Origin of the sequence: Bacillus pretiosus, assembly GCF_051294775.1 — a bacterium.
In the GTDB taxonomy this organism is placed as follows: domain Bacteria; phylum Bacillota; class Bacilli; order Bacillales; family Bacillaceae_G; genus Bacillus_A; species Bacillus_A wiedmannii.
On the sequence record NZ_JBPPHF010000001.1, the window covers coordinates 362,681 to 478,023 of the forward strand.

The following is a 115,343-nucleotide window of genomic DNA, read 5'->3' on the forward strand; positions in this document are numbered from 1 at the left end:
GGGGCCGCATCACAAGTCGCTGGTAATGCTATCGGTGGTGATGTTGGTCGTGCTGTTAGTACAATTGGAGGTGCTGCAGCACCGTTAATTCCATACCAAGCTGGTCCGCAATTAGCTCCAATGGGATTATTTGGTAATATTGTAGGGGCCGCATCACAAGTCGCTGGTAATGCTATCGGTGGTGATGTTGGTCGTGCTGTTAGTACAATTGGAGGTGCTGCAGCACCGTTAATTCCATACCAAGCTGGTCCGCAATTAGCTCCAATGGGATTGTTTGGTAATAATATTGTATGTGCCCCTTCACAAGTCGCTGGGTGGTGATGTTGGTACAATTGAAGGTGTTGCAGCACCGTTAATTCCATAACAAGCTGGTTCACAATTAGCTCCAATGGGATTAAGTTATAAGATTCTAACCTAATATATAGTTTTTATTAATCAATCTATGTATCGGAGCGGCTAAATTAAGTTAGCTCCGATACAAAATATGTTTGAACAATATAGTTATTGTGACTGAGGAGGTTTAAAAATATGATACCAGCATCTCCTTCGGATAATGGTACTAAACAGTGGATTATATCCGCACAAGAAAGTAATCCATTTATAGCTAGTCAAATAATCAATGAAGTGATTAACTTTTTACGATTACAATCTGGCGTTGAAATAATACAAATCATCGGTACAGAAACACCAACAAAATTAGTAATCCGTGCAACTAATGTTACCATTGCAACAATTCAATCTATTTTAGGTAATAACATCCTTATTTCACCAGATAAACCACTTCAATTATTCTAGAATCAACTAAATTTTTTTATTTTACAAATGTTATATAGGAGGCGGAAAATAATGTCTAATAATGAGGAAATAATAAATCCTAACATATTATTAACACCAGAAGTGAATTCGGAACAGACATCTGAACACCCTAAATATATGATTGCACCACGCCACAACTTAAATGTTCAAATGGCAGGATTTCACCCCATGTCCACATCTTCAATGGACCAAACTTTAACCGCTTTAGGTATTGATGTTATCGGTCATATTAAACGTAGTGAAGGAACTATTCAAACATTAGGTGTAGGAGCAAATCAGGCTACTGATATTGTATTAGCAAAAATTGAACCTAATCGCGCTGAACTTCTAAAAAAGACTTTACCAATAAACTTGATGATTGCTAGAGATAAACCACTTCACTATAGAGACAGTATCCAATCAGAAAAAGAATTTCCATCTATTAGGAAGTTCTCTTCAACAGCTGAAACAAAAACAAGAAAGTTCAAATTTCAAATATTGGGAAAAGATGACAAGCCGCTTTCCAAAGTAACAGTTCAATTAACAGGTGATACATTCCCAAATCAAGCAATTACCAATGAACAAGGGGAAGTAGAGATTGAAATAGTAACATTAGGTGATACACCTCCTCGTTTACTATCAGTAATGGTTACAAATAGCTATTGGGATCTCTACCTTCCAAATCCAAAAATTATCGAAAATACAATCAATATTATTAAAATGCGCCCATTTACTGATACAGTTCCTGATTTCCCAAAACAATTTCAATTTGGTTGGGGACAGCGTCTAATGGGACTTGATAAACTTCCAAAAGAAATTAATGGATCTGGTATTAAAATTGCAATTATTGATAGTGGTTGTGATAACACCCATCCACTACTTCAACATATTCAGTATGGAAAAGACTTCACTGAAAACTCTAATGAAAATAATTGGAATCAAGATACAATTGGACATGGAACCCATTGCGCTGGCATCATAGCTGCACATAGTGAAGACAATACAATGATGCGTGGATTTGCACCAAAAGCTGAAATCCACATTCTTAAAGTTTTCCCAGGCGGACAATATAGCAGTCTAATTAAAGCGCTTGACTACTGCATCAATCATCAAATAGACGTAATCAATATGAGTTTAGGAGGAGACTCTGAAATAAATCCAATTGTCGAAGAAACTTTGCAAATAGCTGTACAAAAAGGTATAGCTTGTATTGTTGCTGCTGGTAATTCAGGAGATGCAGTAAAATATCCTGCTGCTTCTTCTCAAACTCTTGCAGTTGCAGCTATAGGTAGTTTAAAAAATCTTCATCCTAACACTTGGGAATCAACAACAGTAAAAGAAGGAATGGTAACAACTGATGAGATGTTTTCACCAACTTTTACTTGTTTCGGACCAGAAATTGCAGTCTGTGCACCAGGAGTAGAAATCATTTCTACTGTACCAGGTGGAGCGTTTGATGCGATGTCAGGAACTTCAATGGCAGCTCCACATATTACAGGTTTAGCAGCTCTTCTGCTTGCCCATCACCCATTATTTCGTACTCAATACCAAACACGTAACTCACAACGGGTAGCAGCTCTGTTTAATATGATCTGTTCGCTTTGTACACCTTATAATTTAGATAGTTCTAGAACGGGTTATGGACTGCCTAAACTTGATCAAATCATTACAGTATTACAAAATATACCCATTCCTACTACAAATTCATTACTACAATCAACAAATACGGGTGTAGTGCCTGTTGCAAATACGGGTGTAGTGCCTGTTGCAAATACGGGTGTAGTGCCTGTTGCAAATATGGGTGTAGTGCCTGTTGCAAATATGGGTGTAGTGCCTGTTGCAAATACGGGTATAGTGCCTGTTGCAAATATGGGTGTAGTGCCTGTTGTAAATACGGGTGTAGTGCCTGTTACAAATATGGGTGTAGTGCCTATTGCAAATACGGGTGTCATACCAAATATGCATACATATCAGAAAGGAATATAACATTTTTTACTTGATTAAATACGATTTTACACGCATGACACAATAAAAACTATAAATGAAATTTAGGTTAAAAAATTTAAGCTATATTAACAAAGAGAACTTGTGAATATATTACAGGTTCTCTTTATTATCTGTCCAAAAATGAATGCAGGTCTTAGTATATTTAATAATCATAGAATAACATCACTGATACTAAAAAAATAACTAAAAATGTTTATTCAAATTAATAGAAATAAAAATCAATAATCACGTCTTATAGATATATTTCATTTTAATCAACAAGTATCTAAAATATATAAATTTACATACATTGTACAAGAAATTAAATATATTAGATAAATGCCTATGTTTTATGATAATGACACTAATAATTATTATGATTTAAATTTTCTTATCTGTGGATGTCTGATTGCGATATGGGCTAATAATACTATTGTAGGATGATATGCTACATATCTAATTGTTCAAAACGACGGAAATATTGTTACCTATGGAGTGAAACCTGCTTGGGAGATAGGAGTAAATAGACGTTTTTTCGGAATGAAATAAAAATATACATTTGATTATACAAAAAACTAGTAATCACTAGGGTTTTTGTATGTAAGAAAATTACCATGTTCATTGTATTTTTAAATCTCAATTGGAAGTTCCTATGTAAACTAAGAATAAAAAATCATACATTTACTTTTTTATGACCTAAGCATAGGCAATTACTTCATTATATACAATCAGCTAAAAAGTAAATATTTAAATATAATATCAAAAAATACATTTAAGATAAGGAGTCGATTGTTCTTGTATCATCCATTTATGTTTCTAGAAAGTATTTTTGCACCAGAACCGTCATAGTAATATTGTCCGCAATTCAAAGTGAAATAGGAAAAAGTGGGGATGACTGATGAGAGTTAACGGACAGAATATTTGAAATTCTAATCTGAATAATAACGATTGAATAAATTTTATAAGCTTAAGTACAATATAGGAGAAAGGAGGTGTTATTCAGATGAAGCATGTAAATGTTTTTGCGATAAAATTTATTTCGAATTTTATCCTTTTTTCCATCATTCTCGGTTTATTTTTTGACATGGCATTTAGAAACATCTTTCTTATAACACTTGTTCTGTGTGTGGTAGCGTATTTAATTGGTGATTTATTGATTTTACCTAGAACAAACAATGCCATAGCAACCATTGTTGATTTTGGTTTGGCATTTGTCGTTATCTGGTTGATGAGTGAGAACTTAACATACGGGGATGTTGAGCTAATAATGCCGCTCACCGCTGCTATTGGTGTTGCATTATTTGAATATATGTTCCATCGTTACTTGTCCAATAACATTCTGCCTGACAGACCAACAAGACAACGGTCAGCAAACATACAAAAATACCAAACAGAAGCATCAAAGGAACTGACACCAGTCTATCCAGACATAGCGACAGAAACAAATATAAACAAAAAAGAATACGAAATAATTAGTGATGAGGACGTTATCAAGCGAGGGTTGTTAGAAGATACTGGTAATGGTCTATCTGAGGCAGACCCTAAAGAACAACCTGAGCAAACCCCCGAATATCATGGAGGGGATGCAAATATAAACAAAAAAGAATATGAAATAATTAGTGATGAGGACGTTATCAAGCGAGGGTTGTTAGAAGATACTGGTAATGGTCTATCTGAGGCAGATCCTAAAGAACAACCTGAGCAAACCCCCGAATATCATGGAGGGGATGCAAATACAAACAAAGAAAAATACGAAATAATTAGTGATGAGGACGTTATCAAGCGAGAGTTGTTAGAAAATACTGGTAATGGTCTATCTGAGGCAGACCCTGAAGAACAACCTGAGCAAACCCCTAAATATCAAGGAGGCAATGAGTAATGGCATGTAGTATTTCAGCGCTCGGCGCGATTTTAGCAGCAGAAATTGGCACAACCGAATCACCAGCTGATTCAAACAAGACAAAATACGGAAAGTGGTACGGGCTTGACGGTAATCCGTGGTGTGATATGTTTCAAGCATGGTGTGCAAATGAAGTGGGGGCTTTGGATATATGCGGTAAGTTTGCTTACACTCCATCACACGCTAGCTTTTTTAAGAACAAAGGCACGTGGCACACAACCCCGCAGAAAGGGGATTATGCATTTTTTCATAACGGCAGGCGCATTTGCCATATCGGATGGGTAGAAAAAGTTATTGATAGTGATACTGTGCAAACTATCGAGGGTAATACAGGAAGTAGTTCGAACGCTGATGGTGGACAAGTACAACGTCGCAAGCGTTCCATTAGCGGAACTAACTCGTGGAAAATTGCTGGTTTTGGACGCCCGACATATACAGGCGGTTGATTCTAGCAGCTCTAGCACAACATTATGAAACAAATGGAATTAAAGAAAAATACATTTTATAAAATCATTAAGGAATATGAAAAGAGTAGGCACTAGCAACAGTGCCTTTTGAATTTTATTTGAAGAATAAGTCTTTGGAAAAATGTACTTAAGCTAACGGTGGGGTTAGTTTTCTTATAAACCACTCACAATTTTTATTTAAACTAGGTAACTACCCAATCAGGATAGGAAAAATATCATACTTTATGGATGTCTGACTATTAGGATATGGAGGTAGTTATTAGATATGTATGGACAGTCTTTACTATATAATTACAATTATTATGGTTGGAAACCACCAGTATTACAACATCATAATTATTTTAGAGAAACTCGAGGGCCAAGAGCTGGTGATTCTAATGACCAAAATGTGGCCGCGGTTTATGGGGTTACTACAGGTGGATCCGCAGTCTTGGGTCACAATTCACGTAATATGAGCCTGATATTAAACCGGCTCACCCTGCAGAATGTCAATGATGCTGGGGGGAGTTGGCAAATTGAAGGCGGTAAAGTGTTTAGGGGAAATAATCATATCGCGAATTATGCCAGTACAAAACGCATTGTGAATCAGGGAACTACGGCGCAGAACACGGCAATGCTGACATTGACACTTTTCTTTATTGGTGCACCTGGGCAGCCTCCCGAAAATATAACTCTTCAAGGAAGTCATGACTTTAGCTCTGGAAATCAAATTGGAAGCGTTAGCGCTGCATCAATCGAATTTGCTTCTTATATTGGTAAGCAGTTCAAGGTGTTTGGAACGACACTCGTTATTCAATAATTATGAACGATAGGCGACGTGAGTTGAACCTTAAAGATACAGTTGGATGGCTTTTAGATTTTAATGAAATGACTTATTAGCTATAATTATGTCACACTATATAAGTGAAAATAGAAGGATAGATAAGAGCAGAAATTTAATAGCTTTATCTATCCTTTTTTGCACTACATATAACCTCATTAACAATAACATTTAGATTTGACTACGGAGTTGGTGTATGGGGAAGGGGAGACGATTAGCGAGTTTATTTGAAGGCAATGTCTATATAGGTGGTACTCTAAATGGGAATAGTAGTACAGGTCGTGGACCTGGAGTCTGGGGTATCAACGATTAAAATGATTCGAACGCTTCGCTTCAGTTGTCCTAGGACCTAGTGACAACGGAATTGGTGTGTGAGGTAGCGGTAAAGTTAACAGAATTTAAGTGCAGACATATTTGTAAACTAGTTTGCAAGAATTAAATTAATATAGCGCATAATATGCATTATGTGTTGAGTTGTTATTGATATTGCCTTTAAACTCGTCGTATAATATGGGAGAAAGTACTTGTTTTTTCTGAATTCGCTTATTCTTAACTCAGCATATAATATAAGAGGTGGGAAGATGCTACATAAATACCGTAATTATTTAATTGATAAAGGGAAGTCTCAGAATACTGTACTATCCTATATCAACGATTTACAAATTTTCTTTCAAGAAATGGGAGTAAATCCAGATAGTTATGTTATAAGTAATGATATTAAAAAGTGGATAAGAGATATGTTAAATCCTAAAGAAGGTAAAGCATTATCGGTAAGTACTATAAATCGTCGATTAAATACTCTCAGGAGTTATTTTAGTTGGGCTGAAAGAGAAAAGTATATTAAAGTAAACCCTATGACCGATATTAAGGGTTTAAAAATGGCAGATGAAGAACATGAAAAGATTATGTGGCTAACAGAGAAAGAGTTTGAGGATTTATTAAAACGAATGAGGAAATATCCTGTAAAGACTAGAGGAGTAAATCCTGAAGAAAAATATCGAAGAGATAGAGCTATTATTTATATTCTCACTTATGCAGGGTTACGTGTGGAAGAATTATCAAATTTGAAGATCACAGATATAGATTTAGATTTAAAAAAGATCCGGGTAATTGGGAAGGGAACTAAGGTAAGAACTATACCAATGTCAAATTTTCTTTATAATGAAGTATTGGAATGGCTTCAATTCAGGAGTAAGATTTCAAAGGAAAAAGAGTTAGTTACCCAATCTCCTTATGCTTTTTACAGTCAAAGATCTGAAAAGTTCTCAATTCGTGGAATTCAGGTCATGATTGAAAATTACAGTACATCGGGTAAAAAATTAACACCACATATGTTTAGGCATACATTTTGTAAATGGATGTTAAAGGCAACCAATAATGATATAGAGAAGGTTCGGCGATTAGCGGGTCATAGCCATATTTCCACAACAACAAGATATTTGAAAAATTCTTATGAGGAATTGACAGATGCTGTAGAAGCAATGCCAATCTTTTAATTTTAATTATTTATATTAATTAGGAGGGATTCATTTTGAAGGCAGTAATTATAGCAGAGAAACCTTCCGTAGCTAAAAACATTGCTGATGCATTAAAAATTAGAAAAAGAAATGATGGGTATTACGAGGGAGATAGTTATATTGTCACTTGGGCATTTGGTCATTTGCTTCAATTATATGATGCGAAAGACTATGATGAAAAAATGGCCAAATGGCAAATGGATAACTTTCCTTTTATTCCAGAGAAGTTTCAATATAAAGTAAAAAGCAGTCCGAAAGATAGAGATAAGGCTGATAGTGGTGCGAAAAAACAGTTAAATATAATCCGCTCTTTACTTTTTAGAGAAGATGTTGATGCCATTATTTCAGCATGTGATTATGATCGTGAAGGGCAAGTAATTGGTGATAGTGTCATTTATAATATAAAAGCACCGAAACAAGTTTATCGTTTATTACTAAATGAGTGGACACCAGATGAGGTAAACGCAGGGTTAAAACAAATTAGACCAAACTCGGATTTACGTCCGTTGCAAGATGCAGGAGTAAGTAGGCAATGGGCAGATTGGGCGATTGGAATAAATTTAACTTCTGTTGCTACGCTTAAGTATCAAAAAGGAAAAGGGCAAGCGTTAAATATTGGGCGCGTTTTACTGCCTACCCTAAAAATTATTTATGATCGAGATAAAGAAATCGAAACGTTTGTACCGGAGAACTATTACAAATTAGTTGCTACATTTAAAACACAAAAGGAAGAAGAATTTGAAGCAACTTATATGGAGGAGCAAGAGGAGAAGTTTAAAAATAAAGCTACCTTAGATGAAATATACAATATATTGCAACGTTCTTCAGGAGAAGTTATAGATAAACAGGTTGAACAGAAAAGAGAATATCCTCCTTTTCTATTTAATTTATCTAATTTACAAGGATATATTACAAGTAAGTATAAAGGATGGACATCAGATAAAGTATTAAAAGTAGCTCAGTCTTTATATGAGAAAAAATATATTACTTATCCCCGTACAGGAAGTACAGCTTTAGAGGAAAGCTTAGTTGGACGAGCAGCCAAAGTTTTAGAAGCAGTAAAAAAAGAATTACCATACGAAGATGAAATCTCTTTTGTTAAAACAAAACGGGTATTCAATAATGCAAAGGTTGAAAGTCATAGTGCTATCATGCCAACGTATGTGCTGCCTAAATCATTAACAAGTGACGAGCAAATTGTATATACAGCAGTCAAGAATCGTTTTATCATGCAATTTATGCCTGTAGCAGAGCATGAAGAAACACGAATTCAGATTAAAATTAGTGATTCCTCAATAAAAGGTGTGTTTATTGCAAAAGGTCGTGTTCAAATTGTTGAAGGGTGGCGTAAAGTAGAGAAAATCGAATCCAAAGACAAGATGTTACCATTTGTGGAATTTAAAGAGAATTTGGAAATTACAAATGCAGATGTTACTTCTCATGTCACAAAACCGCCAAAGCATCATACTGAGAAAACCTTATTACGTGTAATGGAGACTTGTGGGAAAAATTATGATGAAGAAGAAGCTGTGTTAAGTGGTTTTAGTATAGGGACTCCAGCGACTAGAGCGGAAACAATTAAGAAACTGAAGGATATAGGTTATATTTTTTCAAAAGATAAAAGTTTATTATGTAGTGAATTAGGTCATAAAATTGTAGAAACGTTTCCTGTAAAAGAGCTATTTGATTTGGAATTTACGGGTAAATTGGAGAAAGCACTGTCGGATATGGAAAAAAAGAAAGTGAGTAGAAGTGTCTTTCTAAACTTTATCTTTGATTTTACAAGAAAATCAGTCGAAATGATAAAAAATGACCAAGATGTTATCTTGCATTATGTTACGCAAGAAACGAAACAAATGGAAATGTTAGGGAAATGTCCGGTTTGTTCTGGATCCATTGTTGAAGGACAAAAAGGATTTGGATGTTCAGATTGGAAGAATGGGTGTAAGTTTGTTATATGGAAGAATGATAAATTTTTAGCAACAATGAAGAAGAAACCAAATAAAACCATGGTAAAGAAGTTGTTGAAAGATGGAGAGGTTCTAACGAAAGGTTTAACAAGTAAAAAAGGAAACAAGTTTGATGCAATATTAAGATATGAAAAAAATCCTGAGAACGGCTTTTTTAGCTGGAAAATGAGTTTTATGGAAAATACATCTAAAAAATGACGGTAGTTGATAAACTTCAATCATTATACGGAATTTCATAAAAAATATTAGAAAGAAAACCTCACATCACCAAGAATGATGCGAGGTTTTCTTTATGTTTGTAACACTTAACTTGTAAGGATTGTAGTGAGCACAAATGCAATGGTGTAGAAGTAATAATCTATAAATTGCTTATTTACGTTTAAATAGAAGGAATATTGTTGTGGGAAGAATCTTATAAAAGTATATAAATGTATATGACAAAACATGTAGAAACTATTTTTAAAGCGTGAAATGTTGAATTACCAACAAATGCAATGTATTTAGTACCCACTTTCTTGTCTGTGTACTGGGACATGAAAGTGGATACTTCTTAAAATAGAGACACCAAAGTGGGTATCTTATAAATAAAAGTAAAAGATTTATAAAAACGTTTAACGATTAACATTCAGGATGTATATGATATTGTAGGGGAATGTGCTTCGAAAATCACTGTAGGTATTATTGATTATGTGTGTTCCTCCAGTGATGATGAGATGATGAAAAAGAGAAGATGTAATGGTCAAACGGAAGCAAACTTATATAGGTTACTTCTTTTTTCTGATTGAACTTATGAAGCGTTGACCTGTTAGTGCGATGTTACTCTAAAAAGTATTGTATAATAATTGTTATACATAGGGATTGGAGGAATGCTAATTATGGCGAAGGATTTAATCACTGTTCATACAAATTCTGGGGATACTAAATTAATCGATACGGTAATTTCATTGAAAAAGGGTATCTGGTATTGGAAGTATATTTTATTATCTGCAAAAACAAATAAAGAGCGATTACTGGAAGCACTCCCGATTTTTGAATTTAAAAAGCTAAGTGAAGAAAGGGATGTAGAGGAAGCATTTCCTCCATTTCAAATTACTGATAATGAATTAGTACGTGTTGCATCTGAGATGCTAAAACAAATGAGAGGAATTCAAGAACATAATCCTAATACTGGAAATGCAATTGATGACTGCATGATTTCTTTAGATGCTTATATTCGTGAAGCGCATAAAAGGCTACAAGAAACTGTTACAGCCATTATACAATCAATACGTTTGCCGAATCTTACAAAGAGTATCAATCGGTTAAATGACCAAAATGTAAAACTATTCTCTGATATTAACCATATGCTACGTGATATAACACCTATTTTTCAGGGGATTGCATCATCCATGAATGAAATAATGTCAACAATTAAAGCATCTTTTAATAATGTCTATGAAACGATGAGAGATTTAAATGTATCAGAACTGTTATCTCAAGCTGAACAAAAGTGCTTAGAAGCCTTAGAACATTTTGTTCAGCAAGGTTGGTTCATTTTCTTAGATTTTAAAACATTAGACCTTCTAGATTTCTTTTATATAGAAACCGAAACAGGAGGAATTGTGTTAGAAATTAAGCAATTACTTTTATACTATACTCCTGAGTTGTTGGAGCGAAAAATCAATCAATGGGAAATTTATTTAGAGAATCGATATCCAATTGTAAAAGAAGCCGCATTAGCTCATTTATCGGGGAATTATTATGTAAGTGTTCCTTTGTTTACTATTCATTCTGAAGGTATCATCCGTGAAAGTTTCCCGAAAAAGTGGATGAAACAAAGTACAATTCGAGAATCTATGGAAGAAGCAATTCAGCAACGGGTTTCAAATGAAGAACTTATGTCAATTGTCCAAATATATTTGCAAAAAGAAATCTTTCGTAGTATTGGGGAAGACGTTGAAACATTTAGTCGTAATCAAGTTGTACACGGTGTAGATTTAAAATATGCAACAATGGAGCATTCGTTACGTGCTTTTTTATTTTTTGATACACTTGTACGTTGCATATATGAAACCAATCTATTCAATACGTCAGAACCTTTAACTAAATAGTGGAGATTAAAAAAGATAAGAACTCATAGAATTTTGAAGAAAGAGAGGACTTATATTCTAAGCTATATCATTCAGAGATACAATATGAGAACCTTATAAGAAACCATAAATTTTATGTATACATTTAGAAGGAGTGCGTTGTATTGAAAATTTCACAAATACATATAAAAAACTATCGAAATTTAAATGATATTAATATTAAAGTAAATAGATTAGTAATTTTTATTGGTGAGAATAATAGCGGGAAAAGTAATCTCCTTAAAGCTATTACACTACCATTTTTTAATGATGAAATTGGTAGTGTAAACAAAAATTTGGGGTGGCAAGATATTGGTAACTCAGCTAAAGCAAAATATTTTAATTTCATCCAAGAGAACTTAAATAGTATAAAAAATGGAGACATATCTTTAGAAAGTTTCATTGAAGCACTCCCTGTTATAAAAGTAGAAGTTACTTTTGAGCCTGCAGACGCTGATGAATATTATGTACATAAGTGGATAAATTCAATTGATGGTACAAGTCCTCATTACGCTATCAGATACCAATTTTGTGTAGAGAACCCTAAAGATTTATTGACACATGTCTCAAAAATATTAAGTAATATAGACGAAATTGAAAATATAAAAATGAATTTATTACCGATTGAAATGTTTAAATATACTATTGTTATTCCCTCTACACAAGAACAAGTAGCATTTAATGATTTGACTAAATTCAAATACAATGCTTTGGCTGCAGAACGAGATGAATTCTCCAATAAAAATACTCAATTAGGCTCAAAAGCTTTAGTTAACCTTTTGCATAATAAACTATCCGAAGAGCAAAAAGTAAAAGTTGAACAATCATACGAAACTTTTTTTACTAATCTAAAAGAGATAAGTAACTTAGAAAGTGTCTTCAATTGGCAAGAACAATCTGAATTAGAAAATGCAACGGATTTCTTTGAAAAGATTACCTTACTTCCTAATATGCCTAGTATGAATTCTTTGTTAAATAATGTTAGACTCGGATTTGGAGAAGAATATCTTAATACTCAAGGGTTGGGATATCGAAACTTGGTTTATTTATTAGTAATGATGAATTCTTTAAAAAACACCTCAGATATAGCTCTAAACATATTAACGATTGAAGAACCAGAAGCACATTTATGCATTAGCAACGAAAGATTGCTTGCAAGTTTTATTAACTCTATCGTTAATTCAAGTAATCAAACACAACTATTTGTTTCTACACATAGCTCAGAATTTTTGAATAAGTTAGAGTTAAAAAATGTAACAGTTGTATCTGAGGGGGGAGCATTCTCATTAGAATCAGTGCTAAAACCTGAGCAGTTAAACTATCTAGCCAAGAAACCTAATATAGATTTTTTGAAATTTTTATTTTCACGAAGATGTATATTAGTGGAAGGGCCTACTGAAGAAATGTTAATTAAATCATATTTAAGTTCGCAGACCCGTTCTTTAAATGATATTGAAGTGATATCTCTACATAAAGGATTTAAAACAATGCTAGATATTTGGTTAAGGGTTCACCAAGATTCACCTAATCGAATAGGAATTATTAGGGATTTTGATGATGAACCAAAAGCTAAAGAAAATCATGAAGCTTATAATATCCATGATAATATTTACGTTACTACAACTACTGAATATACATTGGAGCCTGAGTTTGTAAAGACTGGTGAAAACTTTGAAAAACTAAAAAATTATTTTATATCAAATCATGGATGGTCAGATATAACTACACCAGAAGCTTTATCTGATAAATGGAGAGGTGCTAAAGCAAATACAATGCTCAAATTTTGTCGAGATTTTGGAACAGGGGATTTAAAATCGATTGAATTACCAAAACATATAAGTAGTGTATTAAATTTTTTACAAAGTGGTGAAAAGCAATGAAGATTGTTGTAGCAGGTGCTGGTGCAGGAAAAACTACTTCAATGGCCCAATTAGTATTGGACAAGCTTGAGGAAGTTACTACTGGAAAATTTATATATGTCATTACGTATACTAATGCCGCTAGAAACCGTATACGAGAAAAAATTATTGAGTTAAATGGTTGTATTCCAAATCAGTTATTTATTGAAACAATACATGTGTTTTTATTAAGAGAGTTTGTTTTCCCATTTCACCATTTGCTATACAATCAACAGTTTATAAAAGCATCTCAAATGAAACTACCGGATAATTTGATTTTTAAGAGTAGGAAAATTAAAGAACTAGCAGATAATAAAATTGTACATGTTGAAAAGGTTACTGAAATAGCTAAATGGATTATATGTAAGAAAACAAAAGATACAATCCAAATTAAAGAAAAACGAAGAAAACTATTAGACATTGTTTCGAGATACCTAGATTCGATTTTTATTGATGAAGCGCAAGATATGGATAAACATTTGTTAGAAGTTGTTCAAATGCTTGATAGAGAAAATATTGACTTATATTTAGTAGGAGATCCAAAACAAGATTTGCGTGGTAGGAATTCATTTAAGACACTAATTGAAAAATATAGACAATCTGTTGAATATCTATCCGAAAATCATAGATGTCCTATTTCACATGTACAACTAGCAAATTCATATATTTCTGCGGACGAGCAGCAATTACCTCAGAAAGCTTTATTTGGTGAGCTTGGCTACGTATTTGAAAGTGATATTGAAATTAATAATTTTGTTAATACTATAAATTGGGATTATGCATTTATTTATAAGAAAAACGACAGATTTATAACTCATATTAACGATAAAAATTGGGCTAAACAAAATTTAGCTTATGAATTAAAGTCTATAATAAATAAATCCAATATTAATGATCAACTAGTAGATAAATTAATTTATGATATACAAAAAATCATTTTGAAAGATCTGTCCCAATTAAATAACTTTAAAGTATTTTCAACGTTAGAAAAATCACTATCCATAAAATTAACGCGACAAGATAAAGGGAAATTAGCTGATGCTATTAATCTAAATCGTGAAGTTCCGACAAATGAGGGAATATTGGTAAATTCCATAGATAGTATTAAAGGATTAGAAGGAAAGAAATGCTTATTTATACTTTCTACCGATTTAGCACCGTATCTATTTGGTGAAAATGGTAATCAAAATAAAATGTTAAATTATTTATATGTTGCCTTGACAAGAGCTAAACAAAAATTAGTTTTTATGATTACTACTGAAGTAGAGGAGAAATACAGTAGAAAATGTATTAATACTTATTTCCAAGAGAACCTATTAATTAAAGAAGAACGAACTAGAGAAGCTACCTTAACTTAAATCATGGAAAAAGGAAAGGAATTAAACTTATTTCCAGAGTCTCGCATTACATTCTAATTTAATCAATGTATTTACGCTCTATCTAGTGATATAACACTTTATAACTTTTTGGTTAACTATTAGGAGGGATTATGTACAATTTTATATCAATAGAAGAAAAGCTGAAAAACAGTAGGAAGTTTGCAATAAAAAAAACGTTAATAAATTACGCGATAAATTTTTTTATACTTCTAACTTGTTTAATAATATGTAAAGAATTTATTGATCCAATTGGAATTTATATTAGCGCTAATTTCAATTTCATATTATCAATGTGTTCATTTGTATTAATTTATCCTGCATATAAATTTTACAGAAGGTTATACAATATACTTACCATAGCTGATATTATAAACGATATAGTACAAACAGAGACCAAACCAAAACTCAGTCTAAAATCATCATTATTATCACTAGAACAACGGTGTGATGTTATTAAAATTAAAATAGATATTTTAAAATCAATCTCTCCTATTCCAATTTTTGTTTTCTTTTTAGGTATGGCATTTGATAAGAGTACATACCAAGAATACATATTAGGAGTTTCATTATTGTTAATGATGCTGTACATATATTGGATAAAATATTGTTATGAATCATATGATACTACAACCTATAACGTATCTCAGTTTAAAATTGCTATATCAGATTTAGAAGAAAAATAAAAAACATAGGGATAAACAATAATCTGCACCCTTTGTAAAGAACATTAAAAAAAGCTAGGCAACATCAAGAAGATGATTTCTGTATTCAACAGGAGTCATCTTTTTAAAATTCCATTGATATCTATAGTAATTAAAGTATGTCATATATTTCTTAATCTCTTGTTTTAATTTAATAAAAGACTCGCAAGGTTTGAAGTGCCCCCAATTGTTAGACACAGTCTAACAATTGGGGACACTTTTTGGGGCTTTAAATATATAAAAAGCTAATTAAATCGTAAAATTATATTGTTTACTAATCAAAGGTAGGCATATTTCAAATCTTTCATGCGATTCATGGAGGTAGTGATTCAAAATTCAACCGCAATATTTATCCGGAAAATAAAATATTTAATAACATATTAAATGATCCGCATGAATTTTAATATTGTTTTAATATCATTTAGAAATACCCTAATTTTTTCATATAATTTAAAACAAATAATTATATATTGTAATATAATGAAATTAAAAATAACGAATAAGAAGGGGAAAATTAATATGAATAATATTAAAGAATATTTACCATTCATAATTCCTATATTAGCAGCTACACTTGGCTATATTTTTGGACAAAGAACGACTAAAATTAATCGATTTTACACTCAAAATGAAAATAATTTAAAAAATGTAATTGAACCTTTATTTTTAAGTTTAAGAAATATTATGAAAGAAGATAGTGCATTTAAAAGAGAGAAGTTACTTGATGACTTGTTTAAAACGTATCTTCTTGAAGAGAAAGGGATATATCAAATAGGTAATAAAGATTTAATAGACCAACTTTTTTATGTTGAGGGACTATATGAGGAATTTAAAAAGGAACAGAAAGATGAGGAGTGGAAGGGATTTTGGATAGAATTAAACTATTTTTATAATGCGATTAAAAATGAATACTGGAATAATTTTTACACCTTATATAAAGAATATAGATGGTATTTACATAGTCTAAATAAAAATATGTTTGTAAGATTATTTTATGAAGTAATCAGACTTTTAAAAGAAACAGTTAACTCCTTGACGTTAATATCATTTGGATTCTTATTATTCTGTATTTATGACAGATTAATAACATGGATATTTGATAAAGGTGTTATGCCTGAAGATTCTATTACTTTTAGTATTATTCTATTGATATTTTGTATTGCAATGTACTTCTTTATTTCAGTATTTGACACACTTAGCCCTGATTCTTCACAGCAAAAAAATTATATAGATAAATTAGTAAGAAAGGGAACGAATAAGAATAAATCATTCGAAAAGAAAATAAATGTTCCTCCAATGTACAAACAATAAATTTATAATAGAGATTGGGTTAGAAATAAATTATAAGAGAAATATACTAAGTAATGTGTGCAGCAGGTACATGAGAGCAACTAAAAAGAAGGAAAAAAATCAATAAAAATTTTTGAACTAGCAGTTTGTTAATCTACACAAACGTAATTAAATTCATTTCATTTCAAAAATACACTAATGACAAAAGTTTTTCATGAAATATCTAATTTATTAAAGTACGCTAAGAAAAAGGGCGAACCTACGATCTATATGATAATATTTTATCTGTGGATGTTTATAAAATGAGGAATATTTCACGTGGATGAAAATTAATTGTAAAGGGGATAAGAAAAATTGAGTGGATGTATGACAAGTTTAGCGACTAGTTTTTCTATTAAAATGATTATTGAAGCAATGGGTAAACAAAAAATAAAATATAATGAGGAAAAGAAAATAAGAGATATACAAGTTTTAATTAGTGATTTTAATAGAAAATTTGATAATACAGTTGTAGACACTTATACTTTTCAAAAATTTATTGAAACAGAAAAATTTCAAATGATATCTTTAAGAGAATTTTTGAAGGAGAAAATTCAGGTTCTACAAGTATTAAAGATTTAAAAATTAAACTAGCAAAAGAAGCAATTCACAGATGAATAGTGATTATGAAAAAATGGGAAGAAGCAAATTAATAATGAAGAGATTTTTTATGAATATTTTAGTGAATTAATTGATAAATTGCTGATTGTTAGAAGCGAAATTTTATCTTGGGAAACAAATGCACAAGTAGCAATCATTAAAGATACAATCCATGAAAGTCGCACTCAAATAATTAGTGAAATCCAAAATCTTAGGAAACATAATATTTTTGCAGATGACAAAATTAATCTTATAAAAGATGAAATTAATCAATATAAATTAGATGTGGCTAAAGAAAAACTAACATCCGTTTTAGAAGAACAGCTCTGTTGCGTTAGTTGAAGACCCAAAATTATATATTTCAAAAATAAGAGATACTAAACTTTTATTCTTATGAAATCGAAAGTAAAAAAAGTAAAAAAGTAAAACTAATTATGTAAATGGTATTCTTAGGAGATTTACTAGAAGCAAGCTATCTTATCGGTTGGAACATCTTGAATCAAAAAATATAAAAAAGTTATCCTGTCTAAATATGTTAGACAGGATAACTTTTTTATGTGCAATGGTATTAAAGTTTTTCTAGGTAAGGAGCGAGTTGGAACCCCTTTTAGTAATCTTTAGATAATTTGAGACGTTTATTGTAAGTAAATATTTAGAGTATGTATTCGAAAATATGTTGGATTTATTACTTAAAGTTATTATTCTCTACGAATTCAGAGAAATTACGAAGAAACCTTAGGATAAATTGCAATTCATTAACGTTTTTTTGATGAAGTAGAGAAGTAATAATACTAAGAGATTCATCTCTTTGAGGATTATCGATTAAATTGATATTACCAAAGTTTAAAACTAGCTCAGGTGAAACCTCTAGACCATCAGCAATTTTTTGTAGGGTAAGCATGGAAATATTCCTTTCTCCACGTTCAACTCCACCAATGTAAGCCTGTTGTAGATTGATTCGTTCAGCTAATTCTTCTTGTGTCAATCCTCTTTTTTTTCGTAAAAAGCGGATGTTTTCCCCAACTAATTTTAAGAAATCGGACAAGTGTATCACCTCTCTATCAGATTAGAGAAGTGTACAAATGAATGTAATAACACTATAGTACTTAAATTGCGCATAAAAGAACTTATAAGTATTTTTTTGTTTGGTCGTTTAGATTAAATGCGGAATGGAAATAAAAAAAATGGTACTATAGCCGATTATGTTTAGTTAGTAGAGAATTTAATTGTATGCAATGAAGAAGTTTTGTGAAAAAATGGTTTATATAATTGTTAAATGCCGTATCAAGCCGTACCATACCAAACATCACTGAACCGAACCCAGCCGGAATGTACTATGCCAAGCCCAACCTTATTAAATGACCTATCTCTTCAGCAATAGGGGGGTCATCTCCTATTGAACAGTTTTAACTGTTTCGACACAATCATGCTTTTTGGATAATGTTCGTGAAATATAAAATTTACAGTGATTTTATTTAAATATTTAATCTATAAACAATATAATATTAATTGATTGTTTATTTTTTAATATTAATTTGTTTATCTACTATGTAAGAATTCTTATTTAAAATTAATTAGAAAAAATGGTTTTAGTTTATATCCGTATCAAATCGTACCATACATCTAATTTGGTTTTATAAAGCATACTATATTTAAATTTGTATACTATTACTATTTCTTTAGGAATTATAAAAGAATTCTGTTCTACTTATTCAATAGTGATTCTTCATCCCAAACATATTGACGCCAATCCGCTGTTATAACTCCATCTTTTAAAGCTTTTGCAATCATACCTCGATGAAAGCAATCTGCACGTAGAACGTGACATTTTCTACAAAGTGTACGTAAATTTTGAAGTCTATTGTCCCCACTTAGCCCACTGACTATATGGTCAATGTGGCATTCATTTAATAAGACTGCTTTTTTACAACGTATACATTGTCTATTATCTCTGTTCCATACAATCGGTCTTATATTTTTTTTCCAAGTTTCAAAGGGTGTTCTCTTTTTAGGCATGTACTGTTTCCTGAATAATATTAAAATCTGTGACATAGAATCGACCAAATCCCACTTTTCTTGCGTCTCCTAATCCAGCATAAGCACCGGCATCTTGGCAAATAGCTTTCATTTGTTCACGATTAATTAAAGTTCCCTCCCATATTATATTAAATTCTGCCTCCCACCCGGGTGAAATAGCTAAGCGATAACGTATATTTTTTACCCCTCTTCTTGAAACCGGTCGAACATCAATATATACATCTTTTTTATCATCTCTTGTTATCTCGTTAATAGGGGGAAGAAACCTGTTAATGAATATTTTATTGTCTAATACTTGAAGGGTTGAAGAAACTTCGGGTTCTAAAGTTCCTCTTCCTTTAGATATAAATTTTCCACCCGCACGTAAACAGGAGAAAATATAAATAGGATCCAAGTATAACTGACCTTGCCGAGTAGCTTGAAAAGTTTTTTTCCATTCCTCGGGATTATTTCCAGGAACCCCCCATTTTTCTTGTTTTGTTATAGGAATTGCATCCTCGGTAAAGCGATTAAATAAAAGGGGCCTAGTTCCTGAAATTTTTACATTAGCACAAATTATTGCCATTTAAGCAACCTCCTTGAATAGAACTTATAAGTATTAATTTCCAAAAAATATTATTTTTAAACGTTCGAATTATATGTAACTAAATTAAATTTGAGTAAATACATTCAATGTTAAGAAATTTTATCTGAAATAATTATTTAGATACTTGATATACCGGTGTTATACAATCAGATTTTAAATGCAGAATATTTTAAAAAATTCATTCAAGAGGTAGGTCATGTCTTTTATCTAATTACTTAGGATTTCTGGTATATCAGATACGAATAACTGATTGTTTAAATGTTCTTAATAATGAAAGGGGATGCTTGCTTTCCGTAAAGTATCATCAATTGTGTTTGTCTAATTTGTATACCAATAAAAATAATAAACAGATAGGCACTATAGATGCCTAAGAAGAGGATATTAATAAATTATGTTTTGCACGAATTCTTGTATTGGCTTAGGGATTATTAGTGATAGGGGGATTTGTATATCTAAGTTGGTAGACTCAAAAAAGATAAAGATATTGAGGAAGAAGGAATAAATATAACACAACAAGTAAAAAAATTGTTAATTCGTTTCAAAAATACTATATAAATCAAAAAGAAAACTCACTACGTTACACACACGAAAGGTTTTTAGCGGAAGATTTTATGTATAAGTTAAACTTCAGGGTGAGATTGTCTTGAAGTTTAAAGAAGGCGATTTGTATGTAAGATATTGTAATTATTAAAAGCCTATGCAGCACTAAAAGTCCATAGAAGAAAGTTCTCTACTTAATTGGAAGATATAGAGTTTCGATAATTATTAGTAAAGAACTTTTTTACTTAGGGACAACTGGATAATGTGAATTTTCAGTTCGTTTTTGAATTTAGGTTAGAAAAAAAGAATATTATACGGTAATTTAATATTTATTCACCTTTTAAAGATATTTGGAAACATCTTTTTAAAATCTAGGCTTACTGCGTTTTCTTTATTATTACTATCGATTGTGAGTATATTATTTTGCAGTTGAGTTTCTTCTCTATTATTTTTATATACACTTCCAGCTATAATGTCTTCGTATTCCTTTAAAATGATGGTTAATTCTTTTATTTTTTGTTTTTGATGTTCGATGTTTTCTTTATATTGTTTATTTTTCTTTTGTGATTGTAATAGATCATCATAAAGTGACTGAATCACTTCATTGACATGTTTTAAAGCGCCTGATAATGCTTTAGTGTCATTTCCATAGCGTTCAATAATAAATTCGATATTAGGTAGTGGAAGAGGTGGAGCGGCATTATTTTCACTTAATAAAGGTACATTTAATCGTTCGATATCTTTACGCTTTCTTCTTGACCATACATGCCTTTTTATACCGGTTGTTTTTTCTAAAGCTAAATAGTTTATTTTTCCAGGGTTTTGTGATGCATAATCTAGTAAAATTCTAGTTAATTCTTCATCGGTATATTTTTGAGGTCTTCCTTTTTCTTTTTTATTCAACTTGATGTTATCTCCTTTTATTAGGTAATTTATTTATAAAATACAATTATTCAATTGTTTTAGGTAACTTGGCGTCTACAATAGCTTTTTGAGTTAATAAGCGATTTAATTCGCTGGCACTTGAAGATAAATTTTCTTGGTCAATTAAAGAGTAATTTGATTCTTCTAGATTGTAATTCATGTTCTTAGAAATAAAAGTTAACATGCTAACTTGTTCGTTAATCTTTCTATTTAACAGTTTTGAATAGTCATTGAGCCAGGTAAGTCCTTCGGTGATCTCATCTGTCTTAGGGGAAAATAGATAGTGACTACAATGGCGACAATCACCAGTACAATTGAAAGGGTATTCAATATCAGTGCAATATCCAAAATCAACTGGTAAAAAGTTATTTGTATCATATATATCTTTATATAATTTATATTTATTAATAGTGTCTCTAGTATGTTGAGTAAATAATGAGTCTGGTAAGGAAGTATTTACATGCATTAATCTTCTATGTTTCTCAGTTAAATTATATACCCATGATTCAGTGAAATATGTTAGGTGATTCCAGTAGCCTTTTTGGGTATCTAAACGTTTATGTCCACCAATAATAGCAATGGTAAGCATATTAAACCCTTGTAACATCATGTTGCAAAATGCTAGGTGGCGAGTATCTCCAGGAGAAATCTTTTCTTTTTTGTCATATTTATACTTCTTTTTCAAAATTTCACGGTAAAATTGATCAATAAGAGAACTAAATTGTCTTACTGCAAGAAATTCACTTTTTCTTGTCCGTTCACTTCCAAAGTGTTCTTTAAACATTTCATAATATTTATAGGTAAATAAATAATCACTTTTATCATCTTTAGGCGAGAAGGATTTAAAAGTTTGAATTAAATCATAGATGTCTTTATTAATTTGAAGTCTATCCGGAATATCGACATCTCTTACTAAAGTACCTTTTTCTTTAATTCTGGGGAGTTTAATTTCATATTTTTTTTTATTTTTTTTTGGTTGATTTGCACAATTCTTTTTAAGTTTTAGGAATTCTGTAGGGCGCATGGGTATAACAGTAGTTATTTTCCACCATAGTACAATGGGAAAATATTTTTGTAATTCAAATTCGGTACCCTCACTCAAAAATTGCTCAATCTTTTCATCAAAATATAGTATATGGCGATAATTGGGTAAGTCTCTACTTTTTTGAATATTATTAATGAAAGGTGAGCAACTATCAATAAATTTATCTGAATTAGTAATTTCAATAAACGAAAAGAAGTCAATGGTATATTTAGCTAGCTCATATCTTTTTCGATAGTTTTGTTTACTTATATATTCTTCCAAGTCAATTAGGTGATTCAAATTAAAAGCTTTTGATATATGAATAGACTCTTTTATAGCGCGAATGACATTGTTTATATGGTTGACGGATAAAAGCTGATCAATTAGGTGAATCGTATAGCACTTTAAAGCGATGTTTAAAGTACCATAAAGTTCTATATCAAATAACATTCCACGACGGTTATAGTCTTTATCTCTTATTGACCACTTTGTATCATGAAAGGATTCATTTTCAATGATATTAGCTGTTTTCCATTTATTGAAATTTTGCAGGTATGTTTCTATTTCATCTTTAGATCCATAAAAACGTGTCGACTTTATGGAAATTAAGTTTATATAGTTATCTTGATCTAGAAATTTAGTTTTGTTTAGCATTAAATCAGTACCTCACTTAGTATGAATGTAATAATTAGGGGAATCAAAGAGAAAATATTTATTTGTTTCGGTAATAATATTTTCAAGGACCTGAAAGTTAATGAAGGTCTCTATATATGATTTTCCTAATTCTGAAATAGCTTGATTAATTATATCTAAGATTAAAACAAACCTAATGGTGTCACGGTATCGTATTGTATCAAAGTTAGTACTTTTTATAGAAGTATGAACATTTTTTAATTCTTCCACAATACCAATAAGTAAATAAATATTGAATACCGCATTAGGACAGTTTAAACAAGAATCGAAGTTTGGATAAGAGCACTGTGGATATATAATGCATTGTACATGTTTAGTTTTAGAAGGTTTTTCTCCTTTTAAAATTTTAATAATAATTTCTATAACTTGATCTTTTGGAAGTTGTATTAATTTATCAACAATTGATTCTCTTTCATTTTGATATTTAAGGAGTAAAAATGATATATCCTCTAATTGAGAAGGAGAATATTCTTTTTTATAAGCTTGTATAATAGATGTACGATTTTCTAATAAATCATTTTCTGTAACTTTGTTCATAGCTAAATCAATGATGAAATTATAAAGCCATCCAAAAGTTCCGCGATTAAATAGGTTAAGGGAGACGGTGTCCAAAGTCCCATCACTATTTGTAGACTGAACATAAGCAGTAATTGAATTCATATTTCTATGATTTCTTAAGTTTTTTGTTAACTCATGAGATATTTCTGAGTGTTTTCCAGAGTTAGTTATAGTATAAAAAAAGTGTGTGAGTAGAGACCGGTTCATAAGTAAGCTATTGAATTTTGGTAATTTCTTATTTTTATTAAAAAAAGTATTAAAACGGTTGTGCGAATTACTATACTGGCCTAATGAGCCGAGTAAACGTTCTTGTTTTTTAGCATTTCTACGATGTAGTTCACAAATTAGCAGCGCTGTTGCAGCGGATATAATCATGTCTTCATTACATAGAAATTGACCTAAAGAACCCGTTTTAGAAATGTAAATATTCTTACATACCACATAATAATAATTAATTATATTTTGCGCTTGATTAATTAGAAGGCCGTTATTTTCAAGGTGTTCTAGAGCGTAAATGTTTAAGCCTTCTATTTCTTCTAAAGGTAAGTTTGGAAGTTCAGTAACTATTGTGGATTTCCTCCAACCATTAATCATGTGCATAATAACAAAAAGCCAAGTTTGAGCGTATTGCTTATGTTGTTTTGCCATTAGAATATGTAGTTCGATGTTATTTACATATGTATAAAAATCAAGAAATGTTTGTTTATTGTATATTTCTTTATCCCTTTTAAGTTTTTCATTATATTCAATCTTGTAGGTATTTTTAAATATACACGGTACTTTACTACAACAATAGTTCAAGAATTGTATAAAGTTTTGTTTATGAGTAAGTGGGAGGTTCTGGGTGTTTAAAACTTCTTCAATTTCTTCATCGTTCAACAAGGTGATGTTTGTTGCTAGATTGAGAATAATACTATTTAGAGTGTTAAATAAAGAGCGTACTTTATCTGTAAAAGCGTCTTCTTGACCTCTAGTTTGAGAAATTTTTAATAATACAAACTCGTTATATAAATTTACAGTGTTTTTGAGGTCTTCTCTGAAATGTAATGTTGCAATTTTTGTGTTATATAATTCAATAGATATAATAGAAAAGTTTTTTTCTTTATTTGCTTTAAGAGAATTTATAGTATCTATAGGTATTAAAGTGTGGATATTACTTGAGATAGCATCAGAAAAGGAAGTAGAATGCAATTTCTCGTTTTGAATTAATTTGAGAATGTCTTTTGTAGGCATTTCGAGCTCTTTAGAAGCTTGTATTAGAGTTAAATGCTCTTTATTTACTTTTTGAATGCTTAAAAGAGTTTGTAGGTCCTTTTCTAGTATCAATGTTTCTCCTTGCAAGTTCTTTTTAGTAAACCTTAAATCCCCATTCTTAATCATCTGTAGTACTTCTTTTTCTGTGCAAGAGAGTTTTTGAGCACACTCGCTAATAGACAAGTAACCTTTTAAAGTTTCTTGTCTATTAATATAATCGGTTATTTCCGTTTCGGGTATTAAATAACGTTTTTGAAATTCATTAAAGTATGCATTAGGAAATTCCCCATTATGAATAAGAGGCAAAATGCTACTATCGTCTTTATCAAGTTGTTTACAAGCATCTAGAACAGTTATAAATCCTTTAGGTATTTTAATCATGGATTCGTAATTAATAATATCTGTTAAAGGTATATAAGCACTTCTTTTTATAATGATTCTGTTTTGGAAAAATGCACCATCGCGAATGTGCTTTTTTACAATCGCAGGATGTTTTGAAATTCTTTTTGCTGTTTCTTCAACACTTATATAATTTTCTGGAACTGTATTTTTAGCTTTAAGGTTTTCAATATCTTCTTTTGGAATCAACCATATGTGATTAGAATTCTGAAAAGCATTTGGGAATGTCCCAGATTTAATATAGCCTTGAATAGTCGATGGTTGAAGACATAATTCTTTACTTGTTTGTTCAATTGTAAGATATAAGTCATTCTTGTTAGAAAGACCAGTATAATCTTCAATATCTTTTTTGAGGATGAACCATGTATTTGTTAAATCTTTTATAGCATTAGGAAATTTATTTGAATCAATATAGTATTGTATAATCTCTGGGTGGGAGCTTAATTTTTCGCTTACTTGCTCAATTGTTAGATATGAATCATTATTATAGAAAAAAGTATGCTGTTCGAATTCTTCTTTTGGGATAAAATACCTCTTATCTGAAGGTATTTTAAAAACATTTGAGAAAGTATTCTTTTTAATAAGCTTTAAGACAGCTGAAGTTGGAATGTTTAGTATTGCACTTATATCTTTTGTGGTATAAGAAGTTTCTTTTTTCTCTAGTAAGTTACTAAAAGAAATTACATCCTTTTTTGAAATATAATAGTTTTGACCTAATTTAATTGAATTTGGAAATGCTCCCAGTTTTAATAACATACGGGTTTTCTGTAAGGACATATTTAATTTTTGGCTGACTTTAGAGCTAGGGTAGTGTGTTGTTAAAATACTATTTTCTTTGAATTTTATAATTTCATCCTCTGTGATTCGCATTTCTTTTTTTGAAATCCATTTTGCATTTAAATTCCCGTTACTAATAAGTTTGTATACAGTTGAACGAGATAAAGATAATTGTTCAGCTGTTTCTTTCACTGTGAAATATTGCATATAAAATCTCCTTAAGTGTTTATGATAATTTAAAACTTAATCTCTTTATAAACATAGAGTTGATTTAGATAATATTCTAAATTAGTTTTCATTCTCTTAGTATTTGCCATATAGTCGAGTGAACTAGATATATTATCATCTCCTCTTAGAAGAGCAACATCTTGGGGGTTTTTGGCGACTTCTGCAAGCATATTTGTGAAAATCCCTCTGCCTATATGTGTAGACCAATCAGTATTACTTAGAGCGATAGATGCAATTTTGTCATTTGGATCTTGAGAACTTTTTAAATAATTTATAAAGGCAAGCTTGGCTTTCTTAAAGTAGTAACGGTAACTAGCTCCAGTCATTGGCATACCTGTTTTATTAATAAAAACAGCATTAATATTGGAGTCTTTTATATATTGTTGGTAGTGCAATATATATAATTGCTTTAACCAATCCCTGAAACCTAGTACCAGTTGATCTCTTGGCTTTTTAACATAACTTGAGCCAGAACCATCTTTAATATCAGTTCGATTCAAATTATTTTGAACATTTAAAAGTAAACCCTCTTGACCATAAGGACCAATGAGTTTAATATCTGAGGTTCTAATATTTACAACTTCTCCACTACGTAAACCACCAAATATTTGCATATAAACTCCCAAGGCAATGGGATTTGCTACCTCAAATACTATTTCTAAAAATCTTAGAATATAAATGTGTGGTATGTCATGTTCAATATTGTTTTTCTCCGATGAAGGGACAATAATACTTTCAAGGTGAGTGTTAATATAATCTGAGATAGAATTTTTAGAACTAATTAAATGCTCATTACTTATTGATAGATTACTGATCAGGTTATTTTTGGAAAGGTAGACGAAAAACTCTTTTATAGTACGCCGATAACTTAGAACGGTTGCTCTAGATTTTCCTTCCAAAGTCAAATTGTTTATGAAACTAATTGCATGCTCGAAATGTAAATGTTCTAGAGAATATAATTTGTAGCTTTTTTGTTTTTTTAAAAGGAAATTTAAGAATACTGCCAAATTTTGTGTGTGTATTTTCATTGTATTATATGACTTATGTTTCCATTTAGAAAATATGAAATCTGTTAGAGGATGCATAACAGGTTGTTTAGTTATGGATGTTTTTATTGCTAATGTAGCATGTTGTTTTTGCATAGGTGTTCCTTGTGAATTTCTCCCAATCCTAATCCAAACAGGATGCATAATAAATTTTATTTTCGCTGTTATATCCTCATTAAAAGGAAGAATATTATTTTCTCTAGCTATAAATTTTTTTATGTAGAGCACCCCCTATAAATTATATTAATAAGTGATGAATTAGTTGTTCATGTTGATTATAAATAATCATTTCTATATTGGGAATAGTTAATTAACTATGTGCATAAATAATTTTCAAAATTCTATTATATCTATGATTAGCTTAATGATTAAAGTACAATATATTTATGCTCATAATTTTTTTTATATGGTACTGAGGCAACGCGTGCAGGTATTATTACTATGCTGAAAGACCGTAAATATATAGATGTGCAGAAGAACCAAGTGTATGCAACCGATAAAGGGAAAGTATTAATTACCGCAATCGGTGATAAAATACTAGCTTCACCAGAAATGACAGCGAAATGGGAGCAACGCCTTGCGGAAATTGGTGAAGGCACAGCATCACCAGCTACATTTATGGAACAAACGAAAAAGCTATCAGCTAAAATTATTGAAGATGCAGTGGAAATGTCAGAGAAATGGGATTTTACTGGATTACATGTTGAATCGATTGAGCGAAAAGGATCGAAATTTACAACAGGTAAAAAGGTTGGTAGCTGTAAAAAATGTGATGGCGATGTGATTGATAAATCAACGTTTTACGGTTGTTCTAATTACAACACGACACAATGTGACTTTACAATCTCAAAGAAAATATTAAGCAAAACAATTTCGCAAAAGAATATGACAAAACTTTTAAAAGGTGAAAAGACCGATTTAATTAAAGGCTTTAAAAAAGGCGAGAAAACATTTGATGCGATGTTAGAGTGGAAAGATAATAAGATTAATTTTGTGTTTGAGAATTAAGTTGTTCAACAAATAAAAAAATATGATAATTAAACTGTATCCTATAGAATAGACACTAAAAAAGTCTATTCTATAGGATATTTTTTTGAATAAGTAGTACTATATATTTTTATTTAAAATAAAATATACAATAAAAAAATCTTTGTAATTGATAAATATTTATTGTAAAACAATAAATAGTGTATTAAAATCAATATCATAATAAATCAGTGAGGTGCTTTTTATAGAAAGTTAACAACGCTGTTTTTTATTAGAGGAGGTAAAACTATGAACAATCACAATTTGATTATTGAAAATATGGATAACCCTCATGAGTTGGAGAGAATGTATAGAAAAGACCCGAAAGCTTTTAAAAAGTCATTCTCACAAGCATGGGATGAAAACCCTGATTCTCAGCTTCTAGCTGCTTGGTATGAAAGGTTGAATTTCAAGGAGACGGCAAATAAAGAAAAAATATCGCTGTTTCAAAAAGGTTTCTTATTCATGGGCATGTTAGCTATTCTAGCTGGGCTAAGCACTAGAATCATTTTCCACTTTGTCGAGCAGGAAGCAATTGCTCCAATTAACTTGGCTTTTGGTGTAATTCCCTTTATTGCTGCTTATTTTATTTACAATAATACTCCGAAAAAAAGTATTATTTACTTACTTGCAGCGTTGTTCCTAATTGCTGGGGTGTATCTTAATATGTTGCCATTAGATTATAAAGACAGCAGTATCCTTGCGTATTTACATCTTCCTATATTGTTATGGGTCTTATTGGGACTTGCGTTTACGGGAAATGAATATTCAAAAGGTAGTACAAGATTAGCGTATATTAAATTTAATTTAGAATATGGTCTTCTCTACGCGAGTATGGCAGTGAGCGGAATGATACTAGCATTATTCACCATGCGATTATTTAGCTTCGTTGACTTGGATATAGGAGAGTTCTATTTTAGTAATGTTGTTTTATTTGGAGCTGCCGCTCTCGCTGTAGTGGCTGCATACTTAGTATCATTGAATCTTAAACTTGCTAAAAATATTACACCATACATATCTAAAATTTTTAGTCCGCTTGTCTTGATCACATTGTTTATCTATCTAATAACGGTAATTTGGGTCGGGAAAAATCCATTCTTGGACCGCAATTTCCTAATGGCCTTCAACGGAATACTCCTTGGTGTATTGGCTGTTACTATATTTTCTATCGTTGAGAGTGATTCAGACGAGAAAAAGAGTATTTCAGATTATATAAATTTTGCCTTAATTGTTCTGGCGCTTATTATTGACACTGTCGCATTGTCAGCCATCGTATTTAGGCTTTCTTCTTACGGGATTACACCTAATAGACTTGCTGTTTTAGGTGTAAACATACTGATCTGGGCAAATCTCATTTGGATTATGTTTTCCTATATGCGTTTCTTGCAAAATAAATCAGGACTGACAGCTATCCAAGATGCTGTTACGAAGTATTTGCCAATCTACGGACTTTGGGCAGCGTTCGTCATATTTACTTTTCCTATAATGTTTAATTAGAAAGGTTTTGTTAATGAAACGACAAGCTAATTGTCTATAACGTATAAAATCCTTAGAGCGGATAAGTATCGTTACTTCTATACTTTCTCGACAATAAAAAACGTCCTAAAGTAGGACGTTTTTTTTTATGTATATTGCTGTTTTTTCTTAATAAGTAACAACACCTGTGAAACACAAGCAAGTACTGGTAGTTCAATCAACGGTCCAATAACGAGTGCCAGTGCGATAAGAGGCTCGTCTGGAAAAGCTGTTACAGCAATAGCAAGTGCAACAGGTGAGTTTCTTGCTAATGTTGTTAAACTTAGACTAACTGTATCTCTATAAGATAAACGCATCATGCGTCCGATAAATTGCCCGAGTGCAAAATTAATGATGAAGAACAATAGAACAGGAATGAGTAGTAATAAAACGACATTCATATTTTGTAGTAAATATTTTCCTTGTGATGCAAACATCGCTACGATAGCTAAACTTAAAAATACAATTTGAGCAGAGCTGAAAAACGGAATGAGTGTATTCTCGAGTGTTTCAGTTTTTTTCATTTTATTCATAATGAATTTTGTAGTGTGTGCAAGTACAAATGGTAAGACGATTACGATAACAATACTTTCTACTAAAACAGAAATCGCTACAGTCTTCATGACACCAGCAAATAAAAATAAATAAATGGGAAGGAGTAGTACTTGCAATATTAAATTTACAGGCAAAATTGCAGTAGAAAGTGCTACATTTCCTTTCGCTATTTCAGTAAAGATTAAGTACCAATCTGTACATGGAGTAACCATTAACATAATAAACCCAACCCAAAGTGCTGGGTGATCTGCAAGAAATAGTGCTCCTAACCCCCAAGCGAGTAAAGGTGTCCATACAAAATTAATAGAAAGGCTCGTTCCAGCAAATTTTAAATTGCGGAACCCGCTTTTTATTTCTTTCAATGGGATGCTGAGGAATAATCCATACAGTATGAAAAATAAAAAGGGGACAATAAAGTGCTCTGAGTACATATGTATCAAATTAAATTGTCCGAGTACGATGCCGCATGTAACAGCAAAAAGAATAATAAAAGTTTGAATCTTTTCTATAGTGCTCATGAGTAAATCCTTTCTGAATATGAATTGCCCTCTCTACATTCATTATACAAATAATAAAGTTACAATGGTTGTATGAATTGAATTGTAGTTATTATTTTTAATTTGAGATATTGTTTTTTTATTTAAAGTTACTTGACTAAAGTAAGTGAGTGTATTACAATCACTTACATAAGGTAATTAAATAATAAAAAGTATTAATTGTTTTACTTAAGGTATCAATTGGAACTTTTTATCCCGCATTAATGGGCAGTAAGACCCCCACCTCAGAATTCAGCGAAAGCAAAGAAGTTAAGCGGAGATCAACTGCCCATAAAAGCCCGATTGGTTCAACTAGTAATCAGTGGGGGATGAAGACCCCCCCATTGATTAAAGTTTCACTTTATTAGAATAAGAATTTTTATGATGATGAATAATGAATATGAAAAGAAAGTTTAGGTGAAGAAAATGGGATTATTTAGCTCATTATTTGGTAAAAAAGAAGAAAATATAAAAGTAGAGGGGAATAAAACAATGTCAAAAGTATTATTTGTAAAAGCAAACGATCGTCCAGCGGAGCAAGCAGTTAGTTCAAGAATGTATGAAACATTTGTAAGTGCTTATAAAGAAGCCAACCCAAATACAGAAATTACAGAGTTAGATTTATTTGCATTAGATCTTCCGTATTACGGAAATATCGCTATTTCAGGTGGATATAAACGTAGTCAAGGAATGGAGTTAACAGCAGAAGAAGAGAAGGCTGTAGCAACAGTAGATCAATATTTAAATCAGTTTTTAGAAGCTGATAAAGTTGTATTTGCGTTCCCACTATGGAACTTCACAGTACCAGCGCCATTAATCACATATATTTCATACTTATCTCAAGCTGGAAAAACATTTAAATATACAGCAAATGGCCCAGTAGGTTTAGCTGGCGATAAGAAAGTCGTTGTATTAGGTGCGCGTGGTTCAGATTACTCTTCAGAACAAATGGCTCCTATGGAAATGGCAGTTAATTATGTAACGAATGTACTTGGGTTCTGGGGAATTACAAATCCAGAGACTGTTGTAATTGAAGGGCACAATCAATATCCAGATCGTTCACAACAAATTGTTGAAGAAGGTTTAGAGAACGTTAAAAAAGTAGCGGCGAAATTTTAATTGATAGTAAATGTAAAAAACCAACATGGATGACCATGTTGGTTTTTTAGTCTATTTCTATGTTAAAAAATGTATATTTATAAAATAAAAGAAAAGTTTGAAAATAGTATTGCAAAATATTATATTTCAAACTATAATGAGGTCAAGAATAGTTGATACTTAAGTTAAATATTCAGAAAATTCAATTAGTTAAAAATGGAAATGAGATAAAAGGATTGGAATGGAGGTTATATTATGACGAACAAAGTACCGTTTTCGTTCATAGTAGTTATTGGATTAATGTTATTCGCACTATTTTTTGGAGCAGGAAATTTAATATTCCCGGCAATGCTTGGTCAATCGGCAGGAGAGAATGTATGGATTGCTAACGCTGGATTTTTAGTAACAGGTGTAGGTTTACCGTTGCTAGGAGTATTAGCATTTGGTGTTTCAGGTAAAGATGATTTACAATCGTTAGCAAGCCGCGTGCATCCAGTATTCGGAATTGTATTTACGACAGTTTTATACTTAGCAATTGGTCCGTTATTCGCTATTCCTAGAACAGGCAGTGTTTCTTATGAAATTGGTATTAAGCCGTTTGTACCAGAAGGTTTCAGTTCTACAGCACTTATTCTTTTTACAATTGTATTCTTTAGCATTACTTGTTTTTTTTCGCTAAATCCCGCGAAAATTGTCGATATTGTAGGAAAAATCTTAACGCCAATTAAATTAACGTTCATTGGAATTTTAGTAGTTTTTGCTTTTATTCATCCAATGGGAGAAATGCAAGCACCTGCAGAGGCATATACATCACATGCGTTCTTTAAAGGATTCCAAGAAGGTTACTTAACAATGGATACGTTAGCATCATTCGTATTTGGTATTATCATCATAAATGCGATTAAAGAAAAGGGCGCAAAAACAAAAAAAGATATTATGATTGTTTGTGCAAAAGCAACGTTGATTGCTGCATCTATTTTAGCAATGATCTACTCAGCACTTTCATTTATGGGAGCTTCAAGTGTTTCAAAACTTGGTCATTTAGATAACGGTGGTGCAGTATTAGCAAAAGTTTCAAATTATTATTTCGGGTCATACGGTGGAATTATATTAGGAATTATGGTTATAGCAGCATGTTTAACTACTAGTGTTGGACTAGTCTCAGCTTGTTCTTCATTCTTCCATAAGCTATTCCCGAACATTTCATATAAAAAGATTGCAATTGTATTATCAGTGTTCAGTGCAGTTGTTGCGAATGTAGGATTAACACAATTAATCGCAATTTCTGTTCCAGTATTAATCGCAATTTATCCATTAGCAATCGTATTAATTTTCCTAACACTCCTTCATCCATTATTTAAAGGACGAGCAGAAGTGTATCAAGGTAGCTTATTAATAACATTTATTGTAAGTATGTTTGATGGATTAAATGCAGCTGGTATGAAATTAGCAGTAGTGAACGATATTCTTACTAAGTTACTTCCAATGCATGAAGTTGGATTAGGTTGGATTTTACCAGCACTTATTGGCGGACTGATCGGATACGGCATTAGCATTGTGAAAGTAAAAAATGAAGTTCAACCAACAGCTAGTGCGAATAAGAAAATAGGTTAAATAAAAAAGTTATAGAACTTGTTTCTATAACTTTTTTTGTTACTATTAATAATGAAAGAAAATAAAGTAGTAGGGGAAATAAAATGAAAAAAACAATTGATCATATCGGCATCGCAGTTAGAGATATAGAAAGTACGATACGTTTTTATGAAAAGGTGTTGTTAGGAACTTTAATAGATCGTTACGTAAGTGAAGCTCCTGGTGTGGAAAGCGAAGTAGCCATTCTTGAAGTGGATGGAGATAGAATTGAATTACTTGCGCCTACGAATAATACGACTTCACCAATTGCACGATTTATAAAACAAAAAGGTAAAGGTGTTCATCACGTTGCGTATCGTGTCGATGATTTAGATGTAGCTTTAGAAGAGTTAAAAGAACAAGGTATTCGAACGTTAGAGCATACACTTCGAATTAATAAGCACGGTAGAAGATTAATATATCTTAACCCAGCGGATACAGAGGGAACAATCATTGAGTATTGTGATTATCCAGAAGAGAAGTAAAGAAATTTTATGATGGAAGAAGGGTATTGCGTAATAACGTAATACCTTTTTTATTTATGTATTTCACACTTTTTTCACAAATGATTCACGATAACTTTTCTTCTTTAGGAACTTACATAAATATATTTTATGATATAATAACAATCGACTTTAAAAATGTAAGTTGTATCTATGAAGGTAGTTACTATTGTATTGGAAGTTAAGAGGTGAGAGAGAAATAAAAAGTTACACTGTATAGAAATTTATATTTAATCTGGTTAATATTTCGTCGGAGAATGAAACTTGGGAAGTTTAAGGAATGAAAAGATAGTGATGAGGAAGAAAGAAGTGAAATGATTGTGAAAGTAATGAGAAGGTTAGGGGCATGGCTATTAATTGCGTGTGTACTTATCATATTGATACCAAAAAGTGCATCTGCTCATGCGTACGTTGTGAAATCAAACCCTGCTGAAAATGAAACGTTGAAGAAAGCACCATCTGTAGTAAAAATTGAATTTGATGAGGATATACAAGTTTCGCATTTTAATACATTGTTTGTAAGAGATACCTCAGGTACAAGAGTAGATTTAAAAGATGCTCATATCGATAAGAAAAACAAAAAAATATTAGAAGTAGGCTTAAAAGAAAACTTGAAAAACGGACTCTACTCTATTCAGTGGAAAGTGATTTCTGCTGACGGGCATCCTATTCAAGGAGTTATTCCGTTCCGAATTGGGTCAGAGGAAGCGGGAGCAGACGATATACAAGTAGAAGAGATGGGGTATGTCCCGAAAATAGATATGATTATGGAACGTGGAGTTTTATATACAAGTTTCTCACTATTTATAGGAGTGCTATTCTTTAATCTTATTATGTATAAAGGGAATGCAACCTCGGTTCGATCAAGGAGTAAGAACATAATATGGATCTCATTATTGGGTATATTGATTAGCTTATTATTCAATCTACCATTGCAAGCGAAAATAAATGCTGATGTTTCATGGTTAGAAGCATTCGATCCATTACTATTAAAAGAAACATTACAGCTTTCTGTTTTTGGATATGTATGGATTACTCAAATGGTTCTTATTAGTTCGCTTATAATTGTTACTTATTTTGCGATGAAGTGTGAGAAGTTGTCGTCGTTTAAAGTATGGAGCATTCCAATACTATTGTTTATCGGGATACTTGTTATGAAAGCCTTTAATAGTCATGCATTTGGTTTAAAGTTTAAAGAGATTGCGGTCGTTATGGACTTTCTACATTTATTCGCAGCTTCGTTATGGGTTGGAGGTCTATCATCCATTATTCTTCTTTTACGTAAAGAGGAAGACAATTGGAATATGTATTGGGATATGATTAAGCGTTTTTCACCGTGGGCAACAGGTGCTGTCATCGTGATTTTAATAACAGGTCTTTTTAACAGTACATTCTTTATACCAACAATCCACTCATTATTTGATACGAAGTATGGATTAGCTTTATTAGCAAAGATACTTTTATTCATTTTCATGGGGATATTGGGAATTGTTCATTATGTGAAAGGGAAAATGAGAGCGGAGCAAGGATTAGGTACTACGGTGAAAGTAGAGTTTATCATTGGAATTATCATTTTCGTAATCGTAGCTTTTATGACAAACGTACAAACACCGCCGATGCCTCCAACTGGACCTTTTACAGAGAGTAAGCAATTAGATAATGGATATGAACTTACTTTACATGTAAGTCCTAATAAAGTAGGACAAAATACATTCCATATTACTTTAAAGGATGAGAACGGACAACCTGTTACTGATATGGAGCAAATTATTTTAACCACGCAATCATTGGATATGAATATGGGGAAGGGTTCATTTAAAGTTTCGGCCATGTCACCAGGAGAATATGAAGCGGAAGGCATGTATATTAACATGACAGGAAACTGGAATATGCAAGTGCACGGATTAACAAAATCTCTTGATAGTTTTGATACGGATTATAAATTTATTGTAGGCGGCAGATAAAGTGAAACTTTAATCAGCCCTCATCAATCGGGTTATCCGGCGAATAGCCGGGATAAAGAGAAGGTATAGATAAAAAGGAGCTAATAGAAAATGAAACGTATAAAAAAATTTGGCACAACAATGATCGCAACAATAATTGCAATGGGGATTTTTTCGTTACCTGTTAGTGCGCACGTCACTGTGAAACCAGAAGCTTCGGACGTTAATTCTTGGGAGACTTACACGATAAAAGTACCAGTTGAGAAGAATGTAGCAACGACAAAAGTTACATTGAAAATACCGTCTGGAGTAGAGTTCCAACAGTATGAACCAGTGACAGGATGGAAAGTGGAAGAGCAGAAAGATAATGCTGGAAAAGTTAGAACTGTAGTATGGGAAGCAACAGGAGAAGGGATTTCACCCGGTCAGTTCCAGCGATTTACTTTCGTCGCTAAAAATCCGGATAAAGAACAAAAAATAGCTTGGGATGCATATCAACAATATAAAGACGGAGAAATTGTTGAATGGACAGGCGATGAAAAAGCTGAAAAACCACATTCACTTACTACAATTGCAAAAGGTATGTCATTAACAGGGGAACATGGTGAAGTGTCTCATGTAGAAAAAAATGAAGGTACTAGTAATTTGCAATTGATAGCGATTGTTTTATCTATTTTGGCGATTGTATCTTCGGTAGGTACGTGTGTTTTTGTAGTACGTCGTAAAAGATAAGTAAGATTGAAAGGTCTCATCGTAAATAATGAGACCTTTTTTATTACGTCTATGGATTAGTAAGAATGAGGATAGTGGCACCATTATAGTCACTGTATAATGAAATTTATTAATGTATGGAAATTAATTGACGATTATTAAGTCTTCCGGCAAAATATCATGTTCGAGCCAGTTTTCAATTAAAGTATTAAATAGTATGGGATTTGCCAAAGAGATTCCATGACCAATTTTAGGAATGATAATACCAGTACAATTCGTATTACTTTCAAGGATTTCATTCATCGAGTCTTTCATAATTCTTTTTTCTTTGTCTCCAACAGTTACTAATATATTACTACTAGCATCCTTGAAATCTTTTGGTATTGTAAACGACATGTTTTCTTCTAATATCCTTACAAATGTATTTTTACATATTTGACAACTGTCATGATAATAGTTATCAAATTGTGTTTCATCTATGTACATTGATTTTGCTTGTATTTTGGAGAATGAATTACACTTTACTAGGAAGTAGGTTAAGCTAAGGGAGCTTAATAATGTTTTAGCGAAAGGAATTGGCTTAACTAATGCGCTATTTACCATAGCATATTGAATTAAGTTTGGTTTCATGCTGAGCATGGCAATTAATACTTGAGCGCCTAATGAAAAACCAATTACTATAACAGTTTTACCTTTTCCTTTTTCTTCAATTAGTTCTATGATTTTTTCAGCACTAAAGTTTATTGAGAAATGATCTTTACTTCTGTTTTTTCCTTGCTCAGGTAAATCAGGAACAAGGCAGTGAAAGTTAGTAAAATGTTTAATTTGTTTGTCCCACATCCAACCACTGACTCCACCCCCATGAATAAAAACCATAAGTGGAGAGCTTGAATCTCCAAATTCTTTATATTGTAACACCATATAATTCCTCCTTATGATTAGAATTGTTAGTCTATTCGTATATATTAGAAAAAATTCTTACTACTTAAATATCATCATACAATAAAAAAGAGCCTACAAACGTAGACTCTTTCTTATTTTTATTTCACTTCAACCTGCTGCCTTACAGCAAGTGTTTTCGGCTTTATATTTACGAAACAAATACTCACTACAATAAATAATAGTCCGATGAATAAGCTAATAGTAATGGCCTCATGTAAGAAAATTGAACTTACAATAATAGCGATTAGTGGAATGAGGAATGTATAAGCCCCAACTTTACTTGCTTCACCGGCTCCAACAAGAGTGAAGTATGCAAGCCATCCCATTGCAATAACAAAGAATGAAATAAAGAGTAGAACACTAACAAACGGTATACTCCAAGCAATACTAGACCAGCTTTCAAACTCTGATCCGAATCCAATTAAGCAAAGTCCGCCAATAATAAGCTGCAGTGTTACCATCCAAATGGAATTAACGCGGTGACCAGTCTTCTTAATAAATACTGTACCTAGTGCCCAGCCAATCGCGCATCCTATCGCGAGAAGGATTCCGATAATAGAAATATGTCCAGTTAAACTACTAGAGCTAATCACACCTACGCCAATAAATCCAAGAACAAGCCCGAAAATTTTTAAACCGTACATAGATTCTTCAAGCCAAATCCATGAGAAAATGCCGAGTAAAACTGGTTGTAGAAATACGATGGCGGAAAATAGCCCAGCAGGCATATATTGAAGGCCGACAGTTTGTAATCCGTAAAATATAATGATGTTAAGTAAAGAAGAAATAACGTATAAATGCCAAGTTTCTTTTAAGTGTAACTCTTTGTATTTCGGTAATGCGAAAAGAAGTAAAATGAATCCTCCAATTAGAGTTCGAACGCCTGCAAATAAAACGGGTGGTGTATAATGCAGGGCAAACTTAGATAAAGGCCAATTGATTCCCCACATGAAAACGAGAAAGGTAAGGATTATGGCCGTCTTAGTTCGAGAAAGCTGTGTCACGGTAAGACCTCCTTGTTGTTATTCATTTCACTATGATATGATATGGACTGTAATAAATAAAATGAATCTTTTTTATAAGGAGTATAAGTGATTAGTTATGACCATTACACAACTGCAAGTATTAATAAAAACTGTTGAGTTAGGTAGTTTTACGAAGGCTGCTCGGGTGTTAAATATGACGCAGCCAGCTGTAAGTCATGCGATTTCAAGTATTGAGTCAGAGTTAGGAGTTACGATTCTTATACGTGATAAACGAAAAGGGCTAATCGTTACGGATGTAGGAAACAGAATTCTTGTGCATATTAGAGAGATTTTGAACGGTGTAGAGAAGATTGAACAAGAAGTTGCGATGGAGAAAGGACACGAAGTTGGGACGATTCGAATTGGGAGTTTTCCGAGTGCTTCTGCACATTTCTTACCCAAAATGATAAACCTTTTTAAGGAGAAGTATCCGAACTTAGAAGTCGTTCTTTGTGAAGGAACGATTAAAGAAGTTGAAGATTGGTTAGTATCGAGGGTTGTTGATATAGGAATTGTCATTTTGCCTAATAAAGAGATGGAGATTGTCCCATTAACGAAGGGGAAAATGGTTGCTATCTTAAGAGATGATCATCCTCTTTGTAAGAAGGACTCTATTGCAATTAGCGATTTAGAGAATGAACCGATCATATTATGTAAGGGTGGATACGAACCACCCATTATTGATATGTTTAAACAAGCCAACGTACCACTTCGGGCTGAGTATGTAATATCGACCGTTACTACAGCTTTAAATATGATTCAAGAAGGGTTAGGTATTGCAATATTAGCCGAATTATCTTTAACGAATTTACCACAGAATGTGCAAACGAGAGAATTGGAACCACAAGTATGGAGAGAAATTGCTTTAGCTGTTCCTTCATTAAAGGATTCCTCAATCGCTGTGCAGCTATTTATTGAAGAATTTCAAGCGCTATTTGCAGAATAAAAAGAGGTGTCTCATATATCATAATGGGACACTTTTTAATTTGCTTATAAAAAATCTATGAAAAGGATTGACTTATCTTTTTGTTGTAACTATAATGATTACATCGAGGTGGTGATCACGATGAAAATTAGTAGCCGCTTTTCTATAGCTGTTCATATTTTATCTATTTTGAAAAACAATCCATCTTCACTTTGTACTTCAGACTATATAGCTGAAAGTGTAAACACAAATCCAGTAGTCATTCGTAAAATGATGTCGTACTTGAAACAAGCTGGTTTTGTATATGTAAATCGCGGTCCAGGTGGTGCGGGATTATTAAAGGATTTACATGAAATCACATTGTTAGATGTATACCATGCAGTAAATGTAGTCGAAGAAGACAAACTATTTCATATTCACGAGCAACCAAATCCAGATTGTCCAATTGGAGCAAATATTCAAGCGGTGTTAGAAGTTATATTAATACAAGCGCAATCCGCGATGGAAGAAATTTTGAGAAATATTACGATGGGGCATTTGTTTGAAACTTTGCAAGAAAAAATGAATGCTTAAATCATATTTATATTTTTTTATTATTAATGTAACTGATTCGATTACAACTATAAAGGTAAGGTGTAAAAGTATGACTGTAAAAATGAAAGTATACTCAGATTTTATATGTCCATTTTGTTTTTTAGCAAAAGGTCCATTAGATGAAGTAGCGAAAGAGAAAGATGTAGAAATTGAATGGATGCCATTTGAATTACGTCCAAGTCCATATTCAAAAATAGATCCATGGAATGAGCCAGAAAAATTAGGCTCATGGGATGCTTTTATTCTTCCAACTGCGAAGAAGTTAGGAATCGATATGCGTTTGCCGCGTGTTTCACCGCATCCATATACACATTTAGCTTTCGAAGGATGTCAATTTGCGAAAGAACGTGGACTAGGAAATGAGTATCATCACCGCGTATTCACCGCATTTTTCCAAGAAGAGCAAAACATTGAAGATATTAATGTTTTAACAAAATTAGCGGTAGAAGTAGGTCTTCCTGAAGCTGAATTTAAAGATGCTTTAGTAACGCGTAAATATAAAGAAAAGCATCAAGAAGCAATTCAGCATGCATATGATGAAGCAAATATTATGGCTGTTCCAACTGTCATGATTGGAGATGAAGTCATTCAAGGGCTTGCTAGTAAAGAAACGCTACAAAGAGTCATCGATAAAGAAATTGAAAAGGATAAAACAAATTCATTTGAAGGTATGCAATGTAATACAGATGGATATTGCTAATTCGCTTGTTATGAAATAACAAAATAAATTATAAAACAAATATTTGGAGGAATTAAAATGTCAGCAACTACAACAAATTTAAAAGAAGCAATCGTGAACCGTCGTTCTATTCGTAAAGTAACAAAAAACGATGCAATTACGAAAGAAAGAATTGAAGAAGTTTTACAAACAGCTTTACACGCACCAACATCTTTCAATATGCAAAGTGGTCGTATGGTTGTATTAATGGATGGAGAACATGAAAAGTTTTGGGATATTGTTAAAGAAACACTAAGAGCCCGCGTACCAGCAGAAAACTTTGAAGCGACTGTAGAAAGATTAAAAGGTTTCCATACAGGTGTTGGGACTGTGTTATTCTTTGAAGATCAAGCAACAGTAGAAAAAATGCAAGAAAATGCACCATTATATAAAGATCAGTTCCCATTCTGGTCTCATCAAGGAAATGCAATGTTACAGCATACTGTATGGATGTTATTATCGGCTGAAGGAATTGGTGCATCCCTGCAACACTACAATCCAATCGTAGATGCTGAAGTGAAAGAAACTTGGAACATTCCAGCAGAGTGGAGCTTAGTAGGACAAATGCCATTTGGTGAGCCAAATGAACAACCAGGAGAAAGAACTTTCTTACCTACTGAAGATGTAGTGAAATTTTATTAAGAAATTTAATATATAAAAAGTTAAATAAAAGGAGAGTACGTATTAGTCATATATGTACTCTCCTTTCGTATGCAATGTTAAACTCTTACTGCAAGAACGATTTCCTTCATATGAATCGAAGTTTTTCCTTACAATTAAAAATCTGTTATGTTTATTGTTTTGTAATGACAGTAAACATCCCCGTCATGTTTGGTGAGTAATCCTTAAAATCAAATTTTTCATAGAACGATTCTTTACCTTCTGATGCAAATAAACCGACAAACGCCTTATCAGGGGCATTCTCATGTAAGTATGCAACTAAACGATGCATGATTTCTTTCCCGATACCATGTTTCTGATAATCCGGATGAACTACTATATCTTGAATATAGAAATAGATAGATCCGTCACCAACAATTCGCCCCATGCCAATTATTTGTTCATTATCTTTCACTGTGATGCAGTGAATAGAATTCTTCAGTGAAGTATCTGCTACTTCAAAATTCATATAATCAGTCCATCCAACAGAATCACACAAATATTTGTACTCTTCTAATGTTGGAATGTTATGTTCAAACTCATATGTTTTCAAAATGTACCCTCCAAGCCCTTAAATTTAACAAGTATATACATTCGACATTTTTTTATCTTTTCCTCTTATGTAACTGAATTCCCTTTAGCTATTGAATTTCGTCCAGTTTCCGTATTTGTATTTGTGTTAATTAATAAGAGTTTGGGGGAAAAATATAAGAAATAATCGAAAGGGAAGTGGGAAAATGAATGATGAGAAAAAGTATACAGTGGTAGGTACTGATGTTGAAGAAGTAAAACGTTTAAATGAAAATTCGGGATTATCATATAATCAAGTGAAAGAATTATTAGCGAAGCAAATGCAAAAAAAGAAGTAATGAAATCGAAATCCTTTATTTTTTCATTTAGCATTCTAATTAGAGAGAGTTATGAGGATAACTCTCTTTTTCAATACAATGGAGCAACTTTTAGAGCGGAGGAAACAGCATGAAAAAGTGGATAAAGATAACGCTGTCAATTGCTGGGGGTATCGTCCTATTGACATGTGCCGGAGGATATTACGTGTATAAAAATTATTTTCCAAAGGAACCTGAGCGTATCGTATATGATAAAGAGAGAGTGTTAAAACCGATACATAATCAGTTGAAAGGGATTAACATAGATAATGTGAAGATAAAAGAAAAAGAGGTTGTAAATGCAACTGTAAACGAGCTTCAAAAAATGATTGATGATGGAAAATTATCATATGAAGAATTAACGAGTATTTATCTTTTTAGAATACAAGAACATGACCAAAATGGAATATCATTAAATGCTGTTACAGAGATTAATCCAAATGCAATGGAAAAAGCGCGAAAGTTAGATAAAGAAAGGTCTTCAAATAAGAAATCGAATTTATACGGCATGCCGGTTATCGTAAAAGATAATGTACAAACAGAAAAGGTGATGCCGACAAGTGCGGGCACGTATGTGTTAAAAGATTGGATTGCAGATGAAGATGCGACAATCGTGAAGAAGTTGAAAGAAGAAGGTGCTTTTGTTTTAGGAAAAGCGAATATGTCTGAATGGGCAAATTATTTATCCTTTACAATGCCTAGCGGATATAGCGGGAAAAAAGGACAAAATTTGAATCCGTACGGTCCGATTACGTTTGATACATCAGGATCAAGCTCTGGATCTGCTACAGTAGTTGCGGCAGATTTTGCACCGCTTGCAATCGGGACAGAAACGACTGGATCAATTGTAGCACCAGCGACGCAGCAATCAGTAGTTGGATTACGTCCATCACTAGGTATGGTGAGTAGATCAGGCATTATTCCGTTAGCTGAAACGCTTGATACAGCAGGGCCGATGGCAAGAACGGTAAAGGATGCGGCAACGTTATTTAACATAATGGTAAGTTATGATGAAAAAGATACTATGACAGAAAAAATGAAAGAAAAAGAAAGAATTGATTATACGAAGGATTTATCAATAGATGGATTGAAAGGGAAAAAAATAGGGGTTCTTTTTTCAATAGATCAACAAGATGAGAATAGAAAGAAAGTAGCAGAAAAGATTAGAAAAGACCTTCAAGATGCAGGTGCGATATTGACTGATGATATTCAGTTAAACAGCGAGGGTGTAGATAATCTGCAAACATTAGAATATGAATTCAAACATAATGTTAACGATTATTTTTCACAGCAAAAAAATGTACCGGTAAAATCGTTAGAAGAGATTATAGCGTTTAATAAAAAGGATAGTAATAGACGAATAAAATATGGACAAACATTAATTGAGGCGTCTGAAAAATCTGTTATAACGAAAGATGAGTTTGAAAAAGTAGTGCAAACGAGTCAAGAAAATGCAAGAAAAGAGCTAGATAGATATTTAGTAGAAAAAGGTTTGGATGCTTTAGTTATGATTAACAACGATGAAGTTCTTCTATCAGCTGTAGCTGGCTATCCAGAATTAGCGGTGCCAGCAGGATATGATAACAATGGAGAGCCAGTAGGTGCAGTGTTTGTCGGGAAGCAATTCAGTGAGAAGGAACTATTCAATATTGGTTATGCGTATGAACAGCAGTCTAAAAATAGAAAATCACCTAAATTGTAAAAGGGTAAACGAAAAAAAGAGCTCCATTGAAGTAAGTAGGTGGCTAATGTAAATAGAATCTAACAATATAAAAAGAAAAAAAGGATTCTTTCTAATTAGTAAGAAAGATTGTCTATAGAAGTTCATAAAATGTAATATATTCAATTTCCATCCACTGAAGGGGGAGGTTAAATCTTAATGAATGAATTGAAAAATTTCTTTCGAAGTAGAGGGTTTCAACGGTTTCTCGTTTTAATAATAGTAGCGTTAGTATTATATGGATTAAAAAGTATGATCAATTTAATATTAATTACGTTTATACTGACATTTTTAATGGATCGTTTTCAACGTTTTATTTCAAAGAAATTGAAAGTGAACCGGAAAATTGTTATCGCCTGTTTGTATATCATATTAGTTTCCTTTATTGGCACGACATTATATAAATATTTACCTGTGTTAACGATACAAATTTCACAATTGATTTATCAATTTAAATTGTTTTTTCAAAACCCACCTGATAATGAAATCATTAAATATGCACTTTCGACAATTAACGGAATGGAAGTATCAAAATATATAGAACAAGGTGTAGATGTCATATATCAATCGATTGCAAATATAGGAAAAGTCAGTTTGCAAATATTACTCTCACTTATTTTAAGTTTATTTTTCTTATTAGAAAAAGAACGCATCATATCATTTACTTCGAAATTTAAAGATAGTAGTCTGAAAGTTTTTTATGAGGAGATTGCATATTTTGGTGAAAGGTTTGCAAGATCGTTCGGTAAAGTAATTGAAGCGCAGTTTTTAATTGCAGTTGTAAATTGTATTCTTACTGTCATTGCATTAATTGTGTTAGGATTTCCGCAGCTTCTCGTATTAGCTGTCATGATTTTCTTACTTGGATTAATCCCTGTTGCCGGGGTAATCATTTCCTTGTTTCCACTTTGTATTATTGCATATAACGTAGGCGGAGTTATGTACGTTTTATACATACTTGTGTTCATTACAGTAATCCATGCTCTTGAAAGTTATTTTTTAAACCCGAAGTTTATGTCTGCGAAAACGAATTTGCCAATCTTTTATACATTTATGATTCTCATCTTCTCAGAACATTTCCTTGGAATATGGGGGCTTATTATCGGGATACCAATCTTTATCTTTTTATTAGATGTACTTGATGTAAATAATGAGGAATCGATTAAAAAATAGAAAATAAACAAAAAAGCAATCCAAAATAAATTGGATTGCTTTTTTGCATACACGATTAAAGAACTGGAGCCATTGTTTCTTTTAATACTTGAACAGAGTGATCGAATTTTAATTCTTCTTCTTCACTTAATTCCACTTCTAAAATTTCACGAACACCGCCGCGATTTAAAACAGCAGGTACGCCGATATAAACATCTTTTTGACCGTATTGGCCTTCTAAGTAAGCTGATACTGTTAATACGCTATTTTCGTCGTTTAAAATCGCCTTTGTAACACGTAGAAGTGACATACCAATACCATAGTAAGTTGCACCTTTTCGCTCGATAATATGGTAAGCTGCATCACGAACGTTTATGAAGATTTTGTCTAAATCTTCTTGCGTGTATGTGTTGTCTTTATCAAGAAGCGTTTGTAGTTTTTGAATACCGACTGATACGTGACTCCAAACAGGAAGTTCCGTATCACCATGTTCACCGATAATATAAGCATGAATGTTGTGTGGACCAATATCGAAATACTCACCTAACATATAGCGGAAACGAGCAGAATCAAGAGTTGTACCAGAACCGATTACGCGTTCTTTCGGTAAACCAGATTCTTTCCAAGTTACGTAAGTTAAAATATCGACAGGATTAGTTGCGATTAAGAAGATACCATCAAATCCGCTATCCATAATACTACGAACGATTTGTTTAAAGATTTTCGCGTTTTTCTCAACTAAATCTAAACGTGTTTCGCCTGGTTTTTGTGGTAATCCAGCCGTAATGACTACAAGATCAGCATCTTTACAATCTTCGTAGCTACCTTTCCATACTCTAGTTGGAGCTGGAGCGAATGGAACAGCATGACTTAAATCCATTGCTTCTCCTTCAGCTTTTGCCTCGTTTACATCAACTAAAACAAATTCTTCAGCTACAGCTTGGTTAATCATGCAGTAAGCATAACTACATCCAACTGCTCCTGTTCCTACTAATACAACACGGTTAATCCCTTTTTTCATTTCAAAATTCCTCGCAATTTCATTGATTTTATTATGTAAGATAATACGTCTTACTTCTATAGAGTCATATCTAGTTTATTACATTTTATAAAAGATATTCAAGTAATTGAAAATGTATCCGTGCAATTCTTTGCACGAAACATAGGGAGTAAGTGAACCGAATATAATGCAATAAAATCCTTTATCGAAGGGGAAAAGGGCATGATGCAGCCATTAACGATGGAAAGAATGCTCCATATTATTAATGTGGGGCTCGTAAAAACGAAGAATCCAAAGCAAATTATTATTGCTGGTGCAGGAATTTCAGGATTAGTTGCAGCATCGTTATTGAAAGCAGCAGGGCATAGCATAACAATTTTAGAAGCGAATAACCGAATAGGCGGAAGAATATATACGATCCGTGAACCGTTTAGCAGAGGCTTATATTTTAATGCAGGGCCAATGCGAATTCCTGAAACACACGAGTTAACTTTAGCTTACATTCGTAAATTTAAATTACCATTAAATCTTTTTATAAATAAAACCGCTTCAGATATTATTTATACGAATAATATTAAAACGAGATTGAGCGTATTTGAAAAAAATCCAAGTATACTTGGATATCCAATTTTAGAGAATGAAAAAGGGAAAACGGCAGAAGAGTTAATGTTAGTAGTGCTAGAACCAATACTTAATTTTATAAAAAAAGATTCTAATAAAAACTGGATTATCGTTGAAAAAAAGTATAAAACATATTCGCTCGGATCATTTTTAAGTGAGTATTATTCAGATGGAGCAATAGATATGATTGGGGTACTTCTAGATATGGAAGCATATATGGGAATGTCTTTAATTGAAGTATTACGGGAAATGATTTTTTTTACTTCAACGACGAAATATTATGAGATAACGGGTGGAATGGATGTATTACCCAATTCATTTTTGCCACAGCTAAAGGATAATATTTTTATGTCATATAAAGTAGAGAAAATTATACAAGAAGATAATAAAGTAATGTTACAAGGAAATCGTGAGCAAACGTTAGAGCGATTTACTATAACAAGTGATATTGCTATTATCACAATTCCATTTTCAGCGTTACGATTTGTAGAAGTTCGGCCGTATCATTTATTCTCTTATTATAAAAGACGAGCAATTCGTGAATTAAATTATATTGCTGCAACTAAAATTGCGATAGAGTTTAAAAGTAGATTTTGGGAGAAAGCGAGACAGTGTGGAGGTAAATCTATTACAGATTTACCTATACGGTTTACATATTATCCGAGTTATGGCATTCATACACCAGGGGCAGCTACCGTTTTAGCGAGTTATACGTGGGCAGATGAGGCGTTAACATGGGATAGTTTACCGAATAGTGAACGCATTCGTTATGCATTAAGAAATTTAGCGGAAATATACGGTGACATCGTTTATAGTGAGTTTGTTACAGGGGCATCTTTTAGCTGGAGTCAAAATCCGTATTCTTGCGGCGCATTTACAGCTTTCGAACCGGGCCAAGAACTCGAGTTATTTCCGTATATTACACCACCATCTGGGAAAGTGCATTTTGCCGGAGAGCATACGACATTAACACATGGGTGGATGCAAGGAGCAATAGAGTCTGGAATTCGAGTTGCTCATGAAGTAAACGAAAAGTGAAGATATATTTACAAATCACCACTCTTTTAATAAAATAATAAATATAAATCGTAATTATTACGCTTTGAATACGTTTTGAAATAAAGAAATGGATGGTTGATCAAATGAATAAAGTAGAAATTCATATATTAGGTGGCTTTTTAGGTAGTGGAAAATCAACATTATTACAAAATTTATTGTTAGCGGAGAAAAAGAAGGATAGAAAAGTTGCAGTGTTGATGAATGAGATTGGTGAGTACTCAGTAGATACAGATATTATTGGAAAAGAGAATGTTTTAAGAGAGCTTCTGAAAGGTTGTATTTGTTGTACGCTAAAAGAAGAGCTTGAAATACAATTACATTCGTTATATCAACAAGAAAGACCAGATGTCATTTATATAGAAACGACAGGTGTTGCGCATCCAATTGAAGTGTTAGATGCATGTGTATCACCAATTTTAGCACCTTTCCTAGAAGTGAAATCAATAGTAGTCGTTTTAGATGCAGTAAGGTGGTTAAATCGAAGTGTATTAAGTGCAAACGTTCAGCAATTATTACATGAGCAACTGAAGTTTGGTAGCCAAATTTTAATTAATAAATCAGATTTACTAACAGATGCGGATAAGAACAAAGTAATTGAAGATGTGAAAGCAATAAATAGTCATGCGAAATTGTTTGAAACAAAGTATTGTAATATATCTTTAGAGGATATAGAAGAAGTTGAATTTACGAATGATGGGGAACATGAGACACTACATGTAAAACAGCATTTGCATATACAAACGATGACATATCAATTTACGAAATCAATTGATCAAGATAAATTATACGAATGGCTTTCGAATTTACCAGATAGTATTTATCGTGTAAAAGGTTTTGTGAAATTTCATGGGGACAAATATCCTCACTTATTCCAATACTCGTTCGGGGTACCGACTTTATTGGAACAAGACTTCGGTTTCCCAACGAACTTGGTAGTAATAGGAGAAGGGCTAGATAAGAAACAATTGGCTGAAGGGTTAGAGAAAGTGGAACTTAATTCTAATTAAGATTAAAGGAGCTGCCCCGCAAGTCGTTGAAACCGACTTGTGGGGCAGCCTTTTTATTTCTTATGAGTAACCATTTAGCTACTTGTATTCATGTTAAATAGTCACTCTTTTAGTATTTTCGTTTTCCAAGATAAACATTTACTCTAGTACTAGAGTCTCTACTAAATTCAATTTTGCGACCATCTAATTCTATTGTTCGAGAGCTTGCAGTAGGATTTTTAATTAGACTATACAGATAACCTGCTTTAGTTGGTAGTAGTGTATTTAGGATTTTTCTCACCGGCTCGTTTAATACAGGATCATCACTATGAATAGACATTCTATATGCACTGTCATCATAGGGAGAAAAATTAAATTGCATAATGCCATCATATGTTTGACCAGTTTTAGTGAATACATAGTTATAATCGGTTTTTAAAAACCCAGAATCAATCAGTATATTCTCAATTTCTTTATACTTATCCTCATCTTTCGCAGGAATAGAATCAGGAATAAAATAAGGACTTACATTAATTGCGCTATACATAAACTTTGCAAATTGTTCTCTTGTTACATTCAGTTTTCCGCCATATTGATAGTTTCCAATTCCGTTTGTAATACCATTACTATACAATGAACGAACAGAGTTTGTTGCCCAATGATTATTTGGAACATCATAGAAAAGGTCGTTTGTTTTTACAGGTAAATGAAACGCTTTTTGTAAGATAACAGCCATTTCATATCGAGTTAATGTATCATCAGGTCTAAACTTGTCAGTGCTATTGTCCCCTGTCATGATTCCTTTTTGAGCAACTGCTTTAATATTGTTTTCAAACATATGCCCATGAATATCAGAGAAATGTTTACTTGTAGATCCGGTATTTTCTAGTTTTAAGTATCTTGAAATAATCGCAGCTACTTGCCCACGAGTTACATTGTCCCCAAATCCAAATTTTCCGTTACCATAACCATTCATGACATTTTGTTCAGTTAAATGGTCAATCGAATCTTCAGACCAATGCCCTTTTGGTACATCGATGAAACGTTCAGTTTGTGCATGAGCATTCGTTGCACCGAATAATGTGGCGGTAATTAAGCCTGTTGCAAGTACATGTTTAAAATTCATTATGATTCCTCCTAAGTATATAAAACAATATTTTCTCACCCATATCCGTTACTTTTAAGTAATAATCACTTATCTATTATATTAGTATATTTAGTTTTTGTAAAATATGGATTTACTTTCGGAATATTGCTTAAATATATTTGGTGTTATAAGAGGGAAGTATAAAAAGTTAACTGACGGGGCGTTGATTCATTTTGATCATGAAGATGTTCGTATCCCAGCTGGTGGATCGAAGCAGGTTGCGAGCTATGATACTGTTGAGAATCGACAACATTATTATTGATGTAATAGATCCTATTAGTATGAAAGAACGTCTAGACCGGGTTTCAACTCCTAATTTTGACAAGGTGATTCGGGAGGCGTTAAGAAAAAGTGGATTTACTCCTAAAGATATTAAAGTATTGTTACCACTGCATACAAAACGTTCTATGTTAATAGAATTGATACAGGGGCTAGGGCTAGCAGAAGAACAAGTTGTATATTTAGATCATTATGGACATATGTCAGCGCTGGATCCTTGCATTGGTCTTCACTTTGCAAATGAACAGGGAAAATTACAGGCCGGAGATATTGCAGTAGTAGTTAGTGCAGGGACTGGATATACGTGGGCAGCGACTGTAATTAGGTGGTGAAAAATGCTAGATGAATATATGGTAAATGGAGGTATTTGGAAAGAGGCGGCGAATGTAAAGGTACTTCATTAAATTTTTTTAACAGATTTGTTTGTATGATCAAAGAAAAGTCATAATTACGGATGGGCAACTTTGGCGTGTTTGACTCTATCAGAAAGTAAAGTATGGGGAGGATCACAATGTCGATGAAAAAACGTAAATGGCTAAGAACGGTGGCTACTGGTTGTATTTTAAGTTCGTTATTAATAACGGCAGCTTGTTCAGGAAAGAAAACAAGTACAGAGGATGAAAAGACGATTAAGGTAGGGGTTCTTGCTTCATTAACAGGTCCATTAGAATCATATGGAAAACAAACAGTGAACGGATTTGAATTAGGGTTAGACTATGCAACGGGTGGAACTGGGAAAGTGGAAGGGAAGAAGATTAAGTTTGTTGTAGAAGATACGGAAACAAAAGCAGAGGTGGCGGTTAAAAAAGCTACGAAGTTATTAGAAGAAGAGAAAGTCGATTTTTTAATCGGATCATCTAGTTCAAGTGATACATTAGCGGTATTACCACTAGCTGAAGAATATGAAAAAATAATGGTTGTTGAACCGGCAGTTGCTGATAGTATTACCGGAAAGAACTGGAATAAATATATTTTTAGAACAGGAAGAAGTTCTTCGCAAGATGCGATTGCAGGAGCAGTGGCAATTGCAAAAAAAGATGTAAAGATTGCGACGTTTGCTCCGGATAATGCATTTGGCCGTGAAGGGATTGCAGCTTTTAAAGCTGGAGCGAAGAAATTAGGTGCGAATATTGTAAACGAGCAATATGCTGATACGAATTCGACTGACTTCACTGCAAATATTCAAAATATCATTAGCTCAAAACCAGATTATTTATTTATCGTTTGGGCAGGGGCAAACTCACCTTGGAAACAGTTAAAAGATATGAATGTGGAAGCACAAGGTATTAAAATTTCTACCGGTGCACCAGATATACCGGCATTAAAAACGATGGATGCGTTAGTAGGAATGCAAGGTTTTTCTGTTTATTATCATACACTCCCGAAAAATAAGGTGAATGATTGGTTAGTGGAAGAACATAAAAAACGATTTAATGGTGCGGTGCCAGATTTATTTACAGCAGGTGGAATGTCAGCGGCAATTTCTATTGTAGAAGCTTTAAAGAAAACAAAAGGTGATACAGATGTTGATACGTTGATTAAGAAAATGGAAGGAATGGAATTTGATACACCGAAAGGAAAGATGAAGTTTAGAGAAAAGGATCACCAAGCGATGCAAACACTTTATTCTATCACATTGAAAAAGCAAGATGGTGTTGATTATCCGGTGCCAGTATTAGAGCGAGAATTAACGATGAAAGAGACAGAACCACCAGTTCAAAACAAATAAACTGAATTTTCTGTTGTTTTTTGTATAAAGAGGGGGATGCCCTCTTTATACGTATTTCTTTCATACTTAAAGCTTTAAAGGGAGGGATTTCGTGACACATTTGCTAGAAACGAAAAATCTTAGCGTATCTTTTGGCGAGCATCATGTTATTAAGGATGTGAATTTAACGGTACAAAAAGGAAAACTTATTTCCATTATTGGACCAAATGGTGCAGGAAAGACAACGTTATTTAATTTACTAAGTGGACAAATTTCTCCAACAAAGGGTGAAGTATATTTTAAAGGACGAGAGATTACAAAATTATCAATTTCGGATCGAACTCGATTAGGAATCGGCCGTTCTTTTCAGCTTACAAATATATTCCCAGAGTTAACGGTACTTGAAAATGTTCGTTTAAGTGTTCAATCATTTGTTCAAGATTACTATAGTTTTTTTCCGAGTTCGGCAAAATTTAAGCAACAAGTGGGAGAGGCGAGACGTTTCTTAAAAACAGTCTTACTTCACGAGAAAGAACATGTATTAGCGAAAGATTTAGGACATGGGGAAAAACGAAAGTTAGAGCTTGCGATGTTACTAGCTTTAAAAACGGATGTATTACTACTTGATGAGCCGACGGCAGGTATATCAGTTGAGGAAGTACCGGCTATTTTACAAGTGATTGAAAATATTAAAAAACATCCAGAGAGTACAATTGTACTAATTGAACACAAAATGGATATGGTACTAGGTTTATCAGACCATCTTATCGTTTTATTCCATGGAGAGTTATTAGCTGAAGGTTTGCCCGAAGAAATGATGAAAGATGAGCGTGTACAAAGTGCTTATTTAGGGGGATTATATAGTGGCACTATTACAAGTGAATAATATAGAGACGTATTTAGATCAGTTTCATATTTTACAAGGGGTATCTCTTGCTGTTGAGAAAGGAACGATTACTGTACTGTTTGGAAGAAATGGGGCAGGGAAGACGACGACATTACGTTCGGTTATGGGATTTCACCATATCGCACATGGTGAAATTTATTATGATCGTACACAAGTAAATGGATTATCTACACATTTAATTTCAAGGAAAGGAATAGGTTATGTACCAGAAAATCAAGGTATTTTTCACGATCTGACAGTAGAAGAAACATTCGCTCTTGCTAGGGGTAAGGGAGAAGAAGCGGAAGAGAAAATTGAGTGGATGCTTGAACTATTTCCAGATTTAAAGCAGTTTTGGCACAAAAAAAGTGGACTCTTAAGCGGAGGACAAAAACAAATGCTAGCAATTTCAAGAGCATTTATTAATAGTGATGGTTTATTACTTATTGATGAGCCGAGTAAAGGCTTGTCCCCTATTATGATAGAAAAATTAATGATAGCCATTTTGAAAATGAAGGAGAAAACAACAGTTTTACTCGTTGAACAAAACTTTATGATGGCTAGTCAAATTGGTGATTACTTTTATATTATGGATAACGGAAGAATTGTTCATAACGGTTTTATGCATGAATTAAAAGAGGATAAGGAAATGTGTCACAAATATTTAGGAATCTCTTAACATGAATCCGAGGTGAGAAGGATGGATGTGTTAATCAATTTATTTGTAAATGGGATTTCAACAGGGATGCTCATTTTTTTATTAGCATCAGGACTTTCACTTATTTTCGGTTTAATGAGCGTTCTAAACTTCGCACATGGTGGTTTATTTGCCTGGGGAGCGTTTACAGGTGTTTGGTTATTTAATATGACAGGTAGTTATGTATTAGCGTTAATTGGAGCAATTGCTATGGGGATGTTTCTTGGATTCATTTTAGAAAGATTTCTTATTAGACCGGTATATAGAAATCATGTTCGCCAGCTTCTTGTGACGCTTGGAGGAATGCTTGTACTTAGTGAATGTATTAAAGTATTTTGGGGGCCAAATCCAATTGGTGCTAAATTACCGTTATGGTTACAAGGTAGTTATACATTTGAAGGCGTTATATTAATTAAATATCGTCTATTCGTAATTTTAATTGGGATCATCATTTATATTTCCTTACTATTATTGCTCAAAAAAACAAAGATAGGTCTAATGATACGCGCTGGTGTAATAGATAAAGAGATGGTTCAAGCGCTCGGTATTAACGTAAAAGCAATATTTTCTTTCGTCTTTTTATTAGGAGCAGGGATGGCAGCGTTGGGAGGCTTCTTATTAGCACCGTATTCAGGAGTTATTTTCGCCGAGATGGGTATGCAGTATGCGATTTTAGCTTTCATAGTAGTAATCATTGGAGGATTAGGAAGCGTACAAGGTTCAGCAATCGCATCTTTAATTGTCGGATTAGCGGGTGCCTTTACAGCGTACTTTATACCGGATTTATCACTTGCAATCAATATGTTAATGTTACTATTTTTCTTAATAGTGAAGCCAAATGGACTTGTTAGTGAAAAGGGGTGAAATGGTGAACAGCACATCAAATCGAATTAAAGTATACTTCGGAGTATTTATGCTCATTTGTTTAAGTGTATTTCCATTCGTAAATGATTCACGGAGCTTGTTAATTTTGTTCACTCAAATCTTCATCTTTGCTATTTTTGCAATGAGTTTTGATGTATTGCTTGGGTATACAGGAATTGTATCGTTCGGCCATTGTATGTTCTTTGGAATAGGAGCGTATGGGGTAGCGCTTTTATTTGATCGGCAAGGAGTATCCATAACGAACTTTTTAATCGGGATAGTAGCTGCAATTATCATTTCAGTAATTGTTAGTTATATAATCGGTTTGCTTTCATTACGGCTGAAAAGTCATTTTTATGCAATGTTAACACTTGCTATTTCACAGTTGTTTTTCGTACTTGCTGAAAAATGGCGTGGACTTACTCATGGAGGAGACGGTTTTACATTTGGTGTACCAGACTTATTCCGTGATCGTTTTACGTTTTATTATGTAACACTTATATGTTTAATTGTCATTTTTATTCTGTTACGTCTTTTTACAAAATCTTCTATTGGAAAAGTATTAAAGGCAATTTCACAAAATGAGCAACGTGTGGAAGCATTAGGATATAAAGTTCTTCATTATAAAATTATTGCTAGTATTGTTGCAGGAGTAGTTGCGACAATTAGCGGTGGTTTATTTGTTATCACACTACGCTTTGTTAATACGACTGTATTTTCAATTGAAATGACATTAAATGCATTATTGATGACAATGATTGGAGGCGTTGGAACGTTAATTGGAGCAATTGCTGGAGCTGGAATTATTGAATCACTGAAATATTATTTATCAGAACTAGCCACAGCGTATCCGATTTTTGAAAGATGGACAATTATTCTTGGTTTATTGTACATTATCGTCTTGCTAGTTTTTCCGAAAGGATTAGTTGGCACGATTAAGAGACTCAAGAATGTGAAACAGAGTAAGAAGGAGAAAAGTGCAGAAGTGGAGCAAAATGTGTGAAAAATCAATTGTATAGAATATGAAAATCCCTCTTTTAAATTCGTAAAGGAGGGATTTTTATTGGTGTATGTAATTAGTTTATAGCTATTCTATTAATCAAATAGTTCATCAGGGATTTGTTTTAAAGAGTTTTCATTTGTAAAAAAATGAACAGCTAATTTCTCAATTGGAACATTTTCAATTGGTACCAATGTATCATTTCTAATCGGCAAAAAGGCTATTCCTTTTCCGTCCTGAATAAACTCTTCCATAAGCGAATAAGAATCTAATTGTTGAAGTTGACGCTGAGATAAATGATTTTCTTTTAGAAATTGTATCGTCTTATTCCTAAAAGGGCACTTTTTGTCATTACTAACGAAGAAGAGTTCCTGCGAATAGTCAATGGTACGTGTTTCTTTCGTTTTTAATAAGCCTATAGAAATTGAAGTAGTAAATACTTTTTTAAAAGCTGCGTCGGGATCATCCTCATAAGTGATGACCATATCAACTTTTTGTTGTTGCAGTAATTTTTGTAAATGACTACTATTTTCTACATATATTTGATAATTCCTGAAATTTTCTTTAATACGCTTACTTACATAATTAGTCAAAATAGATTGTGACGTCGCAATTATATAAGAAGAACCACTCATTTTAATTTTATCTTTCGCTTCTTCTACTAAAGTTAATATTTGATTCGTGTAGTCTAATAAAATGTCACCAGAAGGTAACAAGGAAACGCCTTTGTTATCTCTATGTAGTAAAGGAGTTTCTAATTCTTGTTCTAATTTTTTGATTCGCTCAGTTACGTTTGGCTGAACATATCCTAACTCTTTAGCAGCTTTACTAATAGAACCTTCACTAGCTACAGTTTTGAATATAATAAGATCATTTATTTCCATTTATCACAGCCCCTTATACGGTATCATTATAAATGATAACAAACATAATTTATACCTATTTTACGTTAGTCAATCACCGGTTTATCATTATGTATATAAGATAGAAAGTGAGTGATAAACATGATTGGAATGCAATATAAGGTTATTTTGCCAAAGGATTATGACATGGAGATTATTAAAAAAAGGGTAAAGGATAATGGATATAAAACTGATGGTTTTCAAGAATTGAATTTCAAAGCATATTTAATTACTGAGGCAGGTAAGGATGGGAATTTCTATAACTGTTATGCACCGTTATATATTTGGAATGGTCATGAAGGAATGAACAAATTTATCTTTGAAGGGTATTACGATAATATTTTACAATCTTTTGGGTGGCAACAAATAAATATAGGTGTTCCATTAGTTGTTAATCTAAGTGATGACTTTAAGAAAAGTAAATATGTTGTTGAACAGGTAGGGAGTATTTCTCAAAGTAATTCACTGAGGGAGACTCAATTAAAAACTATGAATGAAAATATACAAAATATAGAAAAGTGTTTAGGAAATGTAATAGTTTATAATCCAGATAAATGGGGATATAGTCAATTCAGATTTTACAATGAAAAGCCTGATATGGTAACGAATAAAGATGTTACAGTATATGAGATTTTACACATTTCACGATGAAAATTTGTTGAATGTTAAATTAAGGAAAAGGAATGAAAATGTATGCCTTTTGTGAACGTTTATTATCATGAAAATAAATTAAATAAAGAAGAGTTGAAAAAGATAGGTGAATGTATTCATCTTTCATTAATTGAACATTTTAACATCCCTAAAGATGATTATTTTCAACTGTTTTTATCTTACTCGCAAAATCATTTTTTATATAATCCATATTATTTGTTGGAAGGAGGAGAAAAGAGAACAGAGAATATGATTTATGTTTCTATTACATGCGGACCGGAAAGAACGATAAAACAGAAAAGTGATCTGTATCAGTCGATATCCTCGAAGATTTCTGAATGCTCTAGTATAAAAAGTGCAGATATTTTTATTACGCTAAATGAGACATCTGCTGAAAATTGGTCATTTGGTCAAGGATTGGCACAATTGGTAAAAGTGAAGGGAGAGTGAAATGATGAATGAATCAATTAAATATTGTATTCAAGAGAGAATGAAAGAAATGGCACCTGCATTTGCTCATTATAGTGAAGAGATATTGTTTGAGGAAGTGTGGCGGGATGACACTTTAACATTAAGAGAAAGAAGTTTATGTACAGTGTCGGTATTAATCAGTCTTGGTCATACAGAACAATTACCATTTCATTTGCGACTGGCCAGGAGAAAATGAAATGATCGCATTAATAACACATATGGCTTTTTATGTTGGTTGGCCCAAAGCGGTAGCTGCTTTAAATATAGCAATGAATGAAATGGAAGGTTAAGAATAACGATAAGAAAGAATTCATTTAAATATGAATTCTTTCTTATCGTTATTTATGCAATACTCTAATGAGATATTTTTCACTTTTTCTCTTGCTTTTTTATCACTTGCGTAGTAAAGTGATAGTAAGATTCACGATAGGAAGTGATCAAATATGCGTGATAATACGATAGGGTCATTAATATGGTTACGTTTAATACGATTTACGAACCAAAGTAATCAGATGTCAAATGAGTTTTTAAAACGGTTTGATTTAACGACAGCTCAATTTGATGTGCTTTTGCAAATACGTACGTATCAGCCACTCACACAAATGGAGTTAGCTGAAAAGGTAACTGTTACACAAGGCGGTATTTCTCGAATGTTAACTCGTCTTGAAAAAGAAGGATATATTGTACGAAAACAAGATTGGAAAACGAAAACAATTAGTCTTACAGAGCAAGGGGAAGCAGCTTTAGAGCGAGCATTGCCAGAGCAACTTGCATTTCAATCATCGTTTTTTGATGATGTATTAAATGAAGAAGAGCAGAAAATATTATACGAGCTGATGACGAAAGTTCATAAGCATAGTGAAAAAAAAGAATTGCCGCAAGAGTAATTTTTTTTACACTATCAATTGACTAATCAAGTGATGGGTGATTGAAGAAAATGAATACGACTGAATTAAAGGAGAGAGCAACTATGGAAAAATACCGTATGGATACAAGTAAAGGAATAGAGTTTGGATTATATTCAATTGGGGATCATGTTTTAAATCCACATAACGGAGAGAAAATTAGTGCAGAACAAAGAATTCATGAATTAATTGAAACAGCAAAGTTAGCGGATGAATCTGGACTTGATGTATTTGCTGTCGGTGAAAGTCATCAAACGCATTTTACAACGCAAGCTCATACAGTTATTTTAGGAGCTATTGCACAAGCTACGAAAAATATAAAAATTGCAAGTTCAGCAACGATAATAAGTACATCTGATCCGGTACGAGTGTATGAGGATTTTGCTACAATTGACTTAATTTCTAATGGACGTGCAGAAATCGTGGCTGGTCGTGGATCTCGTATTGGGGGATATAGTTTGCTTGGTTATGACGTGAATGATTATGAAGAATTATTCGAAGAGAAGATGGATCTTTTATTAAAAATTAATAAAGAGGAACATGTAACATGGAACGGACAGTTCAGAGCGCCGCTTGCACATGCATCGGTTATTCCGAGAGCGAAAAATAATAACTTACCAATTTGGCGTGCAGTTGGTGGCCCGCCAGCTAGTGCGATTAAAGCAGGACGTGCGGGTGTGCCAATGATGATAACAACACTAGGTGGTCCAGCTATAAACTTTAAAGGATCAGTAGATGCTTACCGTGAGGCTGCTGAGCAAAGTGGATTTAATCCAGCAAATTTACCAGTTGCAACAACGAGTTTATTTTATACAGCAAAAAATTCACAAGATGCACTTAGTGAATACTATCCTCATATTAATGCTGGTATGCTTACACTGCGCGGTGGTGGGTATCCGAAGCAGCAATTTACAAATGCAGTAGATTACCGTGACGCATTAATGGTTGGTAGCCCGCAACAAATTATTGAAAAAATGCTTTACCAATATGAATTGTTTGGACAACAACGTTTTATGGCACAAATTGATTTTGGTGGTGTGCCACTTAATAAAATTGAGAAAAATATCGAATTAATTGCTACTGAAATTTTACCGGCTGTTAGAAAACATACAGCAAAATAATTTGAAAAATACCGAGAGTCTAATCGATTCTCGGTATTTTTTTATGTATTAATTTTGTTTGAAAAAATGACAAGAAAATGAATTTTTAGTCTAGAAAGAGGGCGGGTATTTTCTATTTTTGAATAACATTATTTTGTGTTTGAATTTTAGAGATGCATTTTTCTCTTGACAAAAAAATAACTGATTTCCTCATTGGTAAAGAGGACATTTTTTCATAAAAAAGTCAAGTGTATCTAGAGGGGAATGATTGTTTTATTGATACGAAAGTAAGTCTTATATTTGAAAAATACATTTTAGTAATGAAAAAAATCTAATTCAAAAAAATGACAAAAGACATATTTCAGACAAAATGATGTCAATAATACGTCAAAAATCAGCTGAATTTACTATGCAGGTATATTATACAATTCGATTAACGGATAAAACACTACTGAAATAGTGAAAAGGTAAATTTTATGAGAAAGTTCTTTTGTAATTATCTTGAAAACTGAAAATTTATATTTTCTAAAAGTACATAAACAAATTTATCTTTCTATATTTCTAAGATTTGAGTTGTTTTATTCATACAACTCAATTGAAATTACGATATAAAAAATTATGAAGGAAGTGATTGTAGTATGGAAACGCTCGAATTGGCACGAATACAATTCGCATCAACAACGATTTTCCATTACTTTTTTGTTCCGCTGTCTATTGGTTTAGCTTTTATCATTGCGTTAATGCAAACGTTATACGTGGTAAAGGGACAAGAAATTTATAAGAAGATGACGAAGTTTTGGACACAAATATTCCTAGTTAACTTTGCGGTAGGTGTAGTAACTGGTATTTTACAAGAATTCCAGTTTGGCATGAACTGGTCAACATATTCACGTTTCGTAGGTGATGTGTTTGGTCCATCACTTGCAATTGAAGGCTTATTAGCATTTTTCATAGAGTCTACATTCCTAGGTTTATGGGTATTCGGTGAGGACAAATTACCGAAGCGAATTCACTTGTTATGTATTTGGCTCCTTTCAATTGGAACAATGTTATCAGCATTTTGGATTTTAACTGCAAGTGCATTTATGCAATCGCCAGTAGGATATGAAATGGCAGCAGATGGACGTGCACAGATGAATGATTTCTTAGCGATTATTCAAAACCCACAATTATGGGTACAATTCCCGCATACAATTACAGCTGCGATTGCAACTGGTGCATTCTTTATTGCAGGTGTGAGTGCATGGAAAATAACGAAAGCTCAAGAAACTGAAGTGTTTAAAAAATCGTTCCGCATTTCTATCATTGTTGGAACACTTACAACGGCGTTAGTATTATTCTTTGGTCATGCGCAAGCACAACAATTAATTAAGACGCATCCAATGAAAATGGCAGCAGCTGAAGCGTTATGGAATACGAGTGAGGATCCAGCGCCATTTACAGTATTTGCGAAAATTGATGCAGAGAAGCAAGAAAATTCGTTTGAAATTCAAATCCCTTATATGCTAAGTCTATTATCATTTGATAAATTTAGTGGTCAAGTAGAAGGGATGAATCAAATTCAAAAACAATATGAAGAAAAATATGGGCCTGGAGATTATATACCGCCAGTACACACTATGTTCTGGAGTTTTAGAGCGATGGTAATGAGTGGAACATTTATGCTTCTTCTAGGAGCATACGGATGGTTCTTATCAAGAAAAGATCGTTTAGCTGAAAAAACTTGGTATTTAAAATTAATGGTGTATGCAATTGCACTACCGTTTATCGGTAATACAGTAGGATGGATTATGACTGAAATGGGACGTCAGCCTTGGGTAGTTTTCGGTGTTATGAAAACGGAAGATGCTGTATCTCCAAATGTTACGTTCGGAGAAGTATTATTCTCTTTAGTTTCATTCACATCACTATATTTAATTATAGGTGGAATCACTATTTACTTATTCGTTCGTATTATTAAAGGACATGAGAATAAGAAAGCGAAACAGGATTCTCAAAGCCATGATCCATTTGATAAGGAGGAAGAGTATGTTATCTCTTAATGAGTTGTGGTTTATCATTATTGCAGTTTTATTCGTAGGCTTCTTTGTACTTGAAGGTTTCGATTTCGGTGTAGGTATAGTTTCAAGGTTTTTAGGGGAAAACGATTTAGAGAAAAGAATTTACTTAAATACAATTGGCCCATTTTGGCACGCGAATGAAGTATGGCTTGTTTGTGCTGGTGGAGCTATGTTCGCGGCATTCCCGCACTGGTATGCAACTTTATTTAGCGGGTTTTACATTCCGTTTGTATTTATGCTTCTTGCTTTAATTATAAGAGGGGTTTCCTTTAAATTCCGTGCGAAAATAGACAATCATAAATGGAAAGGTTTTTGGGATTGGGGTATGTTTTTAGGAAGTTTACTACCGCCTGTTCTTTGGGGAGTTGCAATTGCTAACTTTATGGTAGGTATTCCAATTGATGAAACGAAAAATGCTGTAGGTGGATTCTTACCATTACTTCATCCATTTGCATTACTTGGAGGAGTTATGTTCCTTCTGCTATGTATTGTTCACGGATTGCAATTCCTTACTATACGTACAACTGGTAAGTTAAGAGAACGTGCACGTATTGCTGCGTTGAAAATTGCACCGCTTGCAATTATAGCACTTCTTATTTTTGCCGGTGTAGGGTTATGGAAAACAGATATATTCACTGGTCATGGTACAGAGTGGATTATGGTTCCGATCGGAGCTTTTGTAGCATTATGTGCGTCAACATTATTAAATAAAAGAAGAAGAGATGGTTGGGCTTTCGTTATGACGAGTTTAACAATCATTTTACTAAGTGCGAGTGTGTTTGCCGGCATGTTCCCACGTGTCTTAATTAGCTCGTTAGGGTCAATATACGATTTAACAATTTATAATGCAGCATCGGGAGATTATGCACTAAAACTGATGACGTATTTTTCAATTGCTATATTGCCATTTGTTTTGGGAAGTCAAATATGGAGTTTCTATGTGTTTAGACAACCTGTTAAGTCAGATAAAGATTTGGAGTACTAATGAAAAGAAAAAGAGGACTTCCATCGTATCCTGGTAGCCGAGTTTTATATGTAGTGTTAACAATCATTAGCATTTTAGAAGCTATAAGTATTATTGGGCAAACAGTGTTTTTAGCACGGGCTATTACATTTTTATTTCAAGGAGAAACAGTGCAATCTGTGTTAAATGAAACGGTTTATTTTGGAATCACGTTTGCAGTACGTCATATGCTAGTTCGAATTTCGCAAATATTAGTGGAACGTTTCGCTGAAAAAACAGGATCGCTACTGCGAAAACAATTAATAGAGGCGTATTTTACATTAGGTCCACGATATGTTCAAACTGCTGGAACAGGTCATCTGGTTACCTTATCGATTGAAGGTATTGAGAAATTTAAAACATATATTGAATTAACAATTCCTAAAATGATTAGAAGTAGTATCGTACCGGGACTAATTGTACTATATGTTTTTACGTTAGATATTGAGTCTGGAATCATTTTAGTTGTAACGATTCCTATCGTAATTACATTTATGATCCTACTAGGATTAGCAGCGCAGAAAATGGCGGATAGCCAATATGAAACATATCGAGTACTTTCTAATCATTTTGTAGATACGTTAAAAGGATTAGAAACATTAAAGTATTTAGGTAAAAGTAAGCAGCACGAAGGAAAGATTGAAAAAGTAAGTAAAAGATATAGAAAAGCAACGATGCGTACTTTGCGAGTTGCTTTTCTTTCTTCTTTTGCATTAGATTTCTTTACGAGCTTATCCATTGCATTTGTGGCGGTCGGATTAGGGATACGTTTAATAGATGGGACAATTGTACTATTGCCAGCCCTTACGATTTTAATTTTAGCTCCGGAATATTTTCTGCCAATTAAACAAGTTGGAGCGAATTATCATGCTACGTTAGATGGACAACTTGCAATGGAGCAAATAGAAGAGATTTTACAGCAACAAAAAGAAATAGGAACGAAAGAATCTAATGTAGGTTTAATATGGAATGCCTCTAGTAACTTGAAATTACAAGATGTAAAAGTAAAGAATAATGAATCTGAAAAAGCTATATTAGAGGGAATTGATTTTACTTGGAAAGGCACCGGCGCTATAGGTGTAATTGGTGAAAGTGGGGCAGGGAAATCGACGTTAATTGACGTATTAGCAGGATTTTTAACTCCTTCGGGTGGAAAGCTGATAATAAATGGTGTGAAAATTGACGGGTCTACTCGAGAAGATTGGCAAAAGAATATTGCTTATATTCCGCAGCAACCTTATATTTTCCCGCTTTCATTAAAAGATAACATTTGTTTCTATGAAACAAATACAACTGATGCAGAAGTGGAAAGAGTTATTAATGAAGTTGGTCTTCGTTCACTCGTTACATCGCTTCCGAACGGGATGTATGAAAGAATTGGAGAAGGTGGACGTATGCTTAGTGGCGGGCAAGAACAACGTGTCGCTATGGCGCGTGCACTTTTAAGCAAAAAGCCAATTATTTTATTAGACGAGCCTACAGCACATCTTGATATTGAAACTGAATTTGAAATAAAGCAAGCGATGTTACGTCTGTTTGAAGGTAAGCTAGTATTTCTTGCAACACATCGTCTTCACTGGATGAAACAGATGGATCATATTCTTATTTTAAATAAAGGGGAAATGATAAAAAGCGGCACGTATGAAGAACTTTTAAAGAATGAGGCATTACATTTTCAAAGAAAAGAGAGGGGATAGAGATGAGTAACTGGATTAAACCTTATATACAGCAAAATAAAGGTAGAATGACTGTAACTATTTTCCTTGGTCTTCTTGGAGTTAGTTCAGGTGCGATGTTACTTTTCATTTCAGGTTATTTAATCTCTAAATCTGCTCTTAGACCAGAAAATGTAATGGCTGTATATGTTCCTATTGTTGCAACACGTGCGTTTAGTATAGGACAAGCGGTATTTCATTATTTAGAGCGTTTAGTTGGACACGATGTCGTACTACGCATATTAGAAAAGATGAGAACGAAACTATACAGAATAGTAGAACCGCAGGCGTTATTTTTCCGCTCACGATTTCAAACGGGCGATATGTTAGGTATATTATCCGAAGATATAGAGCATTTGCAAAACCTATATTTACGTACAATATTTCCTAGTCTATTAGCGTTAGTTGTATATAGCATATTCGTACTTGTTATCGGAGCATTTGACGTAGTATTTGCACTTATTGCAGCATGTATGTTGGCTATTATCGTTTTTCTTCTTCCGTTTGTATCATTACTTTTAATGAAGCAACATCATGTTACTTTAAAGCAAGGAAGAAGCCGTTTGTATCAACAACTAACAGACGCTGTTTTTGGGTTATCTGATTGGCAAGCAAGTGGTAGAAAAGATGAATTCATTGATAAGTATGTAGAGCAAAATGCTCAGTTGTTAAAAACGGAAAAAAGAATGAAGCGCTGGAATCATATTCGGGACAGTATCATTCAATTAGTAGTGGGAATCGTAGTTATTTCAATGATTATATGGACTGGAAATGAGGCAGCAAGTGAACAGATTGCACCTACCGTTATTGCGGCTTTCGTCTTAATGACGTTATCTGTGACAAATGCGTTAATTCCACTTTCAGATGCTATCGATCGAATTCCATCATATGTAGAATCTGCTCATCGTCTAAATAAAGTAGAAGCTAATGATGTTTTACAGGATGAAAAGGAATTACATGAGGATAAAGATTATGTTGCATCAAAATATATAGACATTGAATTAAATAATGTATCGTATAGTTACCCAGATAGTAATGAATTTGTATTGAAAGAAGTATCACTGCAAATAAAGGCAGGAAAGAAAATCGCCATTTTAGGAAGAAGTGGAACAGGAAAATCTACTTTGTTAAAATTGTTAGCAGGTGCGCTAAGCCCGTTACATGGTGAAGTTTTATTGAATAGTGAACATGCTCATACGAATCTTTTATCAAAATATATTTCTGTATTGAATCAAAAGCCGCATTTATTCGATACGACAATTGGAAATAATGTGCGAATCGGTAAACCAGAGGCTACGGATGAAGAGATATGGACAGCTTTAGAGAAAGCACAATTAGCTTCGCATATAGCTTCTCTTCCAGATGGATTGCAAACAAAAATGCATGAAATGGGGAAAAGGTTTTCTGGTGGAGAAAGACAACGGGTTGCTTTTGCTAGAACGCTAATGCAAGAGGCTCCAATTATTGTACTTGATGAACCTACGATCGGCTTAGATCCAAAGACAGAACTATCTTTAATAGAAACAATGTTTTCTGCAACAGAAGAAAAGACTGTTATTTGGATTACACACCACCTTGTAGGAATTGAACATGTAGATGAAGTTATATTCCTTGATCGTGGTCAAATTGTGATGCAAGGCAGTCATGAACAACTTCTGAAAGAAAACGAGAAGTATCGAAAGCTTTATGAGTTAGATAAAGGAATATAGTTTGAATAAGTAATAATTGTAAAAATAGCTACGCCAAATGGTGGAGCTATTTTTGTTTTGAAATGAATATTCTATTCTTTTTTAATGTTGGATTGCAGATGTATATGATCATTATGAATGAAAAATGAATTTCATATTATACATATAATGGAGGGGATATACATGAAGGAGCAGTATAAAATTATTGTTTTAAGTGATGAAGTATCAGGGGGAAGGATTCAAAATGCATTAGACAAAAATAAATGTAAAATAATAGTTCATGTTGTAGACGTTTCAACTATTGTTCGTATAGAAAATTCTTTTCAATATATAGTCATTTGGAGAGTGGACGCAGAAAAACTTACAAATGAATTGATAAACAAGGGCGTGCAAAGTAAAAAAATTATTAATTTAACAAAATACATGTATGAATGGAGGAATAAATTAATTTCTATATATCAAATAAATCCGGATCTTATGTTTTTATACATGTCTATGAAAAAAGTAAAGAGTGATCCCACATATGAATTGTTTGCTACCGGTTTGTCTTATCCGCATTGTGGCATACGTACGGAGCTCCTCTCAAAAAAGTCAATAAAATTAACACTTCCATCGCAAGATCTATACTATGATTATTTAATAGCGTCACAACTTCTATCAAACGATCATTCATTTCAATATTGTTTGATAGGAATAGCCTATTTCTCTTTTTACTTTGACATGTCGTTATCATCTGAAGCATATAGAATTCACAAAGTATATTATCCATTGTTTCAAGACGGTCATCATACTGTAGTTCATTCTCCTCTACCCACTGATGGATTCTCACATCTAGATAGTCCGAAACCACTTTTTTCTATTTTTACTTTGCATTTTGAATATATTTTATTAGACGAACAAAAAGATGAATCATTGATACTACCTTGGATAAATGCTGAATGGAATACTACTCCCCTTCATATTCCTTTTGAAGAACATGGGAAAATGAGAGCAGCTTCACATGCTAAATTGTCGTATCCTCATACTTTAGTTGAAAATAAAACGATTTTTAAAACATATTTAGAATTACTGTTAAAAAATGATATAAAGCCACTAATTGTTGTCTTCCCTGTTACTTCACATTATTTCAATTGTAGTAGTAAGAAATTAAAAGAAGATTTTTATAAAGTTATAAATGATTTTCAAGCACAATATTCTTTTCAAATCATAGATCTATTTGATTCACCATTATTTTGTGATGAAGATTTTTATGATAGTGATCATATGAATAAAAAAGGTGCAAATAAAATGTCCGCGTTATTAAATATGTTTATTCAGGAACGAAAAGTATGATATTTCGATTCATATTTGCATAAAAGTATATAGGCTCCATACAGTTAAAGTAATGTGATTTTTGCATCGCGTATACAAATAATATGCGAAGAGGTGAGAGAGTAAAATGAGAACTCGTATTGAAAGAACTGTAGAGGTGGTAGATCAACTTCCGTTGGTAAGTGTGTTAATTCCTACGTATAATCGACCTCGCTACTTTGAAAAGGCATTATGTAGTGTGTTAGAACAAACGTATCCTAATATAGAAATTATAGTTGGAGATGATAGTACGAATGACGAAACAGAAAAGGTGTTACAAAAATACTTATGTAATCATTCAAATATTATTTATATAAAAAACAGGTCAACTCTCGGACAATTTGAAAATGCGCTAATGTTATTTAATGAAACGAACGGTGAGTATGTAAACTTTTTAATGGATGATGATATATTTCACGTGAATAAAATTGAAAAAATGATGAAGTATTTTTTGAATGATCTAGATAATGAAATTAAGCTTGTAACATCTCATCGCCAAGTAATTGATGATAAAGGGCAAGAACTACGACATATTTATTCAACTGTCCGTTTATTTGAAAAGGATACGATTATAGAGGGAACAGAATTAGCAAATAGGGTAATTGTGGATCAAAAAAATTATATCGGAGAACCGACAACAGTTTTATTTCGTAAAAATGATTTACAAGAACCGTATGGGATTTTTGATAAGAGGCGGTATCTATGTAACGTAGATATAGCTTCATGGTTATCTTTATTAAGTAAAGGAAAAGCAGTATATATAGCAGAGACACTTAGTTACTTTCGATTACATCCAGATCAACAGTTAAATGAATCTAATAAAATGATGGATGGGTTAGAAGATTTTTCACATAGTATTATAGCAGGAAAAAAATATGGTTTCTTATCCGACGAAAAAGAATTAGACAAAGCGATAACTAATTTTCTAGATTATGCAAGAAGGATAGTTCCATCATCGATATTGTATACATTAGACTATTATCAAAAAATTAGGAGAAAGAAAATAAACATAGAAAAGAAAAAACAACATATAAATAATAATTCTCCTTTACCAAAAGTAAGTATACTTATTCCCGCGTACAATAGACCTTATTACTTAGAATTAGCGCTCAATAGCGCACTGAATCAAACATATGAAAATATTGAAATTATTATTTCTGACGACAGTACAAATAATGAAGTTAATGCTATGATGCAACCGTATTTACGTGAATATGAGTGTATTACATATGCTAAAAATGAAACTCCGTTAGTTGCTGAAAACTTTAATAAGTGTATAGAACTTGCGAACGGGGATTATATAAACTTTTTATTAGATGATGACTTATTTCATCATGAAAAGATCGAGAGAATGATGAAATACTTTTTGACGTTAGAAAATATTTCATTTGTGACGTCATATCGTGAACTGATTGATGAGAATGGAGAGATATTACCACCCTCAACATTGAATATGAAAATTGCGAAAGAAACTACACTTTTTGAAGGGAAAGAATTAGGAAATTACATATTAAAAAATTTAAAAAATATAGTTGGTGAGCCGACAACTGTTCTGTTTAATCGAGATTTGTTTGAAGGGAAGTTTGGGTATTTTAGAGGAAAGGCTTATTCTTCTATTAATGACATTGCAACTTGGCTAGATATGATGAGGAAAGGAAAAGTAGTTTATATACAAGAACCTCTTAGTTATTTTAGACAACATAGTGGACAAAATCAAAAACAAATACATTTTATTTTAATGACAATTGAAGAGTGGATTGAATTAATTATAGATGCATATAATAGTGGATTTTTAAGTTCTGAGAGAGATTATAAAGAGAGTTTATCTTATTGTTTAGAAAATGCGGGATTTATAGTTAAGGATGCGGTAAGAAATGGGGAACTAGATCAAATTTATAATGAAAAGATAAAAAAAGGGTTAAACAAGCTAGTCGCTCATATGTTTGAGAAAGAATCTTGTTATTGTCAATATTGCAATCAGCAATTTGAAAAATTTTCACCTTGGCCAGCACATTATGATTTTCCGAAATATAAATTTGAGATGTGGAATAAAGATACAGGGATATGCCCAGTTTGTAGTTCAATGGATCGTGAAAGGTTGTATCGTGCGTACATTGAAATGGAAACGGACTTGTTAAGTAGAGAATACACTATGCTTCATATTGCACCTGAAGAGAAGTTAAGAGATTGGTTTAACGAGTATAAAAATATTACGTATGTATGTGGGGATATAGAACCAAAGGATCCATTAATGAAGGAAATTGACGTTACAAGCATTACATATGATAGTAATACTTTTGATGTAATTTTATGTAGCCATGTATTAGAACACGTTCTTGACGATGACAAAGCAATGCGAGAGTTATATAGAGTATTAAAGCCAAATGGATGGGGAATTATTCAAGTACCAATCGTAATGAATGTAGATTCTATTATAGAAAATAAATTAATTGTAACACCACAATTGAGAAAATTAGCTTTTGGTCAAGAAGATCATGTGAGAATTTATAATCAATCGGGATTCATTCAACGATTAATGAATGCAGGGTTTAAGGTGGAATTATATAACGTAGCTGAAAGAAAAGGAATGAAAAGTGCTAGGAAATTTGGATTATCTGAAACAGATACGCTCTATATTGTCCGAAAATGATAGGAAGGAATAGATAGATATGGAGAATATTCCTTTTTTGCGTGCTTCAACTGTACCTGTAATTGAGTATTTGGACGAATTGAAGGAAATTGATACATCTCACATATATACGAATTATGGACCTATAAATCAACGTTTTGAAGAAACAATTATGTCGGAATTTTTTCAGAACAGGGGCGCTGTTACAACAGTGGCAAACGCAACGTTAGGGTTAATGGCCGCTATTCAACTTAAGAAAAGAAGAAAAGGAAAATATGCCCTCATGCCTAGTTTTACATTCCCTGCGACTCCATTAGCGGCTATTTGGTGTGGATTGGAGCCTTATTTTATTGATATTTCAATAGATGATTGGTATATGGATAAAACAGTACTTTGGGATAAGATTGAAGAATTAAAAGAAGAGGTTGCGATTGTTGTCCCGTACGCAACTTTTGGATCATGGATGGACTTAGAAGAATATGAAGAATTAGAGAAAAAGGGTATTCCGGTTGTCGTAGATGCGGCACCGGGATTTGGGTTAATGAATGGAAGTATGCATTACGGTCAGGATTTTAGTGGTATGATCGTATATAGCTTTCATGCAACAAAGCCGTTCGGAATTGGTGAAGGAGGGCTCATATATAGTAAAAAGGAAGAAGATATACAACGTATTAAAAGAATGGGTAATTTCGGATTTGATAAAAATCGTGAATGTACGATGATGGGGTTTAATTGTAAAATGTCTGAATATGCGGCAGCTGTTGGGATTGCGACTATGAAAAAATGGAATCAAAAATTAAAAGAACGCACCCGTATTTCTGAATGGTATAAACAATTGTTACAAAGTAATGGATTAATGAAAAAAGGATGGAAACTCCAAAAGACAGAAGCAGTTATTCAACAATTTATGCCTATTCTTTGTCCGGAAGAAGTTCACAACATACAAGTAATAGAAGAACTGAAAAAACAGAAAATAGAAGCAAGATTATACTTTTCACCATCATGCCACCAACAAGTTCTTTTTAGAACTTATAAGTCTACAGATTTAATAGAAACGAATAAAATAGCCAAACGAATAGTAAGTTTACCTTTATGGGAAGGAATGACGAAAGAAATAGTAGAACAAATTGTAATCTGTTTAGGGCAGAAGGTGGTGTCGGCAGATGAATAGTTTTTATAGTCAAGAAGAGCTAAAGAAAATTGGATTTTTATCTGTTGGGAAAAATGTATTGATTAGTAAAAAAGCAAGTATATATAATCCAGGTGTTATATCAGTTGGTAATAATGTAAGAATTGATGATTTTTGTATTTTAAGTGGTAAAATCACAATTGGAAGTTATTCGCATATATCAGCGTATACAGCGTTATATGGAGGGGAAGTTGGGATTGAAATGTATGACTTTGCAAATATCTCAGCTAAAACAATCGTATATGCAGTACTAGATGATTTCAGTGGAAATACATTAATGGGGCCAACTGTCCCGAATCAATATAGGAATGTGAAAACAGGAAAAGTTATTTTAAAAAAGCATACGATTATTGGTGCTGATTCTATTATTTTTCCAAATGTAACTGTAGGAGAAGGCACAGCAGTTGGTGCGATGAGTATGGTAAAGGAGAGTTTAGATGATTGGTATATTTATGCTGGAGTTCCCGTAAAAAAAATAAAACCTCGTCAAAAAAAGATGCTAGAGTCAGAAAATGATTTTTTAAAAAGCATTAATTCTTAACAAAAAAGAATTAATGCTTTTTATTTTTAAGATACAGCAAAGTTGTATCTTAACTTATTATGTTTTAAATTTAGCTGACAAAGGCAATACTGAGCCATAGTGAATGTAAAGTTGGAGGGCGAGCATATATGTTTGATGAGGATGGGATTGTTTTAATTATGGAACCAGCTGATGAAAGTAACTTGAGGAGGTTTATTTTTTCGGTGCCAAAGTCAGTGTATGAAAAGAAGGGGCTTACATTACACTATGGAACAGCTATAGGACAAGGATATATGGATATAATTGAAGATATTATTAGCGTAAATATAGAAATAGATGCTGTAACGATAATAGGGCATGTAAGAGGGTAAATAGCTATTTGAAAAAGGTTATAAGTAATTTAGCTAGAAGTTATGCATAGAGAAAATTGCAGACAATTATAAAGGCGAAGGGAGTCTAAAATGAAAATCAAATCAATTTTATTAGTATGTATAGTTTCAATTGGTTTAATGGGATGTTCACTAGTAGAGCAAGGAAAGAACTCCATAGATTATGCTCAAAAAGCGACAGACTATGTAAATGAAATAAGTGCATTTGCAAATGATGCACCAGCATTAGCTGAAAAGGCTGTTAATGATAGCGAAGCTCGAAAAGAGTTAGAAACGAAGCTTAGTGAAATTAAACAAGATATACCCGCTTTCAATGAATTAACACCACCTGATGTAGCAAAGGATCTTCATCAGCAAATCGTCGGATATAATGAAAAGTTAAATACATTAATTGATACGGCAATGACGAAGATAGAAGAAGGAAAAGTGGATGTAGAGCAATTTAAAAACTCTGAGCTTATGCAGACGATTGATCAAGTTCGTGATTTGAAAGAGAAGGTTCAAAATTTAGGACAATAATAAAAAGCTCCGTTTTGTGATGAACGGAGCTTTTTTATGTTTTCTAATGGAAAAGTTTATAATATTTTCTTCCTATAATATAAGTGTTTTTTTATATCTTCCATTGTTCTAAAATATGTATTGTTTTATTAGTTGCATCCATGTTCACTTGAGCACCTATCGGCATAGTGATCATCGGATGGGTATGACAACAATCAAAGTCAGCTAATAAAGGAATTGTTTGATTTTGCAGTACTTCTAATAATATTTCATAAGGTTTGCGATTTGTACCACAATCATCAAACTGCTCATGTTTTCCAAGAATAATACCTGAAACTTTATCAAATACGCCGTTAACTTTAAGTAATGAAAAGCTTCTTTCAATAGTAGCTGCATCTTTTGAACTATCCTCAATAAATAAAATATCCCCATTTTGAATACATGGCATATAAGGACTACCCAAAATTGCTTCTATTGTATTTAAGTTCCCTCCAATAATACGTCCAGTAGCTTGTCCATTTGTTACGGAAATCCAATTATTTGGTTTAAGTTCTTTTTCTTTCGTTTTCACTTCCCAATTAATAAATTCATCTGACCAAAATAAAGGCTGTTTTATGTTGTAAGGAAGCGATTGATCATGTAGTAATGTTTCTACAAAATATTTGTATGTATAATCTACAAAAGGCTCAAATTCTCCAAAGGAGGGGACGAGTGCCGGACCGTAAAATGTAGGGATTCCTGTTTTGGCATAAATCCCTAGCAATAAAGCTGTTGCATCTGAATAGCCAATCATTATTTTAGGGTTATTTTGAAAAGCATCATAATCAATATAAGGTAATAAGGAATTGGAATTCATACCGCCAATTGTTGACATAATACAAGATACATTAGGATTCCTTATTAAAGCATTCAGTTCCTCGGCACGCTCTTGTATACTGCCGGAGCGATAATAATCATATCGACCTGTTAGTGAACCTTCTAATATGTGAAATCCTTTCTGTTGTAAATAAGATTTCGCTCGTTCAAATCTTTTAGGAGAAGTGCAGGTTGCTGGTGAAGAGGGCGAATAAATACCGATTGTGTCTCCGTATTTTAATGGTTTTGGAAGTAGCATCGTAAGAATCCTTTCTATTGAATTATGAGTTTCTAATATTTATCATTGAATATTCTTATATTTCGGTATTATTAGTGTAACATAAATGTATTAGATGAATAAATATGCTTTTTACCTTGACGATATAAAGTAATTATTGTTATGGTTAAACGTGAGTGTATAAAAGGTTTACTAAAGGAGTTTTGAAATGAAGCGGTTAAAATGGGGAAGGCTGACGATCCTAGTAGTCATTATTTTAGGGATATGTTGGTTCTTATTCCAAGGAACTCAAAAGAGTGCAACAAATATAGAGGGACAACCTTTACAGGTGGCAGAACTACCTAAAACAGGATTAGCTGAAAAAGTAGTGCCACCAAAGTACATACCACCGAAAATTGATGCAAAAGCAGCTATGATTATTGATGCGAGTAATGGAGAAGTTATTTATCAACATAATGAAAAAGAAGCTTTTGCGCCAGCAAGCATGTCTAAGATGATGACAGCGTATCTTCTATTAGAAAATGTACATAATGGGAAAGTTCGCTGGGAAGATCCGGTGAAAATGAGTATGAAAGCGGCACAAACAGAGGGTGCGAGAATCCCAGTCCAAGTGAATGACACATTGACTGTTAAAGATTTGTACCATGCATTAATGATTGAATCGGCAAATAATTCGGCTGTAGCTTTAGCAGAACATATGGCTAAGACGGAGAAAGATTTCGTTCAGCTTATGAATGCAAAAGCGAAGGAGTTAAAAATGTCGGATTATGCTAAATTCGCAAATGCATCAGGACTACAAGAACCTGATGGAAGTGAGACGAAGATGACGGCTGCTGATGTAGCAAACTTGGCGTATCATCTAATAAAAGACTATCCAGAAATATTAGAAGTGACTCACTTACGTCAAAGTCAGTTAGCATTTAATAATATTAATGTTATAAGTACAAATGATATGTTAAACAAAAATAATAAAGCTTTATATATAGAAGGAATAGACGGATTAAAAACAGGATTTACAGATAGCGCGGGGTATTGTTTTACGGGTACAGCAAAACAAGGTGATACTCGTATTATTACTGTTGTAATGGGAACGAAAGGTAAAACGCAGCGTTTTACAGAGACGAACAAGCTAATGTCTTATGCTTTTGGCTTAGTTAATTAAGTGAAATACTGAGTTGGATCATCATATAAGCAAGGCAATTTGTTGTTACTTATTATCGGTAACAATAAATTGCCTTTTTATTGTTAGTATTAGGAAGTAAAAAGGTAAAAAATGTGAGTGTTATTATTTGAGTTTATTATTGTTTGTTGATAGTCTAAAGTTAGAAGCTTATTAATGATAAGTTTTAAGAGGCGGAACATGATGTATACATATGAAAAAGCCTCAAATGAAAATTGGAGGGAATTATGATGGCAAAAGATTTTTACACAGCAATTGAAGACAGAAGATCTATTTACGCGATTAGTAAAGAGCAAGTAGTTTCTGATGAAAAAATTCAAGAAGTGATTTATCATGCTGTAAAACATACACCTTCAGCTTTTAACTCTCAGAGCGCCCGCGTTGTCGTCTTGCTAGGAGAACAACATGATAAGTTATGGGATATTACGAAAGAAACGTTACGAAAAATTGTACCTGAAAATAACTTTGCATCTACTGAAGAAAAAATGAATGCATTTAAAAGTGGTTATGGAACGGTTTTATACTTTGAAGACAGTCAAGTAGTGGAAGAACTGCAAGAAAACTTTGCATTATACAAAGAGAATTTCCCAACGTGGTCACAGCAATCCTCAGGAATGTTACAATTTGCAATTTGGACAGCTTTAGAAATTGAAGGATTTGGTGCTACATTGCAGCATTACAATCCATTAATTGATGAAGAAGTGAGAAAAGAATGGGAAGTTCCAGAAAGCTGGAAACTTACTGCGCAAATGCCGTTTGGTAAACCGGTGGTACCTGCAGGTGAAAAAGAATACCAACCTTTAGAAAATCGTGTGAAAATTTATAAATAATGCGAGATAAAAGGTGAACAGGGATACAACCTGTTCACCTTTTATAAGTAATAAGGATTTTTCTGATAGGAATTTTTCATCTGATCTTTTAATTCGTTTTTACGTGTTTCAATAGTTGATATTTTTTGTAAGGTAATAATTGAAACGAATTGAAAAAAAGCAGAGTACAATTCTATATTTTTATTTATAGGATCATCTATTATGTTTTTCATAAATATACCTCCTTTTTTAATCCCATTATTTGTGGGCAATAAGACTTCCATCTCAAAATTCAATGTACCGCCCTGTAAAAGTTCCATAGGTTTCAGTGTAGGGTAAATAAAATTTGTATTGGTTAAAATACCGCTATATATATGATAATATAAATATCCTATAAATTCCATAGTTAGTGAAAAATAGGCAGTGGTGTGTGTGTTTTCGCCAAATTAGAACAGAATTTTTGAAGTTAAATCTTACAAATCGTCAAATCTTTTATAAGTGATAGCTAGTATCAAAAATAGTTTTCTAAAAATATTATACTATTGATTAAAAAAGCATTTTTTGTCATGATAAGAGTATGCTTTATGTAAGGGACTTTACTAGAAAATACATTCTTTGCATTGGATTCGATGAATAGAGTTTTTCAAAGTGGATAGAAAATGTATATTAAGATAATGAATGAAATGTCGAATTTTCAATGAAATACATAAGAGAATTGAAAAAAGCATTGCAAAAACAATAAGTTTAATGGTAAAGTTCACATGAAGTTCACACGGAATTCACTTCATTCATTTAAAATGAACTCTGTGTGAAAAATAAAACTCTTGTTAAAAAATGGAACTTAATGAATATTTTACTTTGATAATATTGTAATGTATTAAGTTTATAAGTTTTTTTAAGAGGATAGTAGGGAAAGGAAGTAAAGACAACTTATGAAAAAAGTAATTGCAGGTTTAGCAGCAGCTTCTGTAGTGGGTGTTGCAGTTCCAGGTATGGATTCTGCTCAGGCACAAGTTTCAAATGAGGCGCTAAAAGAAATTAATGGACAAACTCAAACTCAAACGACTGTAACTGAAACAAAAAAGGTAGAAACAACTTCTGAATTAAAATACACGGTAACAGCTGATGTATTAAATGTACGTTCAGGTGCTGGTACAGGACATAACGTTATTTCTAAAGTGAAATCAGGTCAAGTACTACAAGTAATTGGACAAGAAAACGGTTGGTTCAAAGTAACTGTAAACGGTCAAACTGGTTATGTAAGTGGTGACTTCGTAACGACTGGTGGTAAAACAGGAACTACTGTTCAACAAGGAACTGGTACTTACACAGTAAACGTTTCTTCACTAAACGTACGTACAGGCCCAAGTACATCTCATACAGTATTAGGCTCTGTAAATAAAGGTAAAACAGTACAAGTTGTTGGAGAAGTACAAGATTGGTTTAAAATCAACTTCAATGGTGGAACTGGATACGTAAGCAAAGACTTCGTAACAAAAGGTGGTTCTGCTGTATCTAACGAAACAAAACAACCAACTACAAACAACAATACTACTACAGTTCAAACTGGTGGTTCTTATGTTGTTAACACTGGTGCTTTAAAAGTACGTACAGGCCCAGCTACATACAACGCTGTAATCGGTGGCGTAACACAAGGTAAAGTATTAAACGTTACTGGCGCTGAAAATGGTTGGTACAAAATTAACCATAACGGCCGTACAGGTTACGTAAGTGCAGACTTCGTTAAGTTTGTAAAAGGCGGAGTAAACAACGTTACAAATAACAATAACGTTACAAATAACGTTCAACAACCAGGTAAAGACGTACAAAAACCAACAACAGGTGGAGATACATCTTCAATCGCTGGATTCGCTAGATCATTAAATGGTTCACCATACAGAACTGCTGGTACAACACCTGCTGGTTTTGACTGCAGTGGATTCATTCACTACGTATTAAATCAAACTGGTCATAAAGGCGCTCGTCAAACAGTTGCTGGATACTGGAGCTCTAAAACAAAAACTAGCAATCCACAACCAGGTGATTTAGTATACTTCCAAAATACTTATAAATCAGGTCCTTCTCACATGGGTGTTTACTTAGGAAACGGTCAGTTCATTAGTGCAGAAACTGATGCAACTGGTGTACGTATTAGTTCTGTAAGTAACTCTTACTGGAGCAAGCACATGTTAGGTTACACAAAAGCATACTAAGAAAAAGTAGTTTATATACTTTTCGTATAGAGAAAAGGCTTTCCAGGGAAACTTGGGAAGCCTTTTTATAGTTGAGTAAATTGGGAATGTAGTAGTTTTTACTGTAACTTCCCATTTAAAAATCGAGCGTATAGGTCATGAAAGTAGTTGGGACGAAATAAGTTTGCTGCATGTCCTGCTAACGGTATTTCTTTATATAAAACGTTAGGAAGAACGGACTTTAAATCAAAAAGACAAGATTTATAGAGATGATCATGTTCACCCATTACCCATAATATAGGGTGGGGAAGTGATTTTAATTTAGATTTTAAATCGAATTCTAAACGATGCCGTAATGATTGGGAAATAATTGATGAATGTAATTGCAATCCGAAACGGTAATAAATATTTCTTGAAATGACTGCGAACGGATTTGCCTTTAGTATGCCACTTGGAAAAATGGTATTTGCATATTGAGAGAGCCATTTAGAGTATTCGTCTCCGCGCTTCTCCCAAAATTTTTGAAATACGTTATATAAAAGGGATGGATTATTATAATGTCCACCAATATGACAAATGCTTAATACTTTTTCTGGGTGCATTTGTGCAAAAATTGTAGAGATATAACAGCCATAACTTAGAGCGCAAATATGGGCTTTTGTAATACCTTCTTTTTCATATAATTTCAATAGTTGATCTACGAGGCGCTGTAATGAAAATTCGATAGCTTCTCCTTTATCGTCGCCGTGACCTAATAAGTCATAAGTAATAATGTTGTAAGAGGCGGAAAATCGCTTATGCTCTTTTTTGAAGGCACGACGATTGCCGACTAATCCATGAATAAAAATGATTGTTTCCTTTTCGGAATGTATATTTGTTTGCAAAAAGGATACTCCTTTCAATAACGGGAGATTTATACAGTATTGTAAATTAGTTATCTATAATTCACATAGAATAATATTAAGTACCAGGTAATAATATCAGATGTTTATATCTGTTGTAAAGATGCGTTTGTATGTATATTTTGTAAAAACAGAAAAAGTGTGTTTACATTCAGTTTACATTTGTATTGTATTCTACTTTTAGAAAGAACAGTTTGGTTGAACACGAGGAGATGAACAAAAATGGAAGTTAGAAATGAGATGGAGAAAAAAGGGAGCTGGAGGCAGTTTTTACGCCTTATTCAAGATACAAATCCTCCAAAGGGGATTCTTGCTTTTGCGTTATTAATGAGTTTACTTTCTACTGGAGCAAGTTTATTTATACCGATGTTAACGAAGGGCTTAGTAGATAATTTTTCACTTTCGTCAATTAGTACAGGACAAATTGTTGGGCTAATTGCATTCTTTATTATGCAAACTATAGCCGCGGGATTGTCTATATATTTACTAAATTATATAGGACAGAACATTGTAGCTGGACTGAGAGAACGTTTGTGGAAAAAGGTGCTTATTTTACCGGTAACTTATTATGATCAAAATAGAACAGGCGATACAATTAGCCGTATGACAAATGATACAGGAGTTGTGAAAACGTTAATTTCTGAGCATTTGTCAAATTTATTAACAGGCGGTATTTCAATTGTTGGATCATTAATTGTACTATTTGTTTTAGATTGGAAAATGACACTTTTACTTTTAACGGTTATTCCGTTATCAGTACTCATCTTAGTTCCACTTGGACGAAAAATGTATAAGATTTCAAAAGCACTTCAAGATGAAACGGCTTCTTTTACTAGTGTATTAACACAAGTATTATCAGAAATTCGTTTAGTGAAATCTTCGAACACAGAAAAAAAGGAATATGAAACTGGAAATAAAGGTATTGAAAAGCTATTACAATTTGGCTTGAAAGAGGGAAAAGTGCAAGCGTTAATTTCACCAGTTATGTCGTTTGTTTTAATGGCATTACTTGTTATTATCGTAGGGTATGGTGGAATGCGAGTTTCTAGCGGTGCATTAACAACAGGAGAACTAGTAGCATTTATTTTATATTTAGTTCAAATTATAATGCCGATGAGTCAATTATCTATGTTCTTTACACAATTCCAAAAGGCAATTGGTGCAACGGAAAGAATTAATACAATTTTAGAATATGAAGTAGAAGATCATGAAACTGGTGTGAAAGTCACAAATGCTAAGCAGCCAATCGTTCTTGAAAATGTACATTTTGAGTATAACGAAGAAGAGAAAGTTTTAAAGAATATTGATTTTACAATTGAATCAGGAAAAGTAACAGCGATTGTAGGACCAAGTGGTAGCGGGAAAACGACGTTATTCTCACTATTAGAACGTTTTTACGAGCCAACTAGCGGTGCCATTAATTTAGGAAAAGACTCAATTACGAGTTATTCATTGCAATCATGGCGACGTCAAATTGGTTACGTTTCACAAGATAGTCCGTTAATTGATGGGACAATTCGTGATAATATTTGCTACGGTGTTGAGGGTGAAGTGACTGATGCAGAAATTGAAAAAGTAGCAGCGATGGCATATGTTGATGCATTTATTCATGATTTGCCAAACGGATATGCAACAGAAGTTGGAGAGCGTGGTGTGAAGCTTTCTGGAGGGCAAAGACAGCGAATTGCAATTGCTCGAGCGTTACTTCGAAATCCACAAATTCTTATGTTAGATGAAGCAACTTCCAGTCTAGATAGTAAATCAGAGTCTGTCGTTCAGAAAGCGTTAAATAACTTAATGAAAGGCAGAACAACATTAGTTATTGCACATAGACTTTCTACTGTTGTGGATGCAGATAAAATTATCTTTATAGAAAAAGGGAATCTTACAGGAAGCGGTACACATGATGAATTATTACAGACACATGATATGTATCGTGAATTTGCAACGCAACAATTGAAAATTAAAGAGGGCGTATTATAAAATGAATCATTAGTGGGGTTTTTACTCCACTAATGATTCATTTTTAAAAGTTTTATAAAGGATGCGAATTAGAAAGGAAATGGTTTCTTTGATACCTAACATTTTAATAGTGGACGATGATCCGCACATTAGGGAACTTGTTTCTGTATTTTTAGAACGAGAAGGTTTTCAAACATATGAGGCAATTGATGGACTAGATGCACTTCAGAAAATAGACGAAGTAAAAGTTGATATGGTTGTTCTTGATATCATGATGCCAAATATGGATGGATTTGATGTATGTTTTGAATTAAGGAAGTACTATGATATTCCGATTTTGATGCTAACTGCTAAAGGGGAAACGTCTCAAAAAGTAAAAGGATTTCACCTTGGCACGGATGATTATCTTGTAAAACCATTTGATCCTATAGAACTAGTAGTGAGAGTTAAGGCGTTATTGAAACGTTACCAAATTACAGTGTCGCAATCGATTCAAATTGGGAATGTACTGTTAAATCGTAAAACATTTGAAGTTACAGCCGGAGAACAAACAGTCACATTACCGCTAAAAGAATTCGAATTGCTCTTTACTTTAGGTTCTAAAGCAGGAAGAACTTGTGCGAGAGAGCAGTTAATTGAAGATGTATGGGGATATGATTTTGAAGGGAATGAACGTACACTAGACGTTCATATTAATCGACTACGTGAGAAGTTTCAAGAAGAGAAGTCGAAGTTTAGTATTAAAACGATAAGAGGATTAGGGTATCGCTTAGAGGTAAGTAAATGAGGAAAAGAAAACGAATGAGTAAGTTGAAGATGTTGAAAGTAACGGGAGCGGTATTAGCGCTTTTTTCTTTTCTCACTATAATTTGGTCTATCGCATTTTATGTAGCAACTAGTATATTGAATGCTTTTGAAGTAAACGTATCGTCGTTTGTGGCCTTTCTAATTAGTGATATGGTCGGTTTTGTATTTATTGTTCTTATCTGGACATTGATTGGGATATTAATGAGACCAAAACGAGAGGCAATGATTTGGACTATTATTGAACCGATACAAAAAATTGCAAAAGGAGACTTCTCCGTAAAAATACGAAATGAAGAAAAGTATGATGGAGAAATTGGTGTACTCGTAAAAAGTATAAATGATATGACAGATGAACTGAATGCGATGGAGAAAATGCGCCAGGAATTTGTATCGAATGTTTCTCATGAAATACAGTCACCATTAACATCTATAAAAGGATTTGCTAGAGCGCTACAAGATAACAATCTTTCCGAGGAAAAACGAAAGCATTATCTTACCATTATTGAAACGGAAACGACGAGATTATCTAAACTAAGCCAAAATTTACTGAAACTAACTCTTTTAGAGTCGGAAGAGTATACACCAGAAAGAGTGACTTATCGATTAGATCAACAGTTAAAGCAAACTGTGTTAAATAGTGAACCGCTCTGGGCTGAAAAAGAAATTGAATTAGATCTTGATTTAGAAAAAGTGTATATAATTGCGGATCAAGAAAGTATGAGTCAAGTGTGGATTAATTTAATTCATAATAGTATTAAATTTACGCCAAGTCGTGGCACAATTACAATTCAGTTAAAAGAATATGAGAAATACGTAGAAATACGTATCCATGATTCGGGAATTGGTATATCTGAAAAACAAAAACAACATATTTTTGAACGGTTTTATAAAGCGGATTCTTCACGAAATCGTGCTTATGGAGGAAGTGGCTTAGGCTTGGCCATTGTAAAAAAGGTACTTGACCTTCATCAAGGAGAAATAAAAGTCGAGAGTGAGGAAGGGAATGGAACAGAATTTATTGTGTGTATTCCGAATTATGAAGAGAAATAGTGTTAGGAGGATAGCTTCTAACACTATTTTTCTTTAAAAATACATTCCCCGTTACTGCAACTATATTGATAAGCTGTTCCTTGGCCATTCATACGGTATGAATAATCTGATTTTTTATCTTTCTTAAAGTCAACATATGCTTCTGCACCGTTTGTATCATCATCGATATCAATGAATTGAACATAGCGTATAGAATAATCTTTCTTTTCGCTTAAACCTCTTTCTTGCAAGTTAGTATGGATACCGTCTACTAACTCGTCAAACAATGACCAGTTTAAATTAAGATTTTTAAATGACTCAGTATGTCTTCCTAAAATGCCGTTGTCTTGTATTATTTTCTTATTATTATCGTATGTATAAGAGTATGTAAAATAAGGTTCGTCTTTATATACTACCTCTGCATAATAGCCGATATTATAAATGGGAGTATATTTTCCGGTTATGCTTTGTATTTCTTTTTGCTTATAGCCTTGTATAGTATAGAGATAGTCGCTAGTATCTTTTTCTATTACTTTATAATGTAGTGGATTACCAAATATAAAGTACATAGCCAAAAATATGATACATAGTCCGACTGCAGTTAGTGACAAGAACCATTTTTTTCTTTTCATACACATACACTCTCCTATGCTGGATTTATTTTTATTTTACATGAATTATGGCAAAAACATGAGACTTATCAATAAAAACTTTCCATAGTTACCTATAAGTAACCTACGCACATGAAAGTGCATCATTGCCTTTTTACATAAACACAGATACAATTTTAATATAATACATAACTGAGATGATTAAGGAGTGTTATACTTGGCAGAATTATTACAAGGTAAAAATGCTTTAATTACAGGAGCAGGTAGAGGAATTGGTCGCGCTGTAGCAATCGCATTAGCGAAAGAGGGCGTAAATGTAGGTCTTTTAGCTCGTTCAGAAGAAAACTTGAAAGCTGTAGCGAAAGAAGTAGAAACAGAAGGCGTAAAAGCTGTTATTGCGACTGCTGATGTATCTTCATATGAAGAGGTAACGACTTCAATTGAAACGTTAAAAAATGGTTTAGGGTCTATCGATATTTTAATTAATAACGCTGGTATTTCTAAGTTCGGTAAGTTTTTAGAATTAGACGTTGCTGATTGGGAAAAAATCATTCAAGTAAACTTAATGGGTGTATACTATGCAACTCGTGCAGCTTTACCAAGTATGATTGAACAACAATCTGGTGATATTATTAACATTTCATCTACAGCAGGACAAAAAGGTGCACCTGTAACAAGTGCATACAGTGCTTCTAAATTTGGTGTTCTTGGCTTAACAGAATCGTTAGCGATGGAAGTTCGCAAACATAATATTCGTGTAACAGCTTTAACTCCAAGTACAGTAGCAACTGATATGGCTGTAGATTTAGGGTTAACTGATGGAAACCCAGATAAAGTAATGCAAGCAGAAGATATTGCAGAGTTTATCGTAGCGCAGCTGAAATTAAATAAACGTACATTTATTAAATCAGCAGGACTTTGGTCTACTAATCCGTAAGGGATAATTTCATAAACAAAAGAAGGGATATTTATTCTGTAATGGAGTAGATGTCCCTTCTTTATTTTTGTTTATAAGGGAGAATTTTCTGTATAATAATATGTGAATAGTAGAAAAATATTGAAAGGGATGGTGTTTACATGAGTACGATTGAGAAATGGACGGCTGTTGATCAATATGTGAGTGATGTATTAATACCGAAAGATTCTACATTAGAAGAAGTACTTCAAGCAAACGCTGCAGCTAATTTACCAGCACATGATGTATCGCCAACGCAAGGGAAGTTTTTGCAACTATTAGTACAAATTCAAGGAGCTCGAAACATTTTGGAAATTGGTACTCTAGGCGGATATAGCACGATATGGCTTGCAAGGGGATTGCCATCTGGAGGCAGAGTTGTTACATTGGAGGCAAGTGAAAAGCATGCTGAAATTGCACGTAGCAATATTGAGCGTGCCAATTTGAATGATAGAATTGAAGTGCGAACAGGATTAGCTTTAGATTCTTTACAGCAAATCGAAAATGAGAAGTATGAACCATTTGATTTTATTTTTATAGACGCTGATAAACAAAATAACCCTACCTATTTTGAATGGGCACTGAAACTGTCACGCCCTGGTACTATAATTATTGGTGATAACGTAGTACGTGAAGGAGAAGTTATTGACAATACGAGTAACGATCCTCGCGTACAAGGGATACGTCGCTTCTATGAATTAATAGCTGCAGAGCCACGTGTAAGTGCTACTGCGCTTCAAACTGTCGGAAGTAAAGGATACGATGGGTTTGGAATGGCAGTCGTAAAAGAATGACGGAAGGTGGTAAAAAGATGAAAAAGATGTTTCAAAAATTATAACATGTATCGTGTACAACACAGCTAGCTCGTGGACCTCCAACATACTTGGAAATATAAGTTTATATAAAAATTGGAGGTTAGGAATAGATGAGAACTGAAAAAGAAATGTTAGACTTAATTATTAGTACAGCAAAAGAGGATGGAAGAATTCGAGCTGTCATCATGAATGGGTCACGTGTAAATCAACATGTGAAAAAAGATTGTTTTCAAGACTATGATATTATGTATGTTGTAAATGATATACAATCTTTTACGTCTAATCATAATTGGATTCATAGATTTGGTGAAATAATGATTGTACAAATGCCGGAAGAAATGTCATTAGTTCCACCAGATGAAGACGGGAAATTTCCGTATTTAATGCAGTTTATGGATGGAAACCGAATTGATTTAACGCTCGTTCCCTTTGATTTGATAAATAAGTTCATTGGACAAGATAGTTTAAGTGAACTGCTTCTGGATAAAGATAATTGTATTGACGAATTTCCACCAGCAAGCGATAGGGATTACTTAATAAAAAAGCCTACAGAAAAAGAGTTTTTAGATTGCTGTAATGAATTTTGGTGGTGTAGTACGAATGTGGCAAAAGGACTATGGAGGGAAGAACTTTCTTATGCGAAAGGAATGCTTGATGGTCCAGTACGAGATATGTTCATCGTAATGTTAGAATGGCATATTGGTATGAAAACAGACTTTACAGTTAATGCAGGAAAGTTTGGAAAGCTTCTCGAGCAATACATTGAAAAAGATATGTGGGAGCAATTTAAAAGGACCTATTCGAATGCTGAATATGAAGACATTTGGGAGTCGTTTTTTGTAATGGGCGATTTATTTAGAAAAGTTGCGAACGAAATTGGTAACACATTTGGGTATCAATACCCGCAAGGTGATGATGACAGAGTGACAAGCTATTTAAAACATGTAAAAGCTTTGCCGAAAGATAGTGCATCGATTTATTAATTGTATATAGCAGTAAGACTGTCCTAATTATGGACAGTCTTATTTTTGTTCATGAATAATAATTTCTCTAACAAAGTGCAGATGAATCACATATGAAATTTTAGGGAGGTTTTTATCATGTATTATTTTTATTCGTCAGAAATGTTTGCCCCATATGAATGGGGACTAGAACGAGATGTTTCGTACGCCTATATGCCATATCACTCATTTTATTATGGAGACTATATGAGTTCATTGCCATACACATATATCCCTCAAAAATATACAGTACAAATGAAAGCATATGAGCGTGGATCGTGGACGCCATTTTCGTGGGTCGAAAAATATGCGTACGCATTTTCAGGGCCGTACAATAAAGCGGAAGTCGCTCTTACATTTGATGATGGACCAGATTTAGAATTTACGCCGAAAATTTTAGATAAGTTAAAACAACATAATGCGAAGGCGACTTTCTTCTTGCTTGGTGAAAATGCAGAAAAGTTTCCGAATGTAGTAAAACGTATTGCGAATGAAGGGCATGTAATTGGCAATCATACGTATAGCCATCCAAATTTAGCGAAAGTAAATGATGCTGAGTACCGTAATCAAATTATGAAAACCGAAGAAATATTAAATCGTTTAGCTGGTTATGCACCGAAATTTATTCGTCCGCCATACGGTGAAATACTTGAAAATCAATTGAAGTGGGCAACAGAGCAAAATTTTATGATTGTACAATGGAGTGTTGATACGGTTGATTGGAAAGGAGTAAGCGCTGATACGATTACAAATAATGTGTTAGGGAATTCATTTCCTGGCAGTGTTATACTTCAGCATTCAACACCAGGTGGGCATTTGCAAGGATCTGTAGAGGCACTAGACAAAATTATTCCGCAGTTAAAAACGAAAGGGGCACGCTTTGTAACGCTGCCAAGTATGTTCCAAACATCGAAAGAGAGAAAATAAACTGGAATTTAAATCAGTCGGGTATTGTCAATCATCCACTATAAAGAATAGGACTCCCAAGTACTTTAAAATGGGAGTCCTATTTTATTTATAAACTATTATTTTCTAGTAAGTTTTTTCCTTTTTCTATAACAAATTCATAGTATGCAAGATCATATGGATAAATATCTTCAAATGTTATTGTTATCGGTGTATTGCTTAAAACAGAAATAGCCGTAAAAGATGAAATCTCTCTTTTTAATAGTTGTAGAAAAGAAGTTGCATGTATTTTCATCACATCGTCTACTTCTTCACCTGGTGCAAATGAAAGTGTATTGATGACATTGTGAAAATACATATGACAAAATTCACGATCAGTAAGATTTGAACTTTCATAATCTATTTTAAAGATACCTTTGTATGCTAAATCAGTAGTTTGAAAGGAAAGTCCTAGTTCTTCTTCAATTTCACGAAGACCACCAATTTGTACATCTTCATCATGCATAATATGTCCAGCTGAAGTAATATCCCATATACTCGGCGCTTCTTTTTTATTTTTAGAGCGTAATTGAAAATATAAAAACATATCTTCAGCATCTTTTTCTACAAACCAACAATGAAATGTTTCATGCCAATCACCGTCACGATGCACTTCATCACGTAATTTCTTCCCAAGTATATTTCTTTCAGTATCAAATATTGTTAACCACTCTGTCATTTAAATTCCCCTTTCTGCAAATTTTATTATACAATATTTGTATTGAATCTTGGGAAAATAAAGAAAAAGGGGTGAGTATAAGTGGGGATAGAGAATAAGGAAATAAAATCGATTATTTCAACAGAGGAAGAGTTACGAAAAATATTGGGGCGACCAAGTGAGCGAGCTTTGAAAAAAGTTATTTCATCATTAGACCATCATTGCATAGATTTTCTGTCTAAATCTCCTTTTCTAGTATTATGTACTGCAAATAAATTAGGAGAGTGTGATGCTTCGCCGAGAGGAGACGCACCTGGATTTGTATACGTATTAAATAATAATAAAATTATTATTCCAGAAAGACCAGGCAACCGTCGTATAGACTCCATTTTGAATATTATTTCAAATCCGCACGTAGGGTTACTCTTTTTGATCCCTGGTCTTGGGGAGACACTCCGAATAAACGGCCAAGCATTCATTACAAACGATGAAGAAATTTTGCAAGAAGTGCAGGCAAATGGACGCAATCCGTTACTTGGAATTGTTGTTGAAATAGAGGAATGCTATATTCATTGCGCAAAAGCTTTTATTCGTTCTAAGATGTGGGATTCAGAATTTTGGTTAAATAAAAAAGAATTACCTTCAGCAGCAAAAATGTTGCTGGAGCATGCGAAAGTGAATGCTTCAGAAGAAGATGTTGCACGTTCTTTAGAAGAAAGTTATACGAAAAGATTGTATTAAAAAACTTTATTAATATATCTTTGTAAGGTGAATATGTACACATTTTAGAATGGGATATTTATATATGAACTGTTGATTTACAAAATGGAGAAATAGCAAAATAGGTAAATCGAGCGGCAATTGTAAAATGTTATTGTGAAATATAATAAAAAAAGATTTTGAAAATAGTTAGTAAAAATAGGCTTGCTTTTTAAAAAGTTGATAACTATAATAAGTTAACAAATAGACATGAACGAAAAGTAATGATAAGGACATGAAATCATTTTTACGGTTTACAGAGAGGGAAGCCAAGGGTGTGAGCTTCCTAACATGAGAAATGTTTTTACCCCCTTTGAACTTCAATAGTGAACGAGTAATCTAGTAATTATTGACGGAATCAGCCGTTATCTGAACTTGAGCAATCTAGAAGGAGTTAAGTCTGGATTGGAACAAGGGTGGAACCACGAAAACACATTCGTCCCTTTCCTAGGGATGAGTGTGTTTTTTTTATTGAATTAGGGATTGAAAATTAAAAATAATTAAAAAATAGTATTGATTTTGTTGTTTATACGAGTATAATGAGTTAACAAATAAACATGAACGAAAAAGTAACGATAAGGACACGGAATCATTTTTACGGTTTACAGAGAGGGAAGCCAAGGGTGTGAGCTTCCTAACACGAGAAATGATTTTACCACCTTTGAACTTCAATAGTGAACGAGTAATCTAGTAATTATTGACGGAATCAGCCGTTATCTGAACTTGAGCAATCTAGAAGGAGTTAAGTCTGGATTGGAACAAGGGTGGAACCACGAAAACACATTCGTCCCTTTCCTAGGGATGAGTGTGTTTTTTTACTTTGAAAGGAGGTGCAGTAAAATGAAACGATTTGTACGTACGGAAATAACCACCACCTGCATGATTAAAAAGCAGAGCAAGGTGATTGATAGAGATAAAAAATAAAATTGTAGGAGGAGATTAGAAAATGAATAACGTTATTAATGTTGGGGTGTTAGGCTTAGGTACGGTCGGAAGTGGTGTTGTCCATATTTTGAAAGAACATTATAAAAAAATTACACTTGATACAGGGTATGAAGTGAAAGTAAAGACAGTCGTTGTACGTGACTTAGAAAAAGAACGTGATGTTTGCATTGATGGAATCGTAGTAACAAGTCATGTCGATGAAGTTCTAAATGATCCAAATATTGATATTGTAGTAGAGGTAATGGGCGGAATTGAAGAAGCAAAGCAACATATTGTTAAGGCTTTACGAAATAAAAAACATGTCGTAACAGCAAATAAAGATTTAATGGCTGTATACGGTGCAGAGCTTCTCCAAGTGGCGAACGATAATGATTGTGATTTATGTTATGAAGCAAGTGTAGCGGGCGGTATTCCGGTGTTAAGAGGATTAACAGACGGATTAGCTTCAGATCAAATTGAAAAAATAATGGGAATTGTAAATGGAACAACAAATTACATGTTAACAAAGATGAGTCAAAATGGATGGTCGTATGAAGAGGCTTTACAGGAAGCACAAAAATTAGGTTTCGCAGAATCGGATCCAACAGCGGATGTAGATGGGTTAGATGCGGCGAGAAAGGTAGCCATTCTTGCAAACTTAGGTTTTTCGATGAATGTTTCTTTAGATGATGTGCAAGTAAGAGGGATTCGAAAGGTCGAAAAAGAAGATTTACAAATGGCTGAAAAGTTAGGATTTACTATGAAATTAATTGGTAAAGCAGAGAAACAAGGGTCAGCCATTCATTTAAGTGTAGAACCGACTCTTTTACCAAGTCATCATCCATTATCGAATGTAAATAATGAATTTAATGCAGTATATGTTCATGGTCAAGCAGTAGGAGAAGTAATGTTTTACGGACCTGGAGCTGGGAAGTTACCAACTGGTTCTGCTGTAGTAAGTGATATTATTTCAATCGTTAAAAATATGAATCAAGTTCAGAAAAATAAAAGCGCATTAAAAGAACCAGAACCGTATGAATTACAGGGGGATGAAGAAGTCGTTTCGAAATATTTCTTACGTATTTCATTACGAGATGAACCTGGGATGTTGCAAAAAATAACAGAATGTTTCGTTAATTATTCTGTAAGTTTAAAAGAAGTTATTCAATTACCTTTAAATCGTGAACTTGCAGAAGTCGTTGTTGTGACACATCAAACTTCAAAGTATCAATTTGAACGAGTTCTAGGAGCGATAGAAAGTGTCGCAAGTGAAATAAACAGTTATTACATTATTGAGGAGGAAAAACAATATGTATAAAGGATTATTAAAACAGTATGCTTCTTATTTACCGGTGAATGAAAATACACCTGATGTTAGCTTAATGGAAGGAAATACACCTCTTATTCCGCTATTAAATATATCAAAACAATTAGGGATTCAGTTATACGGTAAGTACGAAGGTGCGAATCCGACAGGTTCTTTTAAAGATCGTGGTATGGTAATGGCTGTTGCGAAGGCGAAAGAAGAAGGTTCGGAGGCAATTATTTGTGCATCAACAGGTAATACTTCGGCATCGGCCGCAGCATACGCGGCACGCCTTGGAATGAAATGTATAATCGTAATCCCGGAAGGAAAGATTGCACATGGAAAATTAGCGCAAGCAGTCGCTTACGGAGCTGAAATCATTTCAATAGAAGGAAATTTTGATGATGCACTTAAGGCTGTAAGAAATATTGCTGCGGAAGAGCCGATTACATTAGTAAACTCAGTGAATCCTTATCGAATTGAAGGGCAAAAGACAGCAGCATTTGAAATTTGTGACCAGTTGCAAAGTGCACCAGATGTTTTAGCGATTCCTGTTGGGAATGCCGGAAATATTACAGCATACTGGAAAGGTTTCTGTGAATATGAGAAAGAAAAAGGCTATAAGAAGCCAAGAATTCACGGATTTGAAGCGGAAGGAGCAGCTGCTATTGTAAAAGGACATGTCATTGAAGAACCTGAAACAATTGCAACAGCGATTCGTATCGGTAACCCCGCAAGTTGGTCATATGCAGTAGAGGCTGCTGAACAGTCTCACGGTGAAATAGATATGGTATCAGATGAAGAAATTTTACATGCGTATAGATTATTAGCAAAAACGGAAGGGGTTTTCGCTGAGCCAGGATCAAATGCTTCATTAGCAGGTGTAATTAAACATGTTCAATCTGGAAAAATCAAAAAAGGAGAGACAGTTGTTGCAGTTTTAACTGGAAACGGTTTGAAAGATCCTGATATCGCAATTTCTTCTAATACATTAGATATTGCAAGTGTTTCAAATAATATAGAACAAATTAAAGAACATATTAAAGGGGTGATTATGTCGTGATACCATTAAGTATTCGTGTTCCTGCTAGTACAGCGAATGTTGGACCTGGATTTGATTCAGTAGGAATAGCTTTGTCATTATATTTAGATGTGGTGGTAAAAGAAAAAGCTGATAGATGGCAAGTAATCCATTCCTTTGAAGAATTAATTCCGACAGATGATAAAAATTTAATCGTTAGCACGGCATGTAAAGTATGTCCTTCTTTATCACCTCACATAATAGAAGTTACTAGTAATATCCCGCTTACAAGAGGACTAGGAAGTAGTGCATCAGCAATTGTAGCAGGGATAGAGCTTGCGAATCAACTTGGCAATTTAAACTTAACGACTGATCAAAAAGTTCAAATTGCAACAAATTTTGAAGGGCATCCAGATAATGTTGCGGCTTCTATATTAGGAGGAACTGTAATTGGAGCACTTGATGGAAAGAATGTTTCGGTTGTAAGAATTGAAAGTAAGGAATTAGGTGTAATTTCTCTTATTCCAAATGAAGAGTTAAATACAGAGGAAAGCCGATCTGTATTACCAGATGTGTTTCCGTTTCATGAAGCAGTTAAGGCTAGTGCAATCAGCAACGTATTAGTAGCTGCGTTTTGTCAAAAGAAGTGGGAAGTTGTAGGTGAAATGATGGAAAGAGATCATTTTCACGAGCCGTATCGTTTAGAACTCGTACCGCTATTACCCTCAATTCGTAAATGTGCAAAAGAGTTTGGAGCATACGGCACAGCGCTTAGTGGTGCAGGTCCATCCATTTTTATATTAACGCCATATGATAAGCGTCAAGAAATTGCTGAGCAATTAGCGAGAGTATTTACGTCTATGAAAGTGTGTGTGCTAGAAATCGATCATAGAGGAATTACTGTAAATAAAGAAGAACATATAGAACTATAAAAAAGCTAGCATTGCTAGCTTTTTTTGTTGTAAATATCTTTTCAGTTGGCATATAAAAGAAAAGTAATAATGTATAATTTAGTAAAGCGTGTATTAATTTGGAGGTGATCGTATGAAAAAAGAGTCACCAGAAGAAAACAGAGAACGTATAAGGCAAAGTGAATTGAAAAATAATCCTACCGGTTCTTTAAATGATGGATTCAACAGAGCTGAATCAGGTAGTCCAGTTGATATGACGGGTGGTATGAATTGGAAAGGTACAGCGCTAGTAATTTTAGTGCTAGTTTTAGGGTATATTATATACACTTATTTTTTTAGTTGAAAAATAAGTGTTAAGGCTTCGAATTATTTGCTTTTATATTTAGTGGGGATGAAAAAACACGGTTATTGTACTACATATACTTTAAGCAGATTATAGTTGTTCATACACACTTATTTATAATACTCAAAATAGAGCTAGCGTTATGCTAGTTCTATTTTTTTGCCACATTCCTGTAACAAAGCCCCTGTATATTCAGTGGTGGAGGTGCAGAAGATGAAAAAAATGATAGCAATATGTCTTCTTACAACGATGTCATTTTCGACTTTAGTCGGGTGTGATGTAAAAGGTAACAAGGCTGTACAAGATTCTAAAGTAAAGAAAGCGACGTATAAAGAGTTTACTTACGATGTAAATCCAGAGACTTTCATGTTAACTGTAGAACATGATGGTGTAAAGGAACAGGCGTCACAGCCGTTACCGAAAATGAAGGTGTCGAATGTAAAAAAAGACAAGGATCGAACATCTTGGGAATATCCAGATCAAAAAGTAAAAGTGAATCTAGAAAAGAAAAAAGATCACTTAAATATTGAAGTGGAATCGACTGGTGCAGAAAGCTTTACGTGGCCGAAAGTACAAGCTGAAAATTATACACTTCCGTTATGGGAAGGTAAGCAAATTCCGAGTAATGATGAAAATTGGAAGAAGTTTTTAAAGGATGATGCATATTCATTTGCTGAATCATTTTCTATGAAGTTTTTTGCGTTAAATGGTTCGAAATATTCAATTGTATTTATTGCGAACAATATGTTTAATAATGAATTGAAATTTCATTCGGATCCGAAAATAGGATTTGATTTTATACATGAATTCCCGAGTATAAATAAAAATAAAGCATATGGATTTCAATTATATGTGACAAATAATGATGCAGTCAGTATTGCTAAACTGTATAAGGATAATATTGCTCAAAAAGGTGAATTTAAAACATTACAAGAAAAGGCTAGAAAAAATAAAGAGATTGAAAAACTTTATGGTGCTGCTCATTTTTATTTTTGGAATCAAAATGGTTTGTCTGACAGTAACGTAAATTGGCCTAAAATAAGAGAGCAAATAAATAGTCCTGTATTTAGTCATATAAAAGGGCTTATTCAAAAGAATAGTTCGGAGCCTGGAGAACTGAGTGTGTTTGAGCAAGTAAGTAAACAAGATTTCATTGATAAGTACCAAAAAAATGTTATTTTGCGTTATGTAAATGAAGTATTATCAATGAAGGAATTGTATAAAGATGATATTTTTCAAAAGGTTGATCAGAACGCTAGTGAGTTATTAAACAAAGGGATAGACCATTTATCGAAGATGGAGTTATATAACTTAAATAAGCATGTATTAAAGTCAGCGCTCGGTGATGCGGTTGAAGAAGTAAGTAAATGGGGTAAGGCAGATGGAACGGATATTATAAAGGAAATGAAAGAATCAGGAATAGACAATGCATGGATTGGGCTACCGAACTGGGAACAAGGGTATATGCAGCCTGATTTCGTGACAGAAGCTAAGAAAATGGGATATTTAGTTGGTCCGTATGATTCTTATCATTCTATTCACGAAAAAGCTGATAAAAATTGGAATACAGCTTCTTTTCAGGATCCATCGTTATATGAAGAGGGAACTGTGACGAAGAAAAATGGAGAAAAAGTGCAAGGGTTTTTAGGTAGAGGGCGAAAGTTAAATCCAACTTTATCTCTTCCTAGTGTAAAAGAGCGAATGAACGATATTTTACAAAATGGACCTAAATATAATTCATGGTTTATTGATTGTGATGCAACAGGTGAAATTTATGATGACTATTCAGCCAAACATATAACGACACAAGAACAAGATTTAAAAGCAAGATTGCAACGAATGGATTATATTGCGCAAGAAAAAGGTATGGTAGTTGGCTCAGAAGGCGGAAATGACTTTGCAAGTAGCACGATTGCATTTGCTCACGGTATTGAAACACCGGTTATTAAATGGGACGATGAAGATATGAGGAAAAATAAAACAAGTCCGTATTATGTGGGCGGATATTGGTCACCGAATCAAAATGTTCCAGAAAAATATGCAAAACAAGTACCGTTAAAAGAAGAATATAAACAAGTGTATTTAAACCCTGTATATTCAGTACCATTATATAAATTAGTATACAATGATTCTGTAATTACAACGCACCACTGGGAATGGGGAAGTTTGAAAGTAAAAGATGAGGTAGGGAACCGTATGCTATACGAATTATTGTATAATGTTCCTCCGTTGTACCATTTAGATGAAGTAGAGTGGAATAAGCATAAACAAGAAATTACGCAGCACCTGAAAGTTTGGAATGACGTTCATGAAAAGGCAGTAAAAGAAGAAATGACGAACTTTGTATATTTGTCAGAAGATAAATTAGTTCAATCTGCTTCTTATGGAAAAGGTATTAAAATTATTGTGAATTTCTCGAATGAAGATATAGAAATAGAAAAGACGAAACTAAAAGCAAAATCCGCTTTCATTAATAATCATGGGAAGAAAACAATGTATACACCGCTTGAGAGATAATATGAAATGTATTGTTGCATTACTAATTTTTTAGGTGAAAATTGAAGGATTCGAAACGAATAAATCTATAATTTCGAATGTTGCGAAGTGCTAAATATTTGAAGTTGGAAAATAGTGACTTGCCAAAAATAAGCACGAGAGTATAATGTGAAATGGAATACATATTGGATTCATCATGTAACCTTACAAAAATGTAAGGTGTTTGAAAGGAAATTCAATATGAAGAATACTAGACATACATTATACTAGGGAAAGAGAAAGAGAGGCGAATGAAGATGAGCTCTGAATTAGAACAAAATACGAGAAGCAATAAAAAACGTTCTAAAAGAAGGTCAATAAAATGGTTCATTTTAATTCCATTTTTCCTACTTATTTTTGGAGGAGTAGGATATGGATCATTAATATATAATAAAGCAAAAGCTGTTGTAAGTGATGCGTATGCACAAATTGATAAATCATCAAAACGTGATAAAGAAGTTGAGCCTTTAAAGGATAACATCTCTATTTTAATTATGGGTGTAGATGGTAGTGAAATGCGAAAAAGTCAATATGGTGAAGCTGTTCGCACAGATGCACTTTTATTAGCAACAATTAATAAAGATGATAAATCGGTTAAATTAGTAAGTATTCCGCGTGATTCACGTGTATATATTCCATCTAGAAAGAAATTAGATAAAATTACACACGCACACGTATTTGGTGGTGTTGAAAGTACACGAGATACGGTGGAAAGATTTTTAAATGTTCCTGTTGATTATTATGTGAAGTTTAACTTTGAATCATTCGTACAAATTGTCGATTCACTTGGTGGTATTGATATTGATGTACCTGTTACTTTCACAGAGCAAGATAGTAAAGACCAAGCGGGTATGATTCATTTAGAAAAAGGCTTCCAACATTTAAATGGAGAACAAGCACTTGCACTTGCAAGAACGCGTAAAATTGATAGTGACGCAATGCGTGGACAAAGACAACAACTTGTAATAGAAGCAATTGCAAAAAAAGCGATGTCTGTGCAATCAATTAGCAAAATGGGCTCTTTACTTGATGCGGTTGATAAAAATATGAAAACGAACTTAACTTTCGATGATATGCTTGCGATTACAAAAAATATGGCAGGATCTAATTTAGAAATGGAAAAAATGCAAATAGAAGGTACGGATAAACGTATCGGAGGTATTTATTATTACATTCCAAACGAAAAAAATGTAAAAGATATTTCGAAAAAATTAAATGAGCATTTAGGTGTAACACCAAAACCAGTTCGAAATGAATAATAAAAAAAGATTGGCCTTTGCCAATCTTTTTTTATCGAGATAGATTTGTAACTTTTCTGTAACGATTTTTTATTTTAGAAAACTTATACTTAAATCATTTCAATTTATATAAACAAAAGGTGCAATTATACGATATACTAGAGGAGACGATTTGGCAATTAACTCCTAATGCTGAAGAGAAGCAAATGCAATTCATCAAAACTATAGAACGAATTGAATTGATAGGAGATCGAAATAGGCTAAAGCAAGTTTTCTTGAATATTGTTCAAAATGCCATTAAATATTCACATAAAAATGGTAAAGTATATATTGAAGCGACTAAAAAAGAAGGACAAGCAGTGATAAAGGTGAAAGACGAAGGGATTGGAATTGCTACAGAGCATTTACCATATATAGAACAGTCATTTTACTAGATTAATAACCGTGCTACAGGTGTTTTAGCTATCGTTAAAAAATGGTGGAGCTTCATGGAGGTACACTTAGTTATTATAAGTAAAGAAGGAAAAGGAACAACCATTTTGATAAAACTCCCATTATAATACATATAAAGTCTGTTTATATAGTGTAATAAAATAAATAGATGTATAATTATATTGGGTGATTTATATATAAGATTAATAGGGAGAGGAATTCGATAGAATGGAAAAAGCTTTTAAAGTTAAACGAGTAGTATTCGGCTTAATAGCGATTGCAGCAGTAGCTATTGGGTATTTCATGTTTCAATCCATTACTTCACCAGCAAAGGCTGTTGCAAAACAAGAAAATGTAGTACAGCTTGCAAGTGAACAACCGAAAGTAGAAATGAATAAAACGGCACCAAGTCGTTTTAATGGAAAAGAAAGAAAAGTTGCTTACCTTACATTTGATGATGGCCCAGGGAAATATACGGCTGAATTGTTAAATACGTTAAAACAGCATGATGCGAAGGCGACGTTCTTTTTAATTGGAGCGAATGTAAAAGGATTTCCGGATTTAGTGAAACGTGAAAATGCAGAGGGTCATTATGTAGGTATGCATAGTATGACACATAATTTTGCAAAGTTATATAAAAATGGCGAGTATGTAAATGAAATGAAAGAAGATCAAAGCTTAATCGCAAATATTATTGGAAAATCACCTAAATTAACACGTCCACCATACGGTTCGATGCCTGGATTAAATGAAGGTCTTCGAAATAAAGTAGTAGAGGGCGGTTTTAAAGTATGGGATTGGACAATTGATTCATTAGATTGGAAATATAACAAAATGCAAGTTGATGCAGCGGCAGCACAAATTGCTCAAAATGTAATAACAAATGCAACAAAACCACAGGAAGTTATTTTAATGCATGACATTCACCCACAATCAGTTGCTGCTGTGCCAGCAATTTTAAAAGGGTTAAAAGAAAAGGGTTATGAGTTTGAAGCTTATCATGAAGAGAGTCACTTCCCAGTGAATTTCTGGCATGATAACCGTATGTAATGGAGGAATGAACGTTGAAGTATGGAAAAGTAGCAGTAGTTGGAGCACTATCAGTAGGACTATTAACAGGTTGTTTCGGTGAAAAACCAGAAGAAAATCTATATACAGCTTTTGAAACAGCAGCGACACAAGAAAAATTATTAGTTGATGAAGCGAAGAAGTTAGAGAAATTAGAGAATGAAGGTCAAGAACTATATTCTCAAATTTTACAAGAAGGTAAAGATCATAATGATGCTGTTATGAAGAAGATAGAGCAAGCTACTGCAAATGTAGATGACCGTGAAAAAGTATTAAAAACTGAGAAAGAAATGCTAGAAAAAGCTCAGAAAGAAACAAAATCTGTTCAAGGAAATATAGAGAAGCTTGAAGATAAGAAGTTACAAAAACAAGCGAAAGCAGTAGAAGAGTCGTATAAAAACCGTTATGATGCATTCCAAAAGATGAATGAAAATTATACGAAGGCGTTAGCGACTGAAAAAGAACTGTATGAAAAATTAAAAGTAAAAGAAACGAAATTAAAAGAGATTGGTGAAAAAGTTAAGGCTGTTAATGAATTAACTGTGGAAGCACAAAAATCAAAAGAGCAATTTAACAATTTTACAAAAGAGTATAATGACAGTAAATTAGCATTCTACAAAGATGCAGAGATTAAGATTAAAGATCAGAAATAAAGAAGAATCTTAAGCATAATAAAAAGCCGGAGAAACATCGTTACAAATGTTTTTTCGGCTTTTTACGTTAAATGAATAGAAAAGACTGGAATTGATATCATAAAAGAGTTATAGTGAATTATTCCAAGGGAAACATTGTAAAGTAAGGAGAATGGAAATATGTCATATGAATTTTTACTCAAATTAGGTTTAGCACTCTTTTTAGGATTATTCATCGGGATAGATAGGCAGCTAAAGAATAAACCGCTTGGTGTGAAAACAAGTATGGTTATTTCTGTAGCAAGTTGTTTAATTACGATGGTTTCAATTGAAGCCGTACATGTATATTCTGTTCCAGGGCATACAAATATGGATCCAATGCGTCTAGCTGCTCAAATTGTGAGTGGGATTGGTTTTCTTGGGGCAGGTGTTATTTTACGAAGAAGTAATGATGTTATTTCTGGATTAACGACAGCTTCTATGGTGTGGGCTGCTTCAGCTTTAGGTATAGCAATTGGGGCGGGCTTTTATTTACAAGCGACGGTTGCTATGATTTTAATTATTTTAGCAATTAATGTACTTCCACAACTTGTGAAAATTGCAGGTCCGTATTCATTAAGACAAAAGGATTTATCTATAAAAATTACTGTAAAAGAGCATCATGAGTTAGATGGTATATTTAAGCAAATTAAAAATTTAGGTATGCATGTGAAACGAGTGAAAATTAAAGATATAGATAGTGGAGCATTTCAGCAACTGGAAATGGTTATTTTAGCTCCAGAAGATTTATATACAACAGAGTTATATAGTTCCCTGAAAGAGATTGATCGTGTTGTTTCAGTTGAAGTGGAAAGTAGATAATTGTGATAAAAAAGAGTGAAGTGCATTCGCTCTTTTTTTATTTGAATTTTTAAGGAAATAAATTGATATAATGATGAATAACAAGGGGGAGAAATGATGGAAATACATATTAGAAGAGCGATAAAAGATGATATACGAGGTATAGCCAAGGTGCATGTTGATAGCTGGAAAACAACATATAAAGGGATATTTGCTGACGAATTTTTAGAAAATATAACATATGAGCAACGAGAAAAACAATGGGAAAATATTTTTCAACAAGAAGATACATACCAATATAGATTTGTAGCAGAGACGTCAGATGAAACAATAATCGGATTCATTGACGGGGGAGTGGAAAGAAGTGGTACATATAATTGTGATGGGGAATTATATGCAATCTACCTTTTACAAGAGTATCAAGGAATGAAAATAGGACAAAAGTTATTTCAAGCTTTATTATCGGAATGTATAAACAATGATATGCAATCACTTTTAGTATGGGTTGTTACGAATAACCCTTCTAAAAATTTTTATGAAAAATTTAATCCAGAAAAAATTGATACGAAATTTTTAGAGGGAGTACAGGTAGAAGAGACAGCCTATTGTTGGAGGGATATAAATAATATTATTATGTAAACTTTATGTTTGAAAGAGGTATACGAATTAATGTATACCTCTTTTGTTTAACTATTTTGAAGGGGATTACTAATGAAATAAATAAGTATGTAGTTTGAAAGTGAGAATTTTTCTTGTGTATTTTTAATTAGATTAAAGAAAGGCTGAAAAAAAGAAATATTTATTCGGATTTAAAAATTCTGAAATAAACTATTGAATTGATAATGATAATCAATTAAAATTTTATTTGATAACGATATTCAATTATCGATTGTAATATGAAATTCCGATAGTGTTCATATAAAGAGGAGGACAAGTATGCAGCGTGCGAAACAAATCGCGGAACATGCAACAATGCAAAGTTTTTTAAATTGTTATTTAAGAGAAACAGGAAGTGGAGAATGGATTACAGCGGATAAAAGGATAGAGGATACTTTCTACAATTCATTTCAAAGAGATACTGGCTCTACTTATTTATGCTGTCGGTTATCGGCACAAAACATTACTTTGTATGGAGAAGTTATATATAAATCAGCAACAGATCGCCATTTGTTTGGAGAACAATTTTATTATCAAATGGGAGAAAATAAGAATGTTATAAAAGCAGATTACGTTACTGTTATTACATTCTTAATAAAAGAGATGTCTATCAACTACGGAGAAGGGACGAATCCTGCTGAACTTATGCTTCGAGTTATTTGTAGTTGTCAAAATATTGAAGAATTTACAAAGGAGAGAATAGAAGATACATCTGCATTATACGGTTTCCATACATCCTTTATAGAAGCGGAGCAATCTTTATTATTTGGACATTTAACGCATCCAACCCCAAAGAGTAGACAAGGTATTTTGGAATGGAAAAGCGCAATGTATTCTCCAGAATTAAAAGGAGAATGTCAGCTTCATTATTTTAGGGCACATAAAAATATAGTAAATGAAAAATCATTATTGTTAGATTCTACAACAGTAATTCTAAAAGAAGAGTTACGTAATGATGAGATGGTTTGTAAAGAATTTATATCGAAGTATTGTAATGAAGATGAATATTCATTACTTCCAATTCATCCGCTTCAGGCAGAATGGCTATTACACCAATCATACGTACAGGATTGGATAGATCAAGGAGTACTTGAATATATCGGTCCTGTCGGTAAGTATTATATGGCAACATCATCACTTAGGACGTTATATCATCCCCAATCAAAATATATGCTTAAGTTTTCATTCCCAGTAAAAGTAACAAATTCAATGCGTATTAATAAATTGAAGGAACTAGAGAGTGGTCTTGAAGGAAAGGAAATGCTAAATGCAGCAATTGGTGAAGTGTTAGATAAGTTTCCAGGTTTTGATTTTATTTGTGATCCAGCATTTATTACATTAAATTACGGGGCAAAAGAATCTGGATTTGAAGTAATTATACGAGAGAACCCTTTTTATGGTGAACATGCAAATGACGCTACTTTAATTGCTGGATTAGTTCAAGATGCTATACCTGGGGAACGTACTCGTTTATCGAATATCATTCATCGACTAGCAGATGTAGAAAGTAGAAGCTGTGAAGAAGTAAGTTTAGATTGGTTTAGACGATATATGAATATTTCTTTAAAGCCGATGGTATGGATGTACTTACGTTATGGTGTTGCATTAGAAGCGCATCAGCAAAATAGTGTTGTTCAGCTAAAGGATGGTTATCCGGTCAAATATTATTTCCGTGATAATCAAGGGTTTTATTTCTGTAATTCAATGAAAGAGATGCTTAATAATGAGTTGGCTGGCATTGGAGAACGTACTGGAAATCTATATGACGATTATATTGTAGATGAGAGATTTCGTTACTACTTAATTTTCAATCATATGTTTGGTCTCATTAACGGTTTTGGCACAGCAGGATTAATTAAGGAGGAAATTCTTCTCTCTGAATTAAGATCTGTACTTGAATCGTTCCTTCCGTATAACCGTGAACCTTCTACCTTTTTAAGAGAATTGTTAGAAGAGGATAAGTTGGCATGTAAAGCAAATTTATTAACGAGATTTTTCGATGTCGATGAGTTAAGTAATCCTTTAGAACAAGCAATTTACGTACAGGTACAGAATCCGCTCGTTAGAGAAGTGGCTGTCCGTTCATAAATAACGTTAAAATTTCACGTAATACAAATAATGGTATTTTCCATAAGGTGGAGGAGTTATGAGAGTGGACATGTATCATACGAGAATATTGAAAGCGCTTGAATCAAAAGATTACATTTCGGTACGAAGAAGAGTGTTACGTCAATTAGTAGAGTCGTTAATTTATGAGGGGATTATTACGCCAATTCGCATAGAAAACGAAGAACAAATTCTTTTTCTTATACAAGGACTTGATGAGGACAACAAAAGTGTCACGTATGAATGTTACGGGAGAGAACGAATGACATTTGGACGTATCTCTATAGATTCATTAGTAATAAGAGTTCAAGAGGAAAAACAAGAAATACAATCAGTTTCGCAATTTTTGGAAGAAGTTTTTCGAATTGTTAACGTAGAACAAACGAAATTAGATTCTTTTATTCATGAATTAGAACAAACGATATTTAAAGACACGATTGCAAAATATGAAAGACATAATAAGGTGAAATATACCCGAAAATCGTACGATGAATTTGAAAGCCATTTAATAGACGGTCATCCATATCATCCTAGCTATAAAGCACGCATTGGGTTTCAATATCGTGACAATTTTCAATATGGATATGAATTTATGAGACCTATAAAAATTATATGGATTGCAGCTCATAAGAAGTATGCGACTGTAGGTTATGAAAATGAAATGATCTATGACAATATTTTAAAGGGTGAGATAGGCGCGCATACATTAGAAACGTATATGGAACGAATTCACAGTGCGGGATGTAATCCAAAACAGTACGTGTTTATACCTGTTCATCCTTGGCAGTGGGAGAATTTCATCATTCCAAATTACGCTGATCATATACAGGATAAAAATATAATTTATTTAGGACAATCAGCGGATGATTATTGCGCGCAACAATCGATGAGGACGTTAAGAAATGTTACGAATCCAAAGAGACCATATGTAAAGTTATCGCTGAACATACTTAACACTTCAACACTCCGTACGCTGAAACCATATTCAGTTGTGAGTGCACCAGCTATATCGAATTGGTTAAGTGATGTCGTAAGTCAGGATTCTTATTTAAGGGATGAATCGCGCATTATTTTGTTAAAGGAATTTTCGAGTGTAACGTATGATACGAATAAGAAAGCCACATATGGTTCATTAGGGTGCATTTGGCGTGAAAGCGTTCATAAATATTTAGATGAGCAAGAGGATGCGGTTCCCTTTAACGGCTTATATGCAAAGGAGAAAGACGGGACACCAGTTATTGATGCATGGTTAAACAAATATGGGATAGAAAATTGGCTACGATTACTGATTCAAAAAGCGATCATACCAGTTATACATCTTGTTGTAGAGTATGGAATCGCATTAGAATCACACGGACAAAATATGATTTTAGTTCATAAAGAAGGGCTACCTGTCCGTATTGCATTAAAGGATTTCCATGAAGGACTTGAGTTTTATCGTCCATTCTTAAAAGAAATGAATAAATGTCCAGACTTTACTAAAATGCATAAAACGTATGCGAATGGGAAAATGAATGATTTCTTTGAAATGGATCGTATTGAATGTTTACAAGAGATGGTATTAGATGCACTGTTCTTATTTAATGTAGGAGAATTAGCTTTCGTACTTGCAGACGAATATGATTGGAAAGAAGAAATTTTTTGGATGATAGTTGTCGAAGAAATTGAAAATCATTTTAGAAAATATCCACACTTGAAAGATAGATTTGAAAGTATTCAGCTATACACTCCTACATTCTATGCTGAGCAATTAACGAAGCGACGATTATATATGGATGTGGACTCGCTTGTTCATGAAGTTCCAAATCCATTGTATAGAGCAAGACAACTTATCAAACAAAAATCAGTTGTTACAGGGGGAAATTATGCTAATCGTTAATAAACAAGAGTATAGCAAAAGTGATTTTGATTTGAGATTACAAGTTTATGAGGAAATGGAACAATTTCAAAAAGCAGCAGGAAATAGATTCGCGCTTTGTCTGAAAGATCCATTCGATATTATTACGCTTGTGTTTTTCTTAAAAGAAAAGAAATCATCAGTATTGCTTATACATGAAGATACGCCAAAAGAAACGGCTATTGAAATGGCAAAGCGTGCAAATTGTATCGGGATATTATATGGAGAATATCCCGATTTTACGAAATTAGAAGTAGTGAACGCTTTACTAGAAGAGCCTTCTTTATTGCAATATAGTTCTGGAACAACAGGAGAACCAAAACTGATTCGTAGAGCATGGGCGGAAGTGGATACAGAAATTACTGCTTATAATGAAGCTTTAAACTGTGAAGTAGATGAAGTGCCGATCGTTATGGCTCCTGTTTCACATTCATACGGACTAATATGTGGTACGTTATCTGCAATTACGCGAGGAAGCAAACCTATCATCATTACGAATAAAAACCCTAAATTCGCATTAAATATAGTTCGCAATACAGAAAAACATATCATTTATGCAGTACCGCTTATGTTACATATTATGGGGAGTTTCCCGCAAGGAACGTTTCAGTTTCATAAAATTATGACATCCGGAGCCCCTTTACCAGAAGCATTATTTTATAAACTAAAAGAAATGACAACATATATGATGCAGCAATACGGTTGTTCTGAAGCAGGTTGTATTAGTATATGTCATGATATGAAAAGCCATTTAGATTTAGGTAATCCACTACCTCATGCGAGTATAAGTATAGGTTCAGATGAAAATATGCCCGAAGAAATCGTAGTGAAAATGAAAGATAAGGAAATTTTCACGAAAGATTTGGGGTATAAATCTGAGCATGGTCTTCATTTTATGGGGCGCATGGATGATGTGATTAACGTTTCAGGATTAAAAGTCTTTCCGATAGAGGTAGAAGAAACAATGCTTCGACTAAAAGGCGTTCAAGAGGCAATTGTATATCGGGGAAAACATCCTGTGATGGGCGAAGTTGTTAAAGCGAAAGTAATCTCTCATGTTGATCCAGTGCGAATAAGAGAATGGTGTATGCAGCATTTACCATCTTATAAAGTTCCGCATGAGATTGAAAGTGTAACTGAAATTCCCAAAAATAAAACTGGAAAAGTAAGTAGAAAATTACTAGAGATGGGAGAGGTTACAACATGAGACGTGAAACATTAAAAAATGAAGTGTTGAAAATTATGACAGAAAAAATGGAGCTAAAAAATGTAACGCATTTAGAAGAAACGATGCGTTTAAACCAAGATTTATATATAGATTCGGTAATGATGTTACAACTCATAGTCTACATAGAAATGGATGTAAAGCTATGCGTTCCAGAGGATGAGGTAGACCCAAAAGCATTTCTTACTGTAGGATCTTTGCTTGATTTTATGGAGGAGTTACAGCCGGTATAAGAAGTAAATGTGAATAATTAACCTTTAGGAAAGTGGATGAGAATATGACTTCAATTAAAGTTCACTGTTTAGTGAGTTGTTTTTGTGAAATTATAAAAAGGCGTAGCGATATAGATTTCCGTCCATTTTATTTTGGATTATGGGACGGAGATTTTGATATAACAGAAGGCGGCATTATCTCGTATCACTCCGAAAATATTAACCATGATAATTATTTATTATGGTATGAAAAATTGTACGGTATGAAAGTGAACGAATGGTATGATCATGCAAAAGGTAAAGATAGCAATGTAGAAACGTTTTTACAATTAGTAGAAAACAAGCCAGAAAATCGCTATGTCATTGTAATGGTTGATATGTCTCTATTGCCAGAGAGGGAAAATAAATTTCATCAAAAACCGTTTCCGCATTATTTAATGATATCGAAGACAGAGAAAGAAGAAGAATGGTTCATGCTAGATCCTGATTTTCGCTGGGAAGGGAATATGGAAAGAGAAAAAGTGCTTCACTCTGTTCAAGATAACCCATTTGGTGGAGGGTATTTCATTGATGTAGAAGAAATTCAGGAGCCAACAGAAGAAATGGTAGCGAGTTATTTCATAGAAACTTTCAAAAGAAATGACAATGAACTGACTATGGAATTGAAAAATTTAATTATAAAAATGGCAAATGAAGAAGAAGGTTATTCGCTTTCTGGTCTTGTAGCGGCAGTGAAGCAAATACCAGTACTTGCAATTCGTAAATATAGTTATGAACATGCCTTTGCATACTTCCGTGAAACGTTGCAATATTCGGAGCAAGAGTTTGATTATTGGTGTGATCGGGTAGAGGATATTGTACAAGGATTTACAAATGTACAGTATCGAGCAATTAAAATGGCGATGACGAATAATAAAGGCATGTTATTATCAATTGTTGAAAAGTTGGATGAAATGAATGCAATTGAACTGCGAATTAAGGCTGAATTAGAGAGACAGTTTTTATCGTGGAAAGAAATGGAAACAAACGAGTCTGTCTTAGTATTTTAAAAACCTAACTGAATTTAAGATAAGGGAGTTCAAACCTATGAAATATTCATTATGTACTATTTCCTTTCGTCATCAATTAATTTCATTTACTGATATTGTTCAATTTGCATATGAAAACGGTTTTAAAGGAATTGAATTGTGGGGGACTCATGCACGAAATTTGTATATGCAAGAGCATGAAACGACAGAACGAGAATTGAATTGTTTAAAGGATAAAAACTTGGAAATTACGATGATAAGTGATTACTTAGACATATCATTATCGGCAGATTTTGAAAAAACGATAGAGAAATGTGAACAACTTGCAATATTAGCTAATTGGTTTAAAACAAACAAAATTCGTACGTTTGCTGGACAAAAAGGTAGCGAAGGTTTCTCGGAACAGGAGAGAAAAGAGTATGTGAATCGTATTCGCATGATTTGTGAAGTATTTGCTCAGCATAATATGTATGTACTTTTAGAAACACATCCAAATACGTTAACGGATACGCTGCCTTCTACTTTGGAATTATTAGGAGAAGTAGATCATCCGAATTTGAAAATAAACCTTGATTTTCTTCATATATGGGAGTCTGGTGCAGATCCAATAGACAGCTTCCATCGACTAAAGCCGTGGATACAACATTACCATTTTAAGAATATATCGTCAGCAGATTATTTGCATGTGTTTGAACCAAATAATGTATATGCAGCAGCGGGAAGTCGAATTGGTATGGTTCCATTATTTGAAGGTGTGGTAAATTATGATGAGATTATTCAGGAAGTGAGAGATACTGACCATTTTGCTTCACTCGAATGGTTTGGACATAATGCGAAAGATATATTAAAAGAAGAAATGAAAGTATTAACAAATAGAAATTTAGAAGTAGTAACTTCTTAATATAAAATGATGTAAGAGTCTCTCATTGTAGAGACTCTTTTTTTAAAAATATAAATAACTAAAAATTACCATGTATTTAAATTGAAATTTAACACAATTTATATATAAATAAGGAGGTGATTGGTAATGGCTAGAAATCGTAACTCTAATCAATTAGCATCACATGGAGCACAAGCAGCTTTAGATCAAATGAAATATGAAATTGCACAAGAATTTGGTGTACAACTTGGCGCTGATACTTCTTCACGTGCAAACGGTTCTGTAGGCGGTGAAATTACAAAACGTCTAGTAGCGATGGCAGAACAACAACTTGGTGGCGGATATACTCGCTAATTGTAGAAGGTTATAGGAGAAAGGAAGGATTCTTCCTTTCTTTTTTTTTCAATTAATTGGTATGAATATATTGCGAACTGGATTCAAAGAATAGGAATAATACTATATTTTCCCCAATTTCTTTTGTTGTAAATGGGAAGTAGTAAAGATGTAATAGCCCTGGTGGAATGAAAAATTACGTTCCAGCAGGGCTATTATATGGTCAGAAATATACGATGAAAGGGTTCCGAAGCCAACATGTTAAAAAAAGAAAACTGTTGTTTAATTGCGCTTGCATCAGTTCCACTTGTTATGACATTAGGGAATTCAATGCTCATTCCAATTCTACCGACAATCGAAAAGAAATTACATATTTCATCGTTTCAAGTATCCATGATTATTACAATTTACTCTATCGTAGCCATTCTTCTTATACCGATTGCTGGTTATTTATCAGATAGATGGGGACGAAAGATGATAATGGTTCCGAGTTTGCTGATTGCGGCTATAGGAGGAGCGATAACTGGTTGGGTATCATGGAAAGTTGATAATCCCTACACTTGGATATTGGTCGGTAGAGCGATTCAAGGTATTGGTGCTGCTGGTGCAATGCCAGTTGTTATACCATGTGTTGGTGATTTATACAAGGATGAAAAACAAGTTAGTACAGGTTTAGGAATCATTGAAACATCCAATACATTTGGAAAAGTGCTGAGCCCTATTGTAGGATCTGCTCTTGCTGCCATTGTATGGTTCTTACCATTTTGGGCAATTCCAGTTTTATGCATAGTATCAATTGTTTTATTACTTATTCTAGTAAAGGCAAAGAAACAAGAAGGAGAAGTGCCACCACTTAAAGAGTTTATAAAATCGATTATCTCTACATTTCGAGAAAAGGGAAGATGGTTAATTGCCATTTTTGTATTAGGTGCAATTATTATGCTTATTTTATTCGGAATTCTCTTTTATTTGTCGACAATACTGGAATCAAAGTATGACATACATGGTATATGGAAAGGTTGTGTACTTGCTATCCCGTTACTTGTACTGTCACTTAGTTCATATATGGCGGGTAAAAAAATTGGAGATAATCAAAATGTAATGAAGAAGTGTATTTATATTGGTTTTTTAATGGCAGCTGCATCAGTCATCATTCCTTTATTTATAAAAGGGATTTATTTACTACTTCTTTGTCTCGTTATCATGGGGATAGGAATTGGTATGGCACTCCCATGTTTAGACTCCCTAATTACACAAGGAATTGAAAAGGAGCAAAGGGGAACGGTTACATCTTTTTATAGTTCCATGCGATTTATCGGTGTAGCAGCCGGCCCACCTCTATACTCTTTTTTCATGAAAGGTGCTGACCATGAAGTGTTTTATGTAACAAGTATTTTCGCTGGTATCGGTGCTGTTATAGCGATGATTTGGATTAAACCAGCAAAAGATGCAAAGAACGTAAAACAGAAACGGGAACCTACTTCATAATTTGTAAGAGAATTGCATGGTGTTTTAAGGAACATGCAATTCTCTTTCGTTCATTAAGAATACATAACTTGTTTTAACATATAAAGCGCGACACCCCAAATGATGAGACCCGAAAACTTATTTAATAATACGATTGTCTTTCCGGTTGAGTCTATTCTTTTTAGAAGTTTCCCCGCTAAAGCTAAGCTTATAAACCAAATCCACGAAACGATAATAGTTGCAAGTGTGAAAGCCCATTTTTCACTTCCTATGTATTGAATAGAATTTGTTCCGATTACACCGATTGTATCTAAAATAGCATGTGGATTTAATAACGAAACCGATGCAGCGAAAAGGATTTGCTTTTTTAATGGCATACTGTTTTCTTTTTTTATATCGTTGGAAGGGTTACTTCTCCAAATAACAAAGCCCATATATAGGAGAAAGAAAAATCCAATTATATATAACGTGTTAGTTAGCCAAGAAAAAGTAAGGAGTACAAGGGAGACACCCTGCACTGCAATCAATATGAGTAACGTATCACATATAGAGGCAGTTAATACTACAGGGGCTGCCCTCCAAATGTTTAGTTGGCTCGCACCTTGGTTAAAGACGAAAACATTTTGGACACCTAATGGAATGATAAGACCAAATGCAAGAATGATACCATGAATAATTGCTTCACTCATCATATTACCTCCTATTTTAATTCAGTATGATAGTGTATATTGTATAGAAGAAATGAAAATTTGTATCCATCCATATGGTTGGAGAGGTTACCAACCAAAAAGAATATAAGGTGATATGATGGAAAGATTAGTTTGGAAACCGAATATGTCTCTAGCGACTCCCCTGTATAAACAAATAGAAACGTATATAAAAGAAAGAATCGTTAATGGAGAATGGACTGTTGGAACGAAATTACCTTCACAAAGAGATTTGGCACATACATTCGGTGTGAACCGGAGTACAATTGTAATGGCTTTCGATGAGCTAGTGGCAAAGGGATACATTGAAGGAAATGGCAGGAAAGGAACAATTGTTGTAAATAATAATGAGAATGCTTCAACGTACGCACCCCCGCCTAATTGGCAGTCTTATGTAGAAACAGGACTTCATTACCCGAATCTGCCTGCTATTCAAGAGATTAATCAAGCTGAATTTTATCCGCATGTAATTCGTTTAGGAACAGGTGAGCTCGCGCCGAGTCTTTTACCTGAAAAAAAGATGAAAGATATTATGAATAAGCTTTTAAAGTCGAGCATGATACTTGGGTATGAAGAACCAAAAGGGAATTTCTATTTAAGGAAGAAAATTGCGGACTATTTAAAAGGACATGGTATAGATGTAACTCCTGATTCTATATTAATTGTTTCAGGAGCAATTCAAGCGTTGCAACTTATTTCTATGGGACTTCTTCCAAAAGGGGCATCTATCTTATTAGAAAAACCATCTTATTTATATTCTCTTAATGTTTTTCAATCAGCAGGAATGCGTTTAATTGGTATACCAATGGATGAGAACGGTTTACATGCATCATATATTACGAAATATAAGAAGCAATTTAATGCATCTATTTTATATACAATTCCGTCTTTTCATAATCCGACGAACTTTAGTATGAATGTGAAGAAACGAATAGAAGTGATGGAAATATGTAACGAAATTGGTTTGCCTATTATAGAAGACGCGGTGTACCAAGACTTATGGTTTGATGAGCCTGTTTCAAAGCCTTTAAAAGCATATGATAAAAACGGAATTGTACTACATATCGGGAGTATGTCTAAAGTCATTAGTCCAGGATTAAGAATTGGATGGATTGTTGGATCTGAGCCAGTCATTCAAAGATTGGCAGACATAAAAATGCAAACAGATTATGGTTCAAGTTCTATATCCCAGCAAATTGCAGCGGAATGGTTTGCAGATGGATTGTATGATGAACATTTACAGTTTGTAAGAACTAAGTTGAAAAAACGTAGAGATTTTATGTTGCAAATGTTAGAGAAATATTGTCGTGATATAGCAACATGGTATGAACCTACAGGTGGTTTTTATATTTGGTTACATATGAATGTACCCGTTTCGAACCGTAGCTTATTCGACAAAGCTTTGAAAGAAAAGATTTTATTAAATCCAGGTACTTTGTATGATAGAAGTGCAAACCAATTTTTGCGTCTATCCTATTCATACGCAACGTTAGAAGAAATTGAAATAGGTATAAAAAAGCTTGCACAACTAATGAAAAAGTAAAAGGAGAAAGTAATGAAACAATACGTAATTTGCCAAATTATTAATGGAGAAAAATATTTAGCTGCTTATGCGGAGACGAAGCAGGATGCAATTGAAAAAGCAGAATTGTTAGGGTTACGAACGGGAAATCGATATACCGTTATTACTGCGGAAGAAGCTAAAGGGTTAACGTATCCTTAAGAGACGTATAATAATTTATGCAGGGAGTAAATAAGCCTCGTAATCTATGATATTACTAGGCTTATTTTTTTTGAAAGCGTTACGTGTTCTCGTATGAAAAATAATAGTATTATGAGTCAAGTTGACGGAAATAGCGATTTGTTTTTCGGTCCTGGTTTCCGTTTCTATAGTCATCAATATATTGTCTGAAGTTCCAAGATTGTAAAAACTTATTTGCGGCGTTATAACCAGAATTGTAAAGCCACTCTTTTTCTTCCTTTGTTAACTCAAAGTTTGTACTTGTAATGGATCCTGTTGGAATTGTAATCGTTCTTGCTTTTGATTCCTTATCTAAATGACGTAAATCATGGGCTTGCATCATCGTTTTAAAAAGTCCTTTGAACATGGAGATAGGCTCGTTATAATGGGCAGGATCAGCTTGAATCTCATCTTTTACGAAATGAAATCCAAATGTTGGCCAGCGAGGAGAGGAAGGTGAGTCGAAAATCCAAATTGGGTAATTGCTTAAAATCCCTCCATCAACCATATAACAAGGTTGCTTCCATTTAGGGGTTCTCCATTTTACCGGTTCAAAGAAGAAAGGGATTGTACTACTCATTCTTACAGCTTTAGCAATAGAGAAGCGATAATTTAAAAATCCGTAGTTCGGTAAGTCATCGGGAAAGATAACCATTTTGCCATTACTTATATCAGAAGCGATAATTTTAAGCTTATTTAAATCAGGTAAATCTGTAAATAAGTGAACTCCTTTTTTGCGAAGTAATTCTTCAATCCATTCTTCTATAAAAATATTAGAGTAAATACCAAGAGTAGTCCATGCGCTTAATCCTTTTCCGATAAACGGGATTCTGTCAATAAAGGTTCTCTTCGTAAATTTATTATAATTGATATCAGTTATAATCGTTTTTAACTCTGAACAAGAATATCCTGCTGCTAGGAGCGCAGCGATAATGGAACCAGCTGATGTTCCAGCTACACGCTCCCATTCATAGCCTTTTTCAGCTAACGCGCAAATTGCTCCTACATGCGCAATTCCGCGTACACCGCCTCCTTCAAAAACACCATCAATCTTCATCAATCATACTTCCTTTCGAATAAAAGATTTGAAAATGGCAAAAAAGCACGTATTGTACGTGCTTTTTTGCAATAGTTTTTAAATTTACTAGCAGCCTACAAAGCCGCCCCAACAGCTAGCTCCGATGATGATTAGAAGGATAAATAAAACGATTAATAAAGCGAAACCTCCATAACCACATCCACCACAACTACCGCCGTAACCGTAACCGCCGCAACTATATCCGTAACCCATGTGGAATTCCTCCTTAAATTAAAAATAAAAATGAACGAGGGGAAAATGTACTGGAAGAAATAATGAACTATCGTGTTTGTAGGAACAATGTATACTATGCTTTTTTAAACTTGTTCGCGTATGGAGGAAGAGCCCGTTTTTTTGGAGGCTTGTTGTTTTTACAAAGAATGGAGTATAATTTTTGTGCGATGATACAAATAAGTATGTAAATATAAGGAGAATTTATGAATAAACAAATTGAAGTATTAATTGATAAATATGGGCTGACACATTTAAAAGAGGAACTTATTCACACTGTATTTCCTTGTGTAAAAGTTGTGCCAAAGCAGGAGGAAACAGTTGCGGTAGGTAGTTCGAAAATGGGAGGAGTTCCTGACTTGCCAGCTACATTGGAATACCCAATGCACAAAGGAAATCCATTACAATTTATCGCTCAATTTAATTTAAATGATTTACAAAATGTTGGTATGGGTCACAATCTTCCTAAGACAGGGATGTTATATTTCTTTAGCATTGAAAATTACTTTGAAGAAGATGTGAATCCAACTGAAGCGGGGCGTGTACTTTATTATGATGTTCCTGTAGAGCAATTACGAAGAGCAGATGAATTGCAAACAAATTATAACCAGTGTGCAACTACTTTTGAACTGACATATAAATTGCCAGAGCTTTTCATTGAAGATGAGGCTGATTCAGATCGTTTCTTACAATTGCTTGAAGAACTAATCCCAGACAACTATGATAACCATCAAATGTTTGGTGAACCATTCTCTGTACAAGAGGAAGTATTATATGAGACAGGAGAATATATGGGGATAGACCCGCAGCAAATGACGCTTTTATTCCAAATCGATTCAGATACTAAAAATTGTAATATGATGTGGGGAGATTTAGGAATGCTTTATTTCTGTATTGGAAATGAAGACTTAAAAAATCGACGTTTTGAAAATGCGTGTTGTGTATTACAAACTTGTTAATGAAAAAGGTTGTTCTTGTAAAAAGAACAACCTTTTTACAATGTTAAATATGCATAATCTCATATGACCTATACGGAAAAGTATTGTATACTCTGAAACTATACGATACTTTTTCGTATAGTTATAGAATGTAAGGAGTGACGAGATGAGAAAGACAAGTAAGTATGTGACAGCTACCCTGCTTTGTTCAACTATAGTAATGGGAGGCTTACACGCGTCAACGGTATCTTATGCAGCTACGAATCCGTCTGTAGCGACAACACAATCAGATGCAAAGCTATTAGATGATTTCCGAAAAGAATTAAAAAAACAGGTTGATAATCGAGAAGAAAATATTACAATCACATATAAAAAGAAAGATAGAAATGCTAGAAATGTTATGGACCAATTGTATGGCGAGTTTAATAAAATTGTAGATGCAGATGAGTATGTAAAATATAATGTAGCGTCTACTAAATATTCTATTAAAGGGTTACCAGGAAACTATACGTTTACATTGCAAGTGAAATACCGTGAATCAAAAGAGCAAACACAATATGTAAAATCTCAGGCAAAACCAATTATCGGTTCAATTGTAAAAACAGGGATGGATGAGCATGAGAAAGTAAAAGCTATTCACGATTATGTTGTAAAACATGTATCTTATGATACGTCTTATAAAGCGTATACAGCATATGAAGCATTAGCAAATCGTTCTGCCGTTTGCCAAGGATATACGTTATTAACATATGAATTGCTAAAAGAAGCAGGTATTCAAAACCATATTGTAACAGGTACAGGAAATGGACAAGCTCACGCATGGAATTTAGTGAACATTGAAAACAAATGGTATCATCTTGATACTACATTCGATGATCCA

Annotated in this window: 103 protein-coding genes, 5 pseudogenes and 2 other annotated features (1 of these 110 cut by a window edge); of the genes and pseudogenes, 85 read left to right on the plus strand and 23 right to left on the minus strand. The window is 33.3% G+C overall.

All coding sequences use genetic code 11. The annotated features are described in order from the left end of the window. The 12 genes from ACSG5Z_RS01830 to ACSG5Z_RS01885 all read left to right on the plus strand — a co-directional run. Positions 1 to 321 (plus strand): hypothetical protein (locus ACSG5Z_RS01830; RefSeq protein WP_435710544.1); only part of this gene is annotated, 321 nt, incomplete at its 5' end. 207 nt (positions 322 to 528) lie between these two features. Continuing rightward, the gene (locus ACSG5Z_RS01835) at positions 529 to 795 is read left to right on the plus strand and encodes a hypothetical protein (RefSeq protein WP_435710545.1); all 267 of its coding nucleotides are present in this window, start codon (positions 529 to 531) and stop codon (positions 793 to 795) included. 51 nt (positions 796 to 846) lie between these two features. Beyond that, a complete protein-coding gene (locus ACSG5Z_RS01840) occupies positions 847 to 2,781 on the plus strand; it encodes a S8 family peptidase (protein WP_435710546.1) in 1,935 nt (644 codons plus the stop codon). Positions 2,782 to 3,784: 1,003 nt separating this feature from the next. Next, positions 3,785 to 4,660, plus strand: a complete 876-nt coding sequence (locus ACSG5Z_RS01845) for a YndM family protein (protein ID WP_435710547.1) — start codon at positions 3,785 to 3,787, stop codon at positions 4,658 to 4,660. Then, positions 4,660 to 5,127 (plus strand): CHAP domain-containing protein, encoded by a 468-nt coding sequence (locus ACSG5Z_RS01850; protein WP_435710548.1) that lies wholly within the window; start codon positions 4,660 to 4,662, stop codon positions 5,125 to 5,127. Before ACSG5Z_RS01845 ends, ACSG5Z_RS01850 begins: the two co-directional genes overlap by 1 nt. Positions 5,128 to 5,413: 286 nt before the next feature. Further along, positions 5,414 to 5,947 carry a hypothetical protein gene (locus ACSG5Z_RS01855; protein ID WP_435710549.1) on the plus strand — a complete coding sequence of 178 codons (534 nt, stop codon included), beginning with the start codon at positions 5,414 to 5,416 and terminating at the stop codon, positions 5,945 to 5,947. A 602-nt stretch (positions 5,948 to 6,549) separates the two neighbouring features. After that, positions 6,550 to 7,464: a tyrosine-type recombinase/integrase gene (locus ACSG5Z_RS01860; RefSeq protein WP_435710550.1), complete on the plus strand. Its 915-nt coding sequence runs from the start codon at positions 6,550 to 6,552 to the stop codon at positions 7,462 to 7,464. 35 nt (positions 7,465 to 7,499) lie between these two features. Continuing rightward, positions 7,500 to 9,653, plus strand: a complete 2,154-nt coding sequence (locus ACSG5Z_RS01865; protein ID WP_435710551.1) for a type IA DNA topoisomerase — start codon at positions 7,500 to 7,502, stop codon at positions 9,651 to 9,653. 677 nt (positions 9,654 to 10,330) lie between these two features. Next, the gene (locus ACSG5Z_RS01870; protein ID WP_435710552.1) at positions 10,331 to 11,545 is read left to right on the plus strand and encodes a hypothetical protein; all 1,215 of its coding nucleotides are present in this window, start codon (positions 10,331 to 10,333) and stop codon (positions 11,543 to 11,545) included. A gap of 143 nt (positions 11,546 to 11,688) precedes the next feature. Next, positions 11,689 to 13,443: an ATP-dependent nuclease gene (locus ACSG5Z_RS01875; RefSeq protein WP_435710553.1), complete on the plus strand. Its 1,755-nt coding sequence runs from the start codon at positions 11,689 to 11,691 to the stop codon at positions 13,441 to 13,443. Beyond that, on the plus strand, positions 13,440 to 14,819 hold the full coding sequence (locus ACSG5Z_RS01880) for a UvrD-helicase domain-containing protein (protein WP_435710554.1): 1,380 nt from the start codon (positions 13,440 to 13,442) through the stop codon (positions 14,817 to 14,819). Before ACSG5Z_RS01875 ends, ACSG5Z_RS01880 begins: the two co-directional genes overlap by 4 nt. A 131-nt stretch (positions 14,820 to 14,950) precedes the next feature. Further along, a complete protein-coding gene (locus tag ACSG5Z_RS01885; RefSeq protein WP_435710555.1) occupies positions 14,951 to 15,523 on the plus strand; it encodes a hypothetical protein in 573 nt (190 codons plus the stop codon). 54 nt (positions 15,524 to 15,577) lie between these two features. Here the strand turns inward: ACSG5Z_RS01885 and ACSG5Z_RS01890 are convergent. Next, positions 15,578 to 15,715 (minus strand): annotated as a pseudogene (locus tag ACSG5Z_RS01890) (IS3 family transposase); the annotation flags it as partial. Positions 15,716 to 16,060: 345 nt separating this feature from the next. On the opposite strand from ACSG5Z_RS01890, the gene ACSG5Z_RS01895 reads away from it, so the two are divergent. After that, positions 16,061 to 16,852, plus strand: coding sequence for a hypothetical protein (locus tag ACSG5Z_RS01895; RefSeq protein ID WP_435710556.1), 792 nt, complete (start codon positions 16,061 to 16,063; stop codon positions 16,850 to 16,852). Positions 16,853 to 17,185: 333 nt separating this feature from the next. Then, the gene (locus ACSG5Z_RS01900; protein ID WP_435710557.1) at positions 17,186 to 17,452 is read left to right on the plus strand and encodes a hypothetical protein; all 267 of its coding nucleotides are present in this window, start codon (positions 17,186 to 17,188) and stop codon (positions 17,450 to 17,452) included. A 703-nt stretch (positions 17,453 to 18,155) separates the two neighbouring features. Here ACSG5Z_RS01900 and ACSG5Z_RS01905 read toward each other — a convergent pair. From ACSG5Z_RS01905 to ACSG5Z_RS01935, 7 genes are all read right to left on the minus strand, one after another. Beyond that, complete coding sequence (locus ACSG5Z_RS01905) at positions 18,156 to 18,515, minus strand: helix-turn-helix domain-containing protein (protein WP_435710558.1); 360 nt, start codon at positions 18,513 to 18,515, stop codon at positions 18,156 to 18,158. 659 nt (positions 18,516 to 19,174) lie between these two features. After that, positions 19,175 to 19,486 (minus strand): HNH endonuclease, encoded by a 312-nt coding sequence (locus ACSG5Z_RS01910; RefSeq protein WP_435710559.1) that lies wholly within the window; start codon positions 19,484 to 19,486, stop codon positions 19,175 to 19,177. Beyond that, complete coding sequence (locus ACSG5Z_RS01915) at positions 19,479 to 20,072, minus strand: hypothetical protein (protein ID WP_435710560.1); 594 nt, start codon at positions 20,070 to 20,072, stop codon at positions 19,479 to 19,481. The genes ACSG5Z_RS01910 and ACSG5Z_RS01915 overlap by 8 nt, the downstream gene beginning before the upstream one ends. Positions 20,073 to 20,966: 894 nt before the next feature. Further along, on the minus strand, positions 20,967 to 21,536 hold the full coding sequence (locus ACSG5Z_RS01920) for a hypothetical protein (RefSeq protein WP_435710561.1): 570 nt from the start codon (positions 21,534 to 21,536) through the stop codon (positions 20,967 to 20,969). 46 nt (positions 21,537 to 21,582) lie between these two features. After that, a complete protein-coding gene (locus ACSG5Z_RS01925) occupies positions 21,583 to 23,235 on the minus strand; it encodes an integrase (RefSeq protein WP_435710562.1) in 1,653 nt (550 codons plus the stop codon). A gap of 12 nt (positions 23,236 to 23,247) precedes the next feature. Then, complete coding sequence (locus ACSG5Z_RS01930; RefSeq protein ID WP_435710563.1) at positions 23,248 to 26,469, minus strand: helix-turn-helix domain-containing protein; 3,222 nt, start codon at positions 26,467 to 26,469, stop codon at positions 23,248 to 23,250. 29 nt (positions 26,470 to 26,498) lie between these two features. After that, on the minus strand, positions 26,499 to 27,632 hold the full coding sequence (locus ACSG5Z_RS01935) for a site-specific integrase (RefSeq protein WP_435710564.1): 1,134 nt from the start codon (positions 27,630 to 27,632) through the stop codon (positions 26,499 to 26,501). A 312-nt stretch (positions 27,633 to 27,944) separates the two neighbouring features. On the opposite strand from ACSG5Z_RS01935, the pseudogene topB reads away from it, so the two are divergent. Together topB and ACSG5Z_RS01945 are read left to right on the plus strand one after the other, a co-directional pair. Further along, positions 27,945 to 28,544: pseudogene (topB, locus tag ACSG5Z_RS01940) on the plus strand (DNA topoisomerase III); the annotation flags it as partial. Between the two features lie 267 nt (positions 28,545 to 28,811). Then, positions 28,812 to 30,059 (plus strand): DUF4153 domain-containing protein, encoded by a 1,248-nt coding sequence (locus ACSG5Z_RS01945; protein ID WP_435710565.1) that lies wholly within the window; start codon positions 28,812 to 28,814, stop codon positions 30,057 to 30,059. A gap of 125 nt (positions 30,060 to 30,184) precedes the next feature. Here ACSG5Z_RS01945 and ACSG5Z_RS01950 read toward each other — a convergent pair whose 3' ends face one another. Continuing rightward, on the minus strand, positions 30,185 to 31,150 hold the full coding sequence (locus tag ACSG5Z_RS01950; RefSeq protein ID WP_435710566.1) for an arsenic resistance protein: 966 nt from the start codon (positions 31,148 to 31,150) through the stop codon (positions 30,185 to 30,187). A 444-nt stretch (positions 31,151 to 31,594) separates the two neighbouring features. On the opposite strand from ACSG5Z_RS01950, the gene ACSG5Z_RS01955 reads away from it, so the two are divergent. From ACSG5Z_RS01955 to ACSG5Z_RS01975, 5 genes are all read left to right on the plus strand, one after another. Beyond that, positions 31,595 to 32,287 (plus strand): FMN-dependent NADH-azoreductase, encoded by a 693-nt coding sequence (locus ACSG5Z_RS01955; protein ID WP_087982954.1) that lies wholly within the window; start codon positions 31,595 to 31,597, stop codon positions 32,285 to 32,287. 234 nt (positions 32,288 to 32,521) lie between these two features. Then, entirely contained in the window at positions 32,522 to 33,880 is a 1,359-nt protein-coding gene (brnQ, locus tag ACSG5Z_RS01960; protein WP_087982953.1) for a branched-chain amino acid transport system II carrier protein, read from the plus strand. A gap of 83 nt (positions 33,881 to 33,963) precedes the next feature. Then, the gene (locus tag ACSG5Z_RS01965) at positions 33,964 to 34,383 is read left to right on the plus strand and encodes a VOC family protein (RefSeq protein WP_073518019.1); all 420 of its coding nucleotides are present in this window, start codon (positions 33,964 to 33,966) and stop codon (positions 34,381 to 34,383) included. 332 nt (positions 34,384 to 34,715) lie between these two features. Then, positions 34,716 to 36,365 carry a copper resistance CopC/CopD family protein gene (locus ACSG5Z_RS01970; protein ID WP_435710567.1) on the plus strand — a complete coding sequence of 550 codons (1,650 nt, stop codon included), beginning with the start codon at positions 34,716 to 34,718 and terminating at the stop codon, positions 36,363 to 36,365. A 90-nt stretch (positions 36,366 to 36,455) separates the two neighbouring features. Further along, entirely contained in the window at positions 36,456 to 37,076 is a 621-nt protein-coding gene (locus tag ACSG5Z_RS01975; RefSeq protein WP_435710568.1) for a YcnI family copper-binding membrane protein, read from the plus strand. Between the two features lie 123 nt (positions 37,077 to 37,199). Here the strand turns inward: ACSG5Z_RS01975 and ACSG5Z_RS01980 are convergent, their stop codons facing one another. Together ACSG5Z_RS01980 and ACSG5Z_RS01985 are read right to left on the minus strand one after the other, a co-directional pair. Continuing rightward, the gene (locus ACSG5Z_RS01980; protein ID WP_435710569.1) at positions 37,200 to 37,976 is read right to left on the minus strand and encodes an alpha/beta fold hydrolase; all 777 of its coding nucleotides are present in this window, start codon (positions 37,974 to 37,976) and stop codon (positions 37,200 to 37,202) included. Between the two features lie 119 nt (positions 37,977 to 38,095). Next, a complete protein-coding gene (locus tag ACSG5Z_RS01985) occupies positions 38,096 to 39,001 on the minus strand; it encodes a DMT family transporter (protein WP_000192802.1) in 906 nt (301 codons plus the stop codon). Positions 39,002 to 39,098: 97 nt separating this feature from the next. Here ACSG5Z_RS01985 and ACSG5Z_RS01990 point away from each other — a divergent pair, with 97 nt between their 5' ends. The 4 genes from ACSG5Z_RS01990 to ACSG5Z_RS02005 all read left to right on the plus strand — a co-directional run bounded on the left by ACSG5Z_RS01990 (position 39,099) and on the right by ACSG5Z_RS02005 (position 41,901). Next, positions 39,099 to 39,968 carry a LysR family transcriptional regulator gene (locus ACSG5Z_RS01990; RefSeq protein WP_088063041.1) on the plus strand — a complete coding sequence of 290 codons (870 nt, stop codon included), beginning with the start codon at positions 39,099 to 39,101 and terminating at the stop codon, positions 39,966 to 39,968. Positions 39,969 to 40,088: 120 nt separating this feature from the next. Beyond that, on the plus strand, positions 40,089 to 40,520 hold the full coding sequence (locus tag ACSG5Z_RS01995) for an Rrf2 family transcriptional regulator (protein WP_000704066.1): 432 nt from the start codon (positions 40,089 to 40,091) through the stop codon (positions 40,518 to 40,520). A gap of 70 nt (positions 40,521 to 40,590) precedes the next feature. After that, entirely contained in the window at positions 40,591 to 41,241 is a 651-nt protein-coding gene (locus tag ACSG5Z_RS02000; protein WP_147786320.1) for a DsbA family oxidoreductase, read from the plus strand. A gap of 57 nt (positions 41,242 to 41,298) precedes the next feature. Then, positions 41,299 to 41,901: a nitroreductase family protein gene (locus ACSG5Z_RS02005; protein ID WP_076536822.1), complete on the plus strand. Its 603-nt coding sequence runs from the start codon at positions 41,299 to 41,301 to the stop codon at positions 41,899 to 41,901. A gap of 151 nt (positions 41,902 to 42,052) precedes the next feature. Here ACSG5Z_RS02005 and ACSG5Z_RS02010 read toward each other — a convergent pair whose 3' ends face one another. Beyond that, the gene (locus ACSG5Z_RS02010) at positions 42,053 to 42,472 is read right to left on the minus strand and encodes a GNAT family N-acetyltransferase (RefSeq protein ID WP_435710570.1); all 420 of its coding nucleotides are present in this window, start codon (positions 42,470 to 42,472) and stop codon (positions 42,053 to 42,055) included. 184 nt (positions 42,473 to 42,656) lie between these two features. On the opposite strand from ACSG5Z_RS02010, the gene ACSG5Z_RS02015 reads away from it, so the two are divergent. From ACSG5Z_RS02015 to ACSG5Z_RS02025, 3 genes are all read left to right on the plus strand, one after another. After that, complete coding sequence (locus ACSG5Z_RS02015; RefSeq protein WP_000997338.1) at positions 42,657 to 42,788, plus strand: hypothetical protein; 132 nt, start codon at positions 42,657 to 42,659, stop codon at positions 42,786 to 42,788. Between the two features lie 109 nt (positions 42,789 to 42,897). Then, positions 42,898 to 44,508 (plus strand): amidase family protein, encoded by a 1,611-nt coding sequence (locus ACSG5Z_RS02020; RefSeq protein WP_435710571.1) that lies wholly within the window; start codon positions 42,898 to 42,900, stop codon positions 44,506 to 44,508. Positions 44,509 to 44,685: 177 nt separating this feature from the next. Continuing rightward, positions 44,686 to 45,699, plus strand: a complete 1,014-nt coding sequence (locus ACSG5Z_RS02025; RefSeq protein WP_435710572.1) for an AI-2E family transporter — start codon at positions 44,686 to 44,688, stop codon at positions 45,697 to 45,699. Positions 45,700 to 45,754: 55 nt separating this feature from the next. Here ACSG5Z_RS02025 and ACSG5Z_RS02030 read toward each other — a convergent pair whose 3' ends face one another. After that, positions 45,755 to 46,699 (minus strand): L-lactate dehydrogenase, encoded by a 945-nt coding sequence (locus ACSG5Z_RS02030; protein WP_000715320.1) that lies wholly within the window; start codon positions 46,697 to 46,699, stop codon positions 45,755 to 45,757. A 201-nt stretch (positions 46,700 to 46,900) separates the two neighbouring features. Here ACSG5Z_RS02030 and ACSG5Z_RS02035 point away from each other — a divergent pair, with 201 nt between their 5' ends. Next, a complete protein-coding gene (locus tag ACSG5Z_RS02035) occupies positions 46,901 to 48,337 on the plus strand; it encodes a flavin monoamine oxidase family protein (protein WP_227557298.1) in 1,437 nt (478 codons plus the stop codon). 104 nt (positions 48,338 to 48,441) lie between these two features. Then, positions 48,442 to 49,365, plus strand: a complete 924-nt coding sequence (locus ACSG5Z_RS02040; protein WP_262720226.1) for a CobW family GTP-binding protein — start codon at positions 48,442 to 48,444, stop codon at positions 49,363 to 49,365. 109 nt (positions 49,366 to 49,474) lie between these two features. Here ACSG5Z_RS02040 and ACSG5Z_RS02045 read toward each other — a convergent pair whose 3' ends face one another. Further along, positions 49,475 to 50,470 carry an S-layer homology domain-containing protein gene (locus ACSG5Z_RS02045; protein WP_435710573.1) on the minus strand — a complete coding sequence of 332 codons (996 nt, stop codon included), beginning with the start codon at positions 50,468 to 50,470 and terminating at the stop codon, positions 49,475 to 49,477. Between the two features lie 199 nt (positions 50,471 to 50,669). On the opposite strand from ACSG5Z_RS02045, the pseudogene ACSG5Z_RS02050 reads away from it, so the two are divergent. The 6 genes and pseudogenes from ACSG5Z_RS02050 to ACSG5Z_RS02075 all read left to right on the plus strand — a co-directional run. Then, positions 50,670 to 51,102: pseudogene (locus tag ACSG5Z_RS02050) on the plus strand (3-oxoacyl-[acyl-carrier-protein] synthase III C-terminal domain-containing protein); the annotation flags it as partial. Between the two features lie 179 nt (positions 51,103 to 51,281). Next, positions 51,282 to 52,499: a substrate-binding domain-containing protein gene (locus ACSG5Z_RS02055; protein WP_435710574.1), complete on the plus strand. Its 1,218-nt coding sequence runs from the start codon at positions 51,282 to 51,284 to the stop codon at positions 52,497 to 52,499. Positions 52,500 to 52,590: 91 nt separating this feature from the next. Further along, positions 52,591 to 53,364 (plus strand): ABC transporter ATP-binding protein, encoded by a 774-nt coding sequence (locus ACSG5Z_RS02060; RefSeq protein WP_435710575.1) that lies wholly within the window; start codon positions 52,591 to 52,593, stop codon positions 53,362 to 53,364. Next, positions 53,342 to 54,043 carry a branched-chain amino acid ABC transporter ATP-binding protein gene (locus ACSG5Z_RS02065; RefSeq protein ID WP_029439348.1) on the plus strand — a complete coding sequence of 234 codons (702 nt, stop codon included), beginning with the start codon at positions 53,342 to 53,344 and terminating at the stop codon, positions 54,041 to 54,043. Before ACSG5Z_RS02060 ends, ACSG5Z_RS02065 begins: the two co-directional genes overlap by 23 nt. Positions 54,044 to 54,064: 21 nt before the next feature. After that, positions 54,065 to 54,925, plus strand: a complete 861-nt coding sequence (locus tag ACSG5Z_RS02070; RefSeq protein ID WP_435710576.1) for a branched-chain amino acid ABC transporter permease — start codon at positions 54,065 to 54,067, stop codon at positions 54,923 to 54,925. 49 nt (positions 54,926 to 54,974) lie between these two features. Then, a complete protein-coding gene (locus tag ACSG5Z_RS02075) occupies positions 54,975 to 55,928 on the plus strand; it encodes a branched-chain amino acid ABC transporter permease (protein ID WP_046959906.1) in 954 nt (317 codons plus the stop codon). A 92-nt stretch (positions 55,929 to 56,020) separates the two neighbouring features. On the opposite strand, the gene ACSG5Z_RS02080 is transcribed toward ACSG5Z_RS02075, so the two are convergent. After that, positions 56,021 to 56,809, minus strand: coding sequence for a LysR family transcriptional regulator (locus ACSG5Z_RS02080; RefSeq protein WP_435710577.1), 789 nt, complete (start codon positions 56,807 to 56,809; stop codon positions 56,021 to 56,023). 120 nt (positions 56,810 to 56,929) lie between these two features. Between ACSG5Z_RS02080 and ACSG5Z_RS02085 the strand changes: the two genes are divergently transcribed. The 15 genes and pseudogenes from ACSG5Z_RS02085 (at position 56,930) to ACSG5Z_RS02155 (ending at position 73,016) form a co-directional block, all read left to right on the plus strand. Continuing rightward, a complete protein-coding gene (locus ACSG5Z_RS02085; RefSeq protein ID WP_435710578.1) occupies positions 56,930 to 57,478 on the plus strand; it encodes a DUF4865 family protein in 549 nt (182 codons plus the stop codon). Between the two features lie 42 nt (positions 57,479 to 57,520). Next, on the plus strand, positions 57,521 to 57,928 hold the full coding sequence (locus ACSG5Z_RS02090; protein ID WP_137014128.1) for a tautomerase family protein: 408 nt from the start codon (positions 57,521 to 57,523) through the stop codon (positions 57,926 to 57,928). A 1-nt stretch (position 57,929) separates the two neighbouring features. Then, positions 57,930 to 58,239 (plus strand): annotated as a pseudogene (locus ACSG5Z_RS02095) (carboxymuconolactone decarboxylase family protein). A 153-nt stretch (positions 58,240 to 58,392) separates the two neighbouring features. After that, positions 58,393 to 58,836 carry a MarR family winged helix-turn-helix transcriptional regulator gene (locus ACSG5Z_RS02100; protein ID WP_001205523.1) on the plus strand — a complete coding sequence of 148 codons (444 nt, stop codon included), beginning with the start codon at positions 58,393 to 58,395 and terminating at the stop codon, positions 58,834 to 58,836. Between the two features lie 83 nt (positions 58,837 to 58,919). Next, the gene (locus ACSG5Z_RS02105) at positions 58,920 to 59,975 is read left to right on the plus strand and encodes an LLM class flavin-dependent oxidoreductase (protein ID WP_088063059.1); all 1,056 of its coding nucleotides are present in this window, start codon (positions 58,920 to 58,922) and stop codon (positions 59,973 to 59,975) included. 617 nt (positions 59,976 to 60,592) lie between these two features. After that, complete coding sequence (gene cydA, locus ACSG5Z_RS02110) at positions 60,593 to 61,996, plus strand: cytochrome ubiquinol oxidase subunit I (RefSeq protein WP_000448888.1); 1,404 nt, start codon at positions 60,593 to 60,595, stop codon at positions 61,994 to 61,996. After that, positions 61,983 to 62,999: a cytochrome d ubiquinol oxidase subunit II gene (gene cydB, locus ACSG5Z_RS02115; protein ID WP_000950075.1), complete on the plus strand. Its 1,017-nt coding sequence runs from the start codon at positions 61,983 to 61,985 to the stop codon at positions 62,997 to 62,999. The genes cydA and cydB overlap by 14 nt, the downstream gene beginning before the upstream one ends. After that, a complete protein-coding gene (gene cydD / locus ACSG5Z_RS02120) occupies positions 62,999 to 64,714 on the plus strand; it encodes a thiol reductant ABC exporter subunit CydD (RefSeq protein ID WP_087982922.1) in 1,716 nt (571 codons plus the stop codon). Before cydB ends, cydD begins: the two co-directional genes overlap by 1 nt. 2 nt (positions 64,715 to 64,716) lie before the next feature. Further along, the gene (gene cydC, locus ACSG5Z_RS02125; RefSeq protein WP_435710579.1) at positions 64,717 to 66,441 is read left to right on the plus strand and encodes a thiol reductant ABC exporter subunit CydC; all 1,725 of its coding nucleotides are present in this window, start codon (positions 64,717 to 64,719) and stop codon (positions 66,439 to 66,441) included. Positions 66,442 to 66,603: 162 nt separating this feature from the next. Then, positions 66,604 to 67,752 carry a hypothetical protein gene (locus ACSG5Z_RS02130; RefSeq protein WP_435710580.1) on the plus strand — a complete coding sequence of 383 codons (1,149 nt, stop codon included), beginning with the start codon at positions 66,604 to 66,606 and terminating at the stop codon, positions 67,750 to 67,752. Positions 67,753 to 67,858: 106 nt separating this feature from the next. Continuing rightward, positions 67,859 to 70,420: a glycosyltransferase gene (locus ACSG5Z_RS02135; protein WP_435710581.1), complete on the plus strand. Its 2,562-nt coding sequence runs from the start codon at positions 67,859 to 67,861 to the stop codon at positions 70,418 to 70,420. Between the two features lie 19 nt (positions 70,421 to 70,439). Continuing rightward, positions 70,440 to 71,570 (plus strand): aminotransferase class I/II-fold pyridoxal phosphate-dependent enzyme, encoded by a 1,131-nt coding sequence (locus tag ACSG5Z_RS02140; RefSeq protein ID WP_087982915.1) that lies wholly within the window; start codon positions 70,440 to 70,442, stop codon positions 71,568 to 71,570. Continuing rightward, positions 71,563 to 72,129, plus strand: coding sequence for an acyltransferase (locus ACSG5Z_RS02145; protein WP_088608624.1), 567 nt, complete (start codon positions 71,563 to 71,565; stop codon positions 72,127 to 72,129). The genes ACSG5Z_RS02140 and ACSG5Z_RS02145 overlap by 8 nt, the downstream gene beginning before the upstream one ends. 128 nt (positions 72,130 to 72,257) lie before the next feature. Then, entirely contained in the window at positions 72,258 to 72,479 is a 222-nt protein-coding gene (locus tag ACSG5Z_RS02150; protein WP_087982911.1) for a hypothetical protein, read from the plus strand. Between the two features lie 90 nt (positions 72,480 to 72,569). Next, a complete protein-coding gene (locus ACSG5Z_RS02155) occupies positions 72,570 to 73,016 on the plus strand; it encodes a DUF6376 family protein (protein WP_087982909.1) in 447 nt (148 codons plus the stop codon). Between the two features lie 91 nt (positions 73,017 to 73,107). Here ACSG5Z_RS02155 and ACSG5Z_RS02160 read toward each other — a convergent pair whose 3' ends face one another. Continuing rightward, positions 73,108 to 74,109 (minus strand): S66 family peptidase, encoded by a 1,002-nt coding sequence (locus ACSG5Z_RS02160; protein WP_435710582.1) that lies wholly within the window; start codon positions 74,107 to 74,109, stop codon positions 73,108 to 73,110. Positions 74,110 to 74,296: 187 nt separating this feature from the next. On the opposite strand from ACSG5Z_RS02160, the gene ACSG5Z_RS02165 reads away from it, so the two are divergent. Together ACSG5Z_RS02165 and ACSG5Z_RS02170 are read left to right on the plus strand one after the other, a co-directional pair. Then, positions 74,297 to 75,250, plus strand: a complete 954-nt coding sequence (locus ACSG5Z_RS02165; RefSeq protein ID WP_087982905.1) for a D-alanyl-D-alanine carboxypeptidase family protein — start codon at positions 74,297 to 74,299, stop codon at positions 75,248 to 75,250. A gap of 245 nt (positions 75,251 to 75,495) precedes the next feature. Then, a complete protein-coding gene (locus ACSG5Z_RS02170) occupies positions 75,496 to 76,098 on the plus strand; it encodes a nitroreductase family protein (RefSeq protein ID WP_170968397.1) in 603 nt (200 codons plus the stop codon). Between the two features lie 41 nt (positions 76,099 to 76,139). On the opposite strand, the gene ACSG5Z_RS02175 is transcribed toward ACSG5Z_RS02170, so the two are convergent. Then, the gene (locus ACSG5Z_RS02175) at positions 76,140 to 76,310 is read right to left on the minus strand and encodes a hypothetical protein (protein WP_048543210.1); all 171 of its coding nucleotides are present in this window, start codon (positions 76,308 to 76,310) and stop codon (positions 76,140 to 76,142) included. A 699-nt stretch (positions 76,311 to 77,009) separates the two neighbouring features. On the opposite strand from ACSG5Z_RS02175, the gene entFM reads away from it, so the two are divergent. Beyond that, positions 77,010 to 78,290 (plus strand): enterotoxin EntFM, encoded by a 1,281-nt coding sequence (gene entFM / locus ACSG5Z_RS02180; RefSeq protein WP_000755539.1) that lies wholly within the window; start codon positions 77,010 to 77,012, stop codon positions 78,288 to 78,290. Between the two features lie 98 nt (positions 78,291 to 78,388). Here entFM and ACSG5Z_RS02185 read toward each other — a convergent pair whose 3' ends face one another. After that, positions 78,389 to 79,153, minus strand: a complete 765-nt coding sequence (locus tag ACSG5Z_RS02185) for an alpha/beta fold hydrolase (protein ID WP_088063066.1) — start codon at positions 79,151 to 79,153, stop codon at positions 78,389 to 78,391. Positions 79,154 to 79,393: 240 nt separating this feature from the next. Here ACSG5Z_RS02185 and ACSG5Z_RS02190 point away from each other — a divergent pair, with 240 nt between their 5' ends. From ACSG5Z_RS02190 to hitS, 3 genes are all read left to right on the plus strand, one after another. Beyond that, positions 79,394 to 81,154 (plus strand): ABC transporter ATP-binding protein, encoded by a 1,761-nt coding sequence (locus tag ACSG5Z_RS02190; RefSeq protein ID WP_435710583.1) that lies wholly within the window; start codon positions 79,394 to 79,396, stop codon positions 81,152 to 81,154. A gap of 88 nt (positions 81,155 to 81,242) precedes the next feature. Then, a complete protein-coding gene (hitR, locus tag ACSG5Z_RS02195; RefSeq protein ID WP_217993520.1) occupies positions 81,243 to 81,920 on the plus strand; it encodes a response regulator transcription factor in 678 nt (225 codons plus the stop codon). Then, positions 81,917 to 82,990: an envelope stress sensor histidine kinase HitS gene (gene hitS / locus ACSG5Z_RS02200; RefSeq protein WP_142293454.1), complete on the plus strand. Its 1,074-nt coding sequence runs from the start codon at positions 81,917 to 81,919 to the stop codon at positions 82,988 to 82,990. Before hitR ends, hitS begins: the two co-directional genes overlap by 4 nt. 23 nt (positions 82,991 to 83,013) lie before the next feature. Here hitS and ACSG5Z_RS02205 read toward each other — a convergent pair whose 3' ends face one another. After that, the gene (locus ACSG5Z_RS02205; RefSeq protein ID WP_327987253.1) at positions 83,014 to 83,601 is read right to left on the minus strand and encodes a DUF3139 domain-containing protein; all 588 of its coding nucleotides are present in this window, start codon (positions 83,599 to 83,601) and stop codon (positions 83,014 to 83,016) included. 196 nt (positions 83,602 to 83,797) lie between these two features. Between ACSG5Z_RS02205 and ACSG5Z_RS02210 the strand changes: the two genes are divergently transcribed. From ACSG5Z_RS02210 to ACSG5Z_RS02225, 4 genes are all read left to right on the plus strand, one after another. After that, positions 83,798 to 84,517, plus strand: coding sequence for a 3-ketoacyl-ACP reductase (locus ACSG5Z_RS02210; protein WP_435710584.1), 720 nt, complete (start codon positions 83,798 to 83,800; stop codon positions 84,515 to 84,517). 140 nt (positions 84,518 to 84,657) lie between these two features. Further along, positions 84,658 to 85,329, plus strand: coding sequence for an O-methyltransferase (locus ACSG5Z_RS02215; RefSeq protein WP_435710585.1), 672 nt, complete (start codon positions 84,658 to 84,660; stop codon positions 85,327 to 85,329). Positions 85,330 to 85,460: 131 nt separating this feature from the next. Next, positions 85,461 to 86,333: an aminoglycoside 6-adenylyltransferase gene (locus ACSG5Z_RS02220; RefSeq protein WP_435710586.1), complete on the plus strand. Its 873-nt coding sequence runs from the start codon at positions 85,461 to 85,463 to the stop codon at positions 86,331 to 86,333. A 117-nt stretch (positions 86,334 to 86,450) separates the two neighbouring features. After that, positions 86,451 to 87,278, plus strand: coding sequence for a peptidoglycan-N-acetylglucosamine deacetylase (locus ACSG5Z_RS02225; protein ID WP_435710587.1), 828 nt, complete (start codon positions 86,451 to 86,453; stop codon positions 87,276 to 87,278). An 88-nt stretch (positions 87,279 to 87,366) separates the two neighbouring features. Here ACSG5Z_RS02225 and ACSG5Z_RS02230 read toward each other — a convergent pair whose 3' ends face one another. Then, positions 87,367 to 87,975: an NUDIX hydrolase gene (locus tag ACSG5Z_RS02230; RefSeq protein WP_435710588.1), complete on the minus strand. Its 609-nt coding sequence runs from the start codon at positions 87,973 to 87,975 to the stop codon at positions 87,367 to 87,369. Between the two features lie 81 nt (positions 87,976 to 88,056). Between ACSG5Z_RS02230 and ACSG5Z_RS02235 the strand changes: the two genes are divergently transcribed. The 20 genes and pseudogenes from ACSG5Z_RS02235 to bcbE all read left to right on the plus strand — a co-directional run bounded on the left by ACSG5Z_RS02235 (position 88,057) and on the right by bcbE (position 109,789). Further along, the gene (locus ACSG5Z_RS02235) at positions 88,057 to 88,695 is read left to right on the plus strand and encodes a pyridoxamine 5'-phosphate oxidase family protein (protein WP_435710589.1); all 639 of its coding nucleotides are present in this window, start codon (positions 88,057 to 88,059) and stop codon (positions 88,693 to 88,695) included. Between the two features lie 233 nt (positions 88,696 to 88,928). Next, positions 88,929 to 89,160: a binding site (T-box leader), on the plus strand. A gap of 116 nt (positions 89,161 to 89,276) precedes the next feature. Next, positions 89,277 to 89,508: a binding site (T-box leader), on the plus strand. 151 nt (positions 89,509 to 89,659) lie between these two features. Continuing rightward, the gene (locus tag ACSG5Z_RS02240) at positions 89,660 to 90,955 is read left to right on the plus strand and encodes a homoserine dehydrogenase (RefSeq protein WP_087982880.1); all 1,296 of its coding nucleotides are present in this window, start codon (positions 89,660 to 89,662) and stop codon (positions 90,953 to 90,955) included. Then, positions 90,948 to 92,006: a threonine synthase gene (thrC, locus tag ACSG5Z_RS02245; protein WP_000276442.1), complete on the plus strand. Its 1,059-nt coding sequence runs from the start codon at positions 90,948 to 90,950 to the stop codon at positions 92,004 to 92,006. The genes ACSG5Z_RS02240 and thrC overlap by 8 nt, the downstream gene beginning before the upstream one ends. Then, positions 92,003 to 92,896: a homoserine kinase gene (thrB, locus tag ACSG5Z_RS02250; RefSeq protein WP_088063077.1), complete on the plus strand. Its 894-nt coding sequence runs from the start codon at positions 92,003 to 92,005 to the stop codon at positions 92,894 to 92,896. The genes thrC and thrB overlap by 4 nt, the downstream gene beginning before the upstream one ends. A gap of 112 nt (positions 92,897 to 93,008) precedes the next feature. Continuing rightward, positions 93,009 to 93,218: a DUF6366 family protein gene (locus ACSG5Z_RS02255; protein WP_088063078.1), complete on the plus strand. Its 210-nt coding sequence runs from the start codon at positions 93,009 to 93,011 to the stop codon at positions 93,216 to 93,218. A gap of 213 nt (positions 93,219 to 93,431) precedes the next feature. Beyond that, a complete protein-coding gene (locus ACSG5Z_RS02260; RefSeq protein ID WP_435710590.1) occupies positions 93,432 to 95,735 on the plus strand; it encodes a glycoside hydrolase in 2,304 nt (767 codons plus the stop codon). Between the two features lie 275 nt (positions 95,736 to 96,010). Continuing rightward, entirely contained in the window at positions 96,011 to 97,012 is a 1,002-nt protein-coding gene (locus tag ACSG5Z_RS02265; protein WP_000093639.1) for an LCP family protein, read from the plus strand. An 83-nt stretch (positions 97,013 to 97,095) separates the two neighbouring features. Further along, positions 97,096 to 97,551: pseudogene (locus ACSG5Z_RS02270) on the plus strand (sensor histidine kinase); the annotation flags it as partial. 100 nt (positions 97,552 to 97,651) lie between these two features. Further along, positions 97,652 to 98,473, plus strand: a complete 822-nt coding sequence (locus ACSG5Z_RS02275; RefSeq protein WP_137015442.1) for a peptidoglycan-N-acetylglucosamine deacetylase — start codon at positions 97,652 to 97,654, stop codon at positions 98,471 to 98,473. Between the two features lie 14 nt (positions 98,474 to 98,487). Next, on the plus strand, positions 98,488 to 99,144 hold the full coding sequence (locus tag ACSG5Z_RS02280; protein WP_087982867.1) for a YkyA family protein: 657 nt from the start codon (positions 98,488 to 98,490) through the stop codon (positions 99,142 to 99,144). A gap of 159 nt (positions 99,145 to 99,303) precedes the next feature. Then, the gene (locus ACSG5Z_RS02285; RefSeq protein WP_000119503.1) at positions 99,304 to 99,984 is read left to right on the plus strand and encodes an MgtC/SapB family protein; all 681 of its coding nucleotides are present in this window, start codon (positions 99,304 to 99,306) and stop codon (positions 99,982 to 99,984) included. Between the two features lie 96 nt (positions 99,985 to 100,080). Then, positions 100,081 to 100,602 (plus strand): GNAT family N-acetyltransferase, encoded by a 522-nt coding sequence (locus ACSG5Z_RS02290; RefSeq protein ID WP_098146064.1) that lies wholly within the window; start codon positions 100,081 to 100,083, stop codon positions 100,600 to 100,602. Between the two features lie 297 nt (positions 100,603 to 100,899). Next, entirely contained in the window at positions 100,900 to 102,708 is a 1,809-nt protein-coding gene (locus ACSG5Z_RS02295) for an IucA/IucC family protein (protein ID WP_435710591.1), read from the plus strand. Positions 102,709 to 102,766: 58 nt separating this feature from the next. Further along, positions 102,767 to 104,605 (plus strand): IucA/IucC family protein, encoded by a 1,839-nt coding sequence (locus ACSG5Z_RS02300; protein ID WP_435710592.1) that lies wholly within the window; start codon positions 102,767 to 102,769, stop codon positions 104,603 to 104,605. Next, positions 104,592 to 105,830 (plus strand): 3,4-dihydroxybenzoic acid-AMP ligase AsbC, encoded by a 1,239-nt coding sequence (asbC, locus tag ACSG5Z_RS02305; protein WP_435710593.1) that lies wholly within the window; start codon positions 104,592 to 104,594, stop codon positions 105,828 to 105,830. Before ACSG5Z_RS02300 ends, asbC begins: the two co-directional genes overlap by 14 nt. Continuing rightward, complete coding sequence (gene asbD / locus ACSG5Z_RS02310) at positions 105,827 to 106,081, plus strand: petrobactin biosynthesis protein AsbD (protein ID WP_001250756.1); 255 nt, start codon at positions 105,827 to 105,829, stop codon at positions 106,079 to 106,081. Before asbC ends, asbD begins: the two co-directional genes overlap by 4 nt. A gap of 44 nt (positions 106,082 to 106,125) precedes the next feature. Beyond that, positions 106,126 to 107,109 carry a petrobactin biosynthesis protein AsbE gene (asbE, locus tag ACSG5Z_RS02315; protein ID WP_435710594.1) on the plus strand — a complete coding sequence of 328 codons (984 nt, stop codon included), beginning with the start codon at positions 106,126 to 106,128 and terminating at the stop codon, positions 107,107 to 107,109. A gap of 37 nt (positions 107,110 to 107,146) precedes the next feature. After that, entirely contained in the window at positions 107,147 to 107,989 is an 843-nt protein-coding gene (locus tag ACSG5Z_RS02320) for a sugar phosphate isomerase/epimerase family protein (protein ID WP_435710595.1), read from the plus strand. 126 nt (positions 107,990 to 108,115) lie between these two features. Further along, entirely contained in the window at positions 108,116 to 108,322 is a 207-nt protein-coding gene (locus tag ACSG5Z_RS02325; RefSeq protein WP_000113545.1) for an alpha/beta-type small acid-soluble spore protein, read from the plus strand. A 237-nt stretch (positions 108,323 to 108,559) separates the two neighbouring features. Then, a complete protein-coding gene (gene bcbE / locus ACSG5Z_RS02330) occupies positions 108,560 to 109,789 on the plus strand; it encodes a bacillibactin exporter BcbE (RefSeq protein ID WP_087982855.1) in 1,230 nt (409 codons plus the stop codon). Between the two features lie 53 nt (positions 109,790 to 109,842). Here the strand turns inward: bcbE and ACSG5Z_RS02335 are convergent, their stop codons facing one another. After that, entirely contained in the window at positions 109,843 to 110,457 is a 615-nt protein-coding gene (locus tag ACSG5Z_RS02335; protein WP_435710596.1) for a LysE/ArgO family amino acid transporter, read from the minus strand. A gap of 118 nt (positions 110,458 to 110,575) precedes the next feature. Here ACSG5Z_RS02335 and ACSG5Z_RS02340 point away from each other — a divergent pair, with 118 nt between their 5' ends. Then, complete coding sequence (locus tag ACSG5Z_RS02340) at positions 110,576 to 112,018, plus strand: aminotransferase-like domain-containing protein (protein ID WP_087982851.1); 1,443 nt, start codon at positions 110,576 to 110,578, stop codon at positions 112,016 to 112,018. Positions 112,019 to 112,030: 12 nt separating this feature from the next. Continuing rightward, positions 112,031 to 112,198: a DUF3933 family protein gene (locus ACSG5Z_RS02345; RefSeq protein WP_087982849.1), complete on the plus strand. Its 168-nt coding sequence runs from the start codon at positions 112,031 to 112,033 to the stop codon at positions 112,196 to 112,198. A 109-nt stretch (positions 112,199 to 112,307) separates the two neighbouring features. On the opposite strand, the gene ACSG5Z_RS02350 is transcribed toward ACSG5Z_RS02345, so the two are convergent. Both ACSG5Z_RS02350 and ACSG5Z_RS02355 read right to left on the minus strand, forming a co-directional pair. After that, entirely contained in the window at positions 112,308 to 113,273 is a 966-nt protein-coding gene (locus ACSG5Z_RS02350) for a patatin-like phospholipase family protein (protein WP_087982847.1), read from the minus strand. A gap of 87 nt (positions 113,274 to 113,360) precedes the next feature. Next, entirely contained in the window at positions 113,361 to 113,507 is a 147-nt protein-coding gene (locus tag ACSG5Z_RS02355) for a YjcZ family sporulation protein (RefSeq protein ID WP_000540425.1), read from the minus strand. Between the two features lie 224 nt (positions 113,508 to 113,731). On the opposite strand from ACSG5Z_RS02355, the gene ACSG5Z_RS02360 reads away from it, so the two are divergent. After that, positions 113,732 to 114,484: a YwqG family protein gene (locus ACSG5Z_RS02360; protein WP_088063091.1), complete on the plus strand. Its 753-nt coding sequence runs from the start codon at positions 113,732 to 113,734 to the stop codon at positions 114,482 to 114,484. 145 nt (positions 114,485 to 114,629) lie between these two features. Beyond that, positions 114,630 to 115,343, plus strand: the 5' portion of a protein-coding gene (locus tag ACSG5Z_RS02365) for a transglutaminase domain-containing protein (RefSeq protein ID WP_435710597.1). Its footprint extends 447 nt past the window's final position; the window shows 714 of its 1,161 coding nt (coding positions 1–714); the start codon lies at positions 114,630 to 114,632; its stop codon lies off the right edge, out of view.

What these genes read in the sequence shown, in the direction of transcription:
- ACSG5Z_RS02075 (WP_046959906.1), top strand. Translation starts at nt 54,975, where the DNA reads ATGCTCATTTGTTTAAGTGTATTTCCATTCGTAAATGATTCACGGAGC.
- ACSG5Z_RS01915 (WP_435710560.1), bottom strand. Translation starts at nt 20,072, where the DNA reads ATGGCAATAATTTGTGCTAATGTAAAAATTTCAGGAACTAGGCCCCTT.
- thrC (WP_000276442.1), top strand. Translation starts at nt 90,948, where the DNA reads ATGTATAAAGGATTATTAAAACAGTATGCTTCTTATTTACCGGTGAAT.
- ACSG5Z_RS02345 (WP_087982849.1), top strand. Translation starts at nt 112,031, where the DNA reads ATGAAACAATACGTAATTTGCCAAATTATTAATGGAGAAAAATATTTA.
- ACSG5Z_RS01980 (WP_435710569.1), bottom strand. Translation starts at nt 37,976, where the DNA reads ATGGTGTTACAATATAAAGAATTTGGAGATTCAAGCTCTCCACTTATG.
- ACSG5Z_RS02205 (WP_327987253.1), bottom strand. Translation starts at nt 83,601, where the DNA reads ATGAAAAGAAAAAAATGGTTCTTGTCACTAACTGCAGTCGGACTATGT.
- ACSG5Z_RS01925 (WP_435710562.1), bottom strand. Translation starts at nt 23,235, where the DNA reads ATGCTAAACAAAACTAAATTTCTAGATCAAGATAACTATATAAACTTA.
- ACSG5Z_RS02140 (WP_087982915.1), top strand. Translation starts at nt 70,440, where the DNA reads ATGGAGAATATTCCTTTTTTGCGTGCTTCAACTGTACCTGTAATTGAG.
- ACSG5Z_RS02325 (WP_000113545.1), top strand. Translation starts at nt 108,116, where the DNA reads ATGGCTAGAAATCGTAACTCTAATCAATTAGCATCACATGGAGCACAA.
- ACSG5Z_RS02220 (WP_435710586.1), top strand. Translation starts at nt 85,461, where the DNA reads ATGAGAACTGAAAAAGAAATGTTAGACTTAATTATTAGTACAGCAAAA.
- ACSG5Z_RS02355 (WP_000540425.1), bottom strand. Translation starts at nt 113,507, where the DNA reads ATGGGTTACGGATATAGTTGCGGCGGTTACGGTTACGGCGGTAGTTGT.
- ACSG5Z_RS01930 (WP_435710563.1), bottom strand. Translation starts at nt 26,469, where the DNA reads ATGCAATATTTCACAGTGAAAGAAACAGCTGAACAATTATCTTTATCT.
- ACSG5Z_RS01835 (WP_435710545.1), top strand. Translation starts at nt 529, where the DNA reads ATGATACCAGCATCTCCTTCGGATAATGGTACTAAACAGTGGATTATA.
- ACSG5Z_RS02350 (WP_087982847.1), bottom strand. Translation starts at nt 113,273, where the DNA reads ATGAAGATTGATGGTGTTTTTGAAGGAGGCGGTGTACGCGGAATTGCG.
- ACSG5Z_RS01935 (WP_435710564.1), bottom strand. Translation starts at nt 27,632, where the DNA reads ATGCAAAAACAACATGCTACATTAGCAATAAAAACATCCATAACTAAA.
- ACSG5Z_RS01995 (WP_000704066.1), top strand. Translation starts at nt 40,089, where the DNA reads ATGAAAATTAGTAGCCGCTTTTCTATAGCTGTTCATATTTTATCTATT.
- ACSG5Z_RS01975 (WP_435710568.1), top strand. Translation starts at nt 36,456, where the DNA reads ATGAAACGTATAAAAAAATTTGGCACAACAATGATCGCAACAATAATT.
- ACSG5Z_RS02290 (WP_098146064.1), top strand. Translation starts at nt 100,081, where the DNA reads ATGGAAATACATATTAGAAGAGCGATAAAAGATGATATACGAGGTATA.
- ACSG5Z_RS01955 (WP_087982954.1), top strand. Translation starts at nt 31,595, where the DNA reads ATGGGATTATTTAGCTCATTATTTGGTAAAAAAGAAGAAAATATAAAA.
- hitS (WP_142293454.1), top strand. Translation starts at nt 81,917, where the DNA reads ATGAGGAAAAGAAAACGAATGAGTAAGTTGAAGATGTTGAAAGTAACG.
- ACSG5Z_RS01840 (WP_435710546.1), top strand. Translation starts at nt 847, where the DNA reads ATGTCTAATAATGAGGAAATAATAAATCCTAACATATTATTAACACCA.
- ACSG5Z_RS01970 (WP_435710567.1), top strand. Translation starts at nt 34,716, where the DNA reads ATGATTGTGAAAGTAATGAGAAGGTTAGGGGCATGGCTATTAATTGCG.
- ACSG5Z_RS02085 (WP_435710578.1), top strand. Translation starts at nt 56,930, where the DNA reads ATGATTGGAATGCAATATAAGGTTATTTTGCCAAAGGATTATGACATG.
- ACSG5Z_RS02230 (WP_435710588.1), bottom strand. Translation starts at nt 87,975, where the DNA reads ATGACAGAGTGGTTAACAATATTTGATACTGAAAGAAATATACTTGGG.
- cydA (WP_000448888.1), top strand. Translation starts at nt 60,593, where the DNA reads ATGGAAACGCTCGAATTGGCACGAATACAATTCGCATCAACAACGATT.
- ACSG5Z_RS02240 (WP_087982880.1), top strand. Translation starts at nt 89,660, where the DNA reads ATGAATAACGTTATTAATGTTGGGGTGTTAGGCTTAGGTACGGTCGGA.
- bcbE (WP_087982855.1), top strand. Translation starts at nt 108,560, where the DNA reads ATGTTAAAAAAAGAAAACTGTTGTTTAATTGCGCTTGCATCAGTTCCA.
- ACSG5Z_RS02215 (WP_435710585.1), top strand. Translation starts at nt 84,658, where the DNA reads ATGAGTACGATTGAGAAATGGACGGCTGTTGATCAATATGTGAGTGAT.
- ACSG5Z_RS01855 (WP_435710549.1), top strand. Translation starts at nt 5,414, where the DNA reads ATGTATGGACAGTCTTTACTATATAATTACAATTATTATGGTTGGAAA.
- asbD (WP_001250756.1), top strand. Translation starts at nt 105,827, where the DNA reads ATGAGACGTGAAACATTAAAAAATGAAGTGTTGAAAATTATGACAGAA.
- ACSG5Z_RS02255 (WP_088063078.1), top strand. Translation starts at nt 93,009, where the DNA reads ATGAAAAAAGAGTCACCAGAAGAAAACAGAGAACGTATAAGGCAAAGT.
- cydC (WP_435710579.1), top strand. Translation starts at nt 64,717, where the DNA reads ATGAGTAACTGGATTAAACCTTATATACAGCAAAATAAAGGTAGAATG.
- ACSG5Z_RS02090 (WP_137014128.1), top strand. Translation starts at nt 57,521, where the DNA reads ATGCCTTTTGTGAACGTTTATTATCATGAAAATAAATTAAATAAAGAA.
- ACSG5Z_RS02105 (WP_088063059.1), top strand. Translation starts at nt 58,920, where the DNA reads ATGGAAAAATACCGTATGGATACAAGTAAAGGAATAGAGTTTGGATTA.
- ACSG5Z_RS02020 (WP_435710571.1), top strand. Translation starts at nt 42,898, where the DNA reads ATGAAAAAGTGGATAAAGATAACGCTGTCAATTGCTGGGGGTATCGTC.
- ACSG5Z_RS02295 (WP_435710591.1), top strand. Translation starts at nt 100,900, where the DNA reads ATGCAGCGTGCGAAACAAATCGCGGAACATGCAACAATGCAAAGTTTT.
- ACSG5Z_RS02100 (WP_001205523.1), top strand. Translation starts at nt 58,393, where the DNA reads ATGCGTGATAATACGATAGGGTCATTAATATGGTTACGTTTAATACGA.
- ACSG5Z_RS02285 (WP_000119503.1), top strand. Translation starts at nt 99,304, where the DNA reads ATGTCATATGAATTTTTACTCAAATTAGGTTTAGCACTCTTTTTAGGA.
- ACSG5Z_RS02055 (WP_435710574.1), top strand. Translation starts at nt 51,282, where the DNA reads ATGTCGATGAAAAAACGTAAATGGCTAAGAACGGTGGCTACTGGTTGT.
- ACSG5Z_RS02340 (WP_087982851.1), top strand. Translation starts at nt 110,576, where the DNA reads ATGGAAAGATTAGTTTGGAAACCGAATATGTCTCTAGCGACTCCCCTG.
- asbE (WP_435710594.1), top strand. Translation starts at nt 106,126, where the DNA reads ATGACTTCAATTAAAGTTCACTGTTTAGTGAGTTGTTTTTGTGAAATT.
- ACSG5Z_RS01895 (WP_435710556.1), top strand. Translation starts at nt 16,061, where the DNA reads ATGAATAATATTAAAGAATATTTACCATTCATAATTCCTATATTAGCA.
- ACSG5Z_RS01880 (WP_435710554.1), top strand. Translation starts at nt 13,440, where the DNA reads ATGAAGATTGTTGTAGCAGGTGCTGGTGCAGGAAAAACTACTTCAATG.
- ACSG5Z_RS02045 (WP_435710573.1), bottom strand. Translation starts at nt 50,470, where the DNA reads ATGAATTTTAAACATGTACTTGCAACAGGCTTAATTACCGCCACATTA.
- cydB (WP_000950075.1), top strand. Translation starts at nt 61,983, where the DNA reads ATGTTATCTCTTAATGAGTTGTGGTTTATCATTATTGCAGTTTTATTC.
- ACSG5Z_RS02190 (WP_435710583.1), top strand. Translation starts at nt 79,394, where the DNA reads ATGGAAGTTAGAAATGAGATGGAGAAAAAAGGGAGCTGGAGGCAGTTT.
- ACSG5Z_RS02225 (WP_435710587.1), top strand. Translation starts at nt 86,451, where the DNA reads ATGTATTATTTTTATTCGTCAGAAATGTTTGCCCCATATGAATGGGGA.
- ACSG5Z_RS01945 (WP_435710565.1), top strand. Translation starts at nt 28,812, where the DNA reads ATGAACAATCACAATTTGATTATTGAAAATATGGATAACCCTCATGAG.
- ACSG5Z_RS02275 (WP_137015442.1), top strand. Translation starts at nt 97,652, where the DNA reads ATGGAAAAAGCTTTTAAAGTTAAACGAGTAGTATTCGGCTTAATAGCG.
- ACSG5Z_RS02165 (WP_087982905.1), top strand. Translation starts at nt 74,297, where the DNA reads ATGAAGCGGTTAAAATGGGGAAGGCTGACGATCCTAGTAGTCATTATT.
- ACSG5Z_RS02015 (WP_000997338.1), top strand. Translation starts at nt 42,657, where the DNA reads ATGAATGATGAGAAAAAGTATACAGTGGTAGGTACTGATGTTGAAGAA.
- ACSG5Z_RS02260 (WP_435710590.1), top strand. Translation starts at nt 93,432, where the DNA reads ATGAAAAAAATGATAGCAATATGTCTTCTTACAACGATGTCATTTTCG.
- ACSG5Z_RS01850 (WP_435710548.1), top strand. Translation starts at nt 4,660, where the DNA reads ATGGCATGTAGTATTTCAGCGCTCGGCGCGATTTTAGCAGCAGAAATT.
- ACSG5Z_RS02170 (WP_170968397.1), top strand. Translation starts at nt 75,496, where the DNA reads ATGATGGCAAAAGATTTTTACACAGCAATTGAAGACAGAAGATCTATT.
- ACSG5Z_RS02135 (WP_435710581.1), top strand. Translation starts at nt 67,859, where the DNA reads ATGAGAACTCGTATTGAAAGAACTGTAGAGGTGGTAGATCAACTTCCG.
- ACSG5Z_RS02175 (WP_048543210.1), bottom strand. Translation starts at nt 76,310, where the DNA reads ATGAAAAACATAATAGATGATCCTATAAATAAAAATATAGAATTGTAC.
- ACSG5Z_RS02040 (WP_262720226.1), top strand. Translation starts at nt 48,442, where the DNA reads ATGAATAAAGTAGAAATTCATATATTAGGTGGCTTTTTAGGTAGTGGA.
- ACSG5Z_RS02300 (WP_435710592.1), top strand. Translation starts at nt 102,767, where the DNA reads ATGAGAGTGGACATGTATCATACGAGAATATTGAAAGCGCTTGAATCA.
- ACSG5Z_RS01950 (WP_435710566.1), bottom strand. Translation starts at nt 31,150, where the DNA reads ATGAGCACTATAGAAAAGATTCAAACTTTTATTATTCTTTTTGCTGTT.
- asbC (WP_435710593.1), top strand. Translation starts at nt 104,592, where the DNA reads ATGCTAATCGTTAATAAACAAGAGTATAGCAAAAGTGATTTTGATTTG.
- ACSG5Z_RS01870 (WP_435710552.1), top strand. Translation starts at nt 10,331, where the DNA reads ATGGCGAAGGATTTAATCACTGTTCATACAAATTCTGGGGATACTAAA.
- ACSG5Z_RS01845 (WP_435710547.1), top strand. Translation starts at nt 3,785, where the DNA reads ATGAAGCATGTAAATGTTTTTGCGATAAAATTTATTTCGAATTTTATC.
- ACSG5Z_RS02005 (WP_076536822.1), top strand. Translation starts at nt 41,299, where the DNA reads ATGTCAGCAACTACAACAAATTTAAAAGAAGCAATCGTGAACCGTCGT.
- ACSG5Z_RS02030 (WP_000715320.1), bottom strand. Translation starts at nt 46,699, where the DNA reads ATGAAAAAAGGGATTAACCGTGTTGTATTAGTAGGAACAGGAGCAGTT.
- ACSG5Z_RS02320 (WP_435710595.1), top strand. Translation starts at nt 107,147, where the DNA reads ATGAAATATTCATTATGTACTATTTCCTTTCGTCATCAATTAATTTCA.
- ACSG5Z_RS02000 (WP_147786320.1), top strand. Translation starts at nt 40,591, where the DNA reads ATGACTGTAAAAATGAAAGTATACTCAGATTTTATATGTCCATTTTGT.
- ACSG5Z_RS02025 (WP_435710572.1), top strand. Translation starts at nt 44,686, where the DNA reads ATGAATGAATTGAAAAATTTCTTTCGAAGTAGAGGGTTTCAACGGTTT.
- ACSG5Z_RS02360 (WP_088063091.1), top strand. Translation starts at nt 113,732, where the DNA reads ATGAATAAACAAATTGAAGTATTAATTGATAAATATGGGCTGACACAT.
- ACSG5Z_RS02130 (WP_435710580.1), top strand. Translation starts at nt 66,604, where the DNA reads ATGAAGGAGCAGTATAAAATTATTGTTTTAAGTGATGAAGTATCAGGG.
- entFM (WP_000755539.1), top strand. Translation starts at nt 77,010, where the DNA reads ATGAAAAAAGTAATTGCAGGTTTAGCAGCAGCTTCTGTAGTGGGTGTT.
- ACSG5Z_RS01910 (WP_435710559.1), bottom strand. Translation starts at nt 19,486, where the DNA reads ATGCCTAAAAAGAGAACACCCTTTGAAACTTGGAAAAAAAATATAAGA.
- ACSG5Z_RS02070 (WP_435710576.1), top strand. Translation starts at nt 54,065, where the DNA reads ATGGATGTGTTAATCAATTTATTTGTAAATGGGATTTCAACAGGGATG.
- ACSG5Z_RS02145 (WP_088608624.1), top strand. Translation starts at nt 71,563, where the DNA reads ATGAATAGTTTTTATAGTCAAGAAGAGCTAAAGAAAATTGGATTTTTA.
- brnQ (WP_087982953.1), top strand. Translation starts at nt 32,522, where the DNA reads ATGACGAACAAAGTACCGTTTTCGTTCATAGTAGTTATTGGATTAATG.
- ACSG5Z_RS02265 (WP_000093639.1), top strand. Translation starts at nt 96,011, where the DNA reads ATGAGCTCTGAATTAGAACAAAATACGAGAAGCAATAAAAAACGTTCT.
- ACSG5Z_RS02035 (WP_227557298.1), top strand. Translation starts at nt 46,901, where the DNA reads ATGATGCAGCCATTAACGATGGAAAGAATGCTCCATATTATTAATGTG.
- ACSG5Z_RS01860 (WP_435710550.1), top strand. Translation starts at nt 6,550, where the DNA reads ATGCTACATAAATACCGTAATTATTTAATTGATAAAGGGAAGTCTCAG.
- ACSG5Z_RS02150 (WP_087982911.1), top strand. Translation starts at nt 72,258, where the DNA reads ATGTTTGATGAGGATGGGATTGTTTTAATTATGGAACCAGCTGATGAA.
- ACSG5Z_RS02080 (WP_435710577.1), bottom strand. Translation starts at nt 56,809, where the DNA reads ATGGAAATAAATGATCTTATTATATTCAAAACTGTAGCTAGTGAAGGT.
- ACSG5Z_RS02335 (WP_435710596.1), bottom strand. Translation starts at nt 110,457, where the DNA reads ATGAGTGAAGCAATTATTCATGGTATCATTCTTGCATTTGGTCTTATC.
- ACSG5Z_RS01990 (WP_088063041.1), top strand. Translation starts at nt 39,099, where the DNA reads ATGACCATTACACAACTGCAAGTATTAATAAAAACTGTTGAGTTAGGT.
- ACSG5Z_RS02160 (WP_435710582.1), bottom strand. Translation starts at nt 74,109, where the DNA reads ATGCTACTTCCAAAACCATTAAAATACGGAGACACAATCGGTATTTAT.
- cydD (WP_087982922.1), top strand. Translation starts at nt 62,999, where the DNA reads ATGAAAAGAAAAAGAGGACTTCCATCGTATCCTGGTAGCCGAGTTTTA.
- ACSG5Z_RS02155 (WP_087982909.1), top strand. Translation starts at nt 72,570, where the DNA reads ATGAAAATCAAATCAATTTTATTAGTATGTATAGTTTCAATTGGTTTA.
- ACSG5Z_RS01885 (WP_435710555.1), top strand. Translation starts at nt 14,951, where the DNA reads ATGTACAATTTTATATCAATAGAAGAAAAGCTGAAAAACAGTAGGAAG.
- ACSG5Z_RS01965 (WP_073518019.1), top strand. Translation starts at nt 33,964, where the DNA reads ATGAAAAAAACAATTGATCATATCGGCATCGCAGTTAGAGATATAGAA.